This is a genomic window from Flavobacterium frigoris (assembly GCF_900111075.1).
Classification (GTDB): domain Bacteria; phylum Bacteroidota; class Bacteroidia; order Flavobacteriales; family Flavobacteriaceae; genus Flavobacterium; species Flavobacterium frigoris.
The window spans coordinates 57,672-173,014 of record NZ_FOFZ01000001.1 but is presented as its reverse complement, the minus strand read 5'-3'; the positions used below and the strand labels follow the sequence as shown (position 1 = coordinate 173,014).

Below are 115,343 nucleotides of genomic sequence, written 5' to 3'. Positions count from 1 at the left end.
TAATGAGACCGTTGTAAAACTGGCGGCCTTGCTTCATGATATTGCAGATAGCAAATTCAATGATGGAGATGAAACTCTAGGTCCAGAAACAGCGAGAGCGTTTCTGGAGTCAGAAGATGTAGATGAAGCAATTATTGAGCACGTTATCAAAATTATAGAAAACATTTCCTATAAAGGCGGAAATTTTCAAAAAGAATTTACATCTGTCGAGTTAGATATTGTTCAAGATGCAGACCGTTTAGATGCCCTTGGAGCAATAGGAATAGCGCGAACGTTCAATTATGGAGGTTTTAAAAATAGAGTGCTGTACGACCCTAAAATTGCTCCGGATTTAAAAATGACAAAAGAGGAATATAAAAATAGCGATGCGCCTACGCTGAATCATTTTTATGAAAAGCTGTTCTTACTTAAAGATAAAATGAATACACCAACTGGCAAACAAATTGCCTTAGAGAGACACCGTTTCATGGAAATATTTATTTCTCAATTTTATGCGGAATGGGATGGGGAGAAGTAAGTGAGGAGTGTTCAGTTTTTTAGTGTTCAGTTTCTCGGGCTCTTAAAGTAGAACTGCTCTACTCAAAAAACTACTACTGATCACTAAATATCTGATCACTGAATACTATTAGATTATCAACATAAGCAACTGATTACTAAAAAACTGAACACTGAATACTACTAAATTATCCCTTTTTCTTTCATTTCGATAATCACATCCGAAGCATTTTTAAAAGTAGGCGCTTGCGTGATGATACTTCCCACTCTTTTTTTGTTGAGTTTAAAGGTAATGTCGTTTTCTGTAGTGAATAAAAGAGCGGTCAAAAATGGATTGTTCATATAAGGAGCCAATACTATAAAAGCTTCGTCAAGTGTATGAAAACTTTCGATTTCCTCTGTTTTGTACTTCGCGCTAAGGGAAAGACTAAAAACGTCATCTTCCAATAATACGGGTCGCACATAGATGTTTTTTAGTTCTGTGTCACCTATGGTCTTCGCCAAAGTTAATTTGGCATAAGTACCATTTTGGATACTTTCTTTAACACTTTCCCAAAATTGAACAAATACGGGTTGGAATGACATATAATTATTTTTTAGCTGTTGAATGATTCTCAGATCGAGTTTGCAAAATTAAGTTTTGTATGGCTAAATAACAGTCAAATATCGGAAAAGTTTGTTTTCTATCTACAATACCAATTAACATTCAAATTTACTGGAATAGAACGCCCTTTTTTTCTTTCTATTTCAACATAAAATAATACCGCAACAAAAGCTATAGTTTAATTTTCTGTTTTATTTAAAGAAAAAAATCATCATTTTGTTTTCTAATACATTCAAATACTTGAAAGTATAAAAAAGCAGATTCACGAATCGTATTGTCTGTAAATCTGCTGTTAACAGTTATTTTAGTCTAATAGAATTGTTTTATTATTCTCCCGTAAATCAGACTTTTATTTTTTTAATTTTACAAAATCATAAAATAGTTATATTCAATACCACTTTTACTTTAAGTAATATACAAATGGGGTGTTATCGTAATCTTTAGTTTTGAATTTTGTCAGTATTTCGGTTACCTGGATTGTCTTTATACCAATCTTGATATAAAGTCCCACCAGAATTTGCCCACTGTATAAAAAAGTTATAGGCTTCAGCAATATTAATTTTCTCTTTTGGAACTTTAAAATCATGTATAAAACTGATAGCCCATGGCATTCCCTTATCTGAGACATAGTTACCTTTGGTGTCGCGATTTGCACCTGTTATTTGAATGTGATTATCACCTAAAGATGTCGGTTTTGAATATGGTAAATGAATTTCCTTTTTTCGCTCTTTATTAGCTATTATAAATGGATTAAAGGGCGCTATTCCAAGGTCTATAGTGCTAATTGGTTGTGTAAACTTAATGGATATGGTGTGTTCAGTAAGTAGGTTACGAGCCGAATCGGTCAAAATAATGACAGCATGTTGCTGATTGGCTTCGGTTCCGTTGGCATTTATGGTAATATAATTTTCTGTCAAAATAGACCCAGAAACACTTTTTATTTGAGATGGGGATAGATTTCCTATTTCTATACCTATTCCGTCCGTAAATCCAGCTCCATTAGACTTTACATGACAGATAATGTCCATTTGTACTGCCAAATTTTGAGCGTTTAATTTCACAATTGCTTGATAATTTAAGGTCACATCGTTAAAATCGTAATCTCCATAGGAAGGCCATAAATCCTCAAAGGCAATGGTGCCTGTACCATATTTACTTGGAGTAAATAATTCAAAAGCTACAGCAGCATCTAGCGGAAACGCATCATCTTGGTCTTGAATACCATCACCATCTGAATCTACAACAGTATCTACTGTTGTGTAAACCCTAAAAGTAGATAAATCGTTTATTGTGCGTTTATAATCGGTATTGTTCTGTGCGCTTATTCCATAGACGTACTTCCACCCACCTGTTTGTGTATCCATTATGATTAGATCGGAGCTAGAAGCGTTGTTTGCGAGCCAAAGTTCTTCTTTAGAATCAAAAGTCATAGACGTCGGTTGAAAAGGCAAGTTATCGGCACTTATTCTAGTGCTTAGATATACGTTTGCCTGATCTAATTGTAATCTATATAATCCAGAAAAGGTACATAGAAACAAAGTTCCATCTTTCGCGAAAGCTAGATCTCCTCCACTAGTATCATGAAGTCCTTTAATCGTTCGTGGCGCACTAAGAGCTCCAGTAGTGGGATTAATCGTATATAGTTTATCTAGGTTAGAAAAATAAAGTAGTCCGTCTGTGGTATTAAAGTCTAATCGTGGGCCACTTATTCCTATGTTTTTGACCGTTGTCCATGAATTGTTAGCAATAGAATATTTCATTAGTGGGTACGGACTCTTATTTCCTATAGAATATACACATTTGTTGGATTGATCAATTGCACAGGTAACGCTTCCCATAGGCATGTCTGACAAGTAGGTTAGTTGTCCGTTTAAAGGGTTAACTTGAAATAGTTCAGCTGAACTATTTACACAATACAAATAATCATTTACGAGAGTCGTAGTAGTAGATTTTGAAACTGTAGCAGTAGATTTTCTAGTTGTAGCTGCTTTAGTATAGGTATATGGCGCTTCATCATTAATAATAAGAATAATTGTGGATGAAAAGTTGAGGTTGTTGTTTCTTCGAATGTACAATTTAGTGCAGTATCTGGGCACATTTATAGTTTGTACCAAAACTCCATTCACAGGAACACCTGAAAATAGTAACTTATTTAATATATCATTTCTGTAAACAGGTTCTGTAACGATCTCATTTGATTGATTTAAGAACGTTTGATTCCCATCGAAATAGGGTTCGTCGGAATAGGCATAGACATCATATTTAGTGTATTTTTCAACGTCATTAATAGTTATTTTAACTTGTCGGTATGTGCTAAAGTCAAACGTTTTGTTTGTAATAGTAGTGGTTGTATCGCCTTGACTTGTAGGATCATTTTGAACTTCTGGAGCACTACAAGAGTTTAGTAAAAGTAAAAACAAGAAAATCTTTATAAAATTAAAAAAGTGTGGTTTCATACTTGTTAATTACGGGTTATGATGACTATTAAACACTTTAAAGTTAACTATTTATGGCTAAAAGTAATTAATGAATTAGACCAGCACTATTTTACTGTCGGTAATTAGTTGTTTTCTGTAGTTAGATGGTTTTTTGCTTTAGGGGTATTTATATAAGCTAGTGAGAAAGTACTTTTTAATTAAGCGTATTGATGTTGCCATTGTTCATTTTTAATAATTGTTTTTCTAACAGCTATCGCTTCTCTCATTTCCAAATTATCGACTTAAATTTATTCATCTGACCAAGAATTTTAAAAGGCCTAATAATTTCTTGTTTAAAGCTGAAAGTATATAATTCTCCAATAAATTCTATTCTACAAATGCCATTCCATCAGGAACCTTTCCAGTTCCAATAGTACTTACAATTGTAAATGTCTTCATATCAATTACTTCAATTTTATTAGCATTGGAATTAGAAACGAAAGCATATAATCCATTGGGATGCATTAAAATATTTACTGGACGAGGAGTGTGGTACAGTATTCTTTCTAACAATGTTTTTTTACCATGGAGACTAATGGTCTTGATTTTCTTTTTGGATTTTTGATTATAAACAGAAATAGTGCCATCCATAGCATTAGCAACTAGGCAATATTTACCGTCGTTAGAGAATTTAAGCTTCAAAGGATCTTTCCCTGATCTTAATGTGTTTATAACCTGATTGTTTGTAGTACTGATAATAACAATTGAATTTTCGTTTTCGTTAGTAACCCATATTTCTGAACCATCGGGCGTTATATCAATGCCTTGTGTTCCTAATCCGCAAGGAATAATTTTAATAACCTTGTCAATATTTAGGTCGATAACACTAATGGAACCTGAATGATTATTAGTAACATAAGCCAATGGTTTAAAGGGATGAAGCACAAAAAAATGGCTTCCCTTTTGTTGAGTTGGTATTTTTTTTTCAACAAGTTTTGTTTCAATATTTACAACTAGTAAATCATTACTTATGTAGCTAATAAGACCAATTTTATTAGATTCTGGAAATGCAACAATGCCGTCTAGACCTGAATATCCTTTTGCAAGTTCTATTGTTTTTTCAACTGTATTATTTTTTGTATTTATAACGGTTATACTTTTGCGGACAATTTGATTGGTGCCGTAATTTGCAACCACAACTCTATTTGACCCAGATAATGTCGCTGCTTGATGGGATTCTATATCAATGGGAAATTCTGCTATTTCTTTACCATGAAGTAAATCAAAGACCTCAATATCTCTACTAGCTTTATTAACGATGTATAATTTCCCATTAGTTTGAATTGTATAAGAAGGGATTCTAACAAAATATCTTGTTGTCACAACTACTAAGAATAATATACCTAAGCTGTATATTAGTAATTTTATTTTTTTCATAAATGATTTTAGTCAACGAATGCTGTTTGATAATGACGTCATATAGGGTTTTTCTCTTCAACAAGAGTGTTTAACTTGCTCTTTTAGCACGTTCCCAATTTACGGATTGCGATTTTTTCATATATCTAAAAAATCCTAATACCACTGATAAATTCATTATGAAAAAGTAGTACGGTACAAACAGAATTTTTATCCTCGTCTCTCTATTCTCTAAGAACCAACCTAATAAAGCTGAAGCGTAAAAAAGTAATTGCAGCCAAAATAATACGGAATAAAACCCAAAAGATAAAAAGCCTTCTTTAGCTGCTAATATTGTTAAAATTGGAATTAGGAGAATGAGACACAAAGGTGTTAAACTCCAGCGTAAAACCCGATGGGAAATGTACTGAAATGAAAGCGTTCCATATTTAAAAATATTCAATAACGAACGTAATCTTACAATAGATTGAATTCCTCCCGCAGAAATCCTAATTTTGCGTTTAAATTCTTCTTTAACATTAGCAGAGGCGGTTTCTATGGCATAAGCTTCGGGGTCATATTGTATAGTGTAACCCTCTTGAGCGACTCTTAATGATATAATAAAGTCATCTAATATAGTGTCTTTTTCTACATGCTTGTAAAGCACTGTCCTAATTGCAAATAATTCTCCTGCTGCCCCAACAACAGAATATAATTCCGCATCCCATTTTTTTAGCGCCGATTCATATTTCCAGTAAATTCCTTCGCCTGCTCCAGAAGCCACATCACTTTCTTTATCAACAATTCTCTTTTCGCCAGAGACACAGCCTACTTTAGTACTACTAAATAAATTAACTATTCGTCTAATAGATTCTTTGCCTAGATTGGTATTGGCGTCACTAAAAATTACAATTGGTGTTTTTACAAATTCCATACCTCTGTTCATTGCTCCAATTTTTCCGTTTCTTTCCTCTAAATGATATACGGTTGTATTTGGATACCCTTTTAATAAATCGGGTGTTCCATCATCAGAACCATCTGTAACCCAAATAATATTTAGTTTTTCTTTAGGGTATTCCAGTGCTAAGGTGTTTTTCATTTTTGCGGCTACATAATCCTTTTCATTATATGCTGCAATAAAAAGCGTTACATCTGGTTCATAAGATGGATCGATCTTAACCTTATTTCCAATCTTCAAAAACCTTCTAATTTTGATAATTGTATATAGTAAAATGCCATAACCAACGTACGTGTAAACAATGATAAATAGTAATACCCAGCATATAATTTTTAGTGTTAACATAGCATTTTTTTTATTTTTTAGTCTAATTATTGCCTTTTTCTATGACAAATTTTTCAAGAATATTTCCAAATTCTTCAGCTCTTACTTGCCATGAATTAAGTTTAGCAAATTGAATCCTTTCATTAATTAATGCATTATTATCGTTCTTTAATTCATTTTCAATTTGGGTTTTAAAAAACTCCTTATTTTCAGCCGATTTCACCATCTCTTTAAAATCGTTTAAATTGGCAAAGTCTGTCATAACCACAGGAACTCCCACGGCTAAATATTCATTAATTTTAAGTGGATATATATTTTTATTAACCTCATCCATTTTATATGGAATAATGCCTAAATCATATTTTGATAATAGTTTAGGAACTTCATGGGGTTTAACCGAATTAAAAAATGAAACGTTTTCATATTGCAATAAGCGCTGTTTTATATTGTGGTTTAATAAATAACCTGTAAACTCAAATAGTACATGAGGTAGTTCTTTAATGGTATATTCCATTATATCTATATCAAACCTAAAATCTAAGGTGCCTATATAGCCTACTTTTTTTATACTATTAGTTGAAACTTGCTTTTTTGCGTGAGCGATAAATAACTCAAAATCTACACCGTTTTTAACCACATAACTCTGCTTATTTAGCTTCTTTTTTTCAGAGTTTAAATAATCTGATGTTGTTATGATACCATCAACTTTCTCGCAAAACTGCTTTTCAATATCAAAAATTCTTGATTTATGCCTTTGCGTATCCATACCGTCATAGCAATAATAGATATTCAGTAATTCATTCAACTGTCCTATCATTGGTAAGCCATAAATAGGGTTGTATGCGGTAATAATAATAGGATTGTCTAATTTTAATTTTTTAATAACTTTGCGAAGTTGAGTTTTATAAATAAATGTATTGATACTAAAAAGCTTTTTAAATATCGATTCATTACCAATAAAATCTACAGGCAATACTGGTGGCATTACTAAATGTTTAACAACAGATCCATTATCTGTTTTTTCATCAATTATTCTTTTTTTTAAACCCAGCATTCTCGATACCTGTGCTTTTTGTTTTCCTAGAATAGACATGAGAACATCTTTGACTGTAAAAGGATATTCAACAAAAACGATTTTGTTCTTCTCTGCTAATAACGATAATAATTGCACTGTTGATTTTGTGTACTCACCATGCCAAGTGGTTTGTGATATACAAATTATGTTTTTGCCTTCTATCATGGTTAATTATTTTTTTGAATGTTCTGCAAAAATTAATTCATAAAGTTTGAGATAATCCTTTGCCATGTTGTTCCATGAAAATTTCATACTGCGTTCTAGTCCTTTATCACAAAGTAATTTTCTATAAACATCATCATTTAAAATTTTGATAAGTCCTTGCGTAATTTCATCAGTATTATATGGGTTAATAATATGAGCGGCTTCTTTAGCTACCTCTGGCATAGACGATGTATTTGATGTGATAACCGGTACTCCGCAAGCCATAGCTTCGAGCATAGGAATACCAAAACTTTCTCTGAGCGATGGATATAAAAACACGTCGCATTGCGAATAAATAGCTGGTAGATCTGTATTTATGACGTAGCCTGTTAGAACAATATTATTAATAAGGCCTGCGTCATTAATTTCAACTAAAAGTTTATTGAGTTCGGTCTTATCATAATCTAGCATAACTAGTTTATGATTGGAACCTGTTTGTTTTAAAACATCTGAAAAGGCTTTTAGAGTTCCTTTTGTGTTCTTTTTTGGGTCTGTATTGCCAAGAAAAAAGAAATAGTTGTCTGGTAAATTGTATTTTTCTTTTACGCGTTGCAGTTCTTCTTTATTGGTGATAGGCTTAAAATGTTCGCTAACACCGTTGTAAATTGCTGTAAGGCATTGGTCCTCCCTCATTCCAAAAAACTCAGCAATCCGATTTTTTTCAAAATGGGAAACGGTAACTATTTTATCGCTTTTTTTGACCACCCAAGGGACAATTAATTTTCGATAGGCGTTGCCAAATTTTTGATAAGGAGTTGCACTTCCTGTCAGTATTTTATAATAACTGCTCTCCATATAAATAATATCATGCAAAATGGTAACCAATGGAATGTCACTAAAAATGGGAGCCGTATTACTGGTGCAATGCAAAATCTCACAACCATATTTTTTGGCAGCCTTAGGCAATTCTATTTGTTCCCACATTGGATAGGAACCGCCATCGAGTTGAATGATTTTAAAATTGGGTGTTTCCTTTAAAACAGTATTATCTTCATCTGGTTTTACAAAGATGAAGTACTCATTTTCGGTATCAATAAGTTGGAGGTTTCTTATCAATTCCAGAGCTACCATATCCATACCATGTTTTTTCTTGCGAAAAAGTCTCTGTCCTTCAATACCTATTTTCATACGTAGATAATATTTGTTTTTATTGGAATATGGAATTCCCATATTTTCATCAGTGATTGCGACTAATTTAAAGTCATACTCATTTCGTAATAATACGTTTAAAATAGTAACTTCTGCTATATTTTTAGTCAGTTTCTTTTGTGCCTGATGTGTGTTGTGTATGAATAAATGTCTTATTTGCTCCCTTTATTTTTAGTAGAGACAACAACATCATTAACATCCCTTTTGGTAAGCGAATCAAAGCCTTCAATGTTTTCAAGTTGTAAAAAGATGTGGGTACCGAAAAAACAAAAGACAATACACAAGCTACAGCTAAGACAATCCAATAATTAGTTAAAGACACTTGGTTATCTAAAAAGTAATTGGTTGAAACAAAAACAACGCTACAAAGCATAACAGCACCTAATAATAATACTCTAGGCGGTTGAATAAACTGAATAGCTTTGTCAAAATAATCTAAGTTTCCTTTAAATAGTAAGTGTTTAAAGGCAGTTAAAATATCTTTCCTAAAATAATGTAATTGTGCAGACAGCCATCTGCGACGTTGGTTTCCAAAAACCTCAGATTTTTGTATTTTTTCATCATATACAATAGCGTCATCTAAATAAACGATCTTATGACCTTCTTTTAGCATTTTTAATTCTATCTCTTTGTCAAAACCACCAACGGCAGTTACAGTTGACATAAGTGATTTAAAATAATTATATTTAAAAGCCATTCCAGAACCAATTATCGCTGATGAAAGCCCTAATACTCGATGTCCTTTTCTAAAAATATTATTATTTATTTCTTCGCTTATTGCATCGAGTACTGCCCAAGAGTTATTGGTGTTTTTTGCAGTTCTATGGCCTTGAACCGCAATAAAATCATATTCGAAAGCAGCGTTAATTTTCTTTAAAAAATCAGTTGCCATAACATTATCTGCATCCAAAACTACAGCAATATCATAATCTCTCTCAAGAGTAGCCATGGCTTTGTTTAAAGCTTTTGATTTTGTACTCTTATCAAAACTCACCTCAATTAATTGTATTGGTAAGCTGCTTAAGGTGTTTAAAGTTTCTTTTTTGAAAGAATCTGCTATGATAACAACATCATATAGGTTTGAGGGATAATCTTGCTGTAAAGCTAAGTTTGCCACCTCAAGAATTACCCCGTCTTCTTTGTAACCTGGAATAAGGACAGCTATTTTTTTTATATTCCCATTATCAGCATATTTTTTTTGTTTGTAAAATAAGCTTGCTATTGAAAATATTAAAATATATAAAGTCGCTAAACCCAGTAGGAATAGTAAAACAATTTGTATGATATTAAATAGTGGCATAATAAATATTTATTATTAACATGGTTAGGACTTAAGATTGATACAAATCCTATTTCAATTTTCTTATTTTATCTCTTATTTTTAAAGCATATTTTCTTAAAAATGGCAAGTGTTTTCCACTTTTTAGATTGTACATAAAGGACTCTGATTCAAAAATCATTTCAAAGTTAGCGGTACACAAAACGGGCTTTTTTGATATTCTATTAATTTCAACGGCTTGATTGTATTCACTTTCTATAAACAACACATAGGGTTTAGACATATACGCTTTAGCCTTATGATCGCCATGATTATTAGCACGTTGTCTAGCTTCCATATTGGGCAAGTCAAGCATTACAAGATCATTGTATTTAATATTGTTGGCCTGTAACCAAGTTTCGGTTTCTTTACGGTATTTTTCTAAACGTGAGGTTACAATAGTTCCAATTTTACTGCCGGGAATAAATAGAGGAGGAGCATTCAAAATAAAATCTATATATTTTTCTCCATCATCATTTTGTTCCGGTAATGGGTCAGCACATAAAACGCCATCAATATCAAAACAAGCTTTCTCAAGGGTTGTATGGTTTAGTATGTTCCATTGAAAATACCTTGGTAATGGCACGGTTTCAAAGTAATAGTCTACCATTTTTTCTTTACCAGGAATCACATATATGGCACAATATTTTATATCAAATTTATCTTCAAGATGCTTTAGCGTTTCTTTACATTCTATCATTGCAGAACCAGATGCTATGCTGTCATCTACTACTAAAACTTTTTTATGTTCACCAGAATCAAAAAACTGACTTCTAGCTCCGGCTTTGTAAATGTGCCCATTTAAAAACGAATCTATATCGGTATAAGGTCTATTAAGATATAATGATAGTAAATTTGCCGGAAGCATACCACTTCGTGGAACCCCAACAATTAAATCAAAATCGCGAGGAATTATACTTAATTTTTGAAGTATTATATCATTTAAATTTTTTATATTTCTATAATTCATAGTGTTGGGTTTAAGAGTTCATAGTCAGGTTTAGTAGCTTCTACATTATTGTGGATATTTACTAAAAGTTATGATTTATTTAGTTCGCGCTGATTTACTTCATTCTCCTTTTCAAATACATCGGTATTTAAAATTATGGCCATAGTGGCATAAATTAATAGAGCAGTTGGCATTTGTCCTAAAACTGCATTTCCATAAGATGCTACCATAATACCTGCCATTCCTGCTATTAGTGCAGATATTTTATATTTTAAAATTGGGTCTTTAATCTTAAACATAACGATGAGGCTTGCTTTTGCCATGACGTAAAAAAGGATACTCAAATGGAGTAATAATCCAACAATACCTTGTTCTACCCAAATTAAAACATACCAGCTATCTGTTGCTACGTTAGAAAGGAAAGCATTAGGTAAGTATTTTTGTGCTTTTGTACCGCCATGACCAATTCCTCCTCCAAAAGGTCTTGAGGCTAAATAGTTTTTAAGTATTTTTTGATTATCAAGTCTGACCTGTAAAGAGGCATCATTAGGGTCAAACGCGGTTCGCATTCTTCTAATTTGAGCATTTCCTTGACCAATTGATGTGTACGCAAAGAAAATAAAAACAAGTACCAAAAATCCAATACCTGCACTAAGGACCTTTATATTTTTACTTAACACAAAATAGGTCATAAATCCTGCTATAGGGACACTTAAAGCACCTCGCGTACCTGAAATAATCATTCCATAAATTCCTAAAAGCCCAACCAATATGAAAAATAATTTAGACATTAATTTATTTTGAGACATAGAGTAGATCAAAAATACAACGCCTGTATATCCTTGATTTGCTCCAAATTGTCCTGCATCACTGTAGAAAGAAAAGACTCTTAGTTTTCCAAATAGAATATGTGTTTTATAACTTCCTTCATTTAACCATTCTTGCTCTGCAAAGTCTACACCCAAAGTCATTTGCATAATCCCCTTTAATGTGGCGAGTACTGAAAAAAAGCCCCAGACATATAAAAATAGTTCTAATTTTTTGTTAGTATCAATAAACAGTAGTGTTAGTGGAACAAAAAGTAGTGGATAAAAGCCTATGCCACGTCCTGAAATCCAAGCCTGTATACTTCGAGCCTCTGGATTAATGATTTCAAAAAGGGAATAGCCAAACCATATAATACACAAGAATGTAATGTCTTTTTTTGCCGGAGTCCAATTTATTTTTTCCTTAAACTTATTCATGAATAAGGCTATATAGGTCAAAATGAGTATCCCATCTATTCCGAAACCTAAAGGCAATCCTTTTATATATCTTCCGATGCCAAGTAATAGAAAATTTAAAGCGATTGCGGTATAAAAACCAATTATTGGGTAACAGAATAAATAATATAAAAATACGGATCCAAACATTAGCGCTAATACTATTCCAATACCTATTATTCCTAATTTAACCACAAGGAGAGCGAAAATGAAAAGTACAGCAAAAAGCAATAATAAATATCCAGGTTTGGATATATTCATTGAGCCTGAATAATTTTCAAAGGGATTGATGTTATTATGTTCACTCATTACCTAATGTTATTTTCAATTTTCACAAAGCTTTCATAACGATTATGGGTTGCCTTATTAAAAAGCGAGATATAAAATAGTACACCTTTGCTAAAGATCTCTCTAAATGATAACGATAGCTCCTTGTCTAAAAAGTACATTCCCATCCAAACACCAATAATGGTAAAAAAGATAGAGCCTATTGCAACGAGAATTAGGGATTTAAATATTAAAATAGCTATTAAATCTCCAATCACATTAGCTAGTAGCATAACAAATACTTTAATGGCATTAATCTTAGGTTTATTAATGCTATCTAAGCCAACGCCCGTCATCCTATCAATAGGAAGTAATAACCCATAGACGGAAAATACTCGAACAATAGCAACGACATTAAATCCAGTAATAGGATCTGTTACTAAATATTTATGTCCACTTATTGCAATAACAAAGAATTCTGCAAATACAAATGTGACTAAACTTATACCCACAAATAGATACGTTAAGGCACCTGAATACGTATAAAACAAACTTTTTACTTCATCAATTTTATCTTGTAGACTAGCCTTAGACATCTTAGGAAATGCTGTTGCGACAAAGCTCCTCAAAGGAATTTGCTGTAATTCTGTCAGCTTTAATGGAATACTGTAAAGAGCAACGGCCGCACTTCCTAATGGACTTAAACTAATAATTAAAGTATCCACACTTCGTAATAGATTAGTTCCTATCAATGTAAATGTGGTGTATTTGCCAAAATGCAATAGAATTTTATTAGTTTCCACACTAGCTTTCTTAATGTGAAGAATTCCATCCCAACCTAAAATGAGACTAATAATTGATGTAGCCCCATTAACGATAATCAATGCTATAACCAATTGATTTAGGTTTAAAGTGACTACTAGAAAGTGCAGTAAGATTACTAAAAAAAAGAAACCACTATTAATTGCTTTAAGAACTAAAATTTGGATATACTTTCTATCGGCCTGTAGTACTACCAAAGCACTATTCCAAGGAAGGTTTAAAAATGCTAGTAGGGGATACCATGTGAAAAACATATTATATCCGGAATTTTTAATTGCCTCAGGGAATACTAATTTACAAGCAATCAGGATCACTGCAACTATAATTGTAGCCCCTAAACTTATTAATGCGTTAGAACCGATCAGTTTTATTCGATAAAAACCATCAGCTCCAGAAAGATACCTTATCAAACCAGTATTAGTAATGCCAAACCTAAACATTTCAATAAATGATCCTGCCGCAATAAACAGCACCCATTCACCAAACACCTCTAATGCTAGACTTCTGGCAAGCAGAGCAAAGCCTCCAATTCCTAAAATTGCAATCACAACATTTCCAGTTAATGAGAGGAAGTTATCCTCGCGCACAATTTTTTTAAGTATTTTCATCTACACTCATTTAAATCTGGTTTTTAGAAAAAAATTGGAACTTAAACATAGCTTTTATTTTCTTTCTAAACTTGCTTCTCTTTTTTGGAAGATCTCCTAATACAGATTCAGTTTCATTTATACTTACGCCATTCACTATAAATTTAATTTTTGAGGCAGAGGTTACTAATAAATTACTTATCGCTGATTGATCTGCATCAGTCCATATTCTATTAGAACGGCAAACCAGAATACTTAAATCTGCATGAGTCACTAAATCTGCCGGATAATTATTATATATTAATGCAGGTAGCTCGATAATTACAAAATCTGGATTGTAATTTAGAGAAATATTATTTTGTTCAAGTATGTCCAAATAACTTTTTGCTTCATAAAATAAATGGTCAATTTTATACGAATAGTACTCTGTTTTGTCTAAGTAAGTAGCAACGTCAGCTAGAAAAGGATTGTCAAGGTCTATTCTAGGATCTTGGTAACCCAAAAGTTTATTAATGATGGGAAATTTCCTTTGCTGTACAATAGGCTCCTGCTTGCTATCATAATTTAGCATCAGTACCTTTTTACCTTCTTGCTTCAACGTTTTGGCAATATTTCCAGCTAAAACGGTTTTACCTTCCATTTTTTGTGTACTAAATACAACTATGGTTTTTACTGGTCTTTCAGAAGGATTTGATCCAAAATATTGTAATATATTTTGAGTAATTATCTCTATTAGTCTTTGCTGAATGAAGGGTAAATTGATACTGCCAGCGTCTAAGATCATCTTAGGCATCATCCCTAACGATGGTAGTCCTAATTTTTTGCTTGCTCTACTAGAGTTTTTTAAAGTATCATCAAAATACTCCATCACTAAAATAATTGCTAAGGTTAAAATACCACCTACAAAAGCTGCTGCAATAATTAGTATTGCTCTTTTTGTTGGGTTGGGCGATAAGGGATAAAACGGGGGGTCAATCGCTTTTAAGTTGGAAGACATTTCATTGTCTTGCAATTTTAGTTTTGCTAAGTTTAGTCCATGAAGTAATTCTAAGTATCCCTGTTCTGAAACTGAAATTTCACGTTCTATTCTTTTTATATTGGCACCAGCTGGTGCATAAGTTGCATATTGCTCTCCAAATTTTTTGTTTTGTTGATCCATAACATTGATCTTGGCCTTAAGGTTCTCAGCCTCGACTACACTATTTATCCAGTCTGGAAGTACCTTACTTATAGGTACGCCATCAGTTGAATTTTGATAGCGGTAAATGTCATCAACAGCTTTTTTAATGTCATTTGTTAAAGATTCTCTTTGCTTTTTTAATTCATTTAGCTTAGACAGAAGATTTTCATTTTTATTAGGTTCTAAATTAGCTTCATTAAATGCTATCTGATAGTTAATATCCCCGAGTAACTTCTTTTTTTCAAGAACTTTGTTGTTCTCATTTTGTATGTATTCTTGTATATTTAGCTTTTCCGCAAGTCTTTTAGTGGATGCCTCCGTTCCAGCTAGTTGTGCTTTTTTATTATTATAATCAACCTCCATGTCCTCTTTTACGACTGCGACAGCTTTACTTTGTTCGTAGTAGTTGATGATATTATAAGACTTATTGAACTCAAGAAGTTTGTCCTCAGCCATTTTTAAATTATTATTGGCTAAACCTAATTGTTCTTCAAAATATTTAACAACGGCGTCAGATCTATTTTCTTTTATGTTTTTGTAATTTTTGATGCACACTTCATTGTAAATAGCCAGTGTTTGTTGACAAATACCAGGATCATTAACGGTGTAACTCATTTTTATTAAGTCGCTACTATTAATACGTGAAGCTTGTATACTTGATAATGCTTTTAATGAATAATGCTTGTCATCATCATAATTTAGTAACTCATAGATATAATTATCGTTACTGCTTCGCATTAAGGTCAATAAGCGCTGTACCGTTTTTTCATAGTTGTATCTGTTTATTCCAGGAGGAAGTGAATTGCTATAACCCAGACTATCGGTGTTTTGTATTTTGTTGTTTGAACCTTTTTCAACGTACTTATAAATTTCTTTAGGAATTTTTAATTGGAGTTCGTCAAATAATTTTTTTGAAATGTACTTCGGGTCAGCTTTAGATAACATCAGATGCGTAGTAAGCAGTCTCACAGCCACTTCTTCTTGAGTTTCTCTGGAGTTAATGATGTTGATTAAATTATCAAAAGCAATATTAGTTGCAAAATAATTGAATGTTTTATCCATTTCAACAGAAGAGCCAGTTGCTAGTCCGGTGTACAATACTGTTTGTGATGAATATTCAAAACTTGGTTTACTAGTAAGAACTAAAACCAATAGGGCAAGGAAAAGAGGCACTATAATTAATAGTGCTAAATGTTTTAATATTAATCTAATAAAATCAATTATTTTCATAGTTTTACTTTGAGTTTATTTGTAAAATGTAAACCCGGCCATGTCTTCTAAAAGTTTTTTCGCTGTTGTAAATTCAGATTTGGCAAATTCATAATCTACCTCCACAGTAGAGGCAATACTTGTTATTCTTACATACTCTGCAACAGGGACTATGCCATTGCGAAATTCCTTTTCGACCATTTGCATATTCACTTTACCGTCTCCTAAAGTCTTAGATTTTATTTTAAGTATTTTTTGTTTTAAGATTAAATCTTGGTACATTTTAATTACGGTTTGTCTGATTTCATCCTCTTGAAACTGCGCCATACTCTTTGCCTCATCAAGCTCTAATCTGGCTAGGCCTACTTGGTGCTTTCGATTTAAAAAATCAAAAATGGGGATTTTAGCATAAAGGCCTACACTATAATTAAACTGCGATGAGGTTGTTAAAACAGAGGTGTTACCTTGGGCATCGGCATTTGTTGAAAAATTATTCAGATTCCCGTATTTCGTATCAGCTTGTACGCCAAAATTCCTTGTCCAATAAATACGCTCTGATGCTAAAGTTGATTCCTTGACTCCAATATGCTGCTTTCTAAACTTTAGCATAGCATTGCGATTTAGAACAGAGTCAATAACAACCTGGAGAGAAGGCAGAGAAATTTCGTCTTTATTTTCAAAATCAGTCGATTGTGCCTGCGCAACATCAAACGAAAATACCGTTACCGTTAAAATTAAGATTATTTTTAATGTATTTTTCATGTTATTTTTTAGGAGTAAACCATGTTTTTTAAACTGATCCTTTTTGAAGTAATGCTGGAATGGTTCTTAAAATGAGTTTAATATCATACCAAAACGAATAATTATCTCCTTTAAAATGATCAGCATATTCATTATCAAGGCGCATTCTTTCTTCTTCAGACATTTTCCCGCCTTTTCCTCTTAACTCGACCTGCCATAAGCCTGTAATTCCTGGAGGAGCTAAAAATCTTTTTGATATATCATCGGCAGTTATTAACTCTGCTTCATATACGGGTAGTGGCCTATTACCCACAATAGACATATCTCCTTTTAATACATTGATTAACTGAGGTAATTCATCTATACTAGTATTTCTAATAAATTTGCCCACTTTTGTAACGCGAGGATCATCAATAATTTTAACAAAAGTTGAATTGTTTTTTGCTGCTTCTTGCTTTTGAACATTAAACCAATAATCACAGATGGTATGAGTATCAATATACATCAAAGGAGAACATGATTCACCTTCGGGCAACGCACTACATTTTGGGCAAGGTATTTCTAATGGATTATCTGTTGAAATTGTTGTTTCTTTTTTATATTGATTTTTTTCTTGAGCTAATTTTTTTAAAAGTTCGTCTGAGCCAGTGCGCATTGATCTTAGCTTATAAAAGTCAAATGTTTTACGTCCTACCCTTTTTGATATGTAATACACTTTTCCTTTTGATTCTAACCTTATTGCAAGTACAATAAGTAGCAGGAAGGGTGATGCAAATAAAAGTACAGAAGATGCAACAAAAACATCAAAAATACGTTTTGATCGTGGCATTCTGTAAACTTCGTCAGTTGTTTTTTGTGATATTTGAACTTTTGAAGGTTTTTTATTGCTACAAAGAAATTCTATCCGGCTTAAGATATCTTGTGGTGGAGTTACTGAAGTTATATAAAAATCATCAATTTGTTTTTTAAATGCTAACTTATAAATATCAACATTAAATTCCTTGGATAAAAGGATAAAAGGGATGCTATCAAATTCTTTATTTTCTCTAATCCAATCAAAAAGAAATATACCATTATTTCCAGGTAAGTTATAATCACAAACAATCGCATTAGGATGTTCGTGAGTGCTTAGGTAATTAGTGACTTTAACACTATTCTCTAAAGTAATTATCGACCATTTATTTTTTTGTTCCATGACATCAAAATATTCAGGAACGTTTCCAATGTATAAAATATTAAGATTTTTGTGCATGTTCATAAGGTCTTTAAATTAGGTTTTAATTTTAGTTGATAAATCCTTTACCAGTCAATGGCATAGTGAATTGGGAATAGATTTTTTTTAACTAATTCTTCTAATTCTTCTGGATTAAAAGGCTTTGTAAGATAATCTTGCGCACCTAGTTTATAACATTTTATTCGTTCTTTACTTTCTGATTTCCCTGAGAGCATGATGCAAGGAGTATGCTTTGTAAATCCACGTTGGCGAAGGTTTGTTAAAAATTCGTATCCATCCATCGTTTCCATTTGAATATCGCTAATTATTAAATCAGGGATATTATTATCAAGCCATAGAAGAGCATCTAACCCGTTATTAAGTGAAATTACCTCATAATTCTTGGAAAGAAAGTTCTCTAGCAAAAGACAGATACTTACTTCATCATCTAAAACTAATATTTTTTTCTTCATAATTTTTACTTTTAAGTATTTTAAAAATTATTATTATTTATTTTCTTTAACTCAAATAATTGATTTAAAGAAATCTATCGTTTTTATTAAACCTTCATCAAGATTTACCTTTGGTGACCAGTCTAATTCTTTTTTAGCTATAGAAATATCTGGTTGCCTTTGCATAGGATCATCTGACGGTAATGGTTGATAAATAATCCTTGATTTGGAACCGGTTAGTTCTATTACTTTTTGAGCTAACTCAAGAATTGTAAATTCATTTGGGTTTCCAACATTTACAGGCCCTGTAAAACTATCTTTTGAATTCATTAGCCTTATCATACCCTCAACTAAGTCGTCAACATATTGAAAGCTTCGTGTTTGATTTCCTTGTCCGTAAACAGTTATATCTTGATTTTGTAAAGCTTGAACAATAAAATTCGAAACTACACGCCCATCGTTTGGATGCATTTTAGGTCCGTATGTATTGAATATTCTAATGATTTTAATTTTTACATTGTTTTGCTTGTGATAGTTTATGAACAAGGTTTCTGCTGAACGTTTTCCTTCATCATAACAGGCTCTTTCTCCTATTGGATTAACATGACCCCAATAGGATTCTGGTTGCGGATGAACAAGTGGATCTCCATAAACTTCGCTAGTAGATGCTTGTAATATTTTGGCATTTACGCGTTTCGCAAGTCCCAACATATTAATAGCTCCCATCACAGAAGTTTTCATTGTTTTAATGGCGTTATACTGATAATGTATAGGAGAAGCAGGACATGCTAAATTGTAAATTTCATCAGTTTCTATAAAGAAAGGTGCAGTGACATCATGACGGATTAATTCAAAATAAGGATTATCTAATAAGTGTACTACGTTTTGTTTTTGTCCAGTAAAAAAATTATCTAAACAATAAACTTCGTTCCCCTCATTTAATAAACGCTCACATAAATGAGAACCAACAAAACCAGCACCACCGGTTACAAGTATTTTTTTTCGTGACATAATTTAGGATTTTACATTATTTTTTGATGTGTCAATACCAATACAGAAATAATCAAAGCCATTTTCTTTCATTTCTTCTCTATCATAAATATTACGTCCATCAAAAATTGCTGGTGTATTAAGTAATTTGCGTACAATTTTAAAATTAGGAATCTTAAATTCTGGCCATTCTGTAAGTATGGCTAGACAATCTGCATCAATTAAGGTTTCATACTGATCTTCATAATATAGAATAGTATCTCCAAAGTGATGCTTAGCTTCATTAATAGCAATTGGGTCATACGCTTTTACTATAGCGCCAGCTTCTAAAAGATTTTTCACTACATCTAATGAAGGGGCTTCACGCATATCATCTGTTTGTGGTTTAAAGGAAAGTCCCCATAATGCGATGGTTTTGCCTTTAATAGCTCCTTTAAAGTAATTCGTGATTTTATTGAAGAGTATCAGTTTTTGGTCTTTGTTAACCGCTTCAACAGCTTTAAGCACACGCAATTCATAATTGAATTCACTTGCTGTTTTTATTAATGCCTGAACATCTTTTGGGAAACAAGAACCTCCATACCCAATGCCTGCATATAAAAATTTATGCCCTATACGAGAATCTGACCCAATACCTTTTCTTACTTTATTTATATCGGCTCCAACAATTTCGCAAAGATTTGCTATATCATTAATAAAACTAATTTTTGTAGCTAGCATTGAATTTGCGGCATATTTAGTCATTTCAGCCGAAATAATATCCATAAAAATTACGGGGTGACCATTAAGAGTAAATGGTTTATATAAACTCTTCATTAAGTCTTCTGCTCTTTCGCTTTCTATTCCAACTACAATTCTATCCGGTTTTAAAAAGTCGTCAATAGCAGCTCCTTCTTTTAAAAACTCGGGATTTGATGCTACATCAAATTCTATATCAATATTCCTTTTATCTAGTTCTTCTTGTAATGCCTGTTTTACTTTTATAGAAGTACCTACGGGAACCGTACTTTTTGTAACCACTAGTAAGTAATCATTCATATGCTTTCCACAATCTCTAGCAACAGCAAGAACGTATTTTAAGTCTGCACTGCCATCTTCATCTGGTGGAGTTCCGACAGAAATAAATAAAACTTCAGAATCTTTTAAGGCCTCTGCAATGTTAGTTGTAAAACTTAATCGCCCCTTTTTCATATTTCGGGTAATCATATCTTCTAAGCCTGGTTCATAAATAGGTATAATACCCTTATTAAGGTTATCTATCTTATTACGGTCTATATCAACACACGTAACATCAATACCAACTTCCGAAAAACATGCGCCAGTTACAAGCCCAACGTATCCACTTCCAACAATTACAATTTTCATACTATTTAGATTTTTATAGGTTATTTAACTTCTAAAATCGGAACTTAATCAGGATTAAATTTCGATCTAAAAAATCAAATATTTGGTTTTATAAGATCAACAGAACATAAAAAAATATTTTATTTCGTAATCAAATATAATACAAAAACAATGCAAACATCGATGAAGTGCAAAAAAAATCGATAAGGCGTATTTTTACTTATAATTAATACTTTTTTTAGCGTTTATCATTAAAAAAGATAGTAAAAAACATAAATAATACCTGCTATGAAATTAACAGGTTAATATGAATAATCAACACTACAATTATACTAAAAGCTTCACAAACAAAATTTATATCGCGGGGTATTAAAATAATTTTGAGAGTACTATTAAATATTTAAATGAAAGCAAAAACAGTAAAATTTGCCACGTTACTAGCTACAAAAATAAGATTGACTTCATTGTGGTTTAACTGTTTTACGGCTTGAAAAGCATTTGAAAATTCAGCGAAATTATTCAATATCATATGAATTTATTTTCTAGTTCAAAGCGCAATGTAATTAGACTATAGTGAATAAACAATCGGCATAGGCACTCTATTCACTCACATAGTTATATTATTATCGCTTTGTCGTGGTTTTATCATCATTAATTATGCAATCCATTTTAAAATTAATTTTTTAGAGCTCATTTAAAAAACGAGTCATCGTATTTAATATCTCGTTGAAATTTTCATGAAGCGTATTATTTCCTTCAATTAAGTTTAATTCATGCTTACATGCTAATTCATAACTTTTTTCAAGTCCTAAAATACTAATTTTATGTTTGAGTTTATGCACATTATTGGCAGCTAAGTCGAAATTAGTTATTGCAATGTTATTTAAATAAGTATCTCTTTCTTCAGGGAACTCCGTTTTTATAACTTTAAGTATCTTATCTTCAAAAACTTTATCTCCCGCTGAAAAGCTGTTGAGGTAAGAAAAATTTGGTTCTTCCATAATTAATTTATTAAGTAAAACATTGTTTCTATATTTAATTTAGATTTCAGCCAAATTTCATTACCATAAAACTAGACATTTTTTTAGAATAGAAAGTCAAAAATTACTAAAAGAAATATTACTTTGAAGCTTTGCAAAAGTTTTAATTATTTATTCAAAAGTACTAAAGCTATGCCTATTACATTGTCTTTTATAACACTCCTATTCTTTGACTAAATCTTTAAATCCTAATTTAGTAGAACTTCTACAAACTTATTTCAAGGATTGCCTTTAAGCAACGGAATTTCGACGAGTTTCTATTTAAGTATAGATGAGTGTCTTATTGCTTTGGCTTAATGGTCTATTGAAAATTTAACTAAGTCTATGCCTGTACTGGCAGCATTTTTTCAACTAACTTTTTCAAAAGTTTAAGATAGATATTGTGGTATGACTGTTTCATGTTGCCTAAAAGTGGAGACAAATTTTGGTGAATCCAAGAGGTCAAAATGTATGGAAAAACAGCGCGTTGTGATTGTTTTAAATTTACTTTTATATAATTAAATAATTCTTTATGCGATTATCACGGTCTTTTTCTTCAGTTTGAAGGTAATGTTTTTTTACGTCGTGAATAGAAGATCAGTCAAAAACGGATTTTTTATTTAAGTCGCAAATACCTGTAAAGGTTTCGTCAAGTGTATGAAAACTTTCTATTTTCTAAGGTTTGTACTTAGCTCTAAGTGAAAGTCTAAAAAACATCATTTTCTAGTAAAACAGGACGTAAATAGATGTTTTTCAGTTCCGTTTTGCTGGTGGTCTTCGCCAAAGTTAGTTTGGTATAAGTGCCGTTTTAAATACCTTCTTTAGTTTTTCTTAAAAATTGAATGAATACTGATTGAAAGAACAGGAGGTTATTTATAGATATGGAATGAATCTCGAATAGATTTTGTAAAATTAGGTTTTGTACCACTAAATAGTAGAAAAGTTTGTTTTCTGTATACAAAACAGCAGATTCACGAATCATATGATCTGTGAATCTGCTGTTAAAAACTATTTTGTTGTAATGCAATGTTTATTTATTCCCCAGTAAACACGGCTTTTCTTTTTTCTAAGAAAGCAGTTGTTCCTTCTTTAAAATCTTCTGTTCCAAAACATTTCCCGAAAGATTTTATTTCGGTTTCAAAACCATTTTCACCGTCTTTATAATTCGCATTAATAGACTTGATGGCTTTGCTGATTGCTAAGGGAGAGTTCTTCATGATTCTTTGTGCTATTCCATTACAGAATTCTAAAAGTTCTGCTTGCGGTACCACATGGTTTACTAAACCAGTTCTGTAGGCATCATCAGCCGTTACCATTCCGGCAGTCATAATCATTTCCATGGCGCGTCCTTTACCTATTAATTGTGGTAAGCGTTGCGTTCCACCATAACCAGGAATAACTCCGAGCGATACTTCTGGTAAGCCCATTCTGGCATTGTCTGAGGCGATTCTAAAGTGACAGGCCATAGCTAATTCTAATCCGCCGCCAAGTGCAAATCCGTTAACGGCTGCAATAACTGGGATTTTTAGATTTTCCACAAAATTGAATAAGATGTCTTGGCCTTGAGCAGCTAATTGAACACCTTCTTCAACTGAAAAATCGGCAAATTCAGCAATGTCAGCTCCTGCGACGAATGCTTTTTCTCCGCTTCCAGTTAAAATAACCACTCGAGTTTCGTAATTTTTTTCTAACTCCTCAAATGCGTGATGCAGTTCTTGAATTGTTACTGTATTTAGGGCATTTAGTTTTGTAGGACGGTTTATAGTTATTGTTGCAATGCTGTTTTCTTTTGCAACTAGAATGTTGTTGTAGCTCATTTTAGTAATTTAAGAGTTAATTATAGGAAGTGACACCGTAAACCGTGTTCCTTTTCCATATTCTGTATCAAAGGTAATTGTTCCTTTATAATTTTCAATGATATTTTTTATAATACCTAGGCCTAATCCCATTCCGCTGTTTTTAGTGGTGAATTTAGGTTCGAAAATACGACTAATATCTTCAGGCTTAATCCCAATTCCATTGTCTTCAACAATGATTAACACACTGTTGAGCTCTTTTTTTACGGCTACAAAAACCCTTTTGTTTTCCTGTAGTTCAGGTATCGATTGGATGGCATTTTTGACCAAATTAGTGAGAATTCGAATCAATTGCGTTCGGTCTATTTTAGAAATAATTTCAGGGAATTCACTTTCAAATACAATGTGTTCTTCATTAAAAATGTCTAATGCTAGTTCGACTACTTCGACTACGTTCAGCGTTTCATTTTGTTGTGCTGGCATAGAAGCAAAATTAGAAAAAGCAGATGCAACGGCATTCATAGTATCAATTTGCTGAATTAAGGTCTCCGAGTAATCTTTCATTTTTTGTATGATGTCAGGATCTTCGGGATTGAATTTTCTTTCGAAGCTTTGTACCGTCAAACGCATTGGCGTCAATGGATTTTTGATCTCATGCGCTACCTGTTTCGCCATTTCGCGCCAAGCTTCTTCTCTTTCACTTTGCGCTAATTTGACGGCACTTATCTCGAGTTCTTCGACCATTCGATTATAAGATTTAATCAATAGGTTGATTTCTTTACTGCTTGCTTCTAATACTATTTTTTTATTCTTTTGGCTCAAACTAGTTTCGTTTATACGGTCTGAAATTGTTTTCAAGGATTTTGTGATGTACGTCGAAAGAAAATAAGCCAGTCCAAAGGCCACAATTAACATAAAGGTATAGACTTGTCCTAAACGGATTAAAAAACTGTTCAGCTCCTTTTCATAAAAGCCATCATCCTCTAGATAAGGTAAGTTCAAAACACCCAAGGGCTTGAATTTATCGTCTTTTATTTGGGTAAAAGAAGACCTGTTTTTAACACCATTTACGGTTTTAATATCTACGTATCGTTTTTCAATCGAAGAACGAACCAGTTTTAATATGTATTTTGGGATGGGCGGAGAAACCTTATCAACGGAAAAAGATTCTTTGGATGATTTTAAAAGCTTGCCTTCAAGACTATAAATATTTATTTCAATATTATGAATGTGCGCCAGTTCGTGAATCTTATCCTTGAAAATCAGATCGAGGTTTTCAGTAGTTAAAGGATAGGTTGTTGTCGAAAGAACGTAATTAATATGTTCTCTAACCGCATTTTCTTTTCTTTCCAGTCGTTCCTGATGGTATTCTTTGGCTTCGTTTTTAAATTGGATAATCGAGATAGAAGCTAACAAAATAGAGGCTACGATTATCAGTACGATCATCGAAAGAAAAATCCGAATTCGTAGCGACAACATCGATAATTTGAAACCTTTTAGCATTGTTCTCTTTTTAGTATTTCATCTTTTTACATGTCAGTAATAGGAGAAACTGAACACTAAAAGACTCATCACTGTTCACTGTTCTTTTCTCGTATTCTCTTGTAAAATTTAAAGCCCAACATAATTGTAATTGAAAATAGAAAAATGCCAGCGACTCCGTAAATCCAATTGACGGCATTTTTTAGAATCACTAAAAAAACAACTGCAAAAAGAATGATGGTGGCGCCTTCATTCCATAAACGCATAAAGTTAGTTGTGTATTTAACTTGGTTGTTTTGCAATTGCTTGAATATTTGGTGGCATTTGCCATGGTATAAATACAACACAAATACAAAGCCAAGTTTTACATGCATCCATGGCATTTGCAACCAAGACTTTCCTAAGGGAGTGAAAAATAGCATCCAAAACGCAAAAATACTAGCCAGAACCGCCGAAGGCCAGGTGATAATATACCACAATCGGTAGGTCATTATTTTGTATTGTGCTTGCAAAATTTCTTTTTCAGGAGATGGTTTGTCATTTGCTTCAATTTGGTAAACAAACAACCGAACAATATAAAACAAACCTGCAAACCAGGTAATTACAAATATGAGGTGTAGGGATTTGAGGTAGTTATAATATTCCATCAGTAGTTTTAATCAATTTTGTATTCATTTCTTTCTTTAGAAAATAGCCGGTTAGTATTGTTGACAACACATCGGCAATAGGGAAGGCAACCCACACTCCAAAAATACCGAAAAAATTCGGTAGTATCAGTACTAACGGAATTAAGAAAAATCCTTGTTTACTCAGCGTCAGCATTAATGCTTTTTTAGCTTTTCCCGCGGCTTGAAAATAGGCTGCGCCAATTAACTGGATGGCTATAATAGGAGAAGCGGCAAATACCCATCGTAAGGCATTCGGTGTTTCGGCAATAACCTTTGGGTCGGTGGTAAAAATGGTTACTATTGGCGTGGCATAATAGAGAATAACAACAAATATCAACGATGCTAATAGTGCAGCATATTTGATGGATATTTGAATGCTTTCTTTAACTCTTTCATAATTTTGGGCTCCATAATTATAACCGGCAATCGGGATAAATCCTTGTGTAATTCCAAGAATAGGGAACAGGGCAAACATCAACATTCTACTTATTATTCCGTAAACGGCAATCGAATGTTCGCCGCCATACGAGTATAAAGTATGGTTGAGAATAATGGCCAAAACACCTATTACTCCTTGTCTTGAAAAAGTAACAAAACTTAGTTCTGTAATTTCTTTTATGATGGGTAAGTGTAACGTAAAATGTCGTGCTTTTAGTTTTAATTCGCTTTTATAAACAAAGAACCAAAGAACAAAAAGGAAGCACATAAAATAGGAAATGGATGTTGCTAACGCTGCTCCAAACATGCCTAATCCCATCACTTTTATAAAAATAATATCTAAAATGATATTGACAAAAGCAGGAATAATCATGGCGACCATAGCAAATTTAGCTTTGCCTTCGGCTCTGATTATGTTGTTTCCCATCATGCAAAGGGCAAGGAAAGGCACAGAAACAATAATTGGGGAAAAGAATTCAGCTGCCGGAGCTATGATTGCTCCTTTGGCACCAAAAAGCAGTAGCATTTCAGAACTGAAAAAGATACCAAGTATTACAAAAAGTGACGCCAAAATAAAGGTCATCATAATTTGATTGGCAAAAGTAGTTTTCGCTTTTTCGCGGTCTTTCGCACCCAAAGCTCTAGAAAGAACAGAACCACCACCTACGCCAATAGCCATGCCTAATGATGAAATCAGGAAAGTTATAGGCAAGACCACTGTTACGGCCGCAATAGCAAGCGAACCAATCCACTGTCCGACAAATATGGTATCAATAAGGATATTGACGGACATGAACAAAATCCCAATAGAAGCAGGCAAAGCCTGCTTCATCAAGAGTTTTTTTATGTCTTCGGTTCCTAGTTCTTCGGCTGAAATTGCCATTTATGCATTTGTTTTTTCAACAGCTACCCATTCCGTGATCCAATTGCTTACGGTATTGCACCAGGCATCGCTATCGTTCAAGCAAGGAATTGCCAAGAATTCTTCGCCTCCATGTGCTTTGAATTCGTGATTGGCTTCCATCGCGATTTCTTCTAATGTTTCTAAACAATCAGAGACAAAAGCTGGGGTTACCACCGCTAATTTTTTGATTCCTTTTTCAGGCATTTTATTCACTTCGACATCCGTGTAAGGCGTAAGCCATTTGTCACCCGCTAAACGCGATTGAAACGTTTGGCTGTATTTTCCTTCTGGAATACCTAATAATTTCACGACCTGTTTTGTGGTTTCATAACATTGGTGACGGTAACAAAATTCATGTGCCGGTGAAGGCGTATTGCAACAAGAGCCGTCAATTTTACAATGTGATTTAGTAATATCCGTTTTGCGAATGTGACGCTCCGGAATTCCATGGTAAGAAAACAATAGATGATCGTAGTCATACCCTTTCAAGTGTCCTTTTATAGAATCGGCAAGGTTTTGTAAATAATCTGGTTTGTTGTAAAAAGCAGGTACTATCGTAAAATTCATTTCCGGGAAATACTTTTTACGGTGTTCTTCGGCTAGTTCTAATATTGTAGTCGTAGACGCCATCGCATGTTGCGGATACAAAGGAAAAAGCAGCACCTCATTCACCCCTTGATCATGTAATTCTTGCAAGCCTGACAAAAGAGAAGGGTTTCCATAACGCATGGCAAGGGAAACGGGAACATTCACTAATTGCTTTACTTTAGCGTGCATTCTTTTTGATATCACGACAAGCGGAGAGCCTTCGTCCCACCATATTTTAGCATAGGCTGCCGCCGATTTTTTAGGTCGTGTTTGCAAAATGATTCCGCGAACTAATAACGCTCTTAATAAAAACGGAACATCAATTACGTATTTGTCCATTAAAAACTCATCCAAATATGGTTTTACATCTTTTGCAGTTGGACTTTCAGGAGAACCTAAGTTGACTAATAATACACCTTTCATAAATTATTTCTTTTTATTATTATCATTGCTTCAGCTGTATAGGTAAAACCCTTTAGTACGAAGAATGTGTAATCTTGTGGCAAAAGTAATTAAAGTTGGTTTGCTGTAAATTACGATTAACTATTTTTTATTTATTGTTTAATATATAAAACCGATGACGAATTACGTATTCGGATTAATGGACATTAAGTATTTCTTTGGCGTTGTGGCAAATTTCTTTTTGAAGGCAGCGATGAAATGACTTCCGGTGCTGTATCCTATTTTTAGTCCTACCTCATTTACATTATAAGAGCCACTGTCGAGTAACTTTCGAGCAAAATCCATTTTGTAATCAAACAGAAACCCATAAACAGTATCGCCATAAATTTGTTTGAAACCCATTTTCAGTTTCTTTAAATTCAAACCTATTTCATCGGCTAGTTCTTGTAAACCTGGTGGTTCAGCCATATTAGCAATAATAATTTCTTTGGCTTTTCTAATCTTCATTACATTGTCTTCATCTATTAAAAACGGACATTGTTCTGCATTGGGATCTTCGGTTCTATTGAAATACAAACTCAACAATTCGTAGCCTTTTCCTTTGTAATACAAGTTTTTTATCGAAGGATGCAGGCTATAATGAAATAACTGAGACAGTACAATTGCCATCGACGGACTTATATTTCCTTCGTTATAATATTTCTTGTCTTTATTATCTCCGCTCAAAAAAGTAATGTAATCAGCTTCTGTCGAAAATAAGGCATGAAATTTCTTGATCGAAATAATTACCGAAATCACCCATGAATTTGGCGCTAGTTCGAGATTCAGCGGTAACTCCTTTTGTGGATTGTATAAAAGCAATGATTTTTCTTCTTTCAGTTCCAAGGCATAATTCCCTTGATTGAATATAAATTTAGCGCTTCCTTTTAATCCAAAATGAAATTGAATCAAGCCGCTGCTGACTTCGCGTTGGGCATTAAAGGATTCTGTGCTGTCATTCTGAAAACGAATTAAGGTAAAATCATCTTCTATTTTTATAATTTCTTGAGAACTCATAGCGATATTTTTTAATTTAAAACACGACGATTACAAACCTCTTTAGTTTAGAACGACTCTAAATAAGAAACGTCTAATTACTTGATTTCAGTACAAAAATAGCTATTTTTGCATTAAAACAGGCGATTAGAAACAAAAAAACATATAGCGATACAAAAAGTACTTCTAGCGTTACTTTTATAAAGTCTTTAGTGATAATTTTGTCTCACTTTTTGGAAAAGTAATTATATGGAAAATAACAACCTATCAAAGCATCAGTATTTTTACTCCGTTGGATTAAGCTATAAAAAAGCAGATGCTGAGATTAGAGGAAAATTTAGCTTAGATGCTTTAGCTAAAACACGTTTACTGGAGCAAGCAAAAGAGGAAGGAATTGAGAGCTTAATCGTAACTTCTACTTGTAATCGAACAGAGATATACGGATTTGCAGAACACCCTTTTCAATTAATAAAATTGATTTGTGAGAATAGTCAAGGTAGTGTTGAAGCATTTCAAAAAGTTGGTTTTGTATATAAAAATCAAGAAGCCATAAACCATATGTTTCGTGTAGGAACAGGTTTAGACAGCCAGATTCTTGGAGATTTTGAAATTATTTCCCAAATAAAAACTAGTTTTAGCCAGTCGAAATCCTTAGGTCTTGCCAGTAATTTCATGGAAAGATTAGTGAATGCGGTTATTCAAGCGAGTAAAAAAATAAAAACAGATACAGAAATTAGTTCCGGAGCCACTTCGGTATCTTTTGCTTCCGTTCAATATATAATGAAGAACGTAGAAGACATTGGAAACAAAAACATTCTATTGTTTGGCACAGGGAAAATTGGTCGTAATACTTGTGAAAATTTGGTAAAACACACCAAAAACGAACACATTACTCTAATCAACAGAACGAAAGATAAAGCGGAAAAATTAGCGGGTAAACTAAACTTAATCGTAAAAGATTATTCAGAGTTACATCTGGAATTACAAAAAGCAGATGTTGTTGTGGTTGCTACTGGTGCCCAAAACCCTACTGTAGATAAAGCAATTTTGAATCTAAAAAAGCCTTTGTTGATTTTAGATTTATCCATACCTAAAAATGTAAATGAAGATGTTCAGGAATTAGATGGCGTTACATTAATTCATATGGATTATTTGTCTCAACTAACTGATGAAACTTTAGAAAACAGAAAAAAACACATTCCTGCCGCTGAAGCTATTATCGAAGAAATAAAAGAAGAGTTCAATGTTTGGACAAAAGGCCGAAAATTTGCGCCTACCATTCATGCTTTGAAAGAAAAATTGAATGCTATCAAAACTTCCGAATTAAATTTCCAGAGTAAAAAAATAGCTGATTTCAATGAAGAACAAGCAGAGATTATCAGCGCAAGAATTATTCAAAAAATCACTACCCAATTTGCAAATCATTTAAAAGATGATGATACCATGGTAGATGAAAGTATCGAATGGATTGAAAAAGTTTTTAAAATAGGTCTTGCAGCGAAATAAATTTATATAAAACGTAATGAATCTTAATTTCTTAATGGTTTTTAATTTTAAAGAAACCTTTTTGAAATCAAAATATAAAAATGGCTGAAAAAACAATACGAATTGGTACCAGAGATAGTGAACTCGCACTTTGGCAAGCACACACAGTAGAAAAAAAGTTAAACGATTTAGGATATAAAACAGAAATTATAACGGTTAAATCTACTGGAGATATCATTCTGGACAAACCACTTTACGAATTAGGAATCACAGGAATTTTTACTAAAACACTTGATGTGGCTATGATAAATGGCGATGTGGATATAGCAGTGCATTCCATGAAAGATGTTCCTACGGCTTTGCCAAAAGGGATTGTTCAAGCAGCAGTTTTAGAAAGAGCGAATGCCTTAGATATTTTAGTACATAAAGGCAATCTTGATTTTCTTAACGAATCAGGTATAATTGCTACAGGAAGTTTGCGTCGTCAAGCGCAATGGCTGAATAAATATCCAACACATAAAGTAGTTGACCTTCGCGGAAATGTAAATTTGCGTATGAAAAAGTTGAACGAAGGAGACTGGAGCGGAGCTATTTTTGCAGCTGCTGGTTTAGAAAGAATCAACTTAAAGCCGGAGAACTTCATTAATTTAGACTGGATGATTCCTGCTCCCGCTCAAGGAGCTATGCTTGTTGTTGCCATGCAGGAAGATGCATTTACATTAGATGCTTTATCGCAGCTAAATGATATTGAAACCGAAATCGTAACCTATATAGAACGTCAGTTTCTAAAAACATTAGAAGGGGGTTGTACGGCACCTATTGGAGCTTTGGCACGTTATAACGAACAAGAAGATACTATTCATTTTCAGGGAGTTTTATTTTCGCTTGACGGAAAAGAAAAAATTGAAGTTGAAAAAATTGTTCCTATCGAAGAGTGGAAAAAATTAGGCTTCTTTTCTGCCCAAGAAGTTTTAAATAATGGCGGAACAAAATTGATGACGGAAATTAAAAATAATCTAAAGAAATAATGAGTCAAACAAGCATTTTATCAACCAAAACATTGTCTGCAGAACAAAGGCAAGTATTTATCGATGCTGATTTTGATCTTTTAGAACAAGATTTTATCGAAATTAAAAACAACCTTTTTCAATTAGATAAATTCAACGATAATTTGATTTTCAGTAGTCAAAATGCTGTTGTGAGTTTAATGGAACAAAGCGGTTGGGAAGTTCTTAAGACTAAAATGGTCTTTTGTGTAGGTATTAAAACCAAAGAATTATTAGAAGCTAATGGTTTTACGGTGAGTGTTTATATGGATTATGCCTCTGAATTAGCGGAGATCATTACATTAATTTATAGCAAAGAGAGTTATACTTTTTTAAGCGGAAATTTACGTAAGGAAACCTTGCCAGCAGCATTAAAAAGTGAAGGAATTACTTTTAATGAAATAGAAGTATATCAAACTACATTAGCGCCTTTCAAAATATCTGAACAAGAGAATTTTGACGGAATCATGTTCTTTAGTCCATCTGCAGTGGAGAGTTATTTGACAAACAACAAAATCAAAAAGGAAATCTGCTTTTGCGTAGGGAATACTACTGCAAAATCATTAGAATTAAACAAAGTTAAAAACATTGTAATTGCCGAAATCCCAACAATCGAAGACGTAATTATTGAAGTGATTCAATATTATAATCCGGAAGAAAGTATCGAGCCTACAGCTGAAAATTAAAAAATCCAATACCCTCGCTGCGGCGGGGAATAAAAAAGATAGAATTATGTTAAAGAATGACTTATTTTTAAGAGCGTTAAAAGGAGAAACAGTTCAACGTCCACCAGTTTGGATGATGCGTCAAGCCGGAAGGTATTTGCCAGAATTTATCGCTTTGCGTGATAAATATGATTTTTTCACCCGTTGTCAAACCCCTGAATTAGCTGCCGAAATCACAGTGCAACCTATCCGTAGAATTGCGCCAGATGCTGCGATTTTATTCTCGGATATCTTGGTGATTCCACAAGCAATGGGAATTGAAGTAGAGATGAAACCTAATTTTGGGCCATATTTACCACATCCTATTCGCACGATTCAGGATGTAGAAAAAGTAATCGTTCCAGATGTACATGAAACTTTAGGATACGTTTTTGAGGCTATTAAATTGACTAAAGAAATGTTGAATGATGAGGTTCCATTAATTGGTTTCGCAGGTTCGCCATGGACTATTATGTGTTATGCAGTAGAAGGACAAGGATCTAAAAGCTTTGATAAAGCGAAAGGATTTTGTTTCTCTCACCCAGAAGCAGCACATGTTTTATTGCAAAAAATTACTGACACGACTATTTTATACCTAAAAGAAAAAGTAAGATCTGGAGTAGATGCTGTTCAAATTTTTGATTCTTGGGGAGGAATGTTATCTCCTGTTGATTATCAAGAATTCTCTTGGAAATACATTAATCAGATCATTGAAGCTTTGGCAGATGACGCTCCGGTAATCGTTTTCGGAAAAGGATGTTGGTTCGCTCTTGGCGAAATGGGAAAAAGTCGTGCTTCTGCATTAGGAGTTGACTGGACTTGTTCGCCTAGAAATGCAAGATACCTTTCTGGTGGAAACATTACTTTACAAGGTAATTTTGATCCATCTAGATTGTTATCTCCTATTCCTGTCATCAAGAAAATGGTACATGAAATGATTGACGAATTCGGTAAGGACAAATACATCGTGAACTTAGGTCATGGTATTTTACCAAATATTCCTGTTGATCATGCGAAAGCATTTATCGATGCAGTGAAAGAATACAACCAATAATAGCAGATGCTGAATAAAGGATTAAGAGACGAAAAGAAAGTAAAGATTGACACTATGTTAAGTACTTTACTTTCTTTGGTTTTTGTTCCAAAATTTTGGAATATAGAAGACACAAGTCTTATTGATAATCAGTTGACTGATTTCGACTTAACAACTACTATTCTTAATCAAATTGAAGAAAAAGATTTGATTTCATTGTTAGATAAATACGAAATGGATTGGGCCCAAAAGGAGCAATTCGCTAATTTTTTAGTTCTTTATTCTGGTAATAAACAATTTGATTTTTCAGCAAAAGCGATTGCTGTTTATAATCACATTCAAGTGGATAGTAAAACTTTTTCATTTGATATTTTTAATAAAATTGCTACTATTCAATCAAAATCATAAGGTAAATGACACTCTCTGAAAATTTCACTATCGATCAATTAAAATCAACAGATGCGACCGAATTGCATCTTTTTTTGTTAGATAATACAGCGCGGCTTCACAGGTTTTTCCCGCTTACGCTGTCTAGTAATGAAACTATTGAGAAGTCAAGAGCCTATATTGAAGAAAAGAATGATGAAATTGAGCGAAAAGTCAATTTTACTTTTGCAATTAAAGAGTTGGATACGCAAAAAATTGCAGGTTTAATTATCATAAAAAAAATTGATTGGGTAGATAAAGTAGGCGAACTCGCTTATTGTATCGGAAGTAATTTTGAAGGGAAAGGCTTGGTTACTAAAGCAGTTAAAGCTATTTCGGGTTTTGCTTATGGTGAGCTACATTTGAAAGTTTTACAGATTATCGCTCATGAAACGAACGTAGGAAGTGTAAAAGTGGCTCAAAATTGCGGTTTTATATGGAAGCGAACGTTATTAAATGAATTTACTCCTACTGGAGAGTCTCCATTAGATATGGAATTATATGAACATACAAATGAAAAATAAATTCTACACATACATACAAAACCTTCAAGACCAAATCGTAGCAGGACTTGAAGCTGTTGATGGTCAAGCCAAATTTAAAGAAGATCTTTGGGATCGCCCAGAAGGTGGAGGAGGAAGAACTCGAGTAATCGAAAACGGAAAAGTTTTTGAAAAAGGCGGTGTCAATATCTCAGCTGTTCACGGTAAATTACCCGAAGCCATGCAAAAAATGTTCAATGTAGGAGAGGCTGATTTCTTTGCGTGTGGACTAAGTTTAGTCATTCATCCTAAAAGTCCAATGGTGCCTACGGTTCATGCCAATTGGCGGTATTTCGAAATGTACGATGATAACGGAAAGGTGATTCAACAATGGTTTGGTGGCGGACAAGATTTAACGCCTTATTATTTGTTTGATGAGGATGCAATTCATTTTCACCAAACTTGTAAAACGGCTTGCGACAAACACAATTCGGAGTTTTATCCAAAATATAAAAAACAATGTGACGCTTATTTCTGGAACGCACATCGTCATGAAGCACGCGGAATAGGCGGATTATTTTTCGATTATTGCAAAGCGACAGACGAGATGAGCATGGAAAACTGGTTTGACTTTGTCTCTGAAGTGGGGAATAGTTTCCTCGAAGCTTATGTGCCAATTGTTGAGAAGAGAAAAGAATTACCTTATACTCCGGAACATAAGACATGGCAAGAAATCCGTCGTGGTCGTTACGTAGAGTTTAATTTGGTTCATGATAAAGGGACTTTATTTGGACTAAAAACGAATGGAAGAATCGAAAGTATCCTGATGTCTTTGCCACCGCATGTGCAGTGGGTATATGATCATCATCCGGAAGCAGGAAGCGAAGAAGAAAAATTAGTCAAAGTATTAGAAGCACCTATAGATTGGGTTTAAGAATAAAGAATAGCAACTTTAAACCTTAAACTTTTAAACAATTTAAACAAAATCATATGTTCCCATTACACAGAGGTAGAAGATTAAGAACCAACGAATCAATTCGTTCGTTAGTACGAGAAACCACTTTAAGTCCGTCCGATTTTATGTTTCCCATGTTTATTGCAGAGGGAGAAAATGTAAAAGTGGAAATCCCTTCGATGCCGGGAATCTTCCGACGTTCGATTGATTTAACGGTAAAAGAAATCAAAGAACTTTACGCTTTAGGCATTCGTGCGGTAAATATCTATGTAAAAGTAAGTGAAAACTTAAAAGACAATACAGGAAAAGAAGCTTGGAATAAAGACGGATTGATGCAAGAAGCGATTCGTGCGATTAAAACGGTTTGTCCCGAAATGATTGTTATGCCAGATGTCGCCTTAGACCCGTATTCTATTTATGGTCACGATGGTATTATAGAAAATGGAGATGTAGCAAACGACCCTACAAATGAAGCCTTAGTAAAGATGGCCGTTTCACATGCAGCTGCTGGAGCCGATTTTGTTGCCCCATCTGATATGATGGATGGACGTGTTTTGCGATTGCGCCAAGGACTTGATGCTGCAGGATTTCATAATGTGGGTATCATGAGTTATTCGGCTAAATATGCTTCTGCTTTTTACGGGCCATTTCGGGATGCATTAGACAGCGCACCAGTTGACAATAACGAAATCCCAAAAGATAAAAAAACCTATCAAATGGATTATGCTAATCGTATTGAAGCGGTCAAAGAAGCCCTTTGGGATGTTGAAGAAGGTGCAGATATGGTAATGGTAAAACCAGGAATTGCTTATTTAGATATTGTACGTGAAGTAAAAAATGCGGTAAATGTTCCGGTAACGGTATTTCATGTTTCTGGTGAATATGCCATGATCAAGGCCGCTGCTGAAAGAGGATGGTTAGACCATGATAAAACCATGATGGAGCAATTAATGTGTATCAAACGTGCTGGGGCAAGTTTAATTTCTACTTATTTTGCTAAAGAAGCAGCAATACTTTTAAACAAATAAAACTGACAATTATCATTTGATAAAAATTTTAAGTTAATTAACTTTGAGTTCAAATACTTCAAATCATGAAAAAAATAGTAATTATTGCGATCGCATTAGTAGCATTCTCTTGTAAAGGAAAGGAAGAAGAATCTTTTGGTAAAGAAGAACCAGCGGCGTCTACAGAAGCCTCTTCTGAAGGAATGCCTGCTGTGGCTCAAACGCCAGAAAAATTAGGAGAAACCATTTTTAACGGAAAAGGAACTTGTGCAACCTGTCATAAGGTAGATACGAAATTGATTGGGCCTAGTGTACAAGAGATTGCAGCGGTTTATAAAGCCAAAGGGGGTAACATTGTGGCCTTCTTAAGAGACGATGCGAAACCGTTAGTTGACCCAACTCAATATGAAATAATGAAAGCAAATTTCGCAATTACAAAAGCATTGTCTACCGAAGAATTACAAGGATTAGAAGCTTATATTAATTCTAATTTAAAGTAAGGAGCTATTTCCTGCTGTACACTATATCTTTATGTTTTTAAAGAAAAAATATAAAGGATGCCGTTTCCATCAGGGCTAGAAAACTGCACATACAATAAAATTTATTTTAATCGACCTACAGGATTTTTTCTCGTAGGTCGTTTTGTTTTAAGCTAATAGTAAAGAATATTATTTATATTTATAAAATGGAAGCAGCGCAAATCAAAACACCACTAGGTATCGCGATAATTACTGGTGATGAAAGCGGAATTTCTTCTATATCCGTTTCTGACCAGGATACTATTTCGGCTATCATTCCGTCCGTTTTGCAAGAAGCGGTTGAACAACTCAACGAATATTTCGAAGGGAAAAGAAATGATTTTAGTTTCAAGATGAATCCAAAAGGGACTGAATTCCAACAGAAGGTATGGAAATCATTACTAGAGATTCCCTATGGAAAAACTAGGACGTATTTAGAACAGTCCAAAATTTTAGGAGACGTCAAAGCAATTCGGGCTGTGGCTTCCGCCAATGGGAAAAACCCGCTGTGGATTGTTGTGCCTTGCCACAGAGTGATTGGTTCAGATGGTTCGCTGACCGGTTATGCAGGAGGTTTGTGGCGTAAGAAATGGCTTTTGGAACACGAAAACCCAACAATGCAGCAAAGTTTGTTTTAGAGAATTAAATGTAAATTGCTTGATTTTCTTTATATTCGAACATCGTTAATATCAATTGATGTTTTCGATAGAAAACGAAATCTATACTAATTTATGTAAATCGGTGTGCCCATCAATATGATAGAAAAAATTAACCTTAATAACATTCTCTTTCTAGATATAGAAACAGTGCCAGAAGCCGAGAATTATAATGCTTTGGATTCCGAGATGAAAGACCTTTGGGAACATAAAACCCAATACCAGCGAAAAGATGAATATACTCCAGAAGATTTTTATGATCGAGCGGGAATCTGGGCTGAATTTGGAAAAATAGTATGTATTTCTGTGGGTTATTTTACCATCAAAGGCGATATCCGGAACTTTCGGGTCACTTCCTTTTTTGGAGAGGAAAAGACAATCCTGAAGGACTTCAATAATTTATTAAACAATCACTTCAACCAACCGCAACATATTTTGTGCGGCCATAATGCTAAGGAATTTGATATTCCGTTTATGGCAAGAAGAATGATTATCAACCAAATCGCACTGCCTGATAAACTCAATTTATTTGGTAAGAAACCATGGGAAATCCCCCATTTGGATACGCTGGAGTTATGGAAGTTTGGCGATTATAAGCATTATACTTCTTTAAAATTAATGTGCAAAGTACTTGGGGTACCTTCGCCAAAAGGTGATATCGACGGCAGTCAAGTAGGTCATGTTTTTTATGTAGATAAAGACATTGATCGGATTGTAACCTATTGTGAGAAAGATACTATTGCCGTTGCTCAGATTTTTCTCAGGCTTAGAAGGGAGGATTTATTGATTGATGATGAGATTATTCATGTTTAACACCCGGTGTTGATTATTTAAATAAATGGAAAGTAAGCGGTTATACTAATTGCTGTGATTATCATTGAATCACAGGAGAGTTTTAAAAAAAAAATGTGTTTCAAGCGGTTAAATTTTTACTTTTACACTTATGAATAAGCCTTTACTTTTCGTTCAGAATCTCGAAATCTCCTTTAAAAAAGAAGGGATTTATACTGCTGTTATCAAAAACATAAGTTATGATTTGCAAAAGAATGAAATTCTCGGAATTGTAGGGGAATCCGGTTCTGGTAAGTCAGTCTCTTCTTTAGCGATTATGGGTTTATTGCCTGCTACTATTTCAAGAATTTCAGCAGGAGAGATCATTTTTGACACTAAAAATGTAGGGCATCTAAGCGAAAGAGAATTGCAGCAACTCAGAGGAAACGAAATTGCCATGATTTTCCAAGAGCCGATGAGTTCGCTCAATCCATCACTGAAATGTGGTTTTCAGGTACAAGAAATTCTATTACAGCACACCGGATTATCCACAGCAGAGACTAAAATCGAGACACTTTCGTTATTCGAGAAGGTAAAATTACCTAATCCGGAAATATTATTCGATAAATACCCACATGAGATTTCAGGAGGACAAAAACAACGTGTGATGATTGCTATGGCGATTGCCTGTAAACCAAAGTTGTTGATTGCAGATGAACCTACAACCGCCTTAGACGTTACCGTTCAAAAGGAAATTATTCAGTTGTTAAAAGACATTCAACACGAAACTGGAATGAGTATTATTTTTATTTCCCATGATTTGTCTCTCGTTTCTGAGATTGCTCATCGGGTATTGGTGATGTATCAAGGAGAAATTGTAGAGCAAGGAGAAGTAAAGCAGATATTCAAAAATCCGCAACATAATTATACGAAAGCCTTAATTGCTTCGCGTCCTTCTTTAGATTTTCGATTGAAGAGATTACCTACCATTCAGGATTTCTTAGATGATACAATCAACGCTGAAGTGGTAACCCCGGAAGACAGAACTCGTTTTCACAATAAATTGTACAGTCAGACACCTATTTTGGAAGTTGTGAACGTGGAGAAAGAATATTTTTCTACAGCGGGTTTCTTTGGAAAGAAAACAGGATTTAAAGCGGTGAATAACGTGAGTTTTAAATTGTATGAGGGCGAAACATTAGGTTTAGTAGGGGAGAGTGGTTGTGGAAAATCGACACTGGGGAATGCCATCTTACAATTAGATAAAGCGACTTCAGGGCAAATATTATATAGAGGTCAGGATATTACTAAACTAGGAAACACAGAAATCAAAAAACTAAGAAAGGAAATTCAAATTATTTTTCAAGATCCTTACTCTTCATTGAATCCAAGAATTCCTATAGGTAAAGCGATTATGGAACCCATGAAAGTTCATGGATTGTACAAAGATGACAAAGAAAGAAAAACCAAAACGATTGAAATTCTGGAGAGAGTAGGTTTAGGAGCGGAGTATTTTAATCGGTATCCACATGAATTTTCCGGAGGGCAAAGACAACGCATTGGAATAGCGAGAACCATCGCGTTACAGCCCAAGTTAATCGTTTGTGACGAATCGGTTTCTGCATTGGATATATCGGTTCAGGCGCAGGTTTTAAATCTTTTAAATGAGTTAAAAGAGAATTTTGGGTTTACCTATATTTTTATTTCGCATGATTTGGCTGTGGTGAAGTACATGAGCGATCAGGTTTTGGTTATGAATAAAGGTAGAATAGAGGAAATCGCAGATGCTGATGCCTTGTATGCCAATCCTCAAAAAGAATATACAAAGATGCTGATTGAGGCTATACCCAAAGGGAATGATAGTTAGTCCTATTGTCTCAAATTGAGTGTAATTTGATCATAATATAAAAAGGAGTTCTATATTTGCACTATTGAAACTGTTTTAATAACAATAACGAGAAAAACACGTTTGTTTTATAAATACTCTATTTGTTGAAGGGAATCATAGTTCAGAAAGTAGTTCTTAATTTATGGCTTCTGTGAAAACCATTGCAATTTTTCAAACAAAATGAATAAAGACCAGAAGATATATTCAATTTTAGTTGTTGAAGACAGTTTAACTGACGCTGCGCGGATTAAAGAGTTGTTAGTGGAGCTAAATTTTGATTTTGAAATTAGATATGCAAAAAATTTCGAAGAAGCCGCTGAGGTTTTGTCTTCAGACGATAAATTCTTTGATGTTGTTCTATTAGACCAAACTTTACCAGGCATAAGTGCACATACTTTGGTTAATAAAATGATAGACAAGGTATTATTCTGTCCTATAATTTTGTTAACTTCAAATGAAGGTGTTGATTTCAGTATTAAATCAATTTCTCAGGGTATTTCAGATTATTTGATAAAGGAAGACCTAACCGCCGCTATGTTGTATAAGAGTATCATTTGTTCCATAGAACGTAAGAAAATATTTTTTTCTTACGATGACGCAAAAACGCGTTATAGCGATCTTTTTCACTTAAGTCCACTGCCGATGTGGGTTTACGATTTAGGGACATTTCATTTTTTAGATGTTAATGAAGCCGTTATAAAGAAATATGGTTATACCAAAGAGGAATTTTTAAAAATGACTATAAAAGAGATATGGCCGGAAGAAGATTATCCTATTTTTGACGAAGGAGTGAATTCTTTTAGTCAGTATAGAGATAACTTTAAAAAAAGATACCTCAGACATAAGAAAAAAAATGGAGCTATAATTAATGTTGAGGTCCAAAGCAATATCATTTACTTTAAAAATCAAAAGGTTAAATTAGTTATCGCAAATGATATAACAAAGCAAATGCAACATATTACCACTATTGAAGCCCAGAATAAAAGCCTCAAAGATATTGCCTGGACACATTCTCATGTTGTGCGAGCGCCATTGGCAAAAATGATGTCTATTATTGGATTTATGAAGGAGTCGGGTAGTATTCCATTAGAGTATGAAGAGCTTTTGACTCATTTTTTTAATTCAGGAACGGAACTCGATGCTATTATTAGGGATATTGTTAAAAAAACAGAAACAATAAATAAAGCAGAAGACAAATGAGTTACGATGTAGTTATTGTAGATGACGATGAAATAATTCTGTTTTTACACAGTAAAATAATTCAAGCTGTTGGGCTTACTGATTCGCCAAAAACCTTCAATTCTGCTACTAATTTTTTGGAATTTTTTGATGGTCTTTCTAAAGATAGGAAATCTATTTTATTGTTTTTAGATATCAACATGCCGGTAATGGACGGTTGGGGTTTATTGGACATTATTCATCAAGATAATTTTGATTATGATATTCAGGTAGTGATGGTGACCTCTTCAGTCGATAGTGCAGACAAAGAAAAAGCAGCTTCCTATTCTAAAATTATTGATTTTATCGAAAAACCGTTAAATAAAGAGAAACTGCAACAATTAAAATTGAGTCATTTATAAAGTGTGACAGACATTCTGCGGAAAGAGTAATTGAAAAAAGTGCTTTATAATTCGATCTCTCAAGGATGTACAATATAATTACCTTTTAAAAAATAACGGGATATTAGCAAAAAAAGCCTCACATCACTGTGAGGCTTTTCTAGTATTGGTAATGAAATTAATTTTTCACGAATTTCTTAGCGACAGTTTTTTGACCGTCATTCACTTCTAAAATGTAAACTCCAGTTCCTAATTTACTAACATTTATTCCGCTTTCAGATAATTTACCCGCGTCAACTTGTTGACCAAGGAAATTAATAAGTCTGTAAGTTCCTTTTCTACTATCTGTCATTCTTACATTTAGGATGTTATTTGTAGGGTTTGGATACATTAATAGATCTGAAATTGAATTTTCATTTCCTAAGTCAATTGCAGTTTTGGCAGTTGTAATAGTTGTAATCGCTGGACCACCAATATTAACTGTATAGTCTTCCACTTCTCCGTAAGAGAAAGTTTCACATGCGGTTTGTACTGCGTTGTATTTCATTGATACTCTCATACGAGTTGGACCTGCTAAAGCTGAGGTAGGTACCGTAAATGTACTTGTTAGGTTTGCGCTACTTGACGAAGATCCAGTAACCATCTCTTCCGAAGTTTCAAAAGTTCCGTTTTGGTTGTAATCAATCCAAATTTTCCAATATTCAGTATAAGCTGAACCGCTAAAACCAGCACTAAACAAGATCGTGTTTGAACCGTAAGGAAGGTTTGCAGCAAGACTCGTGAAATCACCATATCCTGCATTCGCTCCAGTTGTATTTGTAATTCCTCCAATAGAAACGTAGTCAATATACTCATCAGTTACCGTATTCCCTTTAGAAGCACAATAGGATACTGTATTACTTAAGGTGGTTACGTTTGCAACGTTGCTACTTGGAGAAATATTTCCAGCAGCATCTTTTGCTTTTACTGAGAAGGTATAAGCTGTACTGGCAGTTAATCCAGATACATCGTATGAAGTACTTGTTACTGTTGCTTTCAAAGTACTACCTTGATACACATCATATCCAGTTACTGCAACGTTATCCGTAGAAGCGTTCCATGATAAACTTGTAGTGGTTGTAGTCGTTCCAGAAGTTGTTAAGCTTGATGGTGTAGATGGTGCAGTTGTATCTGCTGTACCAGCTGTGATGTTAACTGTATAGTCCTCAACTTCACCATAAGAAAATGCCTCACATTGTGTTGCTACGGCATTGTATTTCATGGAAACTCTCATGCGTGTCGTTCCAGAAGTTGCAGAACTTGGAACTGTAAAAGTACCAGAAACTGGGGTAGTTTTAGAAGCAGCTTTACTCCAAACTAATTCACCTGCATCTGAAAAATCACCATTTTGATTGTAATCAATCCACACAGCATACCCTTCGTTATAACTAGTGCCCGTCCATTTTGGTGTAATGGTAATAGTGTTTGAACTCGCTTTGGTTAGGCTAGTAGTAATACTGGTATAGTCGCTATAACCTGTACCACCTGTGGTTGTGTTGTTTATTGTCCCTAATTGAACTTTGCTTATATATTCATCAGCAACGCTGTTTCCTTTAGACGTACAATATGAGATTGAAGCTGCTGTTGTAGTTGTATTGACAGAATTACTCGCCGTAGATAGATTTCCTGCTGCGTCTTTTGCTTTAACTGTAAAAGTGTAGGCTGTCAATGCTGTCAATCCAGAGACAGTGTAAGTTGTTCCTGTACTAGTTCCTGCTAAAGTCGCACCATTATAAATATTGTATCCTGTTACGGCAACATTATCTGTAGAAGCTGTCCAAGATAAATTTGTTGATGAGCCAGTTGTTCCCGTAGCTGTTAAACTTGTAGGAGTAGAAGGAGCAATGCTGTCTGCAGTTACGTATGCAGCGCCAACACCTACTGCATAAAATGCATTAGTAGTGGCGATTACTTCAGGAGATCCAGCTCCGTATAAATCAGTAGCTGCTTGGATTCCGTAAGTTCTAGCATTTGCGTAAGTTGAATTTGCTGATAAATACACGCTTTCTAAACGATAAGCAATCTTTGCTGCCTTATCAATTGTTATTCCTGTAACTGTGTATGAACTTCCAATATCATTTGTTCCTGATTTTCCAATACTTAATATATAAAACCAATGGTTTAATACACCACTATTTGTATGTACACCACAATAGTCATTTGTTTGTGTAGGTGTACCACAGTTAATTGTTTTCCAGTTTGTACCGCCGTAAGTATCAGGTTGTCCTTCAGATTTAGGATTGCTCATAGAACGTAAAGCTAAATGTCCAGCTCTTCTTTCTATGTCTTCTCCAATTAACCATGTAGATTTACCTGGTGCTGCGTAATATTCGATACAAGCTCCCCAAATATCAGAAAAGGCCTCATTCATTGCTCCTGATTCTTTTTGATATGCTAAATTTGCTGTTTTCTCACAAACGGCATGACCAATTTCGTGACCTGCTACATCAATTGACGTTAAAACATCAAAATAAGTCCCGCTTCCATCTCCGTAAGTCATAACGCTACCATTCCAGTAAGCATTATCATAGGCGACGTCGAAATGCACATAACTTTTAATAGCAGCACCTGCATTATCGTAGCTGTTTCTTCCGTGAACGGTAGACCAGTAATCATATGTTTTTTCTGCTCCCCAATGGGCATCAAAAGCACCATTATCTTTAGCTGTATTGTCAAATTCAGCAGCAGTCCAATTATTATCAGTATCTGTAAAATTCACAGCTGTACCATAATTTGTTCCTTTTTTCATATTATACGTCTGAACACCGTTTCCACGTGTAGCGTCAGATAATATATAAGAAGAACCGCTTAAAGCAGTTTGGATTGGCTGATTTCCGCTATATCTTGTTGCAGCGTTTGCTGATACAAATAAAGTTTTTGCAGTGTTTGAGTTTTTTGCTCCAACCTCATTTATTGTATGGCTTTTCGCATGACTATATTCACCAAGATGCTTAATTGTTGCATTGTAGTACAATGCTTCTCCAGTTGTTGCATCAATGTATAAGTCACCGCGACTAACGGGACTTGTTGCATAGATGTCAAATTTATAGGCTAAACGAACTTTTTGATTCGTTGTTTTTTCACCTTGGTCAATCATAGAGGGAAGAAAAACTAATTCCCCCTCAGGTTTATGATAGCCTATTTTTGAGGCATTTTCTGGATTTTCCCATAAGTATTTTGAAGCACCTATTTGATTGACGGCTTTCTTAAAAGCAGTTTCTTTTGAAATACTTGGAGTTGTTGATTCATTTTTAATATCATAGTATTCGCCACTCATAGATGTTAACTTTCCATTTTTAGAATGTAGAGAGTAGGTAGCATATTCTACTTTTACGCCTTGATGATACAGTTGGAATTTTTCATGATTGAAACCTGATCTGTCAGATTCAGATTTTAGAATAGTAAATTTAGAATTGGCTTTTAATTCTAATTGCTCTGTTAATACTTTTTGAGAGTCTGTCGATTTATAAGTAGATTTCTCGTTAAAAGTAATTATGGAGGGTTCTCCATTTTGATTAAGAACTTTCTGTTTTACATTTTTGGCAGAATCTTGGGCATTTCCGTCAATAGCAAACAGTGATACGCTAATTGCAAGTGCAATTTTACCTAGTAATTTTCTTTTCATTTCTTGTAGGTTAAATGTTAATAAATTATTAAAATTGTTGTTCCCAAATTTAACATAAAATGTGATAAATGTTGTGAATATTGTAATTTTTTTCTTTTTTGTTTGTTTTTTTCACATCTAATTTTAATTAAGGACGGTCGTAGTGCGAGATGAAGACGTGTTTTATTTTTTAAATTTTTAAAGGAAAAAGGAGATTTTTGCAGTATTTGAGATGATTAATTTTCGAATATTTGATTAAATCGAATATGCATAAGTGGTATTTTGTCTAAGAAATTCAATTTTTAAATTGGAAGCAAAGCAAACCTTCAAAATTTTATGCTGTTTTGACATAGGATGTATTGTCCTCATAAAAGTGAATTAGAATAGGAATACTTATGTACTAAAGGGTTGGAATAATAGTGAGTTTCGGCGAAGTAAATAACCTGATTATGGTTCTAAAATCTTATAGTTACAAGTGAGTTGATCTGGAAATTACTTATAAGAGCATATTGAATTTATCAGAGTAGCTGTTAAATTTAAACCAATCGTTTTTTTATAGAAATATCGAGCTCAATAGTGAAAAAAGGAAAGGAGGATGTTTACAAAAGAGTAAGCCTTGTGTAGAATATAATATTGTTTGTGGACTGTTTTTATTTATGATTCAAGGTTTAAATGTGAGGATTGCTTTAAAGTTTCGGTCGCATGGCGGATATTCAATAGCTCGATAAGCGGAAAGCTATTGAAAAAAAAGCTGTTGTTGTTTTAGATTTTTCAGAGTGAATTTTTAATATTTAGTGCGAGAGAACAAGCTAAAAATTCCTGTTCGGGCTTGTACAAGAGGTTTTGAGTATGAAATAGGTTCTTTCGAGTCTTTTTTAATTGACACATAGCAGAGGAAATGGAAAGCGCAATTGACCGATTATCTAAATAATTGATAATCGAAGTCACTTTGATAAAAAGCAGCGGCTATAAATTGGTTGGACTGTTTTGAATAGCAACAAGTTCTAAGTCAAGGATTGTCTTGACTAGTTTGCTAAATTTTTTTTTGATTATGCCTGTTGAATTTTTTTTAAAATGTTTCATTTTTCTACCACAAAATCCACTATCCTTGAAGTATGAATCTTTGGAATTAAATTAATTTATTTCAAAATGTTCTTAGAGATGAATAGGAGACGTTATGCAATGGGATACTCAAGTAGTACTTGTCTCGTGAAATTACAAGTTAGTAGGTTTAAAAAAAAACGGTCCGAAAATTTCTTTTCAGACAGCCTCTTTGTAGTATTGGTAATAGAATTAATTTTTAACGAATTTCTTAGCAACTGTTTTTTGACCGTCATTTACTTCTACGATGTAAACTCCAGCTGCTAATTGACTAACGTTTATTCCGGTTTCAGATTCCGCAAAATTAGATTTACAGTATGTATAATATTTTAATTTGAAGGATTCTTGCTTTTGGATTATTTGCGAAAGCATAATGTATTCGTCAAAGGAGTTGCTGATTTCAAAGAAAGCATGTTTGTAGAAATAAGGAATGCTACTAGTAGTAAAAAAATAAATCGGAACAGAAAATTAATTGTGTTCCGATTTAATGAGTTGTAATCAAGTGTTCCTTTTTTTCGTAAAGAATAGACTATTGATAGTAAGGAGATGGGTTTTAGTCAATAAGCATTTCTGGAATTTCACCTTCAATAATTAATGCTGCTTCAGTGGAAGCAATAATATGTTCAACGGTAACTCCTGGTGCACGTTCTAATAATTTAAAGCCTTTAGATGTTACTTCTAATACAGCCAATTCAGTCACTACTTTTTTTACACAAGCAACGCCAGTCAATGGTAAACTACATTTTTTGAGGATCTTAGATTGCCCCGCTTTGTTGACGTGCATCATGGCAACGATAATATTTTCGGCAGAAGCTACTAAATCCATTGCTCCTCCCATTCCTTTTACCATTTTTCCTGGAATTTTCCAGTTAGCAATATCTCCGTTTTCAGAAACTTCCATAGCACCCAGAATAGTTAAATCAACATGTTGCCCACGAATCATTCCGAAACTTAGCGCTGAATCAAAAAAGGAGGCTCCCGGTAACGTCGTTATTGTTTGTTTTCCTGCATTGATAATATCTGCATCTTCTTCTCCTTCAAAAGGGAAGGGACCCATGCCTAAAACGCCGTTTTCACTTTGAAATTCAACGTCAATTCCTGTTGGGATATAATTGGCTACCAATGTTGGTATACCAATCCCTAAATTCACGAAATAGCGGTCTTTAAGCTCTTGTGCGATACGTTTTGCAATACCTATTTTGTCTAGTGCCATAATATTTATGTGTCAATTAGAGAATTAGGAAATTAGATAATTGGTTTGCACTATCTAATTAACTGATTTTCTGATTATCTAATTCTTACTGTACGTTGCTCGATTCTCTTTTCGTATTTCTCGCCTTGAAAAATACGTTGTATGAATATTCCGGGGATATGAATTTGATTAGGATCAAGCGTTCCAGCTTCCACTAATTCTTCTACTTCCGCAACGGTTATTTTAGCTGCTCCAGACATGCAAGGATTGAAGTTTCTCGCAGTTCCTTTAAAAATTAGATTTCCTGCTGTATCTCCTTTCCACGCTTTCACAATAGCAAAATCAGCCTTGAAAGCCAACTCCATTACATGCATTTTTCCGTTGAATTCTCTTGCTTCTTTGCCTTCTGCAACTTCTGTTCCGTATCCTGCGGGAGTAAAAAATGCGGGAATACCAGCTTGGGCTGCGCGACAACGTTCTGCAAGAGTACCTTGTGGAATCAATTCCACATCCAGTTCTCCAGAAAGCATTTGGCGTTCAAATTCAGCGTTTTCTCCAACATACGAAGAAATCATTTTCTTGATTTGTCTTTTTTGTAATAATAAGCCAAGACCAAAATCGTCAACGCCAGCATTATTAGAAATACAAGTTAGACCGGTAGTTTCTTTTTTTACCAATTCTGCGATAGAATTTTCGGGGATTCCACAGAGACCGAAACCGCCTAACATGATCGTCATTCCGTTTTCAACTCCTTCAAGAGCAACTTGAACGTTATCTACTTTTTTATTTATCATAGTCTATTTTTTAAGTCCAAACAGCTGTATTTTGAAACACTCTTAATCGTGAAAAGTACCCGCTGCTGGAATCTAAAATTTGGAAATCTACTTAATTCTTGTTTTATTTAGAATTCAAATTCATCTGTATTTTGTAGCGTATTGGTAGTGTCTTTTACTACTGGTGCAGTATAACAGTCTACTTTTATAGAAAGATTGGCTGGTCTTTCAAATTCATTTTTAGATATTTTTAATTCTGGGTCAGCATAACAAAGTTTCATAAAATAACCCCATACCGGCAATGCAGCGGTTGCTCCTTGTCCATATGTTATTGTTTTAAATCTTGCCGAACGATCTTCACAACCTACCCAAACACCTGTTACTAAATTGGGAACCATTCCCATGAACCAACCATCTGATTGATTTTGTGTAGTACCTGTTTTCCCTGCAATTGGGTTAGTAAACTGATATGGGTATCCTGTCCATCTATTGTCACCAGATCCTCCGCCTGTGGTTCTTAGTCTTGATCCAGAACCTCCTTCAGTAACTCCCTCGAGTAATTTGATGACCGCAAATGCGATATCTTTATTTAAAACATCGTGCGATTCAGGAATGGGTTCATAGATAATTACGCCACTTTTATCTTCAATTCGGCTTAAGAATTGGGGTTTGGTATACACTCCTTGATTAGCAAAAGTACTGTATGCAGCTACCATATCTTCTACCGTAATGTCTACTGCTCCTAGGGCAATTGAGGCTTGAACTGGAATTTCGGATTTTATTCCTAATTTATGAGTTAACTTAATTACTGCTTCAGGACCTACTTTGTCCATTAATTTTGCAGATATCGTGTTGATTGAATTGGCTAGCGCTTTTTTCAAGGTAACCATTCCTCTGTATCTGTTGTCTGAATTTCTTGGACTCCAAGCTTCTGTTGCGTGGTGACGTCCTACTGGCATCGTAAAAGGCGCATCAATAATTGAATCACACGGAGACATATTTAATTGTTCAATAGCCGTAGCATAAACAAAAGGTTTAAAGGTAGAACCTACCTGTCTCGCTCCTTGGCCTACGTGATCATATTGAAAATATTTATAGTTAATTCCGCCTACCCAAGCCTTTATGTTACCCGTTTGAGGCTCCATAGCCATTAGTCCTGATTGTAGAAAATGTTTGTAATAACGAATGGAATCAATAGGAGTCATAATTGTATCTTTTTCTCCTTTCCAGGTAAATACGGTCATCTTTGCTTTTACACTAAATGATTTTATGATATCCTCATCACTCATGTCTGCTGATTTTAAAACAGCCCATCGGTTTGATGATTTCATGGCTTGGGTTAAAATACGCTGGGTTTCCTTGTCTGAGATACCAACAAAGGGGGCGTTTTTATTATTTTTTGCCTGAATAAAAAACTCTTGCTGAAGATTTGCCATGTGGGAAGTAACCGCTTCTTCGGCATGCAACTGCATTCTGGAATCAATAGTCGTATAGATTTTCAATCCATCTTTATAGATATCATAATCAGATCCGTCCGGTTTCTTGTTTTCATCAACCCATTTTTTCATGTAATCACGAAGATATTCTCTGAAATAAGTCGCCGTTCCTTCTCTGTGGCTCTCGAGTTTGAAATGAAGAGTAATGGGTAAACTTTGTAATCTTTCTTTTTCTTTTTCTGTAATGATGGCTCCTTTTGCCATTTGCGCAAGCACTACATTTCTGCGGTTTTTTACTCCAACGGGATTTCGTACCGGATTGTACAGTCCTGAGTTTTTGAACATTCCCACTAATATAGCAGACTCCTCAATAGTTAAATCTTTTGGAGATTTTGAAAAATAAGTTTGAGCCGCTGAACTTACTCCTACAGCATAATTACCAAAATCATAGACATTGCAATACATTGCCAATATCTCGTTTTTGGTATATTGTCTTTCTAATCGAATTGCAATAATCCATTCTTTAGCTTTTTGTACAATTCTAAATGGCAAAAACTTTGATCCTTCGCCATGAAACAATTGTTTGGCTAGTTGTTGTGTCAGCGTACTCGCTCCTCCGCTAGTACCAAGACTTGCAATCGCTCTTAGCGTACCTCTACCGTCAATACCTGAATGTTCATAAAAACGCTCGTCTTCGGTTGCTACCAAAGCTTGAACTAGGTTTTTAGGCAAATCTGAATATTTTAACTGAGAACGGTTTTGTTGGTAATATTTTCCAATCACTACACCATCAGCCGAAATGACTTCCGTAGCTAAATTAGAGTCTGGGTTTTCCAAGTCTACAAAGGAAGGCATGGAACCAAAAAGTCCCCAAGAGGCAAATAAGAAAAATAGTGCGATACCGCCCATTCCGTAAAGGAAAAATTTCCAAAATGTTTTAGTATAATACTTAAAATCTTTATTAGCAGTATTGCCCTTATTGTTGTTTTTTATAGCAGCCATAAATTATCCTAGTCTTTTTTTTCTATTCGTAATCCCACTTCTGTAATTCCTTCTAAAAGCGTCACTCCGGGAACTTTACCGGTCTCCCTGACCGCCTGTTTTATATGGACTTTGTATTTTCCTTTAAATTGTACATTCTCTTTAAAGTATAACTTACTTTCTTTAATGTCTGTAAATCCGTTACCTAGCAATGTTCCGTCTGGATTTGCCATTTGGTATTCTAAGGTGTCCACTTTTGTATAACCGTTTGGTTTTTCAACAGATACAATCAAAAAGAGATTGTTGTATTGATAATTGTTATTGTCTCTTAAATTGATGAATAAATCAAATCGTTTTGTAGAATCTAATTCTGGCAAATCGAATGTTATAATGCTGTCTTTATGCCAGGCACTTCCCACAGATTGATATTCGTCAAAAACTCTTTTTTTATCGCATGAAAAAAAGAGTATCGCAATCAAAACGAAAAAAATGCTATTTCTTAGCCTCATTTTTAGTAATAATTATTGGTTTTCTTGTTATAGCTGGTTTCTTCTCGTTTGAAGTCGAAGACCCGTTATTTGCTGGCTTTTTATTGTTTGGCACAATCTTATTATCTCCTGCTGGTTTGTTATCTCCCGCTGGCTTCGGTTTTTTGTTTGGTTTTTTTCTCTTTTTAGGTTGGTCAAATCGAGTTAAACTTTCTTGCCCCATTGCGTTATTAAAATCTTTCTCTGTTTCCTGAATGATTTCAATTGCATAATCCTCAAGTGAGGACACTTTATTTTTTAATTTATTTTCGGCGATGATTTCCTGTACTTTTTCAATTTTAAGTACATGCCAGTTTGCAAAATTATTCGTGTAGGCAAACCACATTAATCCTTTGAAAATATCTTGTTTTTGACAAATGGCGTCTCCTTTTTCAGTAACTAATTTTGTTTCAAAATCAGGAAAACCTTTCAAGGCATCCATGTAAGTGTCTAATTCATAGTTTAGACAACATTTTAGTTTACCGCATTGTCCTGCTAATTTTTGTGGGTTCAGTGATAACTGTTGGTAACGAGCTGCCGAAGTATTTACACTTCTAAAGTCAGTTAACCAAGTCGAGCAACACAATTCTCTTCCACAAGAACCTATTCCTCCTAAACGAGCTGCTTCCTGACGGAAACCGACTTGTTTCATCTCCACTCTGGTGCTGAATTCTTTGGCGAAATCTTTAATTAAAAGTCTAAAATCGACTCTGTCATTTGCCGTATAGTAAAACGTAGCTTTAGATCCATCTCCTTGAAATTCAATATCAGAAATTTTCATTTCTAGTTTTTGAGAAATAGCTAATTCACGTGCCCGAACTTTCATTGGTTCTTCTCTTTCACGTGCAACAGACCAGATATCAATGTCTTTCTGTGACGCTTTTCTATAGATTTTTGGAATCTCGTTGCTATTGGGATTAGCTCCTTTTTTCTTCATTTGAATTCGTACTAACTCTCCGGTCAAAGTAACAATTCCAATATCATGCCCAGGAGAAGCTACCGTTGCAACGATGTCTCCCATACTTAAAGTCAATTTTTCAGTATTGCGATAAAATTCTTTTCTCCCATTTTTAAAACGGACTTCAACACAGTCAAAAGGTGCTTGTCCATTAGGCAAAGTCATATTTGAAAGCCAATCGAAAACAGTCAATTTATTGCAGCTATCGGTGCCGCAAGTCCCATTATTTTTACAACCCTTTGGTGATCCACCATCAGAAGTTGAACAACTTGTACATGCCATAATTTTATATATAGTGTTGTGACGGGCACAACTTAAGTTCTTAAAAAGATTAATGGGTAAAGATAGCATTTTTTAATTTTATGACATAACGATTGGAAATGTATGAAAGTGATAAAGTTTTATTAAAAAAAATACCCATTGCGACAATTATCGTAATGGGTTAGTTTTTAGTGACTTTTTGATTAGTTTAAGTTTCTTTTATCGAAATTATTTTTATAGGACAGGCCTTAGCTGCTAATTCGCAATTCTCCACAATCGTGTGATCGTGTGACTTTAATGTATAAAATCCTTTGGCATTCTGAGAATGTATCAAAACCGATTTCCCATCTTTTTTAGACATTTGAAATTGAACTGGTGCCATCTCGACACAATAATTGCAGCCAATACATTTGTCTCTTTGCAGTGTTATAATGACCATTAGACTTCTACAATTTTATATAATTTGTCTGACATTCGGATTCTAAAAGGTAGCTTAAAAGTACAGTCATCTCCTTTTGTTGCTTTTTCAGCAACAGCGTCATTGACATACATTTCTTCGATTATCATTTCTTGGGCTCCGGTAGTTGGACCAGTGACTAAGATTTTGTCTCCTATTTTTATATCGTAAGCTTCGATTTTGAATTGTCCAACGGTGGCTTTCGAGAAATAATGTGTTCCTTTTCCAACATACACTTTCTTCTGTGTTGCCATCGAGCCAGAAACATTACTCCATTCTCCCAATTCTTGTCCGAGATAATAACCCGACCAAAATCCACGATTGTAAACGGTGTTTAATGCTTCCATCCAAGCTTCAACTTTTTCTTTAGAAAAGCTGCCTTCGTAATAACTGTCAATCGCGTCGCGGTAGGTTTTTATTACAGTTGCTACATACTCTGGCGCACGACCTCGGCCTTCTATTTTCAAAACTTGAATCCCAGAGTCGATTACCTGATCCAGAAAATCCAGCGTACATAGATCTTTCGGCGACATCAGATATTCGTTATCGAGTTCGATTTCGAAGCCAGTTTCTTGATCAATAACCGTGTATTTTTTGCGACAATTTTGTTTGCAGGCACCACGATTTGCCGAAGAATTATTCGAATGCAAACTCAAATAACATTTTCCCGAAACCGCCATGCACAAAGCACCGTGACCGAAAATTTCTATTTCTACTAAATTACCACTTGGCCCTTTTATAGCTTCTTTTTTAATTTGCTCGGTGATGCTATTCACTTGACGCAAACTTAGTTCCCGACTCAAAACCATCGTGTCAGCAAAAAGACTGTAGAATTTTATGGTTTCGATATTGGTCACATTCAGTTGGGTAGAAATATGGACTTCCATCCCAATGCCTCTAGCCATAGCAATTACGGCTTGATCTGATGCGATTACCGCAGTGATATTTGCTTCTTTGGCTTTGTTTAATAATGTTTTTACCACCGATAAATCGTGATCGTAAATTATCGTGTTCAGCGTAAGATAGCTACGAACATTTTTAGCTTCACAGCGTTTTGCGATTTCAGTTAAATCGTCCATAGTGAAATTTACCGTGGCTCTGGCTCGCATATTCAATTGTTCTACGCCAAAGTAAACAGAATCTGCACCATTATCGATTCCAGCTTGAAGTGACTCAAAGTTCCCTGCGGGAGCCATAAGTTCAATTTTATTAGTTGATGTCATGATAAATTAGTCTAAAACCTTATATAATTTATCTGATAACCGAATTCTAAACGGCAATTGAAACGTGCAAATGTCTCCCGCAACTGCTTTGTCAGCTTTTATATCATTCACTTGCATTTCGGTAATGACCAATTGTTGTTCACCAGTGGTCATTCCTTTTATCAAAATAGTATCACCAACATTGATTTCGTTTTCTTCGATAGAAAATTGACCAATACTTGGTTTTGGATAAAAATGAGTTCCTTTCCCTATGTATTGCTTTTTAATCTTCGGTGCTTTTTTAGCAAGTGCTTTTGATTTTGTTAAATCAGCAAGATTGGGAACTGCCGCCAAAGGATCAAGATTTGCTTCTCTATTTTTAAAAGTCAACACATCCGACTTCCCTTTTTTGAATATTTTATTTCCGTTCTTGATACCACGACGAATCGCTTTTTGCTCTTCTTCTGGCAAATGAATCACGTCAATACAGTCTTGTGAACAACAACCTTGCATGGCTTGTGCACATTCTTCGCATTGGATAAAAAGTAAATGACAACCTTCATTAATACAGTTTGTATGCACATCACATGGTTTTCCACATTGGTGGCATTGGGATACAATATCATCGGTAATTCTTTCGCCTAAGCGGTGATCAAATACAAAGTTTTTACCAATGAATTTACTTTCTAAGTTTTCTTCTTTTATCTGTTTGGCGTAATTTATAATTCCACCTTCTAACTGATATACATTTTTAAAACCTTGGTGTTTAAAATAAGCCGAAGCTTTCTCACAACGAATTCCTCCGGTGCAATACATAACCAAGTTTTTGTCTTCTTTAAAATCTTGTAATTGCTCGTTTATAATCGGCAATGATTCGCGAAAAGTATCTACATCAGGTGTAATGGCACCTTTAAAATAACCAATTTCACTTTCGTAATGATTCCTAAAATCAACCACAATAGTATTTGGATCGTCTAAAATAGTATTGAATTCTTTGGCTTTCAAATGCACTCCTATGTTTGTCACATCAAAAGTTTCGTCATTCAAACCATCAGCAACAATCTTGTCACGTACTTTTACCGTTAATTTCAAGAAAGAGTGATCGTCATGTTCCACCGCAATATTCAGTCGCATACCTTGCATAAAATCATAGGCTTCAATAGTATCTTTAAAAGCGTAGAAATTATCTGCAGGAAGCGATAACTGGGCATTTATTCCTTCTTTGGCCACATAAATACGACCAAGAACCACTAGTGGATCCCAAGCGCGGAATAAATCGTTACGAAATTGTGTTGGATCTTGAATTTGCGCATAAGCATAGAAAGACAAAGTAAGTCTTTGTTTTCCGGCATCATCAATCATGATGGCTCTTTCTTCTGCGCTTAAAGTGTTATACAGTTGCATGCTATAAACGGTTTAAGGGTGAAAAATTATTTTTGCAAAAGTAAGGAAAAGTGACAGAGTGACAAAGTTTCTGAGGGTCTAAGTTTTTAGGAGCTATTCCAGCTGTCCACTGTATCTTTCATGCCAAACCCTGGCATAAAAGGATGCCGTTTCCATCTGGGCTAGGGCAGGTTTGGGGCAACCAAAATTTTGATTTCATTATAAGATGTTCCTAAAATGCAAAAAGCCCAGAATAAACTTCTGAGCTATTTTTTGTTTTCTAATCAAGTTACTTAGTTGCGGTTATTCACCACATTTTCAGTAAGTATTTGGGAAACTTCTTTTAGTTTTCCTTGTTCAAATAATTGAGGTAAATCTTTTAAAGCGGTTTTAACAGGCGCTTCATAATTGAATTAATCCTGAAAAGTAACGCCATCAACTACTCTTGTATTAAAAGCCGATCTAAATCGAACACCGCCGTCATTAACTAGATAGCTGTAGGCCAAATAATCAATTTTATGTGTGTCTTTATTTATCCAATAATGGTATTCATCATCAAAATCTTTTCCGCCACCTTCTTGACCAAAAGTTACTTTTATTACATCATAATTCTTTCCTTTAATGGTCGTTTCTTCAACGAATGTTTTGTGTACTGAAGCATCTTGCAATTTGTGTGGCAGCGTAGCAAAATAAATAACTGAATTTATAGCCTCAGAATATTTGTCAACATCTTTTTTACTCAAAGATTGCAAGCTGTTGTTAATGCTTCTTTTAAATTTATCAGCAGTCATGACATCTTTAATGAGCGAATCTCCTTTTTGAATTTCAGTGGAGTAGGTGTAAGCACCTCCATCATTCTGAAAACGGTATTTTTTACCTCTAAATTCAAAAGAATAATCGGCATCATTATATAATTTTCCACCGTGGGCTTCGATGGCGCGATTGACTATAGAATCTGCTTTTGTGAGTGGCTTTTCAATTGCAATGGTGTCGTTTTTATCTGTTACTTCAGTGCTGTTTTTTTTATTATTACAAGACAATAAAAGCGCTGCAGTAACACAAAGTAGTAGTAGATTTTTTTTCATTTTTTAAAATTATTACATTTTATAGCGAACATAGAAAATAGTAGCGGTTTTATATAAATTTTAACTTAACCATTTTTCCTTTCTGCTTTTGAGATGCTTGTTTAGCTGTGGTTATATTGAATTTGTTTTTGAGTTATTTATAATATCTCAGAATCGAATGGCTATCTAACGCTAGAGATGTTTTCTCGTATTTGAGATTAACAAAAAAGAGGGTTTTAAGTCCCGATAGTTTCGGGACTTAAAACCCTCTTAGTCAATAAATTAAAATTAAAAAAGCCAGAAGAAGGTGTAGTTCTTTTTAACTATCGCATTAAATTAATTACCTCTATAGGTTGAATATCCAAAAGCAGAAAGTGTAATGGGAACGTGATAATGGTTCTGATCTTTTATTTGGAAAACGACTTCGATGAATGGATAGAAACTCTCTGTGTTATTCTTTTTAAAGTAATCACTTGTAAAGTAAGTAAGCCTATAAATTCCTAAATTAGATTTTTCAGAATTTAGAAAATCATTTATTCTTCCGTTTGCGTCAGTAATTTTTTCATCAACAAAAGACCATGTTTTCGATTCTTCATTATACTTTTCTAATTTTATAGAAACGCCACTAGCAGGCATCCCTTGTGATACATCTAAAATATGACTAGAAAGCTGATAAGTGTTTTTTTGTGCAAATAATAGTGTTGTAAACAATGCTAAGGTGAGTGTTAAGAGTAACTTTTTCATTTTTTTTGAGTTTTAAATTATTTTGTAGTTGTAATACCTATTTCCTTAATTTCTGCAGACTTAGCTATCAGATCATCATTTTCAGCGCTTCCTCCACCAGCTACGCCAATGCTTCCAATAATATTTCCTTTATACCAAATTGGTGTGCCGCCGCTTAACAGTAATAATTCGGGAAGTGTGTTTAGATTTTTTGAGTCGGGATTTATTTCGGTGTTTCTTAATAGTTGCAATGTGGCTGTTTTTGTTGATAATGCCGTATAGGCTTTTCTTCGCGCAGCTTCTGTGTTGTGAGGACCCACATTATCAGCACGTAGAATTAAAATAGGTATTCCTGAAGCATCAAGTATGGCCATTGAAACTTTTGTATTTAGTTTCGCTGCTGATTCCGTTACACGTTTCGATAGTTCAAACGCCGCCACTAAAGTCAAATTGTCGACCGATTTGACATAGCTACTAGTGGAAAGTATCGTTTTTGTAGGCTCAATTTTATTTTGTCCAATGGATAGCATTGGAATCAGTGTTAGAAATAAGAATATAGTTTTCATTTGCAATTTATTTCTGCAAAGTTACTGGCTATAAAACGCAAAAAAGTTGCCCTAAGTCAACGTTTTTAGAGTTTGGATTTTATTCTGCTTAAGGTAGAAGGCGACATTCCTAAATAAGAAGCTACCATCTTATTAGACACTTTTAGAAGTAATTGCGGTTGGTATTTAATAATCCATTTAACTTTATCCAAGGCGTCAAAACCTTGAAATCCATAAATTCTCTTTTGAGCCATTATAAAACCAAGTTCTAATATTTCTGTATAAATTTTAGCAAAAAGAGGTTCGGTGTCTACTAAATAATAAAAGTCTTTTCTAGATATACATAGTAATTCTGATTTCTCAATAGTTTGCAAGTATTCTTCGGCAGGTTGCTGATCAATAAAGCTGGGTAAAGCAGTGGCAAAATTCCCTTCGAAAGCAAAATATCGAGAATTTTCTACGCCTTCTTTAGAAGTGGTAAACAAACGGATACAGCCTTTATTTATAAAATAATAATGATTCGATACTTGATCGTAATTCAAAAGTAGTTCGTTTCGCTTTGTTTTTATCAACTTAAAAAACGAGCAAATTTTAGTGAGTGTTTCTTGGTCAATATTAGTTTTACCTTTTAAAAATTTTTCAAGAGTCTGATACATGATTCCTTTTAGGCTGCTTTTTATTTAGTAAAAATATCGCATTTTACAATGAAAAACGAATCTAGTCACCGTTTTATAATACTTTTAGCTTAACCATTATTCCCTTCTGAAGTTGTCAATGCCCTAAAGTCAAGAGCTTTACTTTTTCTTTTCCTCGTCAACAATTAGTTTCAAAGAATTGATATAATCCGTATCAAATTCTATCACTCTTATTTTGCTTGGCTTAAAACTCATTTCACCTTCAAATTCGCCTTCAGATCCCAAAAAGTCTATTACGACTTCTTCCTCGTCCATTTCTATCAGTTTGCCTAGATAAACGGCTTTATCCGACTTTGTTGCAATTTGGAAAATTTCATATTTACTTGCCAAGAAATAGATAATTGCAGCTATATCTGTAAGTGGAATTATTTCGGCAGCACTTGTTTTTAATCCTTTAAGTTTAATTACTCTTTCGGTAAATTCATGATCCTTGTCTTGGATAATTGCCTTTACATTTTTGTTTCTCAATATCGTATAACCATCAATTATAAAATCGACAGGATTGTTTTTGATTAAGATCCAATCTTCAGTCCAATCAATAAGAAAACCACTAAAAATTTCTTTTATGTCGTCAAATTCTATTGTAATTAATTGTCGTAAGTATTTGTTCATGCTGTTTTTTTTAATTTTCGAAAGCAGCGTTGCTACTATGAATCCAAATTTGAATCGTCACGATAAAAGTCCCTTGCTAATTTATAACTACAAAGATAGCGCAGATTTTTATTCTGTGCTCGCACAGATTGCTAAGTATTTAACTGGTATATAAATCTATTTTAGGACGAGACATTATGGTGTAATCATCGAAACGCCAATTCTTTCCCCTTCTTTGACAGAAGTTTCATAACCTTTTAAAGTATTACTTAATAAATCGGCATCAATGCTAATTTTATTTTTTTCGAATAACAGCACCACCGTGGATCCCCCAAATTTGAAATATCCTTTCTCGTCACCTTTTTTTACAAAATCTCCAGAATAGGTTTGTACCATACTCCCCACCATAGTAGCGCCTACTTCGGCCATGATAACTTCTCCAAACACAGGGTTTGTAACGGTCGTATATTCCCTTTTGTTAAGGCAGAATATTTCAGTCCTTTTGCGCAAAGCAAGTGGGTTAACTGAATAATAATCGCCGTCAATCTGGGTGTTGGATGATACACTTCCGCTAAGGGGGAAATGGAAACGGTGGTAATCGGCAGGGGCAAGGCGGATGATCACCAAAGTACCATCAATGTATTTTTTAGCAAGTTCGTCATTATTTAAAAACGAACCTATATCAAAGCGATAGCCTTTGACGATAAAATCGCTGTTGCTAATATCGGCATAGGCCAATATTTTTCCATCGGCCGGCGATACTGTATTAGTTGCGGTAGTATCCACCAGTCTGGCATTATTCTTTAGTTTGCGGGTAAAGAAATCGTTGAAAGAGTGGAACTCCTGTTTTTCGAAGACGCTCCTATCGATATCAAACTCTTCAATAAAGGGTTGTATTTTCTTAGTCGATGAAGGGCGATCCATCATAGTACCATAAATAGACGAAACGAATTTTCTTTTCACTAGAGTCCATAATGTTGCTTCGCCCACAGGATTATTATAGAGCCAAACTAACCACTTTTCGGCAGCCACTTTTTCTGTTTTTAACTCCCCACTTTCCCTATCGTAATAGTGTATTGGAGCTTGCGGCGGCAATGGATAAAAAGCCATTATTGCAATGATGGCTAGCAACAACAAAATGATGCCCCAGTTTTTTTTAGTTTTTGTAATTTTCATGTTTGTATTCCCTTTTTATTTCTTTACGCTATGCAGCAAAAATTTCATTGTCATTGTTTCGTTCTTTTTTTTCCGCGTTCGTAAAGTTGATCCAATACTATACTGGGGCCTAAATATAGATATATACTTTTTAAAAGTATTATTTTGTGGCAAAGTGTTTAAGGGAAAACGAAATCAATTCGCAAAAATTCACACCCAAACTCCACCATGTTTGTCATTCCGTAGGAATCTCAACTACTATAAATCAGTCATCATAGGAAATTGTGTGATAGTAATTTATGAGGTTGTCAATTGGTATGGTAGCTTTAAAAGCTTAATAAGGCCTTTATATTGATGCAAGTAGCTCTTTTTTCTAACTTTAAATGAAAAACAACAGTTTGCAAAATGAAAACTTTAGTATATCTTTGTCAAATGAAAATTCTTGTAAAGAAAACAATTTTGTATTACATCGAAAGATATCCAGTTGCTAAAATGCAATTGTTGATTTGGTATAATGAATTTACAAAATTAGATTTCAAGAATTTCAATGAACTTAAAAGAGTGTACGGAAATGCAAGTATTATAAGTAATGATAGAGTTGTTTTTAATATAAAGGGAAATGATTTTCGGTTAGTGGTTTCAATAAATTTTTCGCAAGCAGCTTGTTACGTGATTTGGTTTGGAAGTCACAAAGAGTATGATAAAATTAATGTGGAAACTGTTGCTTTTGACACAGCAATTTTGAACTTCAAAAAAAAATAGCTATGAATTGGAAAGTATTAAAAACAGAAGAAGATTACAATAAAGCTTCAATGCGATTGATGGAAATATTTCACGCAAAAGAAAACACCACAGAAGGTGATGAGCTCGATTTGCTTTTAGTTTTAGTTAAAGATTATGATGATAAACATTATGACTTACCAGAACTTGACGCTTTAGAAGTGATCAAGTATAAAATGGAGGAAATGGGAATTAAGGCCAAAGATCTCGAAGCAATAATTGGGAGCAAAGGACATGTTTCAGCAATTCTTTCTGGAAAGCGTGAAATCACCTTAAAAATGGCTCAGAAGCTAAAAAACTATTTCAGTATTCCTGCTGAAGTGTTTTTGCACTCGGCTTAAAATGTTTTTCCTTTAAATATTGATTACAGTTAGTTTAGAATTGCTCTCGAAACTCCACAAAGAAGCTCCGCCATGTTTGTCATTCCGGAGGAATCTCAGCTACTGTAAATCAGTCATCATAGGAAAATGTGTGTTAGTTGGTATGGGTACGAAGTCAGGAGACTTCGCACAGCGGGGATATATCTGCGCGATCGGGATTTTCAATCCCAACTAATCCTTATCTGTTAGCAAATGTATTTTAATTCAAAATAAGTTCTATATTTGTTTCACAAAAGGAATGTCTTTTTTAAATTTTAAAGTTAGTACTTACGATACGAAGCGAGTCCAACGAGCAAGTAGCTTTTCGAAGTGATGGTTCCGCGGACTCTCGTTTTTTATTGATAATATTGATTTTTATTCCGTACAAATTTTAGATAATGCTCAAAAAGATATTTCCTGAGTAATTCTTTGCTTCTCGGACTTAATTTGTTTTTATAAATTTTTCTTCTTCTTACAGTTTTGTGTTTTGGGTCAAAATGGTCGATTAATACAGCTACAATAACACCAAATCTTAGAATTATTTGTCTTTGTTCTTTGTAGTTAACATTTAATAACTTTTTATCAAGTTCGCCAATCCATTTCGATAAAGAACTATTTTCAATTTCTAACGTTTCAAGAAAATCTTTTAACGTCATAATTCTGAACTTTTGATCTTTCGTACAAATTAAGCACTCCCCAATAATTCTTTGCATAGATCTATCTAAAATTCTATGTCTTCTGGATTCAATTGTTTCAATAAATCTTAAAAGTTCGTTACCTTGTTTTATCTTAGATAAGTCGATGTATTGACTTTGTAATCTGAGGTATTCAAGTTGTGCCCAAAATTGCGCAAAAAGGTATAAAATATATTTTTGGTTATGAATTGGATTATCAGAATTCGACATTTTTAAGTTTACAAACGTTGCAAAATCTTCTTTTGCCAAAGATTCAATTTTTCCATATAATTCGCTTGAGGCCTTTAAAATTGGGTCTAAATTATCATAAAAAACTTTTTTCGCATCACTTTTAGTTTTGAAGTATTGCTTGATGTCAGGGTAGAAAAATTTAAATCCTTCCCACATTATTACGCCATTAAGTGTGGCTAATATCAATTGTAGTATGTTGTTCATAAGATGTTTGCTAACTAGTATCTAACTTCAAATATATACATCTTTTTCGTACTAAATGTTATTTAGGAAATAGATTAGCATGTCCGAGTCATAGCAAACTACACCTATAATTGTATAAAACACTAATTTTGACCCAGACCGTTTCTAGCCCAGATAGAAGTGGAAATCCTTTTTTATCCGCTTTTTAGCGGGAAAAAAGATTGTAACGAATAGCTGGAAATAGCTCCAAATAAAACACCAATCCGCAACCTGGTTTTAAATTTCAGTCAGAACGCCATTCTTTAATAAGTATTTTATAATTTTGCAGCCTGATTTCGGGAGAGGAATTCCGTTATCTCTTTTACTTCGTGCGCAATAAGCAAATTGGAATTTTTGGTTTTACCAAAAGCGATAATGCTCATTACAAATGATGCCTAACAACAATGATTAAGAAGGAATAATATGAAAAAGAAAGTTGAAATTCTTGCACCTGCAAAAAATTTGGTTCAAGGAATTGCTGCTATAAATGCTGGTGCAGATGCTGTGTATATTGGCGCGCCATTGTTTGGAGCACGAACGAATGCAACGAATTCTGTCGAAGATATTGCCGAATTGGTGAAATATGCCCATTTGTTTAAGGCTCAGGTTTTTGTCGTTATCAATACCATTTTGTACGATAAAGAACTCGAAGCATGTAGAAAATTGATTCACGAATTATATGATATAAAAGTGGATGCGCTTATCGTGCAAGACATGGCAATTATGGAAATGGATTTGCCGCCGATAGTGATTCATGCCAGTACGCAAGCGAATAATCGCGATCCTAAGCATGTGAAATTCTTGAAAGATGCCGGAATGCAACGTGTGGTTTTGGCTAGAGAATTGAATTTAGACCAAATTAGAGATATTGCTGCAGAGACAGATGTTGAGCTGGAATTTTTCGTTTCGGGAGCATTGTGTGTTTCTTTTAGCGGGAATTGCTATATGAGTATTGCTGGTGGAGAGCGAAGTGCTAACCGTGGTTCTTGTGCACAAAACTGTCGTCTTCCGTACAACTTGACGGATGGAAATGGAACGACCTTGCTTACTGAAAGTCATCTACTTTCGATTAAAGATTTAGATTTGAGTGATCAAATACCTAATTTGATTGAAGCTGGAATTTGTTCGTTTAAAATTGAAGGTCGTTTGAAAGACATCGTTTATGTAAAAAATAACACTTCGTTTTTAAGAAAGAAGTTAGATTCTTTTCTTGAAAATAATGATTCGTTCCAAAAAGCGTCTTCGGGAAGAACGTTCTATAATTTTGTGCCAGAAATGGATAGAAGTTTTAATAGAGGGTACACGGATTATTTCGTGAACAAGCGTACAGAGAAAATAGGAAATTGGGACAGCCCAAAATCACAAGGACAGTTGATAGGTGCAATCATCGAAATCAAAGCTAATGGATATGTAATTGAGAATCACGAGCTATTGAACAATGGCGATGGTTTGTATTTTATCAATGAAGATGGTGTGGCTGATGGGGTACAAATTAATATTATTGTAAATGATATTGTGGTGCCTAATACGTTTAAAAACATTGCTGTAGGAACGGTTATTTATCGAAATTCAGATGCGGAGTTCAACCGAATTGTAGAAAAAGAAAATAGTGCGGTTAGAAAAATAGGCGTTACGCTTCATTTTACTGAAACTGCAGCAGGTTTTCAATTGCGTGCGATTGACGAAGACGGACATGAGAGCATTGCTACTTTGGAAACCGAAAAAGAGGCTGCCAAAAGCGAAGAATCGGTAATTCCGAATATCAAAAGAAACCTTTCTAAAACGGGAAATACTCCGTTTATCGTTGATGACATTGAATTGGAATTTGCTAGCAATTGGTTTTTGCCTATTTCAAAAGTAAACGAAGTAAGAAGAACGGTGTTAGAGCAGTTGATTGACATTAGAATCAATGAATACCATAGAGAGGAGTTTCAAATTACAAAAACGGATCACCCTTATCCAACGGAGAAATTAGATTTCACCTTTAATGTTTCGAATAAGTTGGCTAGAGCCTTTTATAAAAGACATGGTGTAACTGAGATTGAAAAAGCATTTGAATTGCAATGGGATCCCGGAAAAGCACGTGTAATGACCACTAAATATTGTGTGAAATACGAACTAGGGAAATGTGCCCGTTTCCAGAGAGCTACCATGGGTGAAAAAGTCGTAGAGCCGTTGACTCTAAAACATGGAGAAAACGAATACAAATTGAAATTCAACTGCAAACCTTGTGAAATGGAGATTTGGGAAAAAGACGCGGAGTTAGAGTTTATCGACGAAGACGAGCAACTGGATTATGTAAAGAAAAGATAAGTTTAAAAGCAGTAAATATAAAGAAAGCTACAGCAGAAATGGTGTAGCTTTTTTGGTTTTTGGTAGCGAATAATTAACGGATTGATTCTAAGAGATGTATTCGTTCTATACACTTGCCATAAAAATCAAAAATCATCGATTCCCCTCCTTCATATAAACTCCTATTTGCAATTAATACCTATCGAAATATTTGAAGATTTGGTTAATGGTTGCAATCCTTTGTTCATCTTTTTCAATTAATAATTCATGTTGTGCATTTTCTATTAGAAAAGCTTCACATGTCTTACCTAGTTTCTGTGCTTCTTCTATGAATACTTGATGTGCTTTTGGATTAACAATTTTTTCGTTTTCTGCCGAGAATAGTATAAAAGGAGTTTTAATGTTTTTAATATTATCATTTATATAATCGAACTGTTGACACGATTTAGAAACCCATTGATAGGTAGCTCCGCCCAATCTTGCCTCAGGCTTTTTTGCAAAAGCACTATTCATTCTAGCGTATCTAATTTCTGATTCAGTGAGTTTATTATTCTTAAACACCAATTTATCAGCTTGATATTTACCTTGGCCTAAAGCATATTTTGGTTTTTCACCAGTCAAGATCATAGATGCTCCACAAGTTGGCGTAACAAAACCTAACATCGGAGAAGAAAAGGCTGCTGCATTGAAATCATTAGGGTTTTGTTCTAAGTAAGTCATGCCAATTGCGCCTCCCATAGAATGGGTCAACAAATATTTCTTTTCATGATTTGACTTTTTAAGCATGTTGTCATAAAAATATTTCATGTCGTCAATATAAAACTGAAAACTGTCAATATATCCCATATCTGAATCTTCAGCCATTCTACCCGACAAACCTTGCCCTCTATGATCATGAATATATACAGAGTAGCCATTGTTATAAAGATCAAAAATCAACTCTTTATACTTTATTGCTGCTTCGGTTCGTCCTGAAGAAATAAGTATAGCGGGGCTTTCTACTTCAGTCTGTTTAAATATTTTGTAATAAATTTCAATATTTTCTTTTCCTGTAAAGTAAGCCTCTTTTCCGCTGTTATAGAAGTTTTCGATAGCGGCAATATGTTTTACATCCTTCAATTGCTCTTCCGTACTTAACTTGTATACGTTGTCTTCTCTTTGTAGTTTTTTTAAATTTACGGTACATGATATTGTAAATAATACACACAGGAGTAATCCAATTTTTATATATCTCATTTGTCTAAAATTAGCTTGGGTTCTAAAATGGGTTCCTTATTGACAATTGTTTTATTTTATAGTAACGCTATTAATTCTTCCAATGCGTTGATGTGTTTTTAACGAATTTTCTAAAAAAAGGATAGTTGTTCTGCTAAGTTAAATCTTTCTCAGATTGAACGCTACCTTTAGCCTTTGATATTCATATCCAACATTTAGGATGTGCGTCTCTTTTTGTTTGCCCTTTTGCATACTCCTTCTCCATTTTATCTTGAAGGATCAATTGCATTTCAATTATTCCAATTCTGGATTCAGGTTTTCTTGTAATTTTTTGCTGTACCTATTAATTTTTAGTTGCAGTAACAATACCATTGCAATAAAGGAAACCAAAATTATAATCAATAAGATCTTAATTTCTGGAGCAATAGCCGAAATGTCTCCTCCATAAAAAGCTATTTTCCTAAATCCACTTAAAAATTGCGTTAATGGAATGAATTGAGCGACATTAGATATAGCATTTGGAAACGCTAAAGTTGGCCACGAAAAACCACTAAGTATAAAAGCCGGAGTAGAAATCACCATTAAGAGTTCGGTAGCTTTTAATTGACTCGGAATGGCAATTGAAAACAACATGCCTATAAACATGGACGCTAATGTTAAGAGCGTGACTAAAATTAGCATGGGAAAGTTAAAGACATCGGCTTCAATTTGAAAATAAGGAATAAATAGACTTACAATTGTCCACATTATTGGTATCATTAAAAAAAATGGTGTCGATTTTAAAGCAATATGATACAAGGAAAGCTTGCTTTCTTTTATTAGAGTGCCAAAATAATCATCTTCATAATCCCTTGAAAAAACCAAGGCCATGGCTAAAAATATGATTTGCTGCATGATGGCTGCGAGGATACCTGGCAGCATGAAGGTTACATAGTTTCCTGAAGAATTGTAAAGCTTGTTAAAATTAATTTTGAAACTTTCATAGGCCGCAGTCGCTTGAGTAGGGTGTAGGCCTGTTTTCTTTAGCCCTTCAATTTCAATTCCGGCATTAAGCGTCATTAAAACGGACTGAATGGCTTTACTCGCTGTATTGGCATTTACGATGTTTGCCATATTTAAATCAACGCGTATTTCGGGATGTCTTTTTTGAAAAATATCGGCTTCAAAATGCGTTGGAAGTGTAATAACAGCTGCATATTGCTTTATTGGCATTTCTGCAAGAATATTTCCTGGAGTGAAGCGCACATCGCTTACTAATAAGACTTCATTATCTGAAAAAGCATCAATTATCTTATCTGAAGCAGGGCTGTTGTCTTGATCTACAATCACAATGGGTAAGTTTACGACTTTCCCTTGTTGATAGACGTAGCCAAATAAAACCCCATAGAATATAGGTGCGCCAATAAAAATGGCGAGCAAGACGTTATTTGAAAAAATACGTGAAAACTCTACTTTAACTAATCTAAAAAAATCTTTCATAGCTTTATTGCTTAAGGAGAATAGTTGCATTTAGAAAATAGGATTGGTCCGCTTGATTTGAAGTAGGAACAATCTTTAATTCATAAATAGATTCGTTTAAATCATACAATGGTGCTGTGCTTGTAATGTCGGCATAATTAGCTAGTTGTTTTATAGCGGTAATTTCACCTTCCGTTTCTTTTTTCGTATACGGATTAACTAGTGTTATCTTTTTGCCTACTTTAAAATCATATATTTTTGATTCTGGTACAGTAAATCGAAAATACAGGCTGCTTTTTTCATATCCATTGAACAATGTAAAGCCAGGAGTTAATAATTCGCCCACTTGAAGGCTTATCGTCTCAATAGTCATGTTTGTAGGAGCTATTAAGTATTTTTCACTTTCAGCAGAAAGCACTTCTTCTTTAGCACCAACAGCCCGATCTAATTGTCCCTTAGCTTGATCAATTTGCTCAATTCTTGCACTTTGGCTCACCTCTTTTCGTTTGGCATTTAATGAAGCTACTTGTGCTTTTGCCATTTCGAGTTTCATTCTTACTTCATCTAATTGCTGTAAACTGACAAGCGAATCTTTGTACATGGCTTGGAGTCTATTATACGATTCTTTTGCAAAATTTAGTTGAGCTTTTCCAGCATCAATTTGACCGTCAATTTGATTTAATTGATCTGCAGTAGCTCCTTTATTGGCCATATTTAACTGCCCTTTTGCCGAGGTTATTGCACCTTCAGCCTGCATCATTTTTGCATTTACCTCTGGGATATCTATATAGGCCAGCGTGTCTCCTTTTTTGACTGTTTGGCCTTCTTCAACATAAATTTTGCTAATGCGTCCTGCGAGTTTACTACTCACAGATAGCGTTTCAAATTTTACTTTCCCTCTGTATTCTGTAATTTTTTCATTACTGCAAGAGCTAACAACCGTCATTACAATGCTTAAACTAACTATTTTTATTGTTGATTTCATTTTTAAACTTTTATCAGGTTATTAATAATTAAGTGCTCCTTTAGCATAAAGAAGATTTGTAACAGCTCTTCGTTGATTGTAATAGGATTCTTGTAATTTAAAATTTGCTTTTTCCAAATCATTTAAAGCATCTAGTACCTCTTTTATCGATGTTAGATTATTTCGGTATTGTTTATCAATCATTTGATACGTGTCATTAGCCAATTCAATTTCTTTCTGAATCATTTCCGTGTTTTGTAATGACGATTCATAGGTCAACTCCGCCTTGATGACGCTTAAGGCAATCATTTCATTAGCATCTTCTATTTGCTCGCCATATTTCTGGCTTTCAATAATCGATTTTTTACTTTTCAATTTTGATTGATTACCATCAAATACATTCCATTTTATTCCAGCAGCAACATACCATTTTGGATCTAACAAGGATAAATCATCTTCTAAAAATTCATAATGACCTTTAATAGCAAGTTTGGGTATGAAGTTGCTTTTTTCCATTTTAGATTTATAAAGTGTAGCTTTTTCCCCTTCCTCAAGCGCTTTAATTTCGTTTCTCTTTTCAGATTTTGTCATGGAATCGTTAGTGAAAGGCTGTAATTGGGGATCAAGCAAAGTTAATTTCTCCTTGCTTTCATTAGTCAGTTGGTGCAGCACTTCTATTAATAACTTTTTATTCTGATTGTATTCTAACATTTTCCCAGCCAATTGTTGCTGTGCTAGTTCAATTTTTTTACGTCCAATGGGTGTGGCTAAACCATTTTCTATCGCTTTTCTAACATAGTGCTCTTGTTGCTTTAAGTAGTTTTCAGATGTTTGTAGGACGCGTTTAGAGGCGTAAACTAACGCCAGTTTATCATACGTTTCTATTATGTTTATTGCTATTTTATCCTTTTCGGCCATAGCCAAATAATTTATAGAGGCCTCTTTGTGCTTGCTTGCTTTGAGTGCGTTACTTGCTTCAAATCCACTAAATAGAATCCAGTCTACATCCATCGACGATTTCAAGATGTCCTTGTTTTGCAAGTTAGGAGCAGGCTTTAACGGAATGCCTTGCGGAAAAGCGCTGTTAAAAGGAATCCCTGCTGCCTCTTTAATAAGAAGTTTTTGGGTGGCCAACAAAAGATTTTGGGTGTCATTGTCAAAAGTGATGTCGTCATCTAATCGAGTGTAACTTCCGTTAAAGGTTACTTTAGGAAGAAATACTGACTTTGCCATTTTTTGATCAATAGTAGCCTGCTCTTTATCAAAATTTTTGATGTTTATACTGTGACTTTTGTCGAGTCCTTTGTTTATAAGGTTTTTAAGAACTGGATCTAATTGCTGTGCTATAGATAGTGATGGAACGAACCATGCAAAAGCTATCAATAGAATACTTAGTCTTGATGTGTTTATTTGCATTGTAAATGGTATTGATTTATTAATACAATACAAATGTACAGAGAATAGTAAAGTTTCCTTTTGACCTATATCAAAAAGTAAAAATCAAGTTTATTTAAGTTAATCATTTTTTCTTGTGCGACTAAGTGTTTCTTGTGTCATCCCAAGATAAGAAGCGATATAGCCTAAGGACACCCGATGTGAAATGTCGGGAAATTCAGTGAGCATATAATCATATCGCTCTTTTGCCGTTTGAAATTGGACCGCATTTAGTTTATGGATGATCTTGCTAAACATTTCTATAGACAACAACCTAATGAATTTTTCCATTTTGTGGTATTTAGCTAACAGTAAGTCCATTTTTACTTTAGTAATACTATACAATATGGAATCTTCTAAAATCTCCATGTAGTAAAAGCTAGGGTTTTCTTGAAAAAAGCTATCTACGCTAGACATGAAATTACCATCTCCAAAAAACCATTGCGTTACTTCCTTCCCCTCTTTTTTAAGGTAATAACTTCTTCCAATGCCTTGTTCTACAAAATGTAATTTATTGCAAACCTGACCTTCTTTTAGTAACAGCTGATTTTTTTGGACGTATTCTTTTTCAAAATGAGAGAGTATATCATTTAGTTCATCAGGAGAAAAAGGCACGAACTTTAATATGGCATCAGTAATCATAAATGTTATTTTGTAAAAGTAATACAAGTAGTAAATGCCATCAAATATATACATCTTTTTCGTGCTAAATGTTATTGGCAGAATCAAGTTGTAGCAAACTATCGCAGTAATTTTGTAGAATAGCTGTTATGACCGAGGTCGTTTCTAGCCCGGATAGCAGTGGAAATCCTTTTTTATCCGCTTTTTAGCGGGAAAAAAGATTGAAACGAATAGCTGGAGATTGCTACAAATAAAAAAACCACGCCGAGACGTGGTTTTAAATTGTAACTTTTTGAGTGGATTAACAGTACTCGTTGTAAGCATCTTGTAGGTTCTCAGCAATCAATTCAGCTGGACGACCTTCAATGTGGTGACGCTCTAACATGTGCACTAATTCTCCGTTTTTGAACAAAGCCATTGCTGGCGATGATGGAGGAAAAGGGAACATGTGTTGTCTTGCAGCATCAACAGCATCTTTATCAACTCCTGCAAAAACAGTAATTAAATGATCTGGTTTTTTTGCTCCTTCTAAACTCATTTTAGCTCCCGGACGCGCATTTCTAGCAGCACAACCACAAACAGAGTTTACTACAACTAGCGTAGTACCTTCTAATTTCATTGCGTTTTCAACTGCTTCTGCACTATGTAAATCTTGAAAACCTGCCGCTGTCAATTCAGCTTGCATTGGGTTTACCATTTCTTGTGGATACATATCGTTATATTTTAAATATTAATTTTGAATGTGCAAAGTTACGAAGTTTATAAAGAACTCCATTATTTGCATTATAAAGTTTTGTTATTGTTTGATAGTCGTTTTTTAGGTCGTTTTACTAGTATAAATATAACGAATGCTTCTCACTAAGGCTTTGATAAAAAGTCGTTTGGGACATTTTAATATTACTTGAAGATCTTCCAGATAAGAGGTTTCTTCATCTAAGAATTTAAAAATCAAGGTTGGATTTCCTTTTTTGAACATAGCCGAAAAGATGCTTGCACCTAGTTCATTGTGTCGGTTTAAAATATCCAACAACAGCAAGTCGTAAAACCAAAACTTGGTCTTTTTGTGAAATTGTCGCAAATCCTTTCCTTCTTGAAGAAAGGCAACCAATTGAGTTGACTTCTTGTCGGAATTTTTGAAGGTATAGCCCGTACTTGCTTTTGTCCATCCTCCGGCAGTCCCTATATTCAGTACGCGATTGGTCGTTTTTTTCCAAAAAGGATAACAGGTCATGGGAATACTGCCTTGTTCTTTTTCGATTATTTCGAAATTGTGAATGCCGAGTTTCCGAATGTATTTTTCAATTTCCTGTTCGTATTCTTCTTTTGCCAAAAGATCGTGCGAAAACAAAGTGTATTCTAATAAAGCTTCGGTTGTTGAGGTAGGAAGTACATACATAAAGCGAGTATTGCCTTTTTGCTCCACCGAAAAATCCATGAAAGTCGCTTGATCTGGATTGAATACCGGCTCTTTACTTTTTATAAACCAACCGATAAAATGCTGTTGTAATACGGGATATTTGGTTTGATTTTCAATTTGGGCTTTGTTGTAAATACTATTGAAAACAGTAACGCAGGTATACGTTTCTTTTTCAGTGGCTACGAAAACGTGGTTGTCCAATTCATTTATATCAGTGACCTTTTGATTGACATAGCTGATGTTCTTTTCATTCAAAATAAACTCAAAAACTTGATTGTAGAAATCCAGTCCTTGAACCATGTTGTACTGATAAGGTTCTAAATCTAAATCGCGAGTAAAATCAGCATTGGCAAATAGTGCCGAATCCCATTTTTTTGAAATAGCAGGTTCCCAATTCCCTTTTTGGATGTTCCAGAAACACCAGGTGCGATCATTTGTCTTTTTCGAGTTCTCATCTAATAACAAAATGGTTTTATCCTTAAATGCTCCAGACTGCGCCATTTTATAGACTGTCATTAAAGCGGCTAAACCGCTGCCCGTAAAGATGTAATTGAAATGTTTCATACTATTTTGAAGAATTCTTCTCAAAAATAGGGAATTCTTTTATTTTCTCAAGGATAGAAAGGAGGTCTTTCGGTTTTAAATAGGACTGTTTCTGAAATAGAATCGAATAAGTGGAATCTAGAATAGTGAGCGTGGGATACACTACCTGATTCTCTACTGTTGCTAAAGCACTAGCTAATTCGTGGATTCCAGTGTTTTGCCCCGTTGGTTTGAACTGGAAAGTGTACTTGTTAAAATTGATGTCCTTTTTGCTTTCGGCATCGAATAAAACGAAGTAGAAATTCGCATTTAACTCGTTTATTAACTCTTTATTTTTAAAAGTGGTGTTTTCCATCATCTTGCAGTATTTACACCAATTGGTATGGACAAAAACAACAATGGGTTTTGGATTTTCTAGGGATAGTTGCTCCGCTTCTTCAAAAGAATACGCTTTCAACTGGGCGAAACCTGATGGAATCGCCAGCATAAATAAGAAGAATATTAGGAGTGATTTTTTCATTACCAGTTTTTTATTTTAATATATAAGTCATATAAGTTGTTGTCTGTAAAAAGAGTAAAATATAAGTTTTACTTTCCATATAGATAAAAGCTATGTTTTTCTATTTATAATGAAATGCCTTTCTCCACAATAAACGAATCTATGTTTCTATGTGTTTAAAAACTAAGCCCAATACAATTAAACTTACATGACTTATATGTTTAAAAATTACTTCAATGTATAACGCACCCCAAAAAAGCTGCGGATTCCTTGATTTGGACCATAAATATAACCTGGATCAAAGGTTAAACCATAAGGATTGTCTGCTGTTACCTGAGCATTTCCATTATTGTCATATTGTACATTCTTATCAAAAGGGTCATTTGCTCTCGCAATGATAAACGGATTTCCTTTGTTTGGTGTCCAATTTAATATATTCTTCACTCCTGCATATAATTCTAAATTCTTGAATTTATTAAACGTGAATTGGATATTTTGAACGCTCCAAGTAGGGGAATATTCCTTTCTAGGGTCCAATGCACTAAGCAGCGGTAGTCGCATCGGGCCATAAAGATTTCCGGTGTAGTCAATATCTAAAAACATTTTATTCAAGCGGTAGGATATGGCCCAAGTTCCGGTAAATCTTTCGGTTAGCAACTGTCTTGTTTTGATGTTGTTTTCTGTTTTAGTCACATCCATATAGGTAACTCCCAGAATCATTTTTAAACCGCTGTTGAAAACCAAATCGACATTGGTGCTGATTCCTTTTGTTACTGCATAACCGTCTAGATTTTTATATATAATTTGATTAGGATTGCTATCATAATCTGGAATAATAGAATTGGTAAAATGAGTGTACCAAGCCGTAGTTTCTAGTCCGATGAAGTTGCCGTTACTCGTGTAGATCTTCTTCAAATAGTTTAAATTAGCATTGTAGGAACGTTCCGGTTTTAATTCTTCTAATACAATTACATCGCGAGAACCCGTTAGCGCTGCATGTTCCTCGGTAAAAAGATTCACAATTCTAAAACCAGTTCCCGTATTAAATCGCAATACATTGTTGTCGTTAATCTTCCATTTGTAGGCTAGTCTCGGAGTAAAGATAGCGCCGTGATTGCTGTTGTAATCATAACGTGCTCCTAAAAGAACTTTGTGTTTTTCAGCTAAACTGATTTCGTCTTGTACAAATAGACTTGGAATCCAATTAATGTCTTCTTCGACTGTGGCAGTGGTGTTGTCATCATAGTATTGGTAACGTAAGGCAGTTCCAAAAAGCAAATCGTGACCGCTTAATTTTTTATCCCAAGTTAATTGTCCAAAACCAATGCGTTGTTTAGCTAGGTAGGGAATAGTACCATAAACGGAGTTTTGGTCGTGATCCGTATAAGAAAACGAAAACAACATTTTTTCCGCAATAGGAAGTTCGTAAGCACCGAGTAATTCCCAACGCTTGGTATAAATGCTTTCTCCGTATACTTCGCTACCGCCACGGTATTTTTTCTCCCATTGCAATTCGCCTCCCCAACGGTCTTCATAAAAATAACGTCCCGCGAGAGAAAATAATTTGTTGCTTTTTCTGTTGAAATTCCATTTTTGAAAAACCGAAATCCGATCTTGTAAGGTTAAGTCGGTGAAGTTGTCTTTGTTATTGTCAATTGGGTTGCTGTAATTGAAATAATTAATTCCGGTTAAAACTGATGCCGCTTTACCAACATTCGCTTTAAAACCGATATCTACATTCACTTCGCCCCAATCAGTAGCAAAGGCATCTGCTGAAAAAACAGGGGCGTTTTTTGGGTTTTTAGTAATGATATTAATTAATCCTCCTACAGCTTCGCTTCCGTATAAAGAGGAAGCGGGGCCTTTGACAATTTCGATACGCTCTAACAAAGAGTTGGGGATTCCAGACAAACCATAAACTGTCGAAAGTCCGCTAACAATAGGCATTCCGTCAATTAAAACCAAAGTATAAGGCCCTTCAAGGCCATTGATATGGATGTCTCCTGTGTTGCAAACATTACAATTCAATTGCGGCCGCACCCCATTTACATTTTGTAATGCTTCAAAGATATTTGCCGTTGGGTTTTTCCGAAAAAATACGGGTTTATACACTTCAACGGGAACAGGACTTTCTAAACGGCTGACCGGTTTTAATGTTCCAGTGATGACAACCTCGTCAAGTGTGTTGTTTTCTTTTAGATTAAAATTTAAAATAACTTCGGTAGAATCTGCAATTGTGATGAATTGACTTTGGGATTTAAAACCAGTATAAGAAGCGACGACTTCATAGTTCCCTGATGGGATAGTACTAAATTGATACGAACCGTCATTTTTACTGCTGGTTGAATTCGTAGTGTTTTTCAACGCAATATTCGCCAGCTGCAAAGGCATACCTTCAGATGTTACGGTTCCTTTTATCGTGGTTTGAGCAAAGGAATTAGCACTGATTAGAACACAAAGTAATAAAATTAGATCTTTCACAATTATATTTTAGACGTGGTTTAATTAAATATTTAGACAAATCTAAAAATTATATTTGATATAACAAAAAAACATAATTACATTTGTCTCAAACAGTTGTGTTATGGGTAAGTCATTAGAGGAAGTAAACGAATCGGTTTCTACCCTAAATAAGAAGTCGGGTTTTAGGAAAATATTAGCTTTTTTTGGTCCTGCATACTTGATTAGTGTAGGCTATATGGACCCAGGAAACTGGGCGACTGATATTGCAGGAGGAAGCCAGTTTGGGTATTCCTTACTTTGGGTTTTATTGATGAGTAATATCATGGCCTTGTTGCTACAAAGTTTAAGTGCCCGATTAGGAATTGTTACCCAGCGTGATTTAGCGCAGGCTTCGCGGGAAACTTATTCGAAATTTATTAATTATATTCTTTATTTTTTGGCCGAAATAGCCATTGCCGCCTGTGATCTAGCCGAAGTGTTAGGAATGGCGATTGGTATAAATCTATTGTTTGGTATTCCGCTTATTGAAGGGGTGATGATTACAGTATTGGATACGTTTTTATTATTATTTCTTATCAATAAAGGTATCCGAAAAATGGAAGCTTTTATCATAGCATTGGTTATGGTAATCGGGGTTTCTTTTATTTTTGAAATGATTTTTGCACAACCAAAAATGGGAGAGGTAATCTATGGTTTAATTCCCTCGATGCCTAATGAAACTGCACTATACATTGCAATTGGTATCATTGGTGCAACCGTTATGCCACACAATTTATACCTGCATTCCTCTTTGGTGCAAACCAGAAAATTTGACAGAACTACTGCCGGAATTAAGCAGGCTTTAAAATATAATTTTATCGATTCGACGATTGCTTTGAATTTGGCTTTTTTCGTAAATGCAGCTATTTTAATTTTGGCGGCAGCCACATTCTATAAAGTCGGAATGTATAACGTGGCCGAAATCCAAGATGCACACAAGTTTTTAGCACCACTTTTAGGAACTAAATGGGCACCTATTTTATTTGCGGTAGCCTTGATTGCTGCAGGACAAAGTTCGACGATAACTGGAACTTTAGCCGGACAAATTATCATGGAAGGATACCTAAATTTAAGGATCCAGCCTTGGGTACGTAGAATTATCACTCGATTGATTGCGATTATTCCAGCAGTTGTAGTAATTAGTATTTTTGGAGAAGGGGTGACTGGAAAATTATTGATTTTGAGTCAGGTAATTTTGAGTTTGCAATTGGGTTTTGCTATCATTCCATTGATTCACTTCGTAAGTGATAAATCTAAAATGAGAGGGTTTCATATTGGTAGAACAACGCAAGTAGCCTCTTGGATTGTAGCTTCGGTTATTGTTGCACTAAATGGGAAATTAGTTTTGGATGAAATAAATGGCTGGTTAGAAGCTTCAGAAAACCCTATTATTTTATGGCTTACCGTTGTTCCATTGGCATTTAGCTTCTTGATATTGTTGCTATATATTGTATTTAAACCGTTTGTAACCAAATCAAAAATCGCAATTCAAAACCATTCGCCACACAATCTAAAATTGAAATTTTCTAAATTAGAAAGTTATGCTAAAAAAGATATTGTGGTTTCTGTGGATTTTTCGTCTGCCGATGAAATTGCATTAAATAGCGCTTTTCAATTAGGAGGGACAGAAGCTAATTATACGTTAATTCACGTGGTAGAAACTGTTGGAGCCTTGGTTTACGGCGAAAATATTGAAGATCATGAAACCTTAGTTGATGAGAAATTACTGGAAGAATACAGAGAAATTCTCGCCGAAAAAGGGTTTAAAGTTGCGATTCAACTCGGATTTGGTAAGCCAGATAAAGTGATACCGGAAATTGTGAACAAAGGGAATTTTGACGTTTTGGTCATGGGGACTCATGGTCATACGGGAATTAAAGATCTAATTTTTGGAACTACCGTAGACAAATTAAGACACAAGATTTCGATTCCATTGTTTATCGTTAAAAATTAAAATAATAAGGAGCTTAATCCCGCTCTCCGCTCTATCTTTATCTTTTTTAAAGAAAAAAAAGACAAAGGATGCCGCTGCTATCGGGGCTAAAAAAAATATAAAAATGACCTTTTCAGAAGAAAATTATCTTAAAGCCATATTCCATCTCACGGTGGTTTCTAACTCCGAAGTGAGCACTAATGCCATTGCCGAAATGATGGAAACCAAAGCATCTTCGGTAACGGACATGCTCAAGAAATTAGCCGATAAAGACTTAGTAAATTATAAAAAATACAGAGGCGTTTCTCTAACAGATCAGGGCAAGTTAGCCGCCAAAATGATTGTTAGAAAGCACCGACTTTGGGAAGTTTTCTTAGTAGAAAAATTAGATTTCTCTTGGGATGAGGTACATGATATCGCCGAACAATTGGAACACATAAAATCAGAGAAATTGATTAATAAACTGGACGATTTTTTAGGAAACCCTACTGAAGATCCTCATGGTGATCCAATTCCGAATGCCGAGGGGCAAATTTTAAAAATTGAAAAGCAATTACTTTCGGAACTGACTGAAAATCAAAAGGGAATATGTGTGGGAGTGAAAGATACTTCATCAGAGTTTTTGAAATATTTAGACAAACAAGGGATTGCTTTGGGTTCTAAAATTGAGGTGGTAAGTAAAGAAAGTTTTGATTTATCTGTAAAAATAAAAGTGGATGACAAGAGTTTGTCTATTTCGAATAAAATAGCCAGTAATCTTTTTGTACAGACAACCTAAACAAAAAGGTACTATATTTGAATTAATTAAATAAAACCAAATGAAAAATTTCCTTATTGTAATGTTGCTTGTTTTTAGTGTTTCGTTATTTGCTCAGACGGATCAAAATATCCGTTCGCTAAAAATTACTCAAAAGAAATGCCTTAAAAACAAAGGAACTAAACTGATTCTAAAAGAGGTACTTTCAGACTCCCGTTGTCCTGAAGGTGTACAATGTATTTGGGCTGGAGAAGCTAAAGTTGTTGTATCTGTTTATGAGGGGAAAAAATTCGTAAAGGATGAAGAATTAGTCATTTCTGGAAAAAATGAGCAAATAAATAAAGATTGGTTTATGAGTTACTTGCCTTTCAGTCAAAAAAATATAAAGAGCATCAATATTGTCCCTTACCCAAAAGAGGGTGTTAAGATTAATCCAAAAGAGTACTATATAAAAATAGGATACATTAAATAAGTAAATAGCCGCTCTTTAGCGGCTATTTACTTTTAGCTAACTTATTGAAGTGAAAGTGCATTGTTAATTATCATTTAACCAATTCAGTATGATGGGATATTTTACTTATTGTCACTTTTGAAGCCAATTAGTTTTCGGTATTTTTCAACGCTTTCCTCTAGCGCGTTCTCTAGTTCTTTATAGTGGGTGACGTCTTTTATATTCGCCACAGCGGCTATAACATAATTGTTTTCGTCTATTATTGGTCGGCCACTGATGATGACCCTTTTTTTGTTTTTTGTTTCTTGGTTTTCAATAATTACTTCTACATCAGCAGTTGACTCTCCTCTTAATGCTTTTTCTAACGGGAGGTTTTGTATAGGAAAAACTGTTTTAGCGTCAGGATAAAATAGGTCGTACTTAGTTGCCCAATCTAGAGTGGTTGAGGCCCCTTCTTCTTGGCTGACCCCGATAATCTCCTCTGCCATATGATTCGATAACACAATTCTTTTTTGAGTGTCAGTGACGATAATGCCTTCACCAATATTTTCTAGAATTAATTTTAACTTAAGTTCATTGAGACGCACTAGTCGATCTGCTTCTATTTTTTCGTTTTCTAGCTTTTTACTTAACGAAATATCTGTAATAAAAGCAATGAAGATATATTTACCTAAGACAGTGGCAGGAGATACTGTTAACTCAATATCAAACTCAAGGTTTTTATTGTTTAACGCAGTAATTTCCATAGTTTTATTAATAATAGTGGCCTCGCCAGTTTTTAGAAAATTTTGCAAACCATTAGCGAGATTTTCTTTGTGTTTTTCTGGCATAATCAATGCAACCATTGATTTTCCCAAAACCTCGATTGATGACCATCCAAATATTTGTTCGGCCTTTGGGTTCCATCTAATGATTTCTCCTTCTTCATTTATTACTATTAAAGCATCTGGAGCTTCATTAAATATGGTTTGCAATTGACTTTCGCTTTCTTTTATTTTTTGTTCAGCCTCTTTCCTCTCTGTAATATCTCGCATAATTGATTTGTACCCAGTTATTTTATTGCCTTCCCTTAGTTGCATGGAAGTTTGTTCAATCCATTTTTGTTCCCCAGATTTTGTAATAATAGGAAATGAAAATAGTGTTGCGTCAATTTTGTTTTTAAATTGATTAAAATAGAATTCAGTCACACGGTCTTTCCACTCTGGAGAAACAAAATCTATAAGATGTTTTCCTATTATTTCATTTTGAGAGTATCCAGTGAGTTTTTTACAGGCGGGATTGATGTAAGTGAAAAACCCTTTGTAGTTAGAAGTGTGGACAACATCGCTGACATCTTCCACTATTTCACGGTATTTTTCTTCGCTTGAACGTAGTGTTTCAATTGCTTCGGCTAATTGTGCGGTACGTTCCGCTACTTTATGTTCCAGTTCTTCATTTAGTTTTCGTATTTCATTTTCTGAAACTTTTCGTTCCGTAATATCATGAATAACAAGTACTCCGCCAGTTATCTCACCGGACGAATGCTGTAACGGTCTGGCAGTTGCAACCACAAATATTCCTTCAGGATTTTTATAATTTTGGATAAATATTTCTACATTATCCACTTCCTCACCATTCAGGGCTTTTACTAACGGAAGTTCATTAATATCAAAAACCACTTTTGTATCGGGTAGAAAGAAGCCGTAGGTTGCAGCCCATCGATCTTGTGGAATATCCATTGGCCCCATTCCAATTATTCTTTCACTGGCAGTATTCCAAATAATAAATTTACTGTTTTCATCAACCACAATTAAGCCGTCACCCATGTTTTGTATAACAGATTGTAAAAGTGTATTTTGCTTGTACAATTGTTCCTTTGAAACAGCGACTTCGTTATCTCTTTTTTCAATGGTTGACAGCATATCGTTAAGCCCTGTAGAAAGGATGCTAATTTCATCTTTGCCTTCTACAATCATTCGTATTTTATAATCGGCAGTATCCTTTATCGTTTGTATGGTTTTCACCAAGTTTAGAAGTGGTTTCGAAATGTATTTTTTGATTATCATAGCGATCAAAAAAGCGAGTCCGATTCCTACGACTAATAGTACAATCCCCAGATGCAAAATATCCATTTTTATTTTATTCAATTCTGAAAGTTCAAATCGAATAGCGACTAACCCAATGGTTTTATTGTCTTTTTTTATTTTGTTATAGACGAATAGATTTTCATTTGTATAGTTGAAATTTTTCTGGTTTTCTGTTGCGGTAGGGAACGGATAACCAGCAGCCGAACCTGCTTTCGTATAGGAGGCAAAAATGGCTCCTTTTTCATCAAATATGGTTGCGTTTAAAAGGTCTTTTTGCACTGTTAATTCAGAGAGGATTTTATTGGCAGCAGCATTATCTTGAAATTCTATGGCAGATATACTATTGAAACCTAAGACCTTTGCAATAGCGGTTGAACTAATTGCTTTTCGATCTTTAAAACCTTTAATGTCGATTAGTACAAAAGCAGTAATACAAAGACCTAGTACAAATGCAGAGGTAAATACCTGCATAAGCACGAGCTTATTTTTAATGGAAATATTACGTAAATTCATCATTTAACTGTTGTTTATCAATACTTAATAAAATAACTGCTACGTTCAAGTGTGTCTTCTTTTTTTCTATTCATTCTTTATTGTACTGGAAAAATTAATTATTCTACTATAATTGCATGTTGTAACAAGAAGGAACTTATTCCAATTCCGACCTTGTTTATTGCCTTAAGGTTTACTTCAAATTTTAATTTATTTTCCACCACGACAAAGTTCATATGCGCTCCTTTTTTCCCATAACCGTTGCGTTCTGTTACTATAAGTACGGGTTTGCCAGAAAAATTAGAAAGCACTGTTTCAATTGGTATGGAGCAGTCAAAGGGAACAAATAAAATATTACAAAAACCAATGTCCTTCAAATTTTTATATTGGCTGACTTCAATTTTTTTTCTGTTTTTAACAACATGTAAGGATGCGTTTATTGGGCTTTCTTCAAGAATAGCGATTTTAAAAGGCTTGTTTTTAGGATAGTTTTTCCAATAGACGTAATCGACAAAACGAATTAGGAAATCAGCTTTTAGGTCATAATCCTTTCCTCCAGTAAGCTGTTGGGCAGCTAAAGGATTTGTGCCCAATAGTATTAGCATTATTCCAAATAGTAACAACTTGCTTTTAAGTGCCATATGTTTTATTCTTAAAAATTTTGAGCATTATAGTAGATATAGTTTATATACTGTTTTTCATTATATTCCGGATTTGTATTTGAAGACTTATAGATTCAAGATTAATAGTTAGTAAACAAAACGATAAAGTCCTGTTTTAAAGTTCAGATATCTTTTTAGTCTAAGTAAATTTAATCATTTAATATGTTGAATATTAGTATTTTGAGATAGATTTAATTCATTTTTTACTTTTAAAAGTAGATTCTAAATTATTGCATCAGAATTTATAGTTGAGCGATAAATTAAATAAAGTTCCCAGTTGACTAAAGTGATATCCTTCATACGTCATTTGTGAATAACGGCCATTGAATGTAACTAAATTATTTTGTGATTTTAGTAAATCAGGATCATTGAGAATGGCAGTTCCGGTTGCGTTTTCAGCCTTGAACTTCCATTCTGGGAGTACATTAAGGGCATTGTTTACATTAATACCGATTGTTAACTTGTTTGTTGCGAAGTAATTAACTCCTAAGTCAGTGACAATTTTCGGAATGAACTCCGTTCTTAAATTTGAATCAAGACCGGCTTGTTTATATGTCGTTTTTCCAAAATAGGTGTTGTTAAGGCAGAGGTCAAATTTCTTAATTTTATAATTTATTCCTAAAAGCCATTTGGTATCGGGTCTTGATGTAAACATTAGAGCGTTAAATGTCGCTCCGAAATTATCGCTTTTAACTGGAGAAATTCTTTTATTTTCTAATGTGATGTTCCCAGACAAATTGAGTTGCATTTCTCCAGTTCCTAAAACGACGGCACCGTAGTTCATGACGATATCCAAACCTGATGTTCTGGAATCGAAGGAATTTTCAAACCAAGAAACGGAACCAAATGAAGTACCCACTTTATCTCCTAAGATGATGCGGTCTTCCACTTTGATGTTATAATAATCTAGCGTTAAATTGAATTTTTCGTATGGTTTTGCGCCTATGCCTAGTGTGATATTGGTTGATTTTTCAGCATCTAGTTTGGGGATGCCTAAAACACGTGCCTGTACAGAAATATTATTAACTAATCCGCTAATTTGTACCCCTTGCCCAGGAACGAATGAGTATTGTGATTTTTGACTGTAAATTTGATGCATGGTTGGTGCTCTAAATCCAGTGGAAACGGAGCCTCGGATGTTGATTTTGTCCTCCAGAAACTTATATCTTGAGCTTAATTTCCATACCGTCGCTGCCCCAAAATCACTATAGTCTTCATAACGAATTGTTCCGTTTACTAAAAAATTTGGACTGAAATCATAGGCCAAGTCGAAGTATCCTCCCAAATTATAACGATTCCATTTGCCTGAATCTTCGGGTCTGTTACCGGAAAAAGAGTCGGCACCAAATCCTTCCCAAGAGGCTTTGTCGCCTTCGATAACTTCAAAAGTTTCGGTTCTGATTTCAGAACCGAAACCAATGCTTATTTTGTCAGATAAAACTTTGGAAATGTCTAAGTTACCAACAATATGGCTGAATGAAGCACCGCCGGGTTTAAAAAATATTGGGCTCTTCTCCTGATATACATTAATTCCGTTAGCGTCTTTTGTAGTTGATCTATTATGAGAGTTATTAACGGTGTAATTTTGGGAATTACCACCAACTGTTATACTCGCATCGGTGTTCCATCCATTTATTACTGACTTATATCCGAGGGTGGCGTTATAATCGTTCATATCACCTATAAAGGTCGGATGATACCCTCGGTACGACACTGCTGTTCCATCACCAAAGAAATCATATAAGTAGGGGAGGTTATTTGAAGTTATTCCGTTACCATAGCTCCAGTATGGTGTTCTGTAGTTAGCAAAGGAATTTACTTTTTTGTACACATAAGCAGCATTATAATACAGCTGTGTTTCGTCAGACAGATTAATCCCGCCATTTACTAAGAATTTTGCAGCTGCTGTTTCTGGAGCGCCGTTTATGTTTTTGGCATCTGGATATTTTGTGAGAAACGAGTTGATATCGTTTAAAGTGTTAAGGCCTTGTATCGTGCCGCCGTTGTCGGCAAACTCTCCTTCGTGATCTACTTTACCAGGTCTATTAGCTAAGTTCACCTTCGAAAAATCTAGGGTGTAATTGACAAAACCTTTATTGCCAATTGCGGAGCCATTATTCAAACTTACGCCTATCTGTTCACCGTCTCCTTCAGCCGTTATTCCTGTTCGAAATGTTATTCCTCCATCATTAGTTCTTTTTTTTAGAATAATATTTATTACACCCGCTATAGCATCAGAGCCATATTGTGCCGATGCACCATCCCGTAAAATTTCTACTCTCTCAATAGCATCTAATGGGATTGCTGATAGATCAGCACCGGTTTCACCTCTTCCGGGTGAGGTTTGAACATAGAGTAGAGAACTTAAGTTTTTTCGTTTACCACTGATTAGAATTAGGGTTCTGCTAGGACCCATATTTCTGATTTCGTAGGGATCAAGTAAAGAAGTAGCGTCATTTACAGGTGTTTGAGCCGTATTAAAAGAAGGGATTCGGTATTGCAAAGCTTTGTCAAAAGTAGTTTGTCCGGTTGATGTCAGTTCTTTTGCAGAGATGACATCAATTGGCAATGCCGCTGTCGTATTGCTTCTGGGGGCACTTCTGGTTCCGGTAACTACCACTTCATTGATTCCCGATCCGCCTTCTTCGGTTAGAAAAACGTTTAATATAGACTCTTTAGTATCAAATTCTTGTTTGGAAAACCTAATATAGCTAAAAATTAAAATGGCTCCCTCATCAACAGTAATCTGGTACGCTCCGTTAATGTCAGTAGAAACATTGTTACTTGTTCCTTTTTGTATTACGTTAACGCCTGCCAAAGGTGTGGCAGCGTTATCGAAAACGTAGCCAGAAATTTCTTTTTGTGCAAAAAGAAATGTGATATTTAGTAGCAATAATAGCAAGGTGAAATTTTTCATAATAAGTTTATATTGGTTCTTGTTCGAATTGAAATCAAGTGCAACACACTAATTGAAAGAAGTACCCATTTAACCAATTAAGACAGCCTTTAGTACAATGAGGGAAAGGAAGAGTGATTAAGAAATCGGATGGATAGTTATCTTGTTTTCCATTTTTGTAGTTTTTAAATTACTTAATACGATTTTTTATCAGCCAACATTGATTGGCAATAATACTAGTGGGACGTATAGATTTGGGTAATGTTTAGACCTTATATTTTGTAATGAATAGAACGCAAATTAAGAGTTCGATTGTCAATATATACTGATGCTACGCTTTCATTGGCTTTTGTAGGTGGGAAGCCAAAACATATTTAAGTTATTAGCCAAATACTTTTCTTAATAAAGCATTCGTTTAAAATTATTTTTTTAATAGTTGTAAACGACTGATAACGAGTATGTGTTTCGTATTTTTTACTAAGTAAATTTAGTTATTTAAAATTTATCGTTCTAAATTATAACATTAAAATTTTGATAAAAATTTAAACGAATAAATCTTTAATTACTTTGGATTTGTGGGTTTAGAGATATTGAAATCAGGTAGTTGTATGAGAAGTTCTCTTTTCTAAACCCCAATGTTTTTAAGTCTTTATTTTTTTTAATTTTAGTGGCATCCACAATCGTCTTTACCGCAACTTTTATCGGTTTTTTTCTTTTTAAAGAAGAATTTTTTAAGTAAAAAAACAACGGCAACTCCGAGTGCTACGAAAGCAAAAATTTCTTGAAACATATCGGTTTTATTTTAAAATTTGATAAGCAATTAAGGCTACAATGTAAGCAAACGAACTCATGAAAATAAGTTGTCCCAAAGGCCATTTCCAGGAATTGGTTTCTTTTCTCGTTATAGCGATTGTACTGGCACATTGCAACGCGAAAGCGTAGAATAACAGTAAAGATATTCCTGAAGCAAAATTGAATATTTTCTTGCCAGTTACGGGATTGACTTCTGCAGCCATTTTGTTTTTGATCGTGTCATCATTTCCAGTACTTCCCACACTGTAAATAGTGGCCAATGTACCTACGAAAACCTCTCTCGCAGCAAAGGAGCTAATGATCGCAATCCCAATTTTCCAGTCATATCCTAAAGGAGAAATGGCGGGTTCAATACTTTTTCCCATGATTCCGATATAAGAATTTTCTAGTTTGTATGCTGCCACTTTATTACTAAGTTCATCTTGCGATAAGCCAACGTTTTCCGTTTTTAAAAGTTGAATTGCTTCGGCATTTTTGAAGTTTTTCCCAGGGCCATATGAAGCCATAAACCACAGAACGATTGATATTGCTAAAATTATTTTTCCAGCACCAAAAACGAATGCTTTTGTTTTTTCAACAACATTAAGCGCTACGTTTTTAAACATAGGTAGTTTATAGTTTGGCATTTCTACCACAAAGAAAGTTTTACATTTTATTTTCAGGACTATATTAAGAATGTAAGCTGATAGAATAGCCGTTCCGAAACCAATAAGATACAATAGCATCAATGTTAATCCTTGAAGATTAAAAATTCCCAGTACATAAGTGTCGGGAATCACCAGCCCTATAATAATAGCATAAACGGGTAATCTGGCAGAACAGGTTGTAAATGGAGTTACCAGAATCGTTATTAATCGTTCTTTCCAGTTTTCGATATTTCGGGTGGCCATAATAGCCGGAATAGCGCAGGCCGTTCCAGAAATTAATGGAACTACGCTTTTCCCTGATAAACCAAAATTTCGCATAATTTTATCCATTAAGAATACGACTCTGCTCATATAACCACTTTCTTCTAAAATGGAAATAAATAGAAATAGGAAGGCGATTTGCGGAATAAAAATCAGTATTCCTCCGATGCCTGGAATAATTCCCTGCGATACCAAATTAGTTAAAACACCGGCTGGTAGCTCGCTATTGGCTAATGCGCTTAACGAAGCAAAAGTACTGTCTATAAAATCCATAGGGACTTTAGACCATTCGAAAATAGACTGAAATATTACAAATAAAATGACGAAGAAAATTACATATCCCCAAACTTTATGAGTCAATACGCGATCGAGTTTGCTACGAAAATCTTTGGCAATTGTTGCGTCTACTTTTAAACCTTCTTTTAAGACATCATTGATAAATTGATAGCGCTTGATGGTTTCTTTTTGTTGCAATCGTTTTAAATCGGAATGCGATTTAGTAAAAGAACCTTGAATCTCTTTTCGTTCTAAATTCAAGAAATTTACGTCTTGGGTTATTACCAGCCACAATTTATATAACAATTGATTAGGAAATGCTTTTCGAAGACTATTGAAGTATTCTGGGTCTATACTGGAAGCATTTAGGCAAGGTTCGGTTGTAATAGTTTTGTAGGTAACGATCAAATTTTTTAATTCATCAATACCAAAACCTTTTCGGGAGCTGATCAGCGCAATTTTTGTTTTTAGATGCTCTTCTAAATAGGGTATGTTTAAAGTAATCCCTTTGTATTCCATTCTATCAGCCATGTTAATGACTAAAATAGTTGGGATTTCTAAATCTTTTATTTGGGTGAATAACAGTAAATTACGTTTTAGATTTTCTACATCTGTAACTACGATGGCAACATCTGGATATAATTTATCGTTTTTATTCAGCAATAATTCAATAACAACATTTTCATCAATCGAACTGGCATTCAGACTGTAAGTTCCAGGTAAATCCAAGATGTTACCTTTAACATTATTAGGTAATTTGCAAAAACCTATTTTTTTCTCAACAGTGATTCCCGGATAATTCCCCACTTGTTGATTGAGACCAGTAAGTTGATTAAAAACCGAAGTTTTTCCTGTATTTGGGTTACCTATTAAGGCAATGTTAATATTCTGATTGATCATTAAAACTTGATTTTGATTAGTTCAACTTCAATCTCTTTGGCTGTTTCCACTCGAATAGCCAAATGGGAACCATTAATGTTTAAATACAAAGGGTCGCCAAAAGGTGCGATTTGAAGCAATTCAACCGTATTTCCAGGCAAGCAGCCCATTTCGAGTAGCTTTAATGGAATGATGTCAATATCAAAATCCTTGATAATGGCTTTATCCCCTTTTTTGAGTGAATTTATCGTTGTTCGCAAGTCTTATTTAGATTGAATTAATATTGCAAAAGTACATATTATAATACTAAAATAAATGATAATTATCACTTTTATAACGTCTGTTGAATAAATTAAGAATAAAAAAAAGTACTAAATGGTTGGTGTCGAAATAGTGAACATTTGTTTTGTTTAGGCAGATTACTCGTTGCTTAAAAAATTAATGTCGGTTATTAATTTTTCGATGTCTTCTTTTTTGGTGCCATCATAAAAACCACGAACTCTTTTTTTAGCATCTACTAACACAAAGTTTTCGGTATGTACCATGTCGTATAGCTCGCTTGGTTTTCCTAATTTGACAGCCAGATACGATTTTCTAGCCATGGTATAAATCTCTTTTTTATCGCCAGTAACGAGATTCCATTTTTTATCGTCAACACCATATTTAATGGCATATGCTTTTAGAACAGCTACGCTGTCAACTTCGGGAAATACGGTATGAGAAAGCAGCATTACTTTTGGGTTATTGATAATTGCTTTTTGGACTTCAAATAAATTAGCGGTCATTTTCGGGCAAATAGAACCACAAGTCGTAAAGAAAAAGTCGGCTACATATATCTTGCCTTCGTAATCTTTTTGAGTAATGGTTTTTCCGTTTTGGTTGACAAAAGAAAAATCAGCAATGGTGTGGTATTTACTAATATATTGTACGGTACTATCCACAAGTTCCGGATTAACATCTGATGGATTGTATATAGGCAGGGTTTTAGTAGGTTTCAGGGCTACGTAAAACAAGTAGAGCGTGATAGTGGAGAAGATTATGAAAACACCAATAAATATTCGGTATTTCTTAAAAATAGATTTCATAAAAATAATTTTTGCAAAAGTACAAAAAAGTGCGCTTTTTACCGCGAATTTATGCCATTGTAATTTTAACAAGTGTTTTGAAATTGGTATATTTTTTATCAATAGCTTTGTGACACTAACCAAATTAATTGTAAAAATGAAAATAAAACTGAATAAGGGGCTTCTTTTAGTGATTCCTACAATAATAGGATTTGCAGAGACTCAAGCTCAAACTGTTACTTCAAGTAAGGAACCGGGTATCAATGTTTCGTTCTTTGATAATACGGTAAAACCCGCAGATAATTTTTTTAGGTTCGTAAATGGAACTTGGCTTGACAAAACCGAAATTCCAAGTGATAGAACTTCTTGGGGAAGTTTTAATGAATTACTAAAAAAAACCGATAAAGATGCATTGACAATTTTGAAAGATGCGTCAAAAAATCCAATTTATAAATCGGAGACTGATCAAGGAAAAGCTATTAATCTTTTCAATTCGATTTTAGATACTGTTGCTAGAGACAAACAAGGCATTAAGCCGTTAGCTCCCTATTTGGCAAAAATTGACAAAGTAAAAAACATTCAGGACTTGCAAAAGTTGCTAATTGAAATGGAACCTATTGGAGGAGTTGGGTTTTTTGGAGTTGGAGTTGGAGCCGATGATAAAAATAGTGCTAAAAACTCTTTAAATCTTGGAGTTGGAAGACTAGGTTTGGCTGATAAAGATTATTATTCTTCAGAAGAAAAAGATACCAAAGAAAAAAGAGAGAAGTACGAGCAACATATTGCTAGAATGCTACAGTTTATTGGAGAAACTCCTACTCAGGCTAAAGTAAGTGCTAGTCAGATTTTAGCTTTGGAGATCGAAATGTCAAATCCACGTTTGGACAGAGTAGAACGCAGAGACGGAAGATTACAGTACAACCCGATGACTATTGCCGAATTACAGAAAATGACGCCGGCAATTAACTGGAGCGACTATTTCACTGGTATTGGTTTTGCAAAGTTAGATACGGTAGTCGTATCGCAGCCTAAATACATGAAAGCGTTGCAAACGATTCTTACCGAAAATAAAGTTTCGGCATGGAAAGAATATATGAAATGGACTTTATTAAATGGTTCAAGTAGTTTGTTAAGCAGTACCATTGATGCCGCTAATTTTGATTTTTATGGAAAGACATTAACTGGGGCAATCAAACAAAGAGCTCGTGAAGAAAGAGCATTGCAAACAGTTAACGGAACTATTGGTGAGGCTTTAGGGAAATTGTATGTGGAAAAGATGTTTCCTGCTGAAGCAAAAGAAAAAGCAGAGAAAATGATCCATAACATCATTTTAGCGTATCAAAACCGCATCAGCAATTTAACTTGGATGTCTGCAGAGACAAAAGTGAAAGCGATTGAGAAATTGAATAAGATTACCATCAAAATTGGATACCCAGACAAGTGGAAAGATTATTCGCAATTAGAGATTAAAAGTATTGCTACTGGTGGAAGTTATTTTGAGAACATGAAAAGTATTTCGCGTTGGAATTTCCAAAAAGATATTGACAAGTTGGATAAAGCCGTTGATAAAACAGAATGGTATATGTCTCCACAAACGGTAAATGCCTATTACAATCCTTCGTATAATGAAATTGTGTTTCCAGCAGCGATTTTACAAGCGCCTTTCTACAACTACCAAGCTGATGAAGCCGTTAATTATGGTGGAATAGGAGCTGTAATTGGTCATGAAATCTCTCATGGTTTTGATGATTCAGGGGCACGTTATAATGCAGAAGGAAACTTAATTGACTGGTGGACGGCTCAAGATTTAACGCGATTTACGGCGATGGGAACCGCACTCGCAGATCAATACAGCGCATTAGAACCGCTTCCAGGAGTTCATGTAGACGGTAAATTTACTCTTGGAGAAAACATTGGAGACCTAGGAGGTATAAATGCTGCTTATGATGGTTTACAATTGTATTTGAAAGAAAATAAAAATCCGGGACTCATAGACGGATTTACTCCTGAACAGCGTTTCTTCATTTCATGGACCACGGTTTGGAGAACCAAATCACGCGATGAAGCAATTAAAAGCCAAGTGAAAACGGATCCACATTCTCCGGGAATGTACCGTGCGTATGTGCCGGCTCAAAATGTTGATGCTTTTTATCAGGCATTTGATATTAAAAAAGGCGACGGTATGTATATCGAACCTGAGAAACGAGTGAAAATCTGGTAAATTAATAAAAGTGTAATTTTAAAAATCCTAAGTGCAAGCTTAGGATTTTTTTTAATTGTGAAATTTTAAGCTAACAATTGTTAAAAATTAGACAGTTGAAAATTACTTTTATATATTTATGAATAATTTTATTTACTATTTAATTATAGCAATAAACAGCATAAATTAACTAATCAACTATAAAAATGAAAAAAACAGCAATAGGTCGCTTCTTTTTGTGATTCCTGCACTTTTTGGACTTACAGTTACACAGGCACAAACAGCTGCAACTGCAAAAGAACCGGGGATTAATGTCAATTATATGGACAAGACGGTGAAACCTAGTAATAACTTTTTCCGTTATGTAAACGGAACCTGGTTAGACAATACAGACATACCTTCTGACAGAACGCGTTGGGGAAGTTTTGATGAGCTAAGACAAAAGACAGACGCAGATGCGTTGGCAATATTAAAAGAGGCAGCGACAAATCCAAAATACAAATCAGATACGGACCAAGGGAAGGCGATCAATTTGTACAAAACGATTCTAGATACTCTTGGTCGTAACAAATTAGGGATTACACCATTGAAACCGTACTTAAAAAAAATTGATGCGGTTAAAAATACCAAGGATTTAGAAGACTTATTAATCGAAATGGAACCCTACGGAGGGATTGGTTTTTTTGGCGCTAACATTGGTGCCGATGCTAAAAACAGTAATAGAAATGTAATCAGTGTGGGGCCTGGAGGAGTAGGTTTGCCAGATCGTGATTATTATGTTTCTGAAGATGCTGATTCAAAAGAAAAAAGAGAAAAATACGTGCTTCACGTGGCTAAAATGCTTGGGTTCTTTGGTGAAAAACCAGCCGAAGCTAAAGTACATGCTGAACAGATTTTAGCTCTTGAAATCGAAATGTCAAAACCTAGATTTGACCGCGTAGAAAGAAGGGACAGAAGAAAATCGTATAACCCGATGACGGTGGCTGATTTGCAAAAATTAACTCCGTCGATCAACTGGAATAGCTACTTTACAAAAATAGGATTGAAAAACGTGGATTCATTAATCGTTTCGCAGCCTAAATACATGACTGCTTTTGAGTCTATTTTGAAAGAAAACAAAGTGAACGACTGGAAAGCGTATATGCGTTGGTCGTTATTAAACAGAGCTTCAAGTCAGTTATCAACTACAATTGAAGATGCCAATTTTGAGTTTTACGGAAAAGCATTAACAGGCGCGGTAAAACAAAGACCAAGAGAGGAACGCGCCTTGCAAGTAATCAATGGAAGAATTGGAGAAGCTTTAGGTAAATTATATGTAGAGAAAATGTTTCCGGCTGAGGCCAAAGCAAAAGCGGAGAAAATGATAAAAAACATCTTTGTCGCTTTTGAAAACCGAATCAATAATCTAGCTTGGATGGCTCCGGAAACCAAAGTAAGCGCAGTTGAAAAATTACATAAGTCAAAAATTAAAATTGGATATCCTGACAAATGGAAAGATTATTCAGCTTTATTAATTAAGAGCCCGGAAGAAGGAGGGACTTATTTTGACAATGCAAAAAACATGGCTAAATGGAGTTTTGAGGAAGATTTATCCGACTTAACTAAACCAGTTGATAAAACCAGATGGGGAATGTCTCCACAAACAGTGAATGCATACTACAACCCGTCGTATAATGAAATTGTATTTCCTGCAGCGATTTTGCAACCACCATTTTACAATTACCAAGCGGATGAAGCGGTAAACTACGGTGGAATAGGAGGAGTAATCGGTCATGAAATTTCTCATGGATTTGATGATTCAGGATCACGATACAATGCCGATGGGAATTTAGTGGACTGGTGGACTGCAGAAGACTCTAAACAATTTTCGGCCTTAACTACAGCTTTGGCTAATCAGTACAGTGCGCTTGAGCCATTACCAGGAACTTTCGTTGATGGTAAATTTACCCTTGGAGAAAATATTGGTGATTTAGGAGGTATAAACGCAGCTTATGATGGTTTGCAATTGTATTTAAAAGAAAATGGAAACCCCGGCTTGATTGATGGCTATACGCCAGAGCAACGTTTCTTTTTGTCATGGGCTACAATCTGGAGATCTAAAGCACGTGATGAAGCAATTAAAAATCAGGTAAAAACAGATCCGCATTCTCCAGGGATGTACCGTGCGTATGTGCCTTTGCAAAATGTAGACACCTTTTATCAGGCCTTCGATATTCAAGCAAATGACGGTATGTACATCGCTCCAGAAAAAAGAGTTAAAATCTGGTAAATAGGTCGTACAGTTTATATAAAAAGAAATCCCAAGTTAACGCTTGGGATTTTTTGTTTTATATCACTTTGGCGAAAGCCAAAAATTAATTATTATTTTATACTTGCCGCAGCCAATCGACGGGTTTTTCTAATCGAATGATTTACCATATACAAACCAAAAATCGTGATTCCACCTCCTATTGCAATTGCCATTGTAAGTGATTCTCCAAAAATTAAAGCGCCTAATAGTACTGCGACAATTGGGTTGATATAGGCGTAAATACTATTTATTTCCGCTGGTAGTTTTTGGAGCATGTAGATGAACGCAATAAAAGTTAATACAGAGCCAATAATGACTAAGTAAGCAATCGACCACCAAGAAATTGCCGGAATTGATAGGATATTAACTCCAGTTCCAGTTGCGCCTGTGACGGCAAAAAGCATTAGACTTGAAATTAACATTTGCAATCCTAGGCTAAAATAAGGATTAAAAGTAGCGGCTTTTTTCTTAGTATATAAACTTCCAAAAGCCCAACTGATCGTAGCGGTTAAGGAAAGAAGAATCCCGAATCTAAAATCAGGTTGCAGGAAATCAGTCAGATGCTCATAGAAAATAACGCAAACGCCACCAAAGCTGATCATTAGTCCAAAAATGGCTAGTCTTGCTAATTTTTCACCCCTGAAAAAGCTAATAATAACAATCCATATTGGGAAAACGGCATTTATAATCGCGCCTAAACCACTACTGATGTATTTTACGCCCCAAGTACTGAGTCCGTTGCTCAATGCAAAATTAAGAACGCTTAAAATGACGATTGTTTTCCACTGTTTTCCTTTAGGCCAAGCCTCTTTTTTGTACAAAAAAAACGCAACATACAGTATTCCTCCAATAAATTGTCTGATTGCCGCTAGTTGTAATGCTGGCATGTGCTTAACTCCCTCTTTTGAAGCGATCCAAGTAGTTCCCCAAAAGAAACTTACAAAACATAACGCTAGTATTGGCAATCCGATAGCATTTATTCTGGTCGAAAAAGCAGCTTTTATTTTAGTTCTCACTTTATAAATTTGTTATGGTAAAGGTATAGTCGAGGTTACGTATTAATTTATCTGCTAAAATTATTTTTCCCACTGAGGGTTCGTCGTGATTGAATTTAGGCGGGGCTACATTTAATTCCAATGCTTTTTGGGTGTAATATACTTCTCGAGAAGGATGCGATGGAGAGGCCGCATTATAGGTTTCTCCCCAAGAATTCTTTTCAATAATTTTAAGAATAATGCCAATGCAGTCTGCTTGATGGATTAGATTAATGGGAGAATCAGGGTTGTCAAGATTCTCCCGACCTGCTAAAAATTTAATTGGATTTCTATCTTCGCCAATCAAACCTCCAAAACGAAGTACGGTGGTTTTAAAATGATGGTTGCTACGTAAAAGACCTTCTGCTATCGCTAATTGTTTTCCGCCTTCAGAATCAGGTTTTAATGGAGTTTCTTCGGTTACTGGATCATTATCGTCCCCGTAAACTGAGGTTGAACTTATAAAAAGGACATTTTCAATTGTTGATTTTTCGACAAAAGGAATTAAAGCTTCGATTTTATCAACAAAATTCTCTTTGTTAGTTCCTCTTAATTTGGGCGGAATATCAATAATCAAAGTAAAGCTGTCTTTCAAGAAATCTTCGATCTCACCAATAATACCATCGGTTTCAAGTGCGATTAGGAAAGGATTAATTCCTGCCTTTTCTAATTTAGAAACCTTATCTGTAGAAGTCGTCGAGCCATTTACAAGGCCCCCTTTTTCTAATATCGCTTTCGCCAAGGGGAATCCTAGCCAACCACAACCCAAAACACTGATGTTTTTCATTTTGACAATCTATTTTTAAAGAAATTTAAATAGCATCACAATCTGTGATAGTACAAATTTCAGTAAAATTATCTGACTTTGGTAGTATCATTCGCAATTATTAATCTTTCTTTTTTGACCGGTTTAGAAATCGGAATGGTAATGGGTGCTGCAATTATTTTTGAAGCGGGTTTTATTATTTTTCTTTTTGATTTTTCTTGAACAATTGGCTTGATTGGTTTCGCAACAGCCTTTGCGCTTTGCGGTACAGTTTCATTGATTGTTGATTGAGAAATTGCAATTGCTGAAGTCTCTTTACTACTAGCCAAACTTGGTTTTATTATTTGTTTGATAACTACAGCGTCTGTTAAGACAAAAGGAGTTGGCATCATCCAGGAAGCTCTTTTTGTAATCGAAAATAATGGGTTTCTCATTAAGTCAAAGGAGCTTTCCATCAATTCCATATCAAAAATAGATGCTGTATCGATGTTGAACTCTATTTCTAAAGGCGCATTTTCCACTACATAATAACTCAGTAGTTTCTTTCCTTTTCGGTTAAATCGGGTTCCTTTTTGGTTGATATGAGTGGCGCCATTTGCTCTTAAATTAAAGAATTCCATTTTTTCATTAGCAAAAATATCATAACGGCTTACTGATCGGTTGGGAGAGATTCGGAGTTTAAAATACCTTTTGTTTCCGGCAGTACTATCTTTTAAGAATTCGACAGTGGGTTTTTGAAGTGCTATTTTTGGAGCCTCGGCAGCATAAGTAAAACCAGAATTGTATTTGCTGAACATGGGGGTTTGATTCAAAGCTGTAGCGGGTTTCGGGTTTTTCCCCAAGTATTCTTTGGTCCAAGAATCAAGATTAACATCATAAGTCGCCCAACTGGCCTTATCGGTATCGGCATTGTAGATGTACAACAAACTATTTGATTTTGCCTTTCCTACTTCATAACCGGATTCGTAATGTGCTTTCGCAAAAAATCCAATGGAGATCATTAAAAATAGGAGAGACCACTGTCCTTTTTTGGCGAAGCTACCAAAAGTAGGTAACAATAATCCAAATGTCAAAACAGTAAGAATGGCACTTCCAAACAATACTTTGAGCCCTAATCCTATGGGGAACATTTGAATAAATGGAACTAATAGTAGTAATGCAGGAATGCTGAAAATAAGATTTAGTGTTTTATTGCTCTTTTGCGTGATGATGTAGTAACCAAAAAGAAATAGTCCGAAATAAACGGGAATAATTAGAAACCCAGCGCCTTTTAAGTAAATTGCCAATAGCCCATTCAGAATTAACCAAATTAATAAAGGAGCTACATAATGATTTACAGCTACTTTTTTAGAGGAGAAAAGTTTATAGATAAATAGGGTTGTTGCTAGCGCCAGTAAAACAAACGCAGAAATATAGGCATGTCCATTATAGGTAAATCCATTTAACAGATCATTATACTGCGGGTAGATTTGTAGTAATCCTTTCCAACCAAGAAAAGTAATTAGTCCGGTAAAAATTAGGGAGCCTATAATCGGAATAAATCCTCTCAACATGGACTGAACGATTAATATTTTTTTACCAATTCCGATGAAAACTAAAAATAGAAAGAGTACAAATGCTAGAATGACCATTGGTAAAACCCAGCTAAAAGAATAACTTATAAACGTAAAAGGGATGGTGAAATAGACATAATCCTCAGTGGATTTTGTGGTGTTCAAATCAGCATTCGAAAAATAACTTAACAAAGGCATTAAATAGGTTCCCTGATGGGCTAAGGTATTTTTGTTTAGATGCTTGATGTCATCTTGGGCTGTATGGTAATTATAATGGTCGTCAATAAAAGCAAAATTATACCCTTGAATATTCTTTTGTTCTCTAAAAACGGTTAAGTCAGTATCATTAGGTAGCATTTTATAAATACTGTACATTAATGAATTTGATACAGGAAAAGTTGAATTTGCTTTGGCAAATTCTTTGACCATTCCCGCATTTCCACCATTTGTTTCCATTAACATGTAACTTGGGCCAGAAGTACCGCGGGCTTCAAAATTGAGTGCTAGTCCGACCTCTTTTACCCAGTTGTGTTGGGTCACAAAAAGCGCCGCTCCGTTTAATCCTAATTCTTCTGCATCTGAAAACAGAATAATAATATCATTTTTATGGGGCTTTTTACTGTACAAAAAGGCACGAACGCTTTCTAATATTGTTGCTACTCCAGAACCGGCATCGCTTGCACCATGAGAGTAGGAATGTGGTGCGCTGTCGTAATGAGAAAGTAATAGTAGCGCCTTAGAATTAGTAGAACTCCCATTTATTCGAGCCAAAATATTTTTTGACTTCACTAAATTTCCCCATTCTGTCAAAGTATATCCTTCCTGGATAGAAGTTTGAAGGCCTAAATTTTGTAGTTCTTTTTGTAGATAATTAGCAACCTGGTCGTGATTTTGAGAGCCAACATAGTGTGGTTCTTTCGAAATGGCTTTTATCTTTTCTAATGCCCTTTCAGTTGAAAATTCAGAAAATGGTACAGTGTCATCTGAGGTCCACTGTGGCATCATGGTTAGGAAAAGGATTGCTATAATGACTGAAATAAAAACAACTGCAAAAAGTGAGGAAAGACTTTTTTTCATATTTGAGGATTTGGGGGTTGTGGTATTAAATATCTTTTTTAACTAGCATATAATAGTCGTTATCTAGTAACATATAGCCTTGGTCATATAGGAAATAGTAGGTATTTCCTGTTTTAGTATTTAAAATATTGGTAAAAAAATCAAAATCAAAACCCTTACTAAAGAGTTTAGCTCGGGTTGTTTTTGATTTTCCTTCGGGATTAAGTTCTAATAGAATGCGATAATTCTTGCGCAACTTGTTATTGATGTTGCGCATGTAATTATTACTGTCCTTGTTGATTTTGTTGTTATAGGCATTGCGACAACCATCGCTACAGAACTTTTTGTCCTCACGACCCACAATTTTCTCATCGCATTCTAAGCAATTTTTCATCATTTTATTTTTTTCAAACTGTATAAATCGTGCCTTCTGTCTTTCATCGTGTTTACACTTCCGTGTTCGTGTAATTCTTTGAGTAAATTAATATCAACATCTACAATTAAAGTCATTTCAGTATTAGGAGTTGCTTCTGCTTTAATTCCATTACTTGGAAACGCAAAATCAGAAGGGGTATAAACAGCTGCTTGTGCATACTGAATGTCCATATTGTTTACTTTTGGTAAATTCCCAACACAACCAGCAATAGCCACATAACATTCGTTTTCAATTGCTCTGGCTTGAGCACAATGTTTCACACGAGTGTATCCATTTTGAGTATCGGTTAAGAAAGGAACGAATAAAATATTCATGCCTTGGTCTGCCATCAGACGAGAAAGCTCTGGAAACTCTACGTCGTAACAGATTACAATCCCTACTTTTCCACAATCGGTATCAAAGGTCTGTATAGTGTCTCCGCCTGTAATTCCCCAATGAAAAACTTCGTTAGGTGTAATGTGAATTTTACGGTACATTTCGTTTGTACCATCGCGTTTGCAAAGAAAACCTACGTTGTATACGTGTTCGTTTTCGATAAAAGGCATACTTCCCGTGATGATATTGATGTTATAGGAAATGGCAAATTCCTGAAATTTTAATTTAACTGCTTCGGTATGTTTTGCCAATTCTCTGATCGCTTCTGCTTCAGATAGATGATTAAAATCCGCCATTAATGGGGCGGTAAAAAATTCTGGAAACAAAGCAAAATCACTTCCGTAACCAGAAACAGTGTCAATAAAAAATTCGGCTTGGTCAAAAAGAGCATCTAAATCAGATAATGAACGCATTTGCCATTGAATTAACCCTAGTCGTACTACACTTTTTGTAGTATTAATTAATTTTGGACTATCATCATAGTAAATATTATTCCATTCTAATAAAACAGCATATTCTAAGGATTCTGTATCGCCTTCTAAATAATTTTTAAGAACACGAAGTTCATGGAAATCATTGCTTAACTGAAACGATAAAACAGGATCGTAAATTTCTTTTTTCTTTACTTTTTCAATATAGATTTTAGGAGTAATTTCATCTTTAAATTTTCCGTAATTGGGAATTCTTCCCGCAAAGATGATGGATTTAAGATTTAATTGCTCGCATAATTCTTTTCTAACGTCATATAAACGGCGACCCAATCGAAGTCCACGGTATTGAGGATTAATAAAAACATCAATTCCATATAGAACTTCTCCTTCAGGATTGTGGGTGGAAAACGAGAAATTACCAGTAATGGCTTTATAAGAACGTGTTTTAAAAGCGAAATCTTCTGTAACTAATAAGGATAGGGCTGAACCAACTACGATTCCATCTACTACGATTACCAGTTGTCCTTCGGGGAATTTTTGTAATAACAGTTCGATTTGATCTTCTTTCCAAAATGATTCGGCCATTTCTGGATAAGATTGAATCATGGATTTTTTTAGTTCTTTATAGTCTTCAATTTGTAGGTTACGTAACTCAATTGATTTAATAGTTGCAGGCATAAATTGTTTTTAATTTTTGGCAAGATAAGAAATATATTATCCGTTTGGAAACGTTTACAAATATTTACAACCGAAAGTAATTGAATACTAACCGAATAAATTTTGCTAATCGTATAATCTTTGCAATGTCGAAATCAAACAACAAGGATTTCAATATTATAAACCACAAAAAAAATCTGAAATGAGTTCAGATTAAAACAATTAAATTTTACACGCCATGAATGCATTAAGAAACAAAGTACAGTTGATCGGACATCTAGGAAACGACCCAGAAATCAAAACTTTTGATGGAGGAAAGAAACTAGCCAATTTTACATTAGCTACTAATGAGAGCTACAAAAATGACAAAGGAGAAAAAGTAGAAGAAACACAATGGCATCGTTTAATTGCCTGGGGGAAAACGGCTGATATCATTGAAAAATTTGTTACTAAGGGTAAAGAAATTGCGATAGAAGGGAAGTTAACACACAGAAGCTATGATGACAAAAACGGCGAAAAACGCTATGTTACGGAAGTAGTTGTCACTGAGGTACTTTTATTAGGAAAGTAACCTTATGTGGATTAATAAGAAGTCCCGGCATACGTTTATAAAAAACGCATGCCGGGACTTTTATTTAGTGTGCAATGTTAAAACTTTTCGTTGTCTTAGTTAGTCATTAGGTAAATCAAATCGCGGACAACGTTTGCATCTTTTGTCTTCTCCTTTTTTATATTTTTCACAACAGCTTGACTTCAAGCCTTTGTCAGACTTTCCAATTTTAAGGAGCTTTTTTTCTTCCTTTTTCTTTTCTTTCTTTTTATCCTTCTTTCCCAATTTGTAAAGAATTTAAACCAAGATACTGACAGTTTGTTTTTATTATATCACTGTATCTAAGGTGCATTTATTTAGTGGATGTACCGCTGTTAGAAGCCATTTGCTGCATATCTCTATCAAACAAATACAGTCCGCCTTTATCATCGCCGATGAGTTTTATTTTGTCTAAAATAACTTTTGCTTGTGATTCTTCTTCGACTTGCTCAGCAACATACCATTGCAAAAAGTTGTGTGTCGCATAATCTTTTTCAGTAAGTGCTTTGTGCACCAGTTCATTTATTGAATTAGAAACGAAAACTTCGTGGTCATAGAGCTCTTGAAACATTTCTTTGAAAGTTCCATGACTTGCTTTCGGTGCTTTTAATTCAGAAACTCGGGCGTGACCACCACGTTCGTTTATGAATTTCATCATTTTAAGCATGTGCATACGTTCCTCGTCTGATTGTGCATACATAAACATAGAAATCCCTTCCAAACCATGAGTTTCGGCCCAAGAGGCCATGGAAAGATAAATTTGAGAAGAATCAGCTTCAATAAGAACCTGATTGTTTAGTGCGGATTCGATAGTCTTAGATAGCATAACATAGTGTTTATTGTAAAGTTACAAAAAAAAGACACTACTATAGATTCATAATGCCTTGAAAATAATCTACAAACTGACTCAGATGCATACCATCCATTATGCCATGGACATTGTTCTTTTTCCGCTGTCATCGATCATCATTTTACCAAAAGAAATTTTTGGGCAACTGTCTGGAAAAGTATAACATCTTGCATGGCAAAGTGAAGTAAAATTCAACCACGGAATTGCAGAGAAATGAATTACATTATCAGTATCAAAAGGGCGAGTAAAAAGACCAGAAGTATTTTGAACGCGTTTAATCTCTGCTAAAGCAGTTGTTTTGAAAATATCGAAATCTGTATTGTATTCGATAAGTGAAAAACCAACACTACCATCTTCACGTCCAATTGTCGCTGAGCCATCTACTGGACCGTAAATGTAAATTTGGTTGTCATCAATCCTTTAGCGAAATGATTCCAATTGATTAACAGCGATCAAAGTTTTGTGTAAATAGTATATAAAAAAAGAGGAATCTAATTCTTTGGCTTTTTCATATGCTTTGGTACAATCGATTTCTACGGTAGCTCCAAAAAAAGGTTCTTCAAATTTTCTAAAAAAATGAAAATGCTCTTTTCTAGGCCCGTTTTCAATATCTAAAAGTGTTTTGAAGGTTTTCGTAACTTAAAGTTTTCGTCAGAAGTACAGTTATTGTTTAATTTATTTTGTCTAGTGATCTTTGTTTTAATAGTATTGTGGGAGGGAAATCAAAAAAGTGGGAGGCAAAAAAAAAGCCCTAAAAGGAATTCCTTTTAGGGCTTTTAGATAATCTAAGAATAAATTATTTTATTCTGAAAGTAACTTTTCTAACTAGTTTTCTAGCACCTTCTGAATCTTTTTCAACTGAAGTGTCTTCACCAGCAGCGATTATATTCAATCTTGAAGCATCGATATTAGCGTTTACTAAAATGTTTTTCACATTAGCAGCTCTTGTATTAGATAATTTATCATTGTATTCAGATCTTCCTAATTCGTCAGCATGACCAATAATATCAACTGTAGCAGTAGGATTGTTTCTTAAGTAAGTTAATACGAAATCAATACCTGTAGTAGAAACATTTGATGGAGTTGATTTGTCAAAATCAAAATAAGTAGCTACATAACCACCATTGATTAAGTTTTTAATCAATTCGTTATTAGGTAAAGAAGCAGACTTGTCATTTTTGTTAACGTAGTTTGCTGTCAAATATTTTTCTAATTCATCAGGAACATTGTTAGTGTTTAGATCAATAGCTCTACCTTTAGAGTCAACCATAACACCAGAAACTGTGTTTTTTTCTAGATCTAAATAATCAGCAACACCATCTTGATCAGTATCAATCAACATAGTTTCAAGAGTATCAACTCTATCTTTTAACACTATTACATCTTTGTCTACAAGAGTTACCCAGTCAGCATGTTTCTCATTTTTACCTAAGTAAACTGTTAAACCTACAGTACCATTAAAAAGAACTCCACCGAATCCTCTTTTAGTAGGAACACTTACACCATCAAAACCAAGATCTTGTTTCGCGTTAAGGATGGTTGTAAAATCTCCTGTTAAAGCAATTCTGTTAGATAATTTAATTTGACCAGTTACACCAGCCATGAAATTACCCATTCTGTCTTTAGCGTAAGCACCATCAGTTTTTTCTGAAAAACCTAAACCAAAACCAGCATGACCTAATAAGCCAAGTGTGTTAGTCCAAGTTTCGAAATTCATGATTCTTCCTAAGTTAGCTACAGCTTGTAAATCTGCTCTGTAATATTTAGTGTCAAAACTTTGAGAATCATCACCTTCTGTAAAGCTATTGTAACCGAAGTCAGCTTTAATACCAAATTTGTTGTTAAACATGTATCTAACTCCTAAATCAGCAACATAAGGACTTACAACTGCAGTTCTTGCACCTGCACTTAAAGGTCTCATAGGTTTGTTAAAACCACCAGCTAATTCAACTGACCATTGGTTAAATTCAGGGTTGATGTTTTTTACTGACTCTTTTTCAGCTGATGTAGTTTGAGCTGATACTGTTGCAAATGCTGTTGCAAGTGCTAACGTAAGTATTACTTTTTTCATTTTATTCTTTTTATTAAATATGGTACAAAAGTAGCCTATTTTGTTTAATAAGAATTTTCAAACAGTAAATTATGTAAAAACTGAAGTTAATTATGTAAAAAATAGCGAAAAGCATATATTTACAGGTGATACATTACATTTTTAGAGGGTTTTTGTAGCTGTTTCAATTATTGAGTTGGTAGATGGCAAATTTAAAATTAGTTTTTTAGTAGGAAAAGAACTCTTATTGTAGTCGTTTTAAGACATCAGTTATTTTTTCATAGGCCATAAAATTTTCATGCACGATTTTGTGATCAATTTTTTCGTGCTCCCAAGTCGTATGAAAAGGAATATGTGCGGCGTGACCACCAATCGCCAAAACTGGTAAAACGTCAGACTTAAGGGAATTACCAATCATAAAAAATTCCTGTGGTTTAATTTCTAGACGTGTGACTAAATCAGAATAATCCACTTCTTGTTTATCAGACATTACTTCGATATGGTGAAAATAATGGCCCAAACCAGAATTATGTAGTTTTCTACGTTGGTCAAGTAAATCACCTTTGGTAGCTACAACTAATTTGTATTTTCCGTTCAAGGCTTCCAATGTTTCCTCTACACCCTCTAATAAAACGATAGGTTTCTCAGTTAGTTCTTTTCCGTATTGAATAATACGCTCAATGACTTCAACGGGAATAGTATTGTTCGAAATTTTCATTGCTGCCTCAATCATCGAAAGAATATATCCTTTGATGCCATAACCGTACAATTTTAAATTGTCAATTTCGATCTTGAAGAGTTCTTTTGAAATCCCTTGATGCGAGAGATAATCGCTCATTAAAGCACAAAATTTTTCTTCTGTTTCAGCAAAATAAGTTTCATTGATGAATAGAGTGTCATCTGCATCAAATGCAATTACTTTTATATTTTTCATGTTAATTTTTTAGTTCTAAGAAGGAATGCTTCTTAGCGTTTTTTTACTATTTCTTTTATCGAAAGTGTTTTGGTGTAAAAGGTAATTCGGATACCAAAAAGTAAAATAAGACCGCCAATAATCATATTTAAGGTAATTTGTTCATCTAGAAACAACCAAGCTAAAATGGAAGTAATAACCGCTTGTGCTAATAAACTCAACGATATACGGGTAGGGCGCATGCTTTGAGTGGCATAACTAATCGATAACCAAGCCATCAATTGACATACTAGCGCCTGGATAAATAGGATAAACCACCCCATTTTTGAAAACCCATAAAACGGTTCGCTCATCAAAACGCATACTATTGCTAAATATATCGTAGATGCCAGCAAACTGATGGTCATAAAAGAAAGCACATCTAAGTGAGAGAGCACTTTTTTGCTCAGCAGCAAATAAATCGAATACAAAACTCCAGATAATACAGCTAGAATAAATGCATTATCAAAATCCAGTTCTAGAAAAAATTTGAAACCCACTAACATTGCCATACCAAATAATGCCACTATGGTTCCAATCCAGAAATTAGTGGCTGGTTTTATTTTCAGGAAAACGAAAGAAATAATACCAACCCAAAGCGGCGATAAATTAGTCAGCAAAGACGCTTGTGTTGCACTAGATTCTTGAATTGCGATATTCCAAACGGCAACATCGGAAGCAAATAATACTCCACAAAGTACGGCTGGGATTAAAATAGTTGTTTTTGGGAATGTAAACTTTTTTGTAATCAGCACATAAGGTAAAAGTAACGATAGCGCAATCGCCATTCTGTAAAATGCCGAAATTAATCCAGGAGCCAGCTTGAGTTTGACTAATATTGGAAAAATAGAAATACAAAGTATTCCAAAAGCTAAAGCTAATCTTGGTTTTGCGTTGGTCATTTTACAGGCTATTAAAAACACGAATTTCACGAATTTCCACGAATACATTAGTGTTAATTAGTGAGATTCGTATTTTTTTTTTAATTTATCGTCTCTCCATTTGCTGCTTCAGTGTCTGGATTTACAAAAACCAATTTTCCTTCGGCATTAGTAGTCATCAAAATCATTCCTTGACTTTCCACGCCACGTAAGTTTCTTGGTGCCAAGTTGACTAAAACAGTCACTTTTTTACCAATGATATCTTCTGGTTTAAAACTCTCAGCAATTCCGGAAACGATAGTACGAACATCAATTCCTGTATCTACTTTTAGAATCAAAAGCTTGTTTGCTTTCGGCATTTTTTCGGCTTCCAGAATCGTTCCAACACGCAAATCCATTTTGGCAAAATCGTCAAACTGAATCGCTTCTTTTTGAGGTTCTACTTTTTTGTTTTCGGCACTATTGGCTGTTTTTGTAGCTTCTAGTTTGTCTATTTGTTTCTGAATTTCCTCGTCTTCAATTTTGGCAAAAAGTAATTCTGCTTCTCCAATTTGGTGTCCTGCTACAATCAAATCAGAAGTTTCTGAAATCGTAGCCCAAGACAATGGAGATTGTATTTTTAGTATTCGGGACAATTTTTTGGCGGTAAAAGGCAAGAACGGTTCGCATAAAATGCTTAATGCCGCAGCGATTTGCAAGGCTACATACATTTGCGTTTGCACGCGCTCTGGATTGTCTTTGATTACTTTCCAAGGCTCTTCATCGGCTAAATATTTATTTCCAAGTCGAGCCACATTCATCAATTCACCTAAAGCTTCTCTAAAACGGTATCGTTCAACAGAACTCGAAATTACAGCAGGATAGGCTTTTAATTCTGTTAAAGTAGCTTCGTCCACCTCAGATAATTCATTCGGTGAAGGAACAACACCATTGTAATATTTATTAGTTAAAACCACCACACGATTAATGAAATTACCATAAATTGCAACCAGCTCATTGTTGTTTCTAGCCTGAAAATCTTTCCAAGTAAAATCATTATCCTTAGTTTCTGGCGCATTCGATGTCAATGCATAACGCAAAACATCCTGCTGACCTGGAAAATCTTCCAAATATTCGTGCAGCCAAACCGCCCAGTTTTTAGACGTAGACAATTTATTTCCTTCTAAGTTCAAGAACTCATTTGCAGGCACATTGTCTGGCAAAATATAACTTCCTTCGGCTTTTAACATCGCAGGAAAAATAACACAGTGAAAAACAATATTGTCCTTCCCTATAAAGTGAACCAACTTGGTGTCTTGATCTTTCCAGTAGGGTTCCCATTCTTTTCCTTCGCGCAAAGCCCATTCTTTCGAAGAAGAGATGTAGCCAATTGGTGCGTCAAACCACACATATAATTTTTTTCCTTCGGCACCTTCAACGGGAACATCAATTCCCCAGTCTAAGTCACGCGTTACCGCACGAGGTTCTAGTCCGCCATCGATCCAGGATTTTACTTGTCCGTAAACATTGGGTTTCCAGTCGTTTTTATGCCCAACTAAGATCCACTCTTTCAAGAAATCTTCGTAACGATCCAAAGGTAAAAACCAGTGTTTCGTAGATTTCATAATAGGAGTTTCTCCCGTAATAGTCGATTTTGGGTTAATTAAATCGGTAGCGTTTAGCGTTGATCCACATTTTTCACATTGATCTCCGTAGGCTTCTTCGTTACCACATTTTGGACAAGTACCAATTACAAAACGGTCTGCCAAAAATTGATCCGCTTTGGCATCATACAATTGTTCGGTTACTTGCTCTATAAAATCGCCTTTTTCATATAAAGTTCTAAAAAATTCCGAAGCTGTATCATGATGAATCTTAGCCGAAGTTCGAGAATAGTTGTCAAACGAAATATCAAAGTCAATAAACGATTTACGGATAATTCCATCGTATTTATCGATTACTTGCTGCGGCGTAATGCCCTCTTTTTTGGCTTTCATCGAGATAGCAACACCGTGTTCGTCGCTTCCGCAAACAAACAAAACGTCTCTTCCTTGCAATCTGAGGTAACGAGAATAAATATCAGAAGGCACATAAACACCTGCCAAATGGCCAATGTGAATTGGGCCGTTAGTGTAAGGCAATGCCGCTGTAATCGTATATCTTTTAGGATTCTGTATCATGATTCTATTTAATTGGATGCAAAAATAAGCAATAGAATTTTTATTTGGAGCAATTTCCCGTTATACGTTTCAATCTTTTACTTTTTAAAGAAAAAAGTAAAAGGATTTTCACTGCTATCGGGGCTAGGGGATTTCGGATTTCCACAACATTTGTCATTCCGACGAAGAAGGAATCTCCGTTATGTGAGGACTTTGATGAGATTCCTCGTTCCTCGGAATGATAAAGCGTAGTCAATTCAAGTTCTTTTTAAGAAAGTGGACAAAAAATAATCCGCGCGATTTGTCCCCTTGTAAAGTACCGTAAACTTTAGGGATCTTTGGTTTTAATAAAAAGTTGTTTAATTCAATTTGTTGACTTTTAGTTGTTTGACATTGTGTTTTGTCAAAAAATCATGTCCTTTTTTATTTCGTTGTTCAGAATTACTTTCGTTGAACAAAATACGTGTCACAGACTGTGTAAAAAAACTTTGTTCAATTTGTAAAAAATAAAAAGAGATATGAAAATAGATGATATGCAAGTAAATAATTTAGGGATGGTACTCATCTTTGTAATGATAATGACGATTTTGTTTTGGATAATGTCAGATAGAAAAAGTAAAAACATCACTAAATGTTTTACAACAATAATTGGCGTTTTGGCTATTAGTAAAATGTTTGAGGCAATGACGGCCTATTTTAAAAACAAATGAAAAGTTGCAAGGAATTCCAAAATATTTGTCATCTGGCGAAGGAGGAATCACATAAAGAATCCACAACACTTGAAATACTTGATGAAATGCCTTCTTTGTCGGAATGCCAATACAAGAATAAATCGTTTTTTATTATTTAATTTTAAATTAAAAAACTACATTTAAAAAGCTTTTAAAAAATGGAAATTGATACTTGTATTTTAGCATTATAAGAAATGAATCCAATTTTGTGGAATAGAAAAAATCAACTAAATTATCCGGTTATAGCTTTTATTGCTTTTAAGGAATACAAATCTATCTCTTTCTCTTCAATTATTTTGGCATGTTTAATTTTTTCGAGTAATGAAAGAGCATGGTCATATTCTTTAAATAAAGATTTTGATTGAGGTCTTCCGATTATTAAATCATAGCGTAAATTACTTTTTTTAGCTTCATTTTCTAAATCAATAAATTGCCCTAAATTTTTATATGCTTTTTCTGCAATACTTTTTGATTCTTTAAGGTCAAAACTTATAGGTTTTACTAAATTGAGTGTGCCATTTTGCCATCCATAATCAAACTTAAATTCATTACCTGTTTCATTTTTAACAGTATAATCAATATAGAATTTTTTCTTATCTCTATTAATTGTCTTGAAATCCAATCCTTTTAGATTTTTATAAAATTTATGTAGAAGCTCTGGTTCCTTTGATTGATTGTTTTGGGATTTTAAATCATCAATCAAATGTTTTTTTTGCAGAATATCTTCAATAAAATCATTTTTGAAATCAAGTTGAAAATCATTCTTGTAATTTGAAAATTGTAAAACGCTTCCGTCAGCAGGTAATAAGTATTTTGAAACAAATGACGATAAGTCATCAATTTCTAATTTATGAAATACGTCGTCATTCAATGAAAAATTTTTTATTCTTTTTTCGATTTGTTTGAGATATTCTTTAATTGTTCTCTCTGGAACGTTGTCATAAATATATTTTATACGGCTTAAATTTTTAGAATAGTTAAATGAGAATTTACCGGTATTACTGTAAAATATTAGCAATCCAATATTTACACTCTCATCTAAAAAGGGGGAGTGCTTGTATTTTAGGATGCAATATTTGTAAAAATCAGTTTTCATTTTATTATTCCATTTAAATGATTGTAGATCGGTTCTCTCTTGTTCTTTGCCCATTCTAAAAATGACAAATAATTTTCTCGATGACCGTAGTTAATATTTAAAGAATCTAGTTGATCAAAAATATGAATAAATTTTTCAATATTCAAATATTTTAACATCTCTAAAAACTCATCAAATATACCATTTTTTAATCTCATACTCTTTAAATGAGTGATTACTAAATGTCGTTGGTATGGGTAGTTTTGTAGGTAAGTAAAGTAATTTGGGTCGCTATATGAATTATTTATGAAAGGTAATGTTTGTTCATGATCAATTAATAAAATTGCTTCATCATTAACTAGGAGGTTCGGTTTGTTTCTAAAGCCACCTCTGTCGCTGTTAATTATTACATTATCAAAAGCAAATAAATTTGCAATGTCATACGATTTAATAAATTGTAATGAAACTAATGGATTGAAAATGACAAATTGACCATTAAACTCACTGCAAAATTTGTAATTTTTATCCAATTTAGCTAATTCTTCTAGCTCAAAATATTTTGATAATAATTCATGGTCAATGTCAATTAGTGCATAATTTGGAACGGGTAAATTAAATTCTTGAGCAAGTTCACAAATTAAAATTTCTTTAGCTACCGAATAATTTTGTTCAACATAGTTCTTTTTAAAAAGTTTCATCACATATTGATTGGCCTTTCCACTGCTGTCAACAGCCGTTATCAATAGAGGTTTTGAACTTCCTCCATCAATAAATCCATCAATATGTACTAATTTTAAAATTTGCATCCAATAGTTTTAATCATGAAAAGTAATATTTTTTCTACTAATTAGCATCATAAAATGAAAAGTAATATTTTTTATCTAATACAAAGTAAAGGTGGATTTGCAATCCGTGCCCGCAATAGAAATCAAAACTAATCGAATTAGTACGTAATCATTTTTACAAAGAAATATTGCTGGTCTTTTTGCATTAGCTTGTCGGCACGGATTGCAAATCCAAGCTAGCGTTTGTAGGGATTGGATTCTAACTCATTCTTACTATCCCTTTCTCTATATTTGCAATCGTAATTGTAGAAAACTGTAAATCATGGCAAAAGGACCCGAAAAAAATACTAAAAATAAGGCTTTACATACCAAATTGCTAAATCGAAAAAACGCCAAACTTCAAGAAGAAAAAAAAGAAAAGGCATTACGGTTGAAAGTTTTGGTTGCAAAAATGAATCAGAAGAAGAATAGTGAAAATTCCGATTCTAAATAAGTTTTTATTTGACCGCATTACCGTTTTTTATTGACAACTCATCTCAGGAATCTGCGAAATGGGTATTAAAAAAACATTTTTATCCTTCATTATTTTACCCGAAATTTGCAACCAACTCCTTAAAAACAAATCCATATGGAATTCGGTAGAATCATAATTTCAGAAACCGCAGCGAATAGCGAAAATCTACAAGACATTATCAACTCTAATATTTCGGTGATTAATCTAATGCGTGAAGAAAAAATAGATGACGATTTAATTCACGAAGATGCGTTGATGAGTTATTATTTAGATTATTACACTTCACAATTTACCGAAGGAAATTTTGCTCAATTTGTATATAATTCTGGTTGGAACACGGAACTAAACGAACTAATCGAAGAAGGTCTGCAGTTACTGGGCGCCGAAAAGCATTTGGAATTATTTCAACAACAATGCAAGAAAGTCAAATTGATGAGTAGCGTTAAGAGAGATAAATTTTTTAAAGGGAAACTAGAAGGGGTAAATCCAGTTAGAGATTTGATGAATAGCGATACTTTTTTCGAAATAGAAGAAAACTTAGTAGAACTTAATGCTGGCTTTTTAAAATCCCACCCTGATCTGGAAGTACTTTCGGTAGATGATATGTTTGCAGTTCTGGAGGAATTTGTAGGACATGAGATTAAAAGGGCATAGATAGCTATTCCACAGAGATGCGTTAAGAAAAAAAAGATACACAAAGCGTTTTAAAAGCTTTGCGACTCTTTGCGAAACAACTATTATTAGAATATTCCACAGAGTTCCGCAATGAAAAAAATCAGAGCCGTGCAAAAAGAGCTTTTAACTTTTGCGAATCTCCGACTACTCTTTGTGCTTCTCTGTGAAACAACTATTTTTTTAATCAGATAAAATATTATTTCCCCAACACTTTGTCTGATAAGTCTCAAACATTTCCTTAAATTTGCTTTCTTTATAGAGATAAAAACCCAAGAGTTATAAAATTCAAGCTATGTTACAAATTGCATTTATTAGAGAGAATCAAGAGAAAGTAATCCAAGCTTTGGCAAAAAGAAATATGGATGCCAAAAGTGTTGTGGAAGATGTCGTACAACTAGACACGCAACGTCGTGCTACACAAGTAGAGTTAGACGGAATTTTAGCTGAATCTAATAAATTATCCAAGGACATTGGCGAATTGATGAAAAACGGCGAGAAATCGAAAGCCGCTATCCTAAAAGAAAAAACGGTTTTAAATAAGGAGAAAAGTAAGAATTTAGCAGAAATAGCAGACGCACTTGCTGCTGAACTAACCGAGAAACTATATACTTTACCTAACCTTCCAGCAGATATTGTACCAGTAGGGAAAACGCCAGAGGAAAATCTAAACGTTTTTGAAGCGGGTGAAGTTCCTGTTTTGCACGAAGGGGCACAACCGCATTGGGAATTAGTAAAAAAATACGATATCATTGATTTTGAGCTAGGAAATAAAATTGCTGGTGCAGGATTTCCGGTTTATAAAGGAAAAGGAGCGCGATTGCAACGTGCTTTAATCAACTATTTCTTAGATAAAAATACAGCAGCGGGTTATAATGAAGTGCAAGTGCCTCATATGGTAAACGAGGCTTCGGCTTATGGAACCGGACAATTGCCAGACAAAGAAGGGCAGATGTACCATGACGCAACTGATAATTTATATTTAATTCCTACGGCTGAAGTTCCGGTAACAAATATGTTTAGAGATGTAATCTTAAACGAAAGTGAATTACCTGTTCTTACTACAGCCTATACACCCTGTTTCCGTCGTGAAGCAGGTTCTTACGGAGCACATGTACGTGGATTGAATCGTTTGCATCAGTTTGATAAAGTTGAAATTGTACGTGTAGAGCATCCTGATAAATCATACGAAGCTTTGGACGGAATGGTAGAACATATAAAAGACATCCTTAACGAATTAAAGTTACCCTATAGAATCTTACGCCTTTGTGGTGGAGATATGGGATTCACATCGGCATTGACTTATGATTTCGAAGTGTTTTCTACCGCCCAAGACCGTTGGTTAGAAATTAGTTCGGTTTCTAATTTTGAAACTTTCCAGTCAAATCGTTTGAAATTGCGTTTCAAAGACAAAGACGGAAAAAACCAATTAGCCCATACACTTAATGGAAGTTCATTGGCTTTGCCAAGAGTGCTTGCAGGAATACTTGAAAACTACCAAACAGCAGAAGGAATCGTAATACCTGAAGTTTTACGTCCGTACTGTGGGTTTGATATTATAGACTAATTAGTATTCAGTCCTCAGTGATCGGTGTTCAGTTTGCTTCTGAATAATACATCGGTTCGCAAACTGAACACTGAATACTGAACACTTTTAACATGAAGCACTTTTTTTTATATATCACTTTGTCATTCTCGCTTTTTTCGTTTGCTCAAAACGAACAGTTAGCGCAGTATTATTATGACAAAGGTGATTTTGAAAAAGCTAAAATGGGCTATGAGGAGTTGTTACTAAACGTTCCTCAAAATACGCCTTATTTTTTAAGAACAGTTGATTGTTACCAACAATTGAAACAATTTGAAAGTGCAGAGAAGGCAATTCAAACCAGACTTAATAAATACAATCAGGGGAATCTTTTAGTAGAGCTGGGATATAATTTTCAGTTGCAGAAAAATGAGGCTAAAGCCAAAATTTTCTACGACCAAGCACTAGATCGTATCAAGAAAAACCCGAATGAAGTATATGGTATAGCGACCTCATTTGAGAAAAAAGTATTACTAAAGTATGCTTTGAAATCCTATCAAACGGCTTCAGCGGTAGAGCCTCAATTTAATTTTAATTACCAGAACGGATTGCTATATGGGCAATTAGGAAATACAGAAATGATGATTTCTACTTTTCTAGATGAATCCTACGCGACTCCGCAAAATTCGATAATGATTCAAAATCAATTATCTCGATTCATGTCTGATGATAGCGATGGTAATTTTAATGAGATGCTCAGAAAAGGATTGATTTTGCGAGTACAAAAAAGTCAAGATTTGTTTTGGAACCGTTATTTGAGTTGGTTTTACGTGCAACAAAAAGAGTTTTCAAAAGCTTTTATACAAGAGAAAGCTATTTACAAACGTAACTCGGAATCGTTGTCTAATATCGTCAATTTAGCACATCTTGCAGTGGAAGAAGACGATCAGGAAATGGCGGTTGAAATCTTAGAATTTGTACTAGAAAACACCAAAGATCTCGAATTACTTATTCAGGCACATACCTATTTGATCAGCATAAAAATAGAAAAGGCAAAAGAAAAAGATTTTGCAAATATCAATGCAGAAATAGAAGGATTACTGGCAGAATATGAAATCAGCCCATTTACCTTATCTTTGCAATTAATTCAGGCGCATTTTGTGGCTTTTAATTTGAAAAATCCGGAGCAAGGAAGAGCTATTATTAAAAAAGCATTAGACTTACGATTGGATGATTATAAAGTTGCGCAGGTTAAAATGGAATTAGCAGACATTTTACTTTTCGAAGAAAAATTTAATCAGGCATTAATCTACTATTCTCAAATTGAGATGGATTTAAAAAATGATGTGGTGGCTCATGAAGCCAGTTTAAAAGCAGCTAAAACGAGTTATTTTAAAACTGATTTTGTGTGGGCGTTGAAACAATTTAAGGAACTAAAATCAGCCAACACGCAACTGATAGCAAATGATGCATTAGAATACTTTCTGTTGATAAATGATAATACTGTGGCTGATTCGACACAAACAGCCTTAAAGGAATTTGCAAAAGGAGATTATCTTTTATATCAAAATAGAAATCAGGAAGCAATTGCTCAGTTTCAATCAATCTTGAAAAAATACAAGGGTCAGGAAATAGAAGCGGTTACCTTATTGCGTTTAGGAAAAATTTATGAGAAAACAGCAGACTATAATTTGGCTTTAAGCCAATATCAAGAGATTATTGACCATCATAACGACGGAATTTATATTGATGAGGCTTTGTTTTTTTCGGCAGAGATTTATAATAAAAAGTTGAAAGAAGCGGATAAAGCTAAGCCGTTATATGAAAAGATAATTTTTAATCACGAAGACAGCATCTACTTTGTTGAAGCTAGAAAAAGTTTCAGGCAATTGCGGGGAGATACTAATTTATAAATTCCCTCTAACTCCCTGAAGCGAAATTAGAGTAAAATGAATAGAATGCTATAACATATAGAATAACGAGTTTGAGTTAGAATGTCAAATCCTAAACCTAAATTCTTAAATCCTAAATCTAAAATGATAATATACAACGTTACCACAAACATACATGAAAGCGTTCATGACCAATGGATCATATGGATGCAACACAAACACATTCCTGAAATTCTAGCTACAGGTAAATTTACTGCCGCCAGATTAGTTCGCGTATTGATAGAAGAAGAAATGGGCGGTGTAACTTATTCGGCTCAATATACAACCGATAGTAAGGAGACATTAGAGAAATACTATCAGGAAGATGCGCCAAGATTCCGCGAGGAAGGAGCAAAGCTGTTTGGAGAAAAAATGCTTGCCTTTAGAACAGAGTTGGAAGTGATTTCTGAACACTAAATGGAGTGGTCAGTATTCAGTTTTAAGTATTCAGGCAATAGTCGGGAACCTGCTTTTGCATAGTCGCTAAAAGTAAGTTACAATAAAAATTACACTTAGTGCTTTAGTGCCTGTGTGGTAAAACAAAAGAAAATGGAAAAAGTAAAAGCCAAAAAACATCTCGGACAGCACTTCTTAAAGGATGAAAGCATCGCTAAGGATATTGCTGACACGTTGAACTTGGAAGGGTATGATGATATATTAGAGATAGGGCCGGGAATGGGTGTTTTAACTAAGTATTTGTTAGAAAAGCCAGTTACGACTTATGTAATTGAAATCGATACAGAATCTGTGACTTATTTGGATGAAAATTATCCAAAATTGAAGGATAAGATTATCTCAAAAGATTTTTTGAGATACAATATAAACGAAATTTTTGAAGGGAAGCAGTTCGCTATTATCGGGAATTTCCCCTATAATATTTCGACACAAATTGTTTTTCGAACATTAGAATATCGCGATC

Annotated in this window: 99 protein-coding genes and 1 pseudogene (2 of these 100 cut by a window edge); 31 read left to right on the top strand and 69 right to left on the bottom strand. The window is 34.4% G+C overall.

Features of this window, described 5'->3' with window-relative positions; translation table 11 throughout:
- A protein-coding gene (locus BMW63_RS00720) for an HD domain-containing protein (protein ID WP_074720234.1) crosses the window boundary here: on the top strand, positions 1-517 show its 3' portion. It extends 137 nt beyond the left edge of the window; 517 of the gene's 654 nt are visible here — the last part of the coding sequence; its start codon lies beyond the left edge, outside the window; its stop codon occupies positions 515-517.
- A 161-nt stretch (positions 518-678) separates the two neighbouring features.
- Here the strand turns inward: BMW63_RS00720 and BMW63_RS00715 are convergent, their stop codons facing one another.
- From BMW63_RS00715 to BMW63_RS00605, 23 genes are all read right to left on the bottom strand, one after another.
- On the bottom strand, positions 679-1,080 hold the full coding sequence (locus BMW63_RS00715) for a hypothetical protein (RefSeq protein WP_074720232.1): 402 nt from the start codon (positions 1,078-1,080) through the stop codon (positions 679-681).
- Between the two features lie 459 nt (positions 1,081-1,539).
- On the bottom strand, positions 1,540-3,555 hold the full coding sequence (locus tag BMW63_RS00710; protein ID WP_074720230.1) for an LruC domain-containing protein: 2,016 nt from the start codon (positions 3,553-3,555) through the stop codon (positions 1,540-1,542).
- Positions 3,556-3,903: 348 nt separating this feature from the next.
- A complete protein-coding gene (locus BMW63_RS00705; RefSeq protein WP_074720228.1) occupies positions 3,904-4,953 on the bottom strand; it encodes a YncE family protein in 1,050 nt (349 codons plus the stop codon).
- A 70-nt stretch (positions 4,954-5,023) separates the two neighbouring features.
- Complete coding sequence (locus tag BMW63_RS00700) at positions 5,024-6,214, bottom strand: glycosyltransferase family 2 protein (protein WP_074720226.1); 1,191 nt, start codon at positions 6,212-6,214, stop codon at positions 5,024-5,026.
- A gap of 22 nt (positions 6,215-6,236) precedes the next feature.
- A complete protein-coding gene (locus BMW63_RS00695; RefSeq protein WP_074720224.1) occupies positions 6,237-7,433 on the bottom strand; it encodes a glycosyltransferase in 1,197 nt (398 codons plus the stop codon).
- Positions 7,434-7,439: 6 nt separating this feature from the next.
- Positions 7,440-8,600 carry a glycosyltransferase family 4 protein gene (locus BMW63_RS00690; protein ID WP_074721109.1) on the bottom strand — a complete coding sequence of 387 codons (1,161 nt, stop codon included), beginning with the start codon at positions 8,598-8,600 and terminating at the stop codon, positions 7,440-7,442.
- Positions 8,601-8,724: 124 nt separating this feature from the next.
- Positions 8,725-9,921: a glycosyltransferase family 2 protein gene (locus tag BMW63_RS00685; protein WP_074720222.1), complete on the bottom strand. Its 1,197-nt coding sequence runs from the start codon at positions 9,919-9,921 to the stop codon at positions 8,725-8,727.
- Positions 9,922-9,970: 49 nt separating this feature from the next.
- The gene (locus tag BMW63_RS00680) at positions 9,971-10,909 is read right to left on the bottom strand and encodes a phosphoribosyltransferase (RefSeq protein WP_074720220.1); all 939 of its coding nucleotides are present in this window, start codon (positions 10,907-10,909) and stop codon (positions 9,971-9,973) included.
- Positions 10,910-10,977: 68 nt separating this feature from the next.
- Positions 10,978-12,459: an O-antigen ligase family protein gene (locus tag BMW63_RS00675; RefSeq protein ID WP_083380323.1), complete on the bottom strand. Its 1,482-nt coding sequence runs from the start codon at positions 12,457-12,459 to the stop codon at positions 10,978-10,980.
- On the bottom strand, positions 12,459-13,847 hold the full coding sequence (locus BMW63_RS00670) for a lipopolysaccharide biosynthesis protein (RefSeq protein WP_074720218.1): 1,389 nt from the start codon (positions 13,845-13,847) through the stop codon (positions 12,459-12,461). Before BMW63_RS00670 ends, BMW63_RS00675 begins: the two co-directional genes overlap by 1 nt.
- Positions 13,848-13,857: 10 nt before the next feature.
- Positions 13,858-16,236: an exopolysaccharide transport family protein gene (locus BMW63_RS00665; RefSeq protein WP_074720216.1), complete on the bottom strand. Its 2,379-nt coding sequence runs from the start codon at positions 16,234-16,236 to the stop codon at positions 13,858-13,860.
- Positions 16,237-16,251: 15 nt separating this feature from the next.
- Positions 16,252-16,977: a TolC family protein gene (locus tag BMW63_RS00660; RefSeq protein WP_074720214.1), complete on the bottom strand. Its 726-nt coding sequence runs from the start codon at positions 16,975-16,977 to the stop codon at positions 16,252-16,254.
- Positions 16,978-17,005: 28 nt separating this feature from the next.
- Positions 17,006-18,214 carry a sugar transferase gene (locus tag BMW63_RS18590; RefSeq protein WP_083380322.1) on the bottom strand — a complete coding sequence of 403 codons (1,209 nt, stop codon included), beginning with the start codon at positions 18,212-18,214 and terminating at the stop codon, positions 17,006-17,008.
- 41 nt (positions 18,215-18,255) lie between these two features.
- Positions 18,256-18,642, bottom strand: coding sequence for a response regulator (locus BMW63_RS00650; protein WP_074720210.1), 387 nt, complete (start codon positions 18,640-18,642; stop codon positions 18,256-18,258).
- Between the two features lie 51 nt (positions 18,643-18,693).
- Positions 18,694-19,632, bottom strand: a complete 939-nt coding sequence (locus tag BMW63_RS00645) for a UDP-glucuronic acid decarboxylase family protein (RefSeq protein ID WP_074720208.1) — start codon at positions 19,630-19,632, stop codon at positions 18,694-18,696.
- A 3-nt stretch (positions 19,633-19,635) separates the two neighbouring features.
- The gene (locus BMW63_RS00640; RefSeq protein ID WP_074720206.1) at positions 19,636-20,976 is read right to left on the bottom strand and encodes a UDP-glucose dehydrogenase family protein; all 1,341 of its coding nucleotides are present in this window, start codon (positions 20,974-20,976) and stop codon (positions 19,636-19,638) included.
- A gap of 662 nt (positions 20,977-21,638) precedes the next feature.
- Entirely contained in the window at positions 21,639-21,956 is a 318-nt protein-coding gene (locus tag BMW63_RS00635) for a histidine kinase (protein ID WP_074720204.1), read from the bottom strand.
- A 1,052-nt stretch (positions 21,957-23,008) separates the two neighbouring features.
- Entirely contained in the window at positions 23,009-23,791 is a 783-nt protein-coding gene (locus BMW63_RS00630) for an enoyl-CoA hydratase/isomerase family protein (protein WP_074720202.1), read from the bottom strand.
- 9 nt (positions 23,792-23,800) lie between these two features.
- Complete coding sequence (locus BMW63_RS00625; RefSeq protein ID WP_083380321.1) at positions 23,801-25,216, bottom strand: ATP-binding protein; 1,416 nt, start codon at positions 25,214-25,216, stop codon at positions 23,801-23,803.
- A gap of 125 nt (positions 25,217-25,341) precedes the next feature.
- Positions 25,342-25,899, bottom strand: a complete 558-nt coding sequence (locus BMW63_RS00620; RefSeq protein WP_074720198.1) for a CopD family protein — start codon at positions 25,897-25,899, stop codon at positions 25,342-25,344.
- On the bottom strand, positions 25,886-27,241 hold the full coding sequence (locus tag BMW63_RS00615; RefSeq protein WP_074720197.1) for an MATE family efflux transporter: 1,356 nt from the start codon (positions 27,239-27,241) through the stop codon (positions 25,886-25,888). The genes BMW63_RS00620 and BMW63_RS00615 overlap by 14 nt, the downstream gene beginning before the upstream one ends.
- The gene (gene hemH, locus BMW63_RS00610) at positions 27,242-28,273 is read right to left on the bottom strand and encodes a ferrochelatase (RefSeq protein WP_074720195.1); all 1,032 of its coding nucleotides are present in this window, start codon (positions 28,271-28,273) and stop codon (positions 27,242-27,244) included.
- A gap of 162 nt (positions 28,274-28,435) precedes the next feature.
- Positions 28,436-29,308 (bottom strand): helix-turn-helix domain-containing protein, encoded by an 873-nt coding sequence (locus tag BMW63_RS00605; RefSeq protein WP_074720193.1) that lies wholly within the window; start codon positions 29,306-29,308, stop codon positions 28,436-28,438.
- A gap of 228 nt (positions 29,309-29,536) precedes the next feature.
- Here BMW63_RS00605 and hemA point away from each other — a divergent pair, with 228 nt between their 5' ends.
- The 14 genes from hemA to BMW63_RS00535 all read left to right on the top strand — a co-directional run bounded on the left by hemA (position 29,537) and on the right by BMW63_RS00535 (position 41,838).
- Positions 29,537-30,793 carry a glutamyl-tRNA reductase gene (gene hemA / locus BMW63_RS00600; RefSeq protein WP_074720191.1) on the top strand — a complete coding sequence of 419 codons (1,257 nt, stop codon included), beginning with the start codon at positions 29,537-29,539 and terminating at the stop codon, positions 30,791-30,793.
- Between the two features lie 80 nt (positions 30,794-30,873).
- Positions 30,874-31,800 carry a hydroxymethylbilane synthase gene (hemC, locus tag BMW63_RS00595; RefSeq protein WP_074720189.1) on the top strand — a complete coding sequence of 309 codons (927 nt, stop codon included), beginning with the start codon at positions 30,874-30,876 and terminating at the stop codon, positions 31,798-31,800.
- Positions 31,800-32,504 (top strand): uroporphyrinogen-III synthase, encoded by a 705-nt coding sequence (locus BMW63_RS00590; protein WP_074720187.1) that lies wholly within the window; start codon positions 31,800-31,802, stop codon positions 32,502-32,504. Before hemC ends, BMW63_RS00590 begins: the two co-directional genes overlap by 1 nt.
- 46 nt (positions 32,505-32,550) lie before the next feature.
- Positions 32,551-33,576 (top strand): uroporphyrinogen decarboxylase, encoded by a 1,026-nt coding sequence (hemE, locus tag BMW63_RS00585; protein ID WP_074720185.1) that lies wholly within the window; start codon positions 32,551-32,553, stop codon positions 33,574-33,576.
- Positions 33,577-33,582: 6 nt separating this feature from the next.
- The gene (locus BMW63_RS00580) at positions 33,583-33,963 is read left to right on the top strand and encodes a hypothetical protein (RefSeq protein WP_074720183.1); all 381 of its coding nucleotides are present in this window, start codon (positions 33,583-33,585) and stop codon (positions 33,961-33,963) included.
- Positions 33,964-33,968: 5 nt separating this feature from the next.
- Positions 33,969-34,505 carry a GNAT family N-acetyltransferase gene (locus tag BMW63_RS00575; RefSeq protein WP_074720181.1) on the top strand — a complete coding sequence of 179 codons (537 nt, stop codon included), beginning with the start codon at positions 33,969-33,971 and terminating at the stop codon, positions 34,503-34,505.
- Complete coding sequence (gene hemF / locus BMW63_RS00570) at positions 34,495-35,397, top strand: oxygen-dependent coproporphyrinogen oxidase (RefSeq protein ID WP_074721105.1); 903 nt, start codon at positions 34,495-34,497, stop codon at positions 35,395-35,397. Before BMW63_RS00575 ends, hemF begins: the two co-directional genes overlap by 11 nt.
- Positions 35,398-35,453: 56 nt before the next feature.
- A complete protein-coding gene (hemB, locus tag BMW63_RS00565; protein WP_074720179.1) occupies positions 35,454-36,446 on the top strand; it encodes a porphobilinogen synthase in 993 nt (330 codons plus the stop codon).
- Positions 36,447-36,511: 65 nt separating this feature from the next.
- Positions 36,512-36,925 carry a c-type cytochrome gene (locus BMW63_RS00560; RefSeq protein ID WP_074720177.1) on the top strand — a complete coding sequence of 138 codons (414 nt, stop codon included), beginning with the start codon at positions 36,512-36,514 and terminating at the stop codon, positions 36,923-36,925.
- Positions 36,926-37,110: 185 nt separating this feature from the next.
- Positions 37,111-37,581, top strand: coding sequence for a methylated-DNA--[protein]-cysteine S-methyltransferase (locus BMW63_RS00555; protein ID WP_074720175.1), 471 nt, complete (start codon positions 37,111-37,113; stop codon positions 37,579-37,581).
- Positions 37,582-37,698: 117 nt separating this feature from the next.
- Complete coding sequence (locus BMW63_RS00550) at positions 37,699-38,412, top strand: 3'-5' exonuclease (protein ID WP_074720173.1); 714 nt, start codon at positions 37,699-37,701, stop codon at positions 38,410-38,412.
- A gap of 130 nt (positions 38,413-38,542) precedes the next feature.
- On the top strand, positions 38,543-40,237 hold the full coding sequence (locus tag BMW63_RS00545; protein ID WP_074720171.1) for an ABC transporter ATP-binding protein: 1,695 nt from the start codon (positions 38,543-38,545) through the stop codon (positions 40,235-40,237).
- 201 nt (positions 40,238-40,438) lie between these two features.
- Positions 40,439-41,458: a PAS domain S-box protein gene (locus BMW63_RS00540; RefSeq protein WP_074720169.1), complete on the top strand. Its 1,020-nt coding sequence runs from the start codon at positions 40,439-40,441 to the stop codon at positions 41,456-41,458.
- On the top strand, positions 41,455-41,838 hold the full coding sequence (locus tag BMW63_RS00535) for a response regulator (RefSeq protein ID WP_074720167.1): 384 nt from the start codon (positions 41,455-41,457) through the stop codon (positions 41,836-41,838). Before BMW63_RS00540 ends, BMW63_RS00535 begins: the two co-directional genes overlap by 4 nt.
- 157 nt (positions 41,839-41,995) lie before the next feature.
- On the opposite strand, the gene BMW63_RS00525 is transcribed toward BMW63_RS00535, so the two are convergent.
- The 16 genes from BMW63_RS00525 to BMW63_RS00450 form a co-directional block, all read right to left on the bottom strand.
- Complete coding sequence (locus BMW63_RS00525; RefSeq protein ID WP_083380320.1) at positions 41,996-45,481, bottom strand: M4 family metallopeptidase; 3,486 nt, start codon at positions 45,479-45,481, stop codon at positions 41,996-41,998.
- Between the two features lie 1,272 nt (positions 45,482-46,753).
- Complete coding sequence (locus BMW63_RS00520; protein WP_074720165.1) at positions 46,754-46,933, bottom strand: T9SS type A sorting domain-containing protein; 180 nt, start codon at positions 46,931-46,933, stop codon at positions 46,754-46,756.
- A 181-nt stretch (positions 46,934-47,114) separates the two neighbouring features.
- Positions 47,115-47,774 carry a CoA transferase subunit B gene (locus BMW63_RS00515; RefSeq protein WP_074720163.1) on the bottom strand — a complete coding sequence of 220 codons (660 nt, stop codon included), beginning with the start codon at positions 47,772-47,774 and terminating at the stop codon, positions 47,115-47,117.
- Between the two features lie 74 nt (positions 47,775-47,848).
- On the bottom strand, positions 47,849-48,547 hold the full coding sequence (locus BMW63_RS00510) for a CoA transferase subunit A (protein WP_074720161.1): 699 nt from the start codon (positions 48,545-48,547) through the stop codon (positions 47,849-47,851).
- A gap of 107 nt (positions 48,548-48,654) precedes the next feature.
- Positions 48,655-50,964 (bottom strand): penicillin-binding protein 1A, encoded by a 2,310-nt coding sequence (locus BMW63_RS00505; protein WP_074720159.1) that lies wholly within the window; start codon positions 50,962-50,964, stop codon positions 48,655-48,657.
- An 8-nt stretch (positions 50,965-50,972) separates the two neighbouring features.
- Positions 50,973-51,452: a gliding motility lipoprotein GldH gene (locus BMW63_RS00500; RefSeq protein WP_074720157.1), complete on the bottom strand. Its 480-nt coding sequence runs from the start codon at positions 51,450-51,452 to the stop codon at positions 50,973-50,975.
- Positions 51,436-52,710: a PSP1 domain-containing protein gene (locus BMW63_RS00495; protein ID WP_074720155.1), complete on the bottom strand. Its 1,275-nt coding sequence runs from the start codon at positions 52,708-52,710 to the stop codon at positions 51,436-51,438. Before BMW63_RS00495 ends, BMW63_RS00500 begins: the two co-directional genes overlap by 17 nt.
- 187 nt (positions 52,711-52,897) lie before the next feature.
- Positions 52,898-53,128, bottom strand: a complete 231-nt coding sequence (locus BMW63_RS00490; protein ID WP_074720153.1) for a ferredoxin — start codon at positions 53,126-53,128, stop codon at positions 52,898-52,900.
- Positions 53,128-54,369 carry a peptidase U32 family protein gene (locus tag BMW63_RS00485; RefSeq protein ID WP_074720151.1) on the bottom strand — a complete coding sequence of 414 codons (1,242 nt, stop codon included), beginning with the start codon at positions 54,367-54,369 and terminating at the stop codon, positions 53,128-53,130. The genes BMW63_RS00490 and BMW63_RS00485 overlap by 1 nt, the downstream gene beginning before the upstream one ends.
- Positions 54,370-54,375: 6 nt before the next feature.
- Entirely contained in the window at positions 54,376-55,752 is a 1,377-nt protein-coding gene (gene trhO, locus BMW63_RS00480) for an oxygen-dependent tRNA uridine(34) hydroxylase TrhO (protein ID WP_074720149.1), read from the bottom strand.
- Between the two features lie 392 nt (positions 55,753-56,144).
- Positions 56,145-56,666 (bottom strand): DUF6503 family protein, encoded by a 522-nt coding sequence (locus BMW63_RS00475; RefSeq protein ID WP_449403941.1) that lies wholly within the window; start codon positions 56,664-56,666, stop codon positions 56,145-56,147.
- A 465-nt stretch (positions 56,667-57,131) separates the two neighbouring features.
- Positions 57,132-57,539 (bottom strand): hydroxyisourate hydrolase, encoded by a 408-nt coding sequence (gene uraH, locus BMW63_RS00470; protein WP_074720147.1) that lies wholly within the window; start codon positions 57,537-57,539, stop codon positions 57,132-57,134.
- Positions 57,540-57,556: 17 nt separating this feature from the next.
- A complete protein-coding gene (locus BMW63_RS00465) occupies positions 57,557-58,084 on the bottom strand; it encodes a GlcG/HbpS family heme-binding protein (protein WP_083380319.1) in 528 nt (175 codons plus the stop codon).
- Positions 58,085-58,149: 65 nt separating this feature from the next.
- Entirely contained in the window at positions 58,150-58,719 is a 570-nt protein-coding gene (locus tag BMW63_RS00460; RefSeq protein WP_074720145.1) for a Crp/Fnr family transcriptional regulator, read from the bottom strand.
- A gap of 138 nt (positions 58,720-58,857) precedes the next feature.
- Complete coding sequence (locus tag BMW63_RS00455) at positions 58,858-59,370, bottom strand: hypothetical protein (protein ID WP_074720143.1); 513 nt, start codon at positions 59,368-59,370, stop codon at positions 58,858-58,860.
- A gap of 174 nt (positions 59,371-59,544) precedes the next feature.
- Positions 59,545-60,525 (bottom strand): phosphatidylserine decarboxylase, encoded by a 981-nt coding sequence (locus BMW63_RS00450; protein ID WP_217643717.1) that lies wholly within the window; start codon positions 60,523-60,525, stop codon positions 59,545-59,547.
- Positions 60,526-60,936: 411 nt separating this feature from the next.
- On the opposite strand from BMW63_RS00450, the gene BMW63_RS00445 reads away from it, so the two are divergent.
- Together BMW63_RS00445 and BMW63_RS00440 are read left to right on the top strand one after the other, a co-directional pair.
- The gene (locus BMW63_RS00445; protein ID WP_074720141.1) at positions 60,937-61,266 is read left to right on the top strand and encodes a type II toxin-antitoxin system HigB family toxin; all 330 of its coding nucleotides are present in this window, start codon (positions 60,937-60,939) and stop codon (positions 61,264-61,266) included.
- A gap of 2 nt (positions 61,267-61,268) precedes the next feature.
- Positions 61,269-61,625, top strand: coding sequence for a helix-turn-helix domain-containing protein (locus BMW63_RS00440; RefSeq protein WP_074720139.1), 357 nt, complete (start codon positions 61,269-61,271; stop codon positions 61,623-61,625).
- Between the two features lie 374 nt (positions 61,626-61,999).
- On the opposite strand, the gene BMW63_RS00435 is transcribed toward BMW63_RS00440, so the two are convergent.
- Positions 62,000-62,773 (bottom strand): hypothetical protein, encoded by a 774-nt coding sequence (locus BMW63_RS00435; protein ID WP_074720137.1) that lies wholly within the window; start codon positions 62,771-62,773, stop codon positions 62,000-62,002.
- Positions 62,774-63,214: 441 nt separating this feature from the next.
- Between BMW63_RS00435 and BMW63_RS00430 the strand changes: the two genes are divergently transcribed.
- Positions 63,215-65,104, top strand: a complete 1,890-nt coding sequence (locus tag BMW63_RS00430) for a peptidase U32 family protein (protein ID WP_074720135.1) — start codon at positions 63,215-63,217, stop codon at positions 65,102-65,104.
- 171 nt (positions 65,105-65,275) lie between these two features.
- On the opposite strand, the gene BMW63_RS00425 is transcribed toward BMW63_RS00430, so the two are convergent.
- The 9 genes from BMW63_RS00425 to BMW63_RS00385 form a co-directional block, all read right to left on the bottom strand.
- Positions 65,276-66,319 (bottom strand): alpha/beta fold hydrolase, encoded by a 1,044-nt coding sequence (locus tag BMW63_RS00425; protein ID WP_074720133.1) that lies wholly within the window; start codon positions 66,317-66,319, stop codon positions 65,276-65,278.
- A gap of 273 nt (positions 66,320-66,592) precedes the next feature.
- Entirely contained in the window at positions 66,593-67,777 is a 1,185-nt protein-coding gene (locus BMW63_RS00420; protein WP_074721099.1) for an ABC transporter permease, read from the bottom strand.
- A 4-nt stretch (positions 67,778-67,781) separates the two neighbouring features.
- A complete protein-coding gene (locus BMW63_RS00415; protein ID WP_074720131.1) occupies positions 67,782-68,741 on the bottom strand; it encodes an HlyD family secretion protein in 960 nt (319 codons plus the stop codon).
- A 21-nt stretch (positions 68,742-68,762) separates the two neighbouring features.
- Positions 68,763-70,136 carry a TolC family protein gene (locus tag BMW63_RS00410; RefSeq protein ID WP_074720129.1) on the bottom strand — a complete coding sequence of 458 codons (1,374 nt, stop codon included), beginning with the start codon at positions 70,134-70,136 and terminating at the stop codon, positions 68,763-68,765.
- Positions 70,137-70,235: 99 nt separating this feature from the next.
- Positions 70,236-70,796, bottom strand: coding sequence for a Crp/Fnr family transcriptional regulator (locus BMW63_RS00405; RefSeq protein WP_074720127.1), 561 nt, complete (start codon positions 70,794-70,796; stop codon positions 70,236-70,238).
- 280 nt (positions 70,797-71,076) lie between these two features.
- Positions 71,077-71,487, bottom strand: a complete 411-nt coding sequence (locus BMW63_RS00400) for a BrxA/BrxB family bacilliredoxin (protein WP_074720125.1) — start codon at positions 71,485-71,487, stop codon at positions 71,077-71,079.
- 105 nt (positions 71,488-71,592) lie between these two features.
- Positions 71,593-72,756 (bottom strand): lycopene cyclase family protein, encoded by a 1,164-nt coding sequence (locus BMW63_RS00395; protein WP_074720123.1) that lies wholly within the window; start codon positions 72,754-72,756, stop codon positions 71,593-71,595.
- A gap of 1 nt (position 72,757) precedes the next feature.
- A complete protein-coding gene (locus tag BMW63_RS00390; RefSeq protein ID WP_074720121.1) occupies positions 72,758-73,255 on the bottom strand; it encodes a thioredoxin family protein in 498 nt (165 codons plus the stop codon).
- A 207-nt stretch (positions 73,256-73,462) separates the two neighbouring features.
- The gene (locus BMW63_RS00385) at positions 73,463-75,715 is read right to left on the bottom strand and encodes a TonB-dependent receptor (RefSeq protein WP_074720119.1); all 2,253 of its coding nucleotides are present in this window, start codon (positions 75,713-75,715) and stop codon (positions 73,463-73,465) included.
- Positions 75,716-75,818: 103 nt separating this feature from the next.
- Between BMW63_RS00385 and BMW63_RS00380 the strand changes: the two genes are divergently transcribed.
- The 3 genes from BMW63_RS00380 (at position 75,819) to BMW63_RS00370 (ending at position 78,898) form a co-directional block, all read left to right on the top strand.
- Positions 75,819-77,690 carry an Nramp family divalent metal transporter gene (locus BMW63_RS00380; protein ID WP_074720117.1) on the top strand — a complete coding sequence of 624 codons (1,872 nt, stop codon included), beginning with the start codon at positions 75,819-75,821 and terminating at the stop codon, positions 77,688-77,690.
- A gap of 103 nt (positions 77,691-77,793) precedes the next feature.
- Positions 77,794-78,447 (top strand): metal-dependent transcriptional regulator, encoded by a 654-nt coding sequence (locus BMW63_RS00375; RefSeq protein WP_074720115.1) that lies wholly within the window; start codon positions 77,794-77,796, stop codon positions 78,445-78,447.
- A 40-nt stretch (positions 78,448-78,487) separates the two neighbouring features.
- Entirely contained in the window at positions 78,488-78,898 is a 411-nt protein-coding gene (locus BMW63_RS00370; protein ID WP_074720113.1) for a hypothetical protein, read from the top strand.
- Between the two features lie 101 nt (positions 78,899-78,999).
- On the opposite strand, the gene BMW63_RS00365 is transcribed toward BMW63_RS00370, so the two are convergent.
- The 7 genes from BMW63_RS00365 to BMW63_RS00340 all read right to left on the bottom strand — a co-directional run bounded on the left by BMW63_RS00365 (position 79,000) and on the right by BMW63_RS00340 (position 88,954).
- Positions 79,000-81,414, bottom strand: coding sequence for a PAS domain S-box protein (locus BMW63_RS00365; protein WP_074720111.1), 2,415 nt, complete (start codon positions 81,412-81,414; stop codon positions 79,000-79,002).
- Positions 81,415-81,554: 140 nt separating this feature from the next.
- Complete coding sequence (locus BMW63_RS00360; RefSeq protein WP_074720109.1) at positions 81,555-82,076, bottom strand: YfiR family protein; 522 nt, start codon at positions 82,074-82,076, stop codon at positions 81,555-81,557.
- Positions 82,077-82,332: 256 nt separating this feature from the next.
- Positions 82,333-85,014: a TonB-dependent receptor gene (locus tag BMW63_RS00355; protein WP_074720107.1), complete on the bottom strand. Its 2,682-nt coding sequence runs from the start codon at positions 85,012-85,014 to the stop codon at positions 82,333-82,335.
- A 643-nt stretch (positions 85,015-85,657) separates the two neighbouring features.
- Entirely contained in the window at positions 85,658-85,783 is a 126-nt protein-coding gene (locus tag BMW63_RS17950) for a FeoB-associated Cys-rich membrane protein (RefSeq protein WP_139174179.1), read from the bottom strand.
- 7 nt (positions 85,784-85,790) lie between these two features.
- Complete coding sequence (gene feoB, locus BMW63_RS00350) at positions 85,791-87,890, bottom strand: ferrous iron transport protein B (RefSeq protein WP_074720105.1); 2,100 nt, start codon at positions 87,888-87,890, stop codon at positions 85,791-85,793.
- Positions 87,890-88,129, bottom strand: a complete 240-nt coding sequence (locus BMW63_RS00345; protein WP_074720103.1) for a FeoA family protein — start codon at positions 88,127-88,129, stop codon at positions 87,890-87,892. The genes feoB and BMW63_RS00345 overlap by 1 nt, the downstream gene beginning before the upstream one ends.
- Before the next feature lie 159 nt (positions 88,130-88,288).
- The gene (locus BMW63_RS00340) at positions 88,289-88,954 is read right to left on the bottom strand and encodes an SCO family protein (protein ID WP_074720101.1); all 666 of its coding nucleotides are present in this window, start codon (positions 88,952-88,954) and stop codon (positions 88,289-88,291) included.
- 136 nt (positions 88,955-89,090) lie between these two features.
- On the opposite strand from BMW63_RS00340, the gene BMW63_RS00335 reads away from it, so the two are divergent.
- A complete protein-coding gene (locus BMW63_RS00335; RefSeq protein WP_074721097.1) occupies positions 89,091-91,154 on the top strand; it encodes a M13 family metallopeptidase in 2,064 nt (687 codons plus the stop codon).
- 217 nt (positions 91,155-91,371) lie between these two features.
- The gene (locus BMW63_RS00330) at positions 91,372-93,402 is read left to right on the top strand and encodes a M13 family metallopeptidase (protein ID WP_175460246.1); all 2,031 of its coding nucleotides are present in this window, start codon (positions 91,372-91,374) and stop codon (positions 93,400-93,402) included.
- A 92-nt stretch (positions 93,403-93,494) separates the two neighbouring features.
- Here BMW63_RS00330 and BMW63_RS00325 read toward each other — a convergent pair whose 3' ends face one another.
- The 5 genes from BMW63_RS00325 to BMW63_RS00305 all read right to left on the bottom strand — a co-directional run bounded on the left by BMW63_RS00325 (position 93,495) and on the right by BMW63_RS00305 (position 99,752).
- Positions 93,495-94,439: a DMT family transporter gene (locus BMW63_RS00325; protein ID WP_074720097.1), complete on the bottom strand. Its 945-nt coding sequence runs from the start codon at positions 94,437-94,439 to the stop codon at positions 93,495-93,497.
- A gap of 1 nt (position 94,440) precedes the next feature.
- On the bottom strand, positions 94,441-95,244 hold the full coding sequence (locus tag BMW63_RS00320) for an NAD-dependent epimerase/dehydratase family protein (RefSeq protein WP_074720095.1): 804 nt from the start codon (positions 95,242-95,244) through the stop codon (positions 94,441-94,443).
- 68 nt (positions 95,245-95,312) lie between these two features.
- A complete protein-coding gene (locus BMW63_RS00315) occupies positions 95,313-97,781 on the bottom strand; it encodes a M28 family peptidase (RefSeq protein ID WP_074720093.1) in 2,469 nt (822 codons plus the stop codon).
- 97 nt (positions 97,782-97,878) lie between these two features.
- Positions 97,879-98,226: a hypothetical protein gene (locus BMW63_RS00310; protein ID WP_074720091.1), complete on the bottom strand. Its 348-nt coding sequence runs from the start codon at positions 98,224-98,226 to the stop codon at positions 97,879-97,881.
- Positions 98,226-99,752 (bottom strand): carbon-nitrogen hydrolase family protein, encoded by a 1,527-nt coding sequence (locus BMW63_RS00305; RefSeq protein WP_074720089.1) that lies wholly within the window; start codon positions 99,750-99,752, stop codon positions 98,226-98,228. The genes BMW63_RS00310 and BMW63_RS00305 overlap by 1 nt, the downstream gene beginning before the upstream one ends.
- 217 nt (positions 99,753-99,969) lie before the next feature.
- Between BMW63_RS00305 and BMW63_RS00300 the strand changes: the two genes are divergently transcribed.
- Complete coding sequence (locus BMW63_RS00300) at positions 99,970-100,302, top strand: single-stranded DNA-binding protein (protein WP_074720087.1); 333 nt, start codon at positions 99,970-99,972, stop codon at positions 100,300-100,302.
- A 331-nt stretch (positions 100,303-100,633) separates the two neighbouring features.
- On the opposite strand, the gene BMW63_RS00295 is transcribed toward BMW63_RS00300, so the two are convergent.
- The 6 genes and pseudogenes from BMW63_RS00295 to metG form a co-directional block, all read right to left on the bottom strand.
- Positions 100,634-101,146, bottom strand: a complete 513-nt coding sequence (locus tag BMW63_RS00295; protein WP_074720085.1) for a ferritin — start codon at positions 101,144-101,146, stop codon at positions 100,634-100,636.
- Positions 101,147-101,407: 261 nt separating this feature from the next.
- A pseudogene (locus tag BMW63_RS18585) lies at positions 101,408-101,779 on the bottom strand (CatA-like O-acetyltransferase); the annotation flags it as partial.
- A gap of 187 nt (positions 101,780-101,966) precedes the next feature.
- Positions 101,967-103,241 carry an OmpA family protein gene (locus BMW63_RS00285; RefSeq protein WP_074720083.1) on the bottom strand — a complete coding sequence of 425 codons (1,275 nt, stop codon included), beginning with the start codon at positions 103,239-103,241 and terminating at the stop codon, positions 101,967-101,969.
- Positions 103,242-103,464: 223 nt separating this feature from the next.
- Positions 103,465-104,154: an HAD family hydrolase gene (locus BMW63_RS00280; RefSeq protein ID WP_074720081.1), complete on the bottom strand. Its 690-nt coding sequence runs from the start codon at positions 104,152-104,154 to the stop codon at positions 103,465-103,467.
- A 32-nt stretch (positions 104,155-104,186) separates the two neighbouring features.
- Complete coding sequence (locus BMW63_RS00275) at positions 104,187-105,074, bottom strand: DMT family transporter (protein ID WP_074720079.1); 888 nt, start codon at positions 105,072-105,074, stop codon at positions 104,187-104,189.
- A gap of 80 nt (positions 105,075-105,154) precedes the next feature.
- A complete protein-coding gene (gene metG, locus BMW63_RS00270; protein ID WP_074720077.1) occupies positions 105,155-107,212 on the bottom strand; it encodes a methionine--tRNA ligase in 2,058 nt (685 codons plus the stop codon).
- Between the two features lie 497 nt (positions 107,213-107,709).
- On the opposite strand from metG, the gene BMW63_RS00265 reads away from it, so the two are divergent.
- Complete coding sequence (locus tag BMW63_RS00265) at positions 107,710-107,901, top strand: hypothetical protein (protein WP_074720075.1); 192 nt, start codon at positions 107,710-107,712, stop codon at positions 107,899-107,901.
- A gap of 253 nt (positions 107,902-108,154) precedes the next feature.
- Here the strand turns inward: BMW63_RS00265 and BMW63_RS00260 are convergent, their stop codons facing one another.
- Together BMW63_RS00260 and BMW63_RS00255 are read right to left on the bottom strand one after the other, a co-directional pair.
- The gene (locus BMW63_RS00260) at positions 108,155-109,018 is read right to left on the bottom strand and encodes a DUF3037 domain-containing protein (protein WP_175460245.1); all 864 of its coding nucleotides are present in this window, start codon (positions 109,016-109,018) and stop codon (positions 108,155-108,157) included.
- Entirely contained in the window at positions 109,015-109,803 is a 789-nt protein-coding gene (locus tag BMW63_RS00255) for a HipA family kinase (RefSeq protein ID WP_074720071.1), read from the bottom strand. Before BMW63_RS00255 ends, BMW63_RS00260 begins: the two co-directional genes overlap by 4 nt.
- Positions 109,804-110,104: 301 nt before the next feature.
- Between BMW63_RS00255 and BMW63_RS18055 the strand changes: the two genes are divergently transcribed.
- The 6 genes from BMW63_RS18055 to rsmA form a co-directional block, all read left to right on the top strand.
- On the top strand, positions 110,105-110,275 hold the full coding sequence (locus BMW63_RS18055; protein WP_175460244.1) for a hypothetical protein: 171 nt from the start codon (positions 110,105-110,107) through the stop codon (positions 110,273-110,275).
- A gap of 135 nt (positions 110,276-110,410) precedes the next feature.
- Complete coding sequence (locus BMW63_RS00250) at positions 110,411-110,950, top strand: DMP19 family protein (protein WP_074720069.1); 540 nt, start codon at positions 110,411-110,413, stop codon at positions 110,948-110,950.
- A 313-nt stretch (positions 110,951-111,263) separates the two neighbouring features.
- Complete coding sequence (gene serS, locus BMW63_RS00245; RefSeq protein ID WP_074720067.1) at positions 111,264-112,535, top strand: serine--tRNA ligase; 1,272 nt, start codon at positions 111,264-111,266, stop codon at positions 112,533-112,535.
- 92 nt (positions 112,536-112,627) lie between these two features.
- On the top strand, positions 112,628-114,406 hold the full coding sequence (locus BMW63_RS00240) for a tetratricopeptide repeat protein (RefSeq protein WP_074720064.1): 1,779 nt from the start codon (positions 112,628-112,630) through the stop codon (positions 114,404-114,406).
- 123 nt (positions 114,407-114,529) lie between these two features.
- The gene (locus BMW63_RS00235) at positions 114,530-114,841 is read left to right on the top strand and encodes a DUF4286 family protein (protein ID WP_074721095.1); all 312 of its coding nucleotides are present in this window, start codon (positions 114,530-114,532) and stop codon (positions 114,839-114,841) included.
- Between the two features lie 132 nt (positions 114,842-114,973).
- On the top strand, positions 114,974-115,343 hold the 5' end (the start) of the coding sequence (gene rsmA / locus BMW63_RS00230; protein ID WP_074720062.1) for a 16S rRNA (adenine(1518)-N(6)/adenine(1519)-N(6))-dimethyltransferase RsmA. 410 nt of this gene lie beyond the right edge of the window; the window shows 370 of its 780 coding nt (coding positions 1-370); it begins with the start codon at positions 114,974-114,976; the stop codon falls past the right edge of the window.

Excerpts from the sequence above, each read along its gene's own strand:
- BMW63_RS00715 (WP_074720232.1), bottom strand. The coding sequence starts at position 1,080 with ATGTCATTCCAACCCGTATTTGTTCAATTTTGGGAAAGTGTTAAAGAA.
- BMW63_RS00710 (WP_074720230.1), bottom strand. The coding sequence starts at position 3,555 with ATGAAACCACACTTTTTTAATTTTATAAAGATTTTCTTGTTTTTACTT.
- BMW63_RS00705 (WP_074720228.1), bottom strand. The coding sequence starts at position 4,953 with ATGAAAAAAATAAAATTACTAATATACAGCTTAGGTATATTATTCTTA.
- BMW63_RS00700 (WP_074720226.1), bottom strand. The coding sequence starts at position 6,214 with ATGTTAACACTAAAAATTATATGCTGGGTATTACTATTTATCATTGTT.
- BMW63_RS00695 (WP_074720224.1), bottom strand. The coding sequence starts at position 7,433 with ATGATAGAAGGCAAAAACATAATTTGTATATCACAAACCACTTGGCAT.
- BMW63_RS00690 (WP_074721109.1), bottom strand. The coding sequence starts at position 8,600 with ATGAAAATAGGTATTGAAGGACAGAGACTTTTTCGCAAGAAAAAACAT.
- BMW63_RS00685 (WP_074720222.1), bottom strand. The coding sequence starts at position 9,921 with ATGCCACTATTTAATATCATACAAATTGTTTTACTATTCCTACTGGGT.
- BMW63_RS00680 (WP_074720220.1), bottom strand. The coding sequence starts at position 10,909 with ATGAATTATAGAAATATAAAAAATTTAAATGATATAATACTTCAAAAA.
- BMW63_RS00675 (WP_083380323.1), bottom strand. The coding sequence starts at position 12,459 with ATGAGTGAACATAATAACATCAATCCCTTTGAAAATTATTCAGGCTCA.
- BMW63_RS00670 (WP_074720218.1), bottom strand. The coding sequence starts at position 13,847 with ATGAAAATACTTAAAAAAATTGTGCGCGAGGATAACTTCCTCTCATTA.
- BMW63_RS00665 (WP_074720216.1), bottom strand. The coding sequence starts at position 16,236 with ATGAAAATAATTGATTTTATTAGATTAATATTAAAACATTTAGCACTA.
- BMW63_RS00660 (WP_074720214.1), bottom strand. The coding sequence starts at position 16,977 with ATGAAAAATACATTAAAAATAATCTTAATTTTAACGGTAACGGTATTT.
- BMW63_RS18590 (WP_083380322.1), bottom strand. The coding sequence starts at position 18,214 with ATGAACATGCACAAAAATCTTAATATTTTATACATTGGAAACGTTCCT.
- BMW63_RS00650 (WP_074720210.1), bottom strand. The coding sequence starts at position 18,642 with ATGAAGAAAAAAATATTAGTTTTAGATGATGAAGTAAGTATCTGTCTT.
- BMW63_RS00645 (WP_074720208.1), bottom strand. The coding sequence starts at position 19,632 with ATGTCACGAAAAAAAATACTTGTAACCGGTGGTGCTGGTTTTGTTGGT.
- BMW63_RS00640 (WP_074720206.1), bottom strand. The coding sequence starts at position 20,976 with ATGAAAATTGTAATTGTTGGAAGTGGATACGTTGGGCTTGTAACTGGC.
- BMW63_RS00635 (WP_074720204.1), bottom strand. The coding sequence starts at position 21,956 with ATGGAAGAACCAAATTTTTCTTACCTCAACAGCTTTTCAGCGGGAGAT.
- BMW63_RS00630 (WP_074720202.1), bottom strand. The coding sequence starts at position 23,791 with ATGAGCTACAACAACATTCTAGTTGCAAAAGAAAACAGCATTGCAACA.
- BMW63_RS00625 (WP_083380321.1), bottom strand. The coding sequence starts at position 25,216 with ATGATCGTACTGATAATCGTAGCCTCTATTTTGTTAGCTTCTATCTCG.
- BMW63_RS00620 (WP_074720198.1), bottom strand. The coding sequence starts at position 25,899 with ATGGAATATTATAACTACCTCAAATCCCTACACCTCATATTTGTAATT.
- BMW63_RS00615 (WP_074720197.1), bottom strand. The coding sequence starts at position 27,241 with ATGGCAATTTCAGCCGAAGAACTAGGAACCGAAGACATAAAAAAACTC.
- hemH (WP_074720195.1), bottom strand. The coding sequence starts at position 28,273 with ATGAAAGGTGTATTATTAGTCAACTTAGGTTCTCCTGAAAGTCCAACT.
- BMW63_RS00605 (WP_074720193.1), bottom strand. The coding sequence starts at position 29,308 with ATGAGTTCTCAAGAAATTATAAAAATAGAAGATGATTTTACCTTAATT.
- hemA (WP_074720191.1), top strand. The coding sequence starts at position 29,537 with ATGGAAAATAACAACCTATCAAAGCATCAGTATTTTTACTCCGTTGGA.
- hemC (WP_074720189.1), top strand. The coding sequence starts at position 30,874 with ATGGCTGAAAAAACAATACGAATTGGTACCAGAGATAGTGAACTCGCA.
- BMW63_RS00590 (WP_074720187.1), top strand. The coding sequence starts at position 31,800 with ATGAGTCAAACAAGCATTTTATCAACCAAAACATTGTCTGCAGAACAA.
- hemE (WP_074720185.1), top strand. The coding sequence starts at position 32,551 with ATGTTAAAGAATGACTTATTTTTAAGAGCGTTAAAAGGAGAAACAGTT.
- BMW63_RS00580 (WP_074720183.1), top strand. The coding sequence starts at position 33,583 with ATGCTGAATAAAGGATTAAGAGACGAAAAGAAAGTAAAGATTGACACT.
- BMW63_RS00575 (WP_074720181.1), top strand. The coding sequence starts at position 33,969 with ATGACACTCTCTGAAAATTTCACTATCGATCAATTAAAATCAACAGAT.
- hemF (WP_074721105.1), top strand. The coding sequence starts at position 34,495 with ATGAAAAATAAATTCTACACATACATACAAAACCTTCAAGACCAAATC.
- hemB (WP_074720179.1), top strand. The coding sequence starts at position 35,454 with ATGTTCCCATTACACAGAGGTAGAAGATTAAGAACCAACGAATCAATT.
- BMW63_RS00560 (WP_074720177.1), top strand. The coding sequence starts at position 36,512 with ATGAAAAAAATAGTAATTATTGCGATCGCATTAGTAGCATTCTCTTGT.
- BMW63_RS00555 (WP_074720175.1), top strand. The coding sequence starts at position 37,111 with ATGGAAGCAGCGCAAATCAAAACACCACTAGGTATCGCGATAATTACT.
- BMW63_RS00550 (WP_074720173.1), top strand. The coding sequence starts at position 37,699 with ATGATAGAAAAAATTAACCTTAATAACATTCTCTTTCTAGATATAGAA.
- BMW63_RS00545 (WP_074720171.1), top strand. The coding sequence starts at position 38,543 with ATGAATAAGCCTTTACTTTTCGTTCAGAATCTCGAAATCTCCTTTAAA.
- BMW63_RS00540 (WP_074720169.1), top strand. The coding sequence starts at position 40,439 with ATGAATAAAGACCAGAAGATATATTCAATTTTAGTTGTTGAAGACAGT.
- BMW63_RS00535 (WP_074720167.1), top strand. The coding sequence starts at position 41,455 with ATGAGTTACGATGTAGTTATTGTAGATGACGATGAAATAATTCTGTTT.
- BMW63_RS00525 (WP_083380320.1), bottom strand. The coding sequence starts at position 45,481 with ATGAAAAGAAAATTACTAGGTAAAATTGCACTTGCAATTAGCGTATCA.
- BMW63_RS00520 (WP_074720165.1), bottom strand. The coding sequence starts at position 46,933 with ATGCTTTCGCAAATAATCCAAAAGCAAGAATCCTTCAAATTAAAATAT.
- BMW63_RS00515 (WP_074720163.1), bottom strand. The coding sequence starts at position 47,774 with ATGGCACTAGACAAAATAGGTATTGCAAAACGTATCGCACAAGAGCTT.
- BMW63_RS00510 (WP_074720161.1), bottom strand. The coding sequence starts at position 48,547 with ATGATAAATAAAAAAGTAGATAACGTTCAAGTTGCTCTTGAAGGAGTT.
- BMW63_RS00505 (WP_074720159.1), bottom strand. The coding sequence starts at position 50,964 with ATGGCTGCTATAAAAAACAACAATAAGGGCAATACTGCTAATAAAGAT.
- BMW63_RS00500 (WP_074720157.1), bottom strand. The coding sequence starts at position 51,452 with ATGAGGCTAAGAAATAGCATTTTTTTCGTTTTGATTGCGATACTCTTT.
- BMW63_RS00495 (WP_074720155.1), bottom strand. The coding sequence starts at position 52,710 with ATGGCATGTACAAGTTGTTCAACTTCTGATGGTGGATCACCAAAGGGT.
- BMW63_RS00490 (WP_074720153.1), bottom strand. The coding sequence starts at position 53,128 with ATGGTCATTATAACACTGCAAAGAGACAAATGTATTGGCTGCAATTAT.
- BMW63_RS00485 (WP_074720151.1), bottom strand. The coding sequence starts at position 54,369 with ATGACATCAACTAATAAAATTGAACTTATGGCTCCCGCAGGGAACTTT.
- trhO (WP_074720149.1), bottom strand. The coding sequence starts at position 55,752 with ATGCAACTGTATAACACTTTAAGCGCAGAAGAAAGAGCCATCATGATT.
- uraH (WP_074720147.1), bottom strand. The coding sequence starts at position 57,539 with ATGAAAAAGTTACTCTTAACACTCACCTTAGCATTGTTTACAACACTA.
- BMW63_RS00465 (WP_083380319.1), bottom strand. The coding sequence starts at position 58,084 with ATGAAAACTATATTCTTATTTCTAACACTGATTCCAATGCTATCCATT.
- BMW63_RS00460 (WP_074720145.1), bottom strand. The coding sequence starts at position 58,719 with ATGTATCAGACTCTTGAAAAATTTTTAAAAGGTAAAACTAATATTGAC.
- BMW63_RS00455 (WP_074720143.1), bottom strand. The coding sequence starts at position 59,370 with ATGAACAAATACTTACGACAATTAATTACAATAGAATTTGACGACATA.
- BMW63_RS00450 (WP_217643717.1), bottom strand. The coding sequence starts at position 60,525 with ATGAAAATTACAAAAACTAAAAAAAACTGGGGCATCATTTTGTTGTTG.
- BMW63_RS00445 (WP_074720141.1), top strand. The coding sequence starts at position 60,937 with ATGAAAATTCTTGTAAAGAAAACAATTTTGTATTACATCGAAAGATAT.
- BMW63_RS00440 (WP_074720139.1), top strand. The coding sequence starts at position 61,269 with ATGAATTGGAAAGTATTAAAAACAGAAGAAGATTACAATAAAGCTTCA.
- BMW63_RS00435 (WP_074720137.1), bottom strand. The coding sequence starts at position 62,773 with ATGAACAACATACTACAATTGATATTAGCCACACTTAATGGCGTAATA.
- BMW63_RS00430 (WP_074720135.1), top strand. The coding sequence starts at position 63,215 with ATGAAAAAGAAAGTTGAAATTCTTGCACCTGCAAAAAATTTGGTTCAA.
- BMW63_RS00425 (WP_074720133.1), bottom strand. The coding sequence starts at position 66,319 with ATGAGATATATAAAAATTGGATTACTCCTGTGTGTATTATTTACAATA.
- BMW63_RS00420 (WP_074721099.1), bottom strand. The coding sequence starts at position 67,777 with ATGAAAGATTTTTTTAGATTAGTTAAAGTAGAGTTTTCACGTATTTTT.
- BMW63_RS00415 (WP_074720131.1), bottom strand. The coding sequence starts at position 68,741 with ATGAAATCAACAATAAAAATAGTTAGTTTAAGCATTGTAATGACGGTT.
- BMW63_RS00410 (WP_074720129.1), bottom strand. The coding sequence starts at position 70,136 with ATGCAAATAAACACATCAAGACTAAGTATTCTATTGATAGCTTTTGCA.
- BMW63_RS00405 (WP_074720127.1), bottom strand. The coding sequence starts at position 70,796 with ATGATTACTGATGCCATATTAAAGTTCGTGCCTTTTTCTCCTGATGAA.
- BMW63_RS00400 (WP_074720125.1), bottom strand. The coding sequence starts at position 71,487 with ATGTATCCACAAGAAATGGTAAACCCAATGCAAGCTGAATTGACAGCG.
- BMW63_RS00395 (WP_074720123.1), bottom strand. The coding sequence starts at position 72,756 with ATGAAACATTTCAATTACATCTTTACGGGCAGCGGTTTAGCCGCTTTA.
- BMW63_RS00390 (WP_074720121.1), bottom strand. The coding sequence starts at position 73,255 with ATGAAAAAATCACTCCTAATATTCTTCTTATTTATGCTGGCGATTCCA.
- BMW63_RS00380 (WP_074720117.1), top strand. The coding sequence starts at position 75,819 with ATGGGTAAGTCATTAGAGGAAGTAAACGAATCGGTTTCTACCCTAAAT.
- BMW63_RS00375 (WP_074720115.1), top strand. The coding sequence starts at position 77,794 with ATGACCTTTTCAGAAGAAAATTATCTTAAAGCCATATTCCATCTCACG.
- BMW63_RS00370 (WP_074720113.1), top strand. The coding sequence starts at position 78,488 with ATGAAAAATTTCCTTATTGTAATGTTGCTTGTTTTTAGTGTTTCGTTA.
- BMW63_RS00365 (WP_074720111.1), bottom strand. The coding sequence starts at position 81,414 with ATGCAGGTATTTACCTCTGCATTTGTACTAGGTCTTTGTATTACTGCT.
- BMW63_RS00360 (WP_074720109.1), bottom strand. The coding sequence starts at position 82,076 with ATGGCACTTAAAAGCAAGTTGTTACTATTTGGAATAATGCTAATACTA.
- BMW63_RS00355 (WP_074720107.1), bottom strand. The coding sequence starts at position 85,014 with ATGAAAAATTTCACCTTGCTATTATTGCTACTAAATATCACATTTCTT.
- BMW63_RS17950 (WP_139174179.1), bottom strand. The coding sequence starts at position 85,783 with ATGTTTCAAGAAATTTTTGCTTTCGTAGCACTCGGAGTTGCCGTTGTT.
- feoB (WP_074720105.1), bottom strand. The coding sequence starts at position 87,890 with ATGATCAATCAGAATATTAACATTGCCTTAATAGGTAACCCAAATACA.
- BMW63_RS00340 (WP_074720101.1), bottom strand. The coding sequence starts at position 88,954 with ATGAAATCTATTTTTAAGAAATACCGAATATTTATTGGTGTTTTCATA.
- BMW63_RS00335 (WP_074721097.1), top strand. The coding sequence starts at position 89,091 with ATGAAAATAAAACTGAATAAGGGGCTTCTTTTAGTGATTCCTACAATA.
- BMW63_RS00320 (WP_074720095.1), bottom strand. The coding sequence starts at position 95,244 with ATGAAAAACATCAGTGTTTTGGGTTGTGGTTGGCTAGGATTCCCCTTG.
- BMW63_RS00315 (WP_074720093.1), bottom strand. The coding sequence starts at position 97,781 with ATGATGCCACAGTGGACCTCAGATGACACTGTACCATTTTCTGAATTT.
- BMW63_RS00310 (WP_074720091.1), bottom strand. The coding sequence starts at position 98,226 with ATGAAAAATTGCTTAGAATGCGATGAGAAAATTGTGGGTCGTGAGGAC.
- BMW63_RS00305 (WP_074720089.1), bottom strand. The coding sequence starts at position 99,752 with ATGCCTGCAACTATTAAATCAATTGAGTTACGTAACCTACAAATTGAA.
- BMW63_RS00300 (WP_074720087.1), top strand. The coding sequence starts at position 99,970 with ATGAATGCATTAAGAAACAAAGTACAGTTGATCGGACATCTAGGAAAC.
- BMW63_RS00295 (WP_074720085.1), bottom strand. The coding sequence starts at position 101,146 with ATGCTATCTAAGACTATCGAATCCGCACTAAACAATCAGGTTCTTATT.
- BMW63_RS00285 (WP_074720083.1), bottom strand. The coding sequence starts at position 103,241 with ATGAAAAAAGTAATACTTACGTTAGCACTTGCAACAGCATTTGCAACA.
- BMW63_RS00280 (WP_074720081.1), bottom strand. The coding sequence starts at position 104,154 with ATGAAAAATATAAAAGTAATTGCATTTGATGCAGATGACACTCTATTC.
- BMW63_RS00275 (WP_074720079.1), bottom strand. The coding sequence starts at position 105,074 with ATGACCAACGCAAAACCAAGATTAGCTTTAGCTTTTGGAATACTTTGT.
- metG (WP_074720077.1), bottom strand. The coding sequence starts at position 107,212 with ATGATACAGAATCCTAAAAGATATACGATTACAGCGGCATTGCCTTAC.
- BMW63_RS00265 (WP_074720075.1), top strand. The coding sequence starts at position 107,710 with ATGAAAATAGATGATATGCAAGTAAATAATTTAGGGATGGTACTCATC.
- BMW63_RS00260 (WP_175460245.1), bottom strand. The coding sequence starts at position 109,018 with ATGAAAACTGATTTTTACAAATATTGCATCCTAAAATACAAGCACTCC.
- BMW63_RS00255 (WP_074720071.1), bottom strand. The coding sequence starts at position 109,803 with ATGCAAATTTTAAAATTAGTACATATTGATGGATTTATTGATGGAGGA.
- BMW63_RS18055 (WP_175460244.1), top strand. The coding sequence starts at position 110,105 with ATGGCAAAAGGACCCGAAAAAAATACTAAAAATAAGGCTTTACATACC.
- BMW63_RS00250 (WP_074720069.1), top strand. The coding sequence starts at position 110,411 with ATGGAATTCGGTAGAATCATAATTTCAGAAACCGCAGCGAATAGCGAA.
- serS (WP_074720067.1), top strand. The coding sequence starts at position 111,264 with ATGTTACAAATTGCATTTATTAGAGAGAATCAAGAGAAAGTAATCCAA.
- BMW63_RS00240 (WP_074720064.1), top strand. The coding sequence starts at position 112,628 with ATGAAGCACTTTTTTTTATATATCACTTTGTCATTCTCGCTTTTTTCG.
- BMW63_RS00235 (WP_074721095.1), top strand. The coding sequence starts at position 114,530 with ATGATAATATACAACGTTACCACAAACATACATGAAAGCGTTCATGAC.